The sequence below is a fragment of the Micromonospora sp. CNZ285 genome (assembly GCF_004637285.1).
In genome coordinates, this window is sequence record NZ_SPQD01000001.1 from 900344 (window position 1) to 1015686 (window position 115343).

Below are 115343 nucleotides of genomic sequence, written 5' to 3' on the forward strand. Positions count from 1 at the left end.
GCGCCACCACGAGCGCGGCCGGGTCGCGGGAAAGCGGATCCGTGATCATGACCTGCGCGCCGACCGCCGTGGCCACCACACCGGCCACCATCACCAGGTGCAGGTAACCGGCGAGCAGGCCGAGCCGGCTCCCGGACGGCCCGCGCGCCTCGATCGCCTCGCCGAGCCGCATGCCGCCGGGCACCAGGTAGAGCCGCCCGACGGTGACCGCGTTGACGAACGCCAGCGCGAACGCCACCGTCCGGTAGCCGTCGAAACCGGCGTTGCTGAACACGATCCCGGCGGACAGGATCAACTCGCCCAGCGCGATGATGTAGATCTGCTGGTAGCGCTCGGCCAGGTGCTCGCCGACCACCTGGAGGTCGCGCCAGCTCGACCGGCCCAGCCCCGGTGTCGGCCAGCGCAGCCGCGCCATCGTGAGATCCAGGACGATCGCCGCGGTCCAGAGCGCCACCTGCGCCGGCCCGGCGAGCGCGCCGGTCACCCACAGCACCCCGGAGACGCCGAACCAGATCGCCACCCGGGTGCTGCGCACCCGCAGCGGATGTCCGCGCAGGGCCGGCAGCAGGATCAGCGGCCGGCCCAGGTGGATCGCCACGTACGCGCCGGCGAACACGAGCGCGTGCCCGGCGTACGCGGTGGGCGCGGCCGCCGCCATCAGCAGGCCGCCGAACATGACCCAGAGCAGCAGCGCGACGATCGGCGGGGAGCGCGGGTCGAACCAGTCGGTCGACCAGGCGGTCACGAACCACACCCACCAGATCGGCGCCAGCAGCAGGGCGGCCCGGTACGCCCCGGCGAGGCTCAGGTCCTCCTCCAGCACCAGCGACACCCGGTTCAGCGCGAGGATGAAGGCCAGGTCGAAGAAGAGTTCCAGGAACGACGCCCGGCGGGAGGCCTCGCGTGGCCGGAGCAGGTGCCCACGCGGCTCACTCGCCATCCGGTCCCTTCCGTACGCGCCGTCGACGACACCAGTCGTATCAGCCGGGGACGTGGTCGCGCGGGCGAACGCCGCAGGGCGGGCCGATCGTCGGCGCGGCCCGCCCCGCCCGGCGTCCCGGCGCTACCCGGCTTCCCGGCGCCGCCCGCACGGTGGCGGGTCAGCGGTTGCGGTAGTGGTTCACCGCCAGCGCCGCGCCGGACGCCAGCGCCAGCGCGCCGAAGGCCGAACCGGCCCACGGGTTGCCCAGGACGCTCGACAGCGTCACGTTCGCCGCCACGCTGACGATGAGCACCAGCCAGAGCAGCGGGCGCATCCGGCTGACGGGCGTCGTCGCGGCGGTGTTCTCGGCGGTACGGTCCAGGTCGTTCACGGCTGCCTCCTCGGGTGACGTCCTTGCACCCTCGACGCTAGGCGCGCAGATGGCCGGGAACGATCCCGCCAGCACGACGACCGGGGTACAGCAGGCTGTACTTTCCGCGCCCGGACCTGACGGGCGGCGACAGCGGTGACCTATCGTGGCGGCCGGGGGTGGGCCGGGGATGGAGTACGTACGCGGGCGGTTCCGCGCCGCGGTGGACGCGCTGGAGCACCTCGTCGGCGGGCTCGGCACCGCCGTGCTGGCGCTCGGCGCGCTGTTCGGGATCGTCGTCGCGGCCGCGGCCTGCGTCGGCGGGGTCGGACTGCTGCTCGTACCCGGAATGCTGCGGGCGGTGCGGTCGGTGGCCGACCGCGAGCGTGCCCGGCTGTCCCGGTGGGGGCCGCCGATCCCGTCGTCCGGCCCGGTGCCGGCCGGGGTGCGCCCGGCGCTGCGCGACCCGGTCGTCCGGCGGGAACTGCGCTGGGTGGCCACCCACGGGACGCTCGGCTTCGGCGCCGGGCTGATCGCGCTCGCGCTGCCGATCTACGCCGTGCAGGACATGACGTTCCCGCTGTGGTACCGGCTGGTGCCGCCGGACGCCGGTGCGCCGGGGATCGGCTGGTGGCGCGTCGACGGGCTCGGCGACGCGCTCACTGTCGGCGTGCTCGGCATCGGCTGGCTGGTGCTCGCGGTCGCGACCGGGCCGGCCCTGGCGCGGATCCAGGCCCGGCCGGGCCGCCGGCTGCTGCCCCCGCCGCCCGGGTTCGACCTGTCGCTGCGGGTCGCCGAACTGACCGCCACCCGGGCCGCCGCGCTCGACGCCCACGCGGTGGAGCTGCGCCGGATCGAACGCTCGCTGCACGACGGCACGCAGAACCGGCTGGTCGCGGTGAACGTGCTGCTCGGCGCCGCGCGGCGGGCGGTACGCCGTGACCCGGCCCGCGCCGACGAGATCCTGGAACGCGCGCAGAACGCGGCCGAGCAGGCGCTCGGCGAGCTGCGTACGGTGGTGCGCGGCATCCTGCCGCCGGTGCTCGGCGACCGGGGCCTTGCCGGGGCGCTCGACGGACTCGCCGCGGCGTGCGCGGTGCCGTGCCGCCTGTCGGTGGACGTCGACGTGCGCTGCGCGGCGTCGGTCGAGGCCACCGCGTACTTCGTGGTGGCCGAGGCGCTGACGAACGTGGTCCGGCACAGCGGCGCGAGCGCGGTGGACGTCGCCGTGCGCCGGGAGGGGGACCGGCTGCTCGTGACCGTCACCGACGACGGGCGCGGGGACGCCGACGAGGCGCGCGGCTCCGGGCTGACCGGCATCCGCCGCCGGGTCGAGGCGTACGACGGGCGGATGACGCTGACGAGTCCACCGGGAGGACCGACGAGGATGCACGTGGAGCTGCCATGCGGATCGTGATCGCCGAGGACGACGCGCTGCTGCGCGAAGGGCTGGCGCTGCTGCTGCGCGCCGAGGACCTGGACGTGGTGGCCACCGCCGGCACGCCGGGGGAGTTCCTGGCCGCCGTGGACGAGCACCGGCCGGACGTGGCGATCGTCGACGTGCGGATGCCGCCCACCCACACCGACGAGGGGATCGTCGCCGCGGTCGAGGCCCGCCGCCGCCTGCCCGGCCTCGCGGTGCTGGTCCTGTCCGCGTACGTCGAGCAGGCGTTCGCCACCGAGCTGTTCTCGGTCGGCGCCTCCGGGCTCGGCTACCTGCTCAAGGAGCGGGTGGGCCGGGTCGAGGAGTTCCTCGCCGCGCTGCACCGCGTCGCGAGCGGCGGCAGCGTGATCGACCCCGAGGTGGTCGGGCAGCTGCTCGCCCGCAACCGACGGCCGGACACCGCCCTGGCCGAGCTGTCGCCGCGTGAGCACGAGGTGCTGGCGCTGATGGCCGAAGGGCTGGGCAACGGCGCGATCGCGGAACGGCTGTTCGTCACCGAGGGCGCGGTGCACAAGCACATCCGCAGCATCTTCGCGAAGCTGAGCCTGCCCCCTGACGACCGGGCCGACCGCCGGGTCACCGCCGTGCTGCGCTATCTCGACGGCCGGCGGTAGACGCACGCACGCGCGCCACCTCGCGGGGAGGCGGCGCGCGTGCGGTGACCCGGGATCAGCGGCCGGTGCCGCACAGGGCCGCGTCGACGGCGCCGGTGACCGCCTCCATCATCTCCAGACCGGTCGGCAGCGCGGTCACCGCGACCACGGCGCTACGCCCGTCCGTGGTGGACAGGTTGCGCGTCTCGAAGCCCTGGATGTCGCCGCCGTGCCCCCAGGCGTGACCGCCGCAGGGCAGCTCGTGCCGGGCGATGCCCAGGCCGTACTCCCAGACACCGCTGGGCTCGAAGTCGGGCGCCGGCACGGTACGCGTCAGGGCCGCCTGCTGGGCCGGCTTGAGCAGCTTGCCCGCCAGCAGCGCCTCGAAGAACGTGCGCAGGTCCGACGGCGTCGAGACGAGCTGGCCGGCGGCCCAGCCCAGCGACGGGTCCATCCGGGTCACGTCGACCCACGGCGCGCCCGGCTCCACCGCCACGTATCCGCGCGGCAGCCGGCCGGGCAGGTCCTGCTCGCCGGTCTGCGGCCAGTACGTGTCGCGCAGCCGCAGCGGCTCGATGATCCGCCGGGTGATCTCCTCGCCGACCGGGCGCTGGGTGACCCGCTCGACGATCAGCCCGGCCAGGACGAAGTTGGTGTTGCTGTACTCCCACCTCTCGCCCGGCGGGAAGTGCCGGGACTGGGTGAGCGCCTCGTCCAGCAGCCGGCGCGGATCGAAGTAGTCGCTGCGCCGGTCCACGAGGTCCTGCGCCTTGCCGAACACCACGTCGTCGTAGTCGGGCAGGCCGCTGGTCTGCTGCAGCAACTGGCGTACGGTGATCCGCCGCCCGTCGTTGCCGTTGGCGCGCACCAAGCCGGGCAGGTAGCGCTCGACGCTGGCGTCCAGGTCGATCCGGCCCTCGCCGACGAGCTGGAGGACGACCACGGCGGTGAACGTCTTGGTGTTGCTGCCGACGCGCACCCGGGCGTCGCGGGGGATCGCGGCGCCGGTGCGCAGGTCACCGACCCCGGCGGTGTAGTCGCGAACCCGGCCGTCGCGGCGTACGGAGGCCAGCGCCCCGGGGAAGCCGTGCTCGGCGACCAGGCCGTCCAGTCGCTGCTGGACCGCGTCGGCGGCCGGACGCCGGGCGTCGGTGGTGGTGGCGGACGCGGCGGGCACACCCAGCGCGGTGACGGTGAGCAGGGCCGCGGCGCCGACGGCCACCGGGAAGGTACGGCGGGTCATGGGAACTCCTCGACGGAGGTGAACGGGTACGTCCTCAAGCCTCGCCAGAACCGGCCCCGCGCTCCATACCGCCAGCTGCCGAACCGGGGTAGCGCTGGCACTACTTGATGGCGCCGGTGCCGCCGGTTAGGCTCCGCCCAGCGTCGCGTGCCGGTGGCAGACCGTGTCAGGCATGGAGGCGCCGGATCGAAGGGAGCACGACGATGACACTCGTCGTCCCTTCGCCCTCGCCACGTGGCTGAGGGCGAACAGACCAGGCTGGTGGCCTGGAGCCGGGAGATGCGCGCCGTCCACGAGCGGCTGCGCGAGGCGCTGGCGGTGACCCGGCGGGCGCTCGCCGACGGTGAGCCGGCCCGCCCGGCGGCACGTGAGCTGCTGGTGTTCTGCCACGGGTTCTGCGCGGCGCTGACCGCGCATCACGAGGGCGAGGACCACAGCCTCTTCCCGGCGATCGCGGCGCGGCATCCGGAGCTGCGCGGCACGCTGGACCGGCTGCGGCAGGACCACTCGATGATCGGGTACCTGCTGACCGGGCTGAGCGCGGCGGTGGCCCGCGACGCCCCGCCCGGGGAACTGGCCCGGCACCTGGAGGGCGTGGCGGCGATCATGGAGTCGCACTTCCGGTACGAGGAACGGCAACTGCTCACCGTGCTGGAGACGCTCTCGCTGGACGCCGACCCGGGCGACGTGTTCGGGCCGTTGTGACCGCCGTCGCGGCCCGGCGGATGCGCACCGCCGGGCCGTGACAGCGGCCTGTCAGTTCAGGCCGCAGGTGGCGAACCCGTCCAGGTTCGGCCGCTGCGCACCGACCCGGTTGAACGCGATCTCGATGCGGTCGAGCGCCGCGACGCGCTTGCTGCGCAGCGGGCCGAGGATGGCGTTGTCGATGAACGCCGGGCCGCCCTCGGGGCGTACCGCGAGCCGGGCGAGGCGGGCGTCGGCCTCGGCGATCTGCTTGTCCAGGGTGGCCAGTTCGGCCTGCACCTGGCCCGCGGCCGCCGCCGGGACGGCGGGCAGCGCCACCCGGGGACAGTTCACGGTCCGCGCCGCGCCGCCGGCGTTGCCGTTCTGACCCCCGGCGTTGCTGTTCTGACCGTTGCCGTTCTGCCCGCCGGCGTTGCCGTTCTGGCCGGCACCGTTCTGGCCGCCGGAACCGTTCTGGCCGGCGCCGCCGTTGACGGCGCTCGGCACGCCCGGGGCGTTGAGCGAGCAGGCCGCCAGCGCGTCCAGGTCCGGCCGCTGCGCGCCGATCCGGTTGAAGGCGATCTCGATGCGGTCGAGCACGGCGACGCGCTTGCTGCGCAGCGGGCCGAGGATGGCGTTGTCGATGAACGCCGGCCCGCCCTCGGGGCGTACCGCCTGCCGGGCCAGCCGCTCGTTCTGCCGGGCGATCTCCTGGTCCAGGTTGGCCAGTTCCCGTTCCACCTGGGCCGACGCCGCCGCGGGGACGGCGGGCAGCTTGTCGCGTACGGTCGGGCAGTTCACGGTCTGCGCGGTGGCGGCGGTGGCCGGACGGTTGTTCTCGCCCGCCGACGCCAGTTGCAGTCCGCCGGCGAACAACAGCGCCGCGAGGGCGCCCACCCCGCCGAGCTTCAGGACCGCGGTCTTGCGCGTACCCCTGGCCATGCACCTCTCCTCTGGTTGACCGGGAGGGCCGGCGCGGCGGGTGCCGCCCCGTCTCCACGGTGCGAAGTGACGACTGGAGGAATCGTGCTCGTGCCCGCTCCGGCATCGCGGTTCCGGCCGATGTTCCGGTCGGCAGTGGATACGGACGGCGCGGCGGGATCGTTCAGTGCGGGCCGAGGTTTGACCGCATCGACGTCCATCGTTAGGCTGCGCTGAAAGCGCTTACTGCGCGGGAGACGTGAGCGTTCGTGGCACTGACGTCCGGGTATCAAGGCCCGCCCCCGACACCGACCGGGCATCGGTGCCGGCGTGGGCACGGCACCACCACCCGCAGGAGACCAGCATGATCAACCGACACCGCCGTACGGTGTTGTGGACGTCCGCCGCGGCGACGGCCGCGCTCGCCGCGTCCGGCCTGGCCGTCGGCGCGACCGCCGCGCAGGCGGCCGCCGGCTGCCGCGTCGACTACGCCGTCACCGCGCAGTGGGGCGGCGGCTTCACCGCCAACGTCAACCTGACGAACCTCGGCGACCCGCTCAACGGCTGGGCCGTCACCTGGACCTTCGCCGCCGGTCAGACCGTCGCCCAGGCCTGGGGCGCCGAGATCACCGCCAGCGGCGCCTCGGTGCGGGCCGCCAACGTCAGCTACAACGGCAGCCTGGGCACCAACGCGAGCACGTCGTTCGGCTTCAACGGCACCTGGAACAACAGCAGCAACCCGGTCCCGGCCTCGTTCGCCGTCAACGGCGTCACCTGCACCGGCGGCGTCACGCCCACCACCGGTACGCCGCCGGCCAGCGCCCCGCCGAGCAGCCCGCCCCCGAGCACGCCACCGCCCAGCACGCCGCCTCCGAGCACGCCGCCGCCGGCCGGCGGGGCGATCTACGCCGCGCCGAACGGCAGCGCCGGGGCGGCCGGCACCCAGGCCAGCCCCACCACGATCGCCGCGGCGATCACCCGCGTCGGTGCCGGTGGCACGATCTACCTGCGCGGCGGCACGTACGCCCTGTCCCAGACGGTCACCGTCGCCGCCGGCAACAACGGCACGTCGAGCGCCCGCAAGAACCTGTACGCCTACCCGGGCGAGACGCCGATCCTGAACTTCTCCGCGATGGGCGAGGACCCGGCCAACCGGGGACTGGCGCTGAACGCCTCGTACTGGCACGTGCGCGGGCTCGTGGTGGAGCGGGCCGGTGACAACGGCATCTTCGTCGGCGGCAGCAACAACATCATCGAGCGGACGGTGACCCGCTTCAACCGCGACACCGGGCTGCAACTGTCCCGGATCGCCTCCAGCACGCCCCGCGACCAGTGGCCCGCCAACAACCTGATGGTCAGCGTGGAGTCGCACGACAACGCCGACTCCGACGGCGAGGACGCCGACGGCTTCGCGGCCAAGCTCACCGTCGGCGGCGGCAACGTCTTCCGGTACGCGGTGTCGCACCACAACATCGACGACGGATGGGACCTCTACACCAAGTCCGACACCGGCGCGATCGGCACGGTGACCATCGAGGACTCGCTCGCGTACAGCAACGGCACGCTGAGCAACGGCACGCAGAACGGCAACGGCGACCGCAACGGCTTCAAGCTCGGCGGCGAGGACATCGCCGTCAACCACACCGTCCGGCGCACCATCGCGTACCGCAACGGCAAGCACGGGTTCACGTACAACCGGAACCCGGGCACCATGACGATCTCGAACAACCTGAGCATCGACAACACCGAACGCAACTTTTCGTTCGACGCCGGCACCTCGGTGTTCCGGAGCAACACGTCCTGCCGCTTCGCCGGCAGCGGCTCCAACGACAAGACGGTCGGCAACGTGGACGGCTCGAACCAGTTCTGGTCCGGCGGCAACGGCTCCCGCTGCGCCACGTACTCCGGCGCCCTGGCCTGGTCCTTCGCCTCCGACGGCCGCCTCACGGTGACCCTCGGCGGCCGCCAGGTCTCGCTCTGACCCCCGGCACCCCACGCGGTTGATCATGAGGTTGGCGGCCGGATCGGAGATCGACGACGCCGTCAACTTCATGATCGACCGGGGAGGGTGGGGTGGGGGTGGGGCGGAGGGGTGGGAGATCGGACCGAAGGACCGGCTTGACAGGATGATCGAGCCTTAGGTTAGCCTAACCTGCGTGACGAGCGGAACGATGCGGGCCGACGGCCTGCGCGGCAGTGAGCTGCGGCTGGGCTACCACGGCACGACGGTGGTGCACGACGCCGCCATCACGCTGCGGCCCGCGGCGGTGACCGCGCTGGTCGGCCCCAACGGCAGCGGCAAGTCGACGCTGCTGCGCGGCCTGGCCCGCCTGCACCCGCTGGAGCACGGCGAGATCGTGCTCGCCGACGGCACACCGGCCCGGACGCTGTCCGCCCGGGACTTCGCCCGCCGGGTCACGTTGCTCGCGCAGAGCCGGCCCACCCCCAGCGGGGTGACGGTGCGGGACGTGGTCGGGTACGGCCGGCACCCGTACCGGCAGCGGTGGCGCGCGAACGACCTCGACGGACCGGCCGCGATCGACCGCGCCATGCGGGTGACAGGCGTCGACGGCATGGCCGGACGGCCGGTCGACGAGCTCTCCGGCGGCGAGCTGCAGCGGGTCTGGCTGGCCACCTGCCTGGCCCAGGACACCGCGATCCTGCTGCTGGACGAGCCGACCACGTTCCTGGACCTGCGCTACCAGGTGGAGATCCTCGACCTGATGCGCGACCTCGCCGACACCGCCGGCGTCGCCGTCGGTGTGGTGCTGCACGACCTCAACCAGGCGGCCGCCGTCGCCGACCAGGTCGTGCTCCTGCACGAAGGCCGGGTCCGCGGTACCGGCACCCCGCACGAGGTGTTCACCGAGGCGGCGCTCACCGAGGCGTACGGCATCCGCGTCGAGGTGAGCGTCGACCCGGTCACCAACCTGCTCTCCACACGTCCCGTCGGCCGGCACACGACCCGCGTCTCCGCCTGACCGACTCCTGCACACAGAAGAGAAACCCGATGCTGCGTACCCGAATGACCCTGCTCGTCGCCGCCGCGGCGAGCGCGCTGCTGATCGCCGGCTGCGGCACCACCGAGGAGCCCGCCGCCGCACCGTCCCCCTCCGACGCCGCGTCCACCGGCCCGGTCACCGTCACCGACAGCCGGGGCAAGACCATCACGCTCAAGAGCCCCGCCACCAAGGTCGTCGGCCTGGAGTGGGGCGAGGTGGAGATGCTCGTCGGCCTCGGCGTGATGCCGGTCGGCGTGGCCGACCCCAAGGGGTACGCCACCTGGGTGACCGCCGCCCCGCTCGACGCGAGCGTCAAGGACGTCGGCACCCGGGGTGAGCCGAGCGTCGACTCCATCGTCGCCCTCCAGCCGGACCTCGTGGTGATGGAGGCCGAGCGCGGCTCCGCCGTCGTCACCCAGCTGGAGAAGTACGTCCCGGTGCTGGTCACCAAGGGCAGCGACGCCTCCGACAACATCGGCCGGATGCGCGCGGACCTGAAGATGATCGCCACCGCGACCGGCCGTACCGCGCAGGCGGACAAGCTGCTGGCCGACTTCGACGCCGCCATCGCCGACGGCAAGAAGAAGATCGCCGACGCCGGTGCGGCCGGCAAGCAGTTCGCCTTCGCCGACGGCTGGAAGGAAGGCAGCACCGTCTCGATCCGGATGTTCGGCCAGGGCGCGCTCGTCTCCCAGCTCGGCATCCAGGTCGGCCTCAAGAACGCCTGGACCGGCAAGACCGACGAGATGTGGGGCCTGGGCCAGACCGACGTCGAGGGCATGACCGTCCTCAAGGGCCAGGACCTGCACTTCTTCTACAACGCCTCGGACGGCACCGACGTGTTCGCCGACGGCCTCGCCGGCAACGCGATCTGGCGCTCCCTGCCGTTCGTCCAGCAGAACAAGCTGCACAAGATGCCCAACGGCATCTGGACCTTCGGCGGCACGCTGTCCGCCAAGCAGTACATCGACGAGCTGGTCAAGGTCTACACGGCTTGAGCGCGATGACCGCCCCCGCCCCGCCGGGGCCGGCCACCCGGCCGGCCCCGGTCGGGCCGCCGCCCGCCCGGCGCAGCCGGGTGGCCGGCGCGTTCGCCCTCGCCGCCGCGCTGCTCGTCGCGATCACCGCGGTGCACCTCACCCAGGGCACCTCCTCGGTGGGGGCGCTGGACCTGCTCCGGCTGCTCACCGGCGGCGACGACGAGACCGCCCGGGTGCTCGTCGCCTCCCGCCTGCCCCGGCTGCTCACCGGCCTGGCCGTCGGCGTCGCGCTCGGCTTCGCCGGTGCGGCGTTGCAGTCGACCACCCGCAACCCGCTCGCCTCGCCGGACACGCTCGCCGTCAACGCGGGCGCCCACCTGGCGATCGTCTCCACCGCCGCGTTCGGGATCGCGCTGCCCGCGCTGCCCGCGGGCGGGCTGGCGTTCTGCGGCGGACTCGCCGCCGCCTCCCTGGTCATGCTGCTCTCGGCCGGCGGTCAGGCCGCCACCACCCGGCTCATCCTCGCCGGCTCGGCCACCGCGATGGCGCTCTCCTCGCTGACCATGCTGCTCATGCTGCTGTTCGAACAGGCCACCATCGGCCTGTTCGCCTGGGGCAACGGCTCGCTCGTGCAGGGCGACCTGGTCGCGTTCACCCAGCTCGCCCCCGTGATCGGGGTCGCCGCGCTGGTGCTCGTGGCCCTCGGGCACCGGCTGGACCTGCTCGCCCTCGGCGACGACACCGCCACCGTGCTCGGGCTCAACGTGCGCCGTACCCGGCTGACGGTCGTGCTGCTTGCCGTGCTGCTCTCCGCCGCGGCGGTCACCCTGGCCGGCCCGATCGGCTTCGTCGGCCTCGGCGCGCCGGTGATCGTCCGCCTGCTCGGCAAGTGGGTGCCCGAGGTGCACCGGCACCGCATCCTGATGCCGCTGTCCGGCATCGTCGGCGTGGTCATCGTGCTCGGCTCCGACGTGCTGCTGCGCGCCGTGCTCGGCGGGCAGGCCGGAGTCGACGTGCCGACCGGCGTGGTGACCACGCTCTTCGGCGCGGTGCTGCTGGTCTGGCTGGCCCGCCGCCACCGCGACGCCGGACCGACCCGGCAGGCGCCGGGCGGCCACGCCGCCGTCCGCTCCCGCGGCTTCGTCGCCACCGTCGTCGCGGTCTGCGCGGTGGTCGTCACCGCCGCGCTGGTGCTCGGCATGCTCGCCGGCGACACCTGGGTGCTGCTCGGCGACATCGTCAACTGGGTGCAGGGCCGCACCGGACCGGCGTACACCTTCGTGCTGGACGCCCGCTGGCCGCGCGTCGCCGCGGCGCTGCTGGCCGGCGCCGCGCTGGCCCTGGCCGGCACCACGGTGCAGGCGGTGTGCCGCAACCCGCTCGCCGAACCGGGCATCCTCGGCATCACCGGCGGCGCCGGCATCGGCGCGGTGTCGCTGCTGACGTTCGCGCCGATGGCCGGCGTGCTCGCCCTGTCCGGCGCCGCCGGTCTCGGCGCGGTCGTCGCGTTCGCGCTGGTCTACGGCCTGGCCCGGCGGCGGGGGCTCAACTCCGACCGGCTGGTGCTGATCGGGTTCGCGGTCTGGCAGGGCGGTACGGCGATCATCACGTTCATCGTGGTGTCGTCCGACCCGTGGAACACCGGCAAGGCGCTGACCTGGCTGTCCGGCTCCACCTACGGGCGTACCGCACCGCAGGTGCTGCCGGTGGCGATCGCGCTGCTGATCGCGCTGCCGGTGGTCGCCGCGGTGCGCCGCGAGCTGGACCTGCTCGCGCTCGACGACGACACGCCCCGGGTGCTCGGCGTCCGGCTGGAACGCGCCCGGCTGGTCGCGCTCGGCCTGGCGGCGCTGCTCACCGCCACCGCCGTGTCGGCGGTCGGCGTGATCGGCTTCGTCGGCCTGGTCGCGCCGCATGCGGCCCGGGCGCTCGTCGGCGGGCGGCACACCCGCGTCCTGCCGGTCGCGGTGCTGCTCGGCGCCACCCTGGTCAGCCTCGCCGACACGCTCGGCCGCAGCGTCATCGCCCCCGCCCAGGTCCCCGCCGGTCTGGTCACCGCCATGATCGGCACCCCGTACTTCGTCTGGTTGCTGTGGCGTTCCCGCGCCGCGGCAGCCGCCCGTTAGCCCGTTCACCGACGCACCCCCCACCGGCCGTGAGAGGAATGACGCATGACCAGCACCCTGGCCGTCGCGCCCTGGCGAGTCTTCACCGTCGAGGTCCGCGCGCTACGCCGGCTCGGCCCGTCCTTCCTTCGGGTGACGCTGACCGGCCCGGACCTGGACCGGTTCGCCGACAACGGTTACGACCAGCGGATCAAGCTGGCCCTGCCGCCGGTCGACGGCGCGCCGGGGGAGCTGCCCGACGGGCCGGACTGGTTCCCGCGGTGGCGTGAGCTGCCGGACGCGCTGCGCAGCCCGATCCGCACCTACACCGTCCGGGCCGTCCGGCCGGAGGCGTACGAGGTGGACGTGGACATGGCGCTGCACGGCGACGGCGGCCCGGCCACCCGGTGGGCCCGGCGGGCGCGTCTCGGTGACCGGATCGCCGTCGTCGGCCCGGACGCCGGCTGGGACGGCCCGCACGGCGGGGTCGAGTTCCAGCCGCCGGCCGGCGCGACGCTGCTGCTGGCCGGCGACGAGACCGCCGCGCCGGCGATCTGCGCGATCCTGGAGCGGCTGCCCGCCGAGGCGCGCGGGCACGCGCTCGTGGAGGTGCCGGAGACCGGCGACGAGCTGCCCTGCCGGGCCCCGGCCGGCGTCACTGTGACCTGGCTGCCCCGCGACGGCGCCCCGCACGGCAGCCGGCTCACCCCGGCTGTGAGGAGCCTGGCCGGGCGGCTGGTGCCGGTACCGGTCGCGGTGGCCGCCGCGCCGCTTGCCGAGGTGGACGTGGACCGGGACATCCTCTGGGAGGTGCCGGAGCGGCCTGACGGCGCGGCGCTCTACGCCTGGCTGGCCGGGGAGGCGGCGGTGATCCGCGGCCTGCGCCGGCACCTGGTCACCGAGCGGGGCATGGACCGGCGCGCGGTGGCGTTCATGGGCTACTGGCGGGCCGGTCGCGCGGAGAACTGATCGTCCCCACCACCGACGAAAGCGGGCCGGCGCCATGCGCCGGCCCGCTTCCGTCATGCCATCAGTCGCGCGGTGCGTACGGTGCGAGCGGGTTGACCAGGGTGCCGGCGAACTGCAACGCGGCCGACGGGTCGGACAGGTCCACCATCTGCTGGTTGTTGCGCAGCTGGAGCCGGTTGAGGCAGGACAGCGTGAACTCCGGCGCGAACAGGTCGTGCCGGCGCATCCGGTCGGCCAGGTGCGGCACCGTCGCGGCGTAGTCGGCGGCGCACGCGGCGACGGTGCGCCAGAACTCGTCCTGATCGAGCACGCCCCGGGTGTGCAGGGCCGCGCTCAGGTGCCGCAGGAAGCAGTCGAAGACGTCGGTGAAGATGGAGAGGATCTTCTCGTCCTCTCCGATGGCGGCCCGGATCCGCCGCACCCGCTCGGGCAGGTCCGCGTCCGGGTCCATCACCACGATCTCCTCGGCGATGTCCTTGAACACGACCCGCTCGACGACGCCGTCGCGCAGCACCAGGATGACGTTCTCGCCGTGCGGCATGAACGCCAGGTCGTGGGCGTACAGGCTGTGCAGCAGCGGCACCAGGTAGGCGTCCAGGTAGCGGCGCAGCCAGTCGGCCGGCGCCAGCCCCGACTCGTCGATCAGCGCCGCGGCGAGCGACCGGCCGTCGCGGTCCAGGTGCAGCAGCGAGGCCATGGTGGCCAGCCGCCGCCCGGGTTCCAGCCCGGGTACCGGGCTCTCCCGCCACAGCGCCGCCAGCATCTTCCGGTACGGGGAGTACCTGTCGGTGGCCGCCTCGTACTGCCGGTGCCGGTAACCGATGGCGGCCCGCTCCCGGATGATCGACAGGCCGGTGCGCTTGAGCACCGGGTCGCCCTCGATCAGCCCGGCCAGCCAGTCGTTGATGGCGGGCGTCGCCTCCATGTACGCGGCGGACAGCCCGCGCATGAAGCCCATGTTCAGCACCGACAGCGCGGTCTTCACGTAGTGCTTCGCCGGGTCGCTGACGTTGAAGAAGGTCCGGATGGACTGCTGCGCGAGGTACTCGTCCGGCCCCTCGCCGAGGCAGACCAGCCGGCGCGCGGCCACCTCACCGGCGAACGTGACGGCGAGCTTGTTCCACCACTGCCACGGGTGCACCGGGACGAACAGGTACTCGGCCGGGTCCAGGCCGAGCCCGGTGAGCGTGGCGGTGAACCCGGCCAGCGTCTGCTCGCCCAGCTCGGCCCGGACCAGCGTGTCGTAGTCCAGGTCGTCGGCGCAGGTGAACGTGGTGTGGTCGCGGTGCGCGGCGAGCCAGAGCAGCCGTACCGGCGTGGCGGCCTCCGGGGCGTACGCGTGGTACTCGTGCACGCCGAAGCCGATCCGACCGTTGTTCGCCACGAAGCAGGGGTGCCCCTCGGTCATGCCGGTCTCGATCGCCTGGAACCCGGCGGCGGCCAGCTCGGCGGCGCTCACCGCGGGCTTGGCCAGCTTGTACGCGGTCCCGGCGAGCGTGGAGGTGATCTCCTCCAGGTAGACCGGCAGGATCGCGTCGGTGAGGCCGAGCGCGCCGCGCAGCTCCACGCACAGGTCAACGGCGTCGGGCGGCAGCTCCGCGCCGTCGCGGCGGCGCACGATGCTGTCCGCGTCGACGTCCCAGTGGTCCAGCGCCAGCCGCTGCGCCGCGAACCGGTACTCGACCGCGCCGTCGTCGCTGCGGACCAGCCACCGTCCCGGGCCGTCGGGCTCGGGGGTGATCAGGCGCTCGTGGGCGAACTCGGCGAGCGCCTTGCGCACCAGCAGCCGGTTGGCCGTCGCCCACGCCTCGGGGGTCAGGTGGTCCACGGATGCGCTGGCGTTCACGCCGGTGCCCCTTCCTCGCCTGCGGGCGCGCCGGTGGCGGCCCGGAACTGGTCCCGCGTGCAGACGCTGAGCAGCGCCTCCTTCTCGGGCTTGCGGATCGGGCCGACGACGGTGAACCCGACTGCCGCGTTGAGTGCGTGCACCGCGGTGTTGCGCACGTCCGGCTCCACCACCACCCGGCGGGTCGCCGGGTCGGCGAACAGCCAGGCCATCACCGTGGTGATGACGGCACGGGTGAAGCCGTGCACCGGCGTGTCGGCGGGCGCGCAGAGGAAGTGCATGCCGACGTCGCCGGGCTCCGGGTCGTACAGGCCGGCCAGCTCGACGTGCGCCGGGTCGTACCGTTCGGCCAGGAACGCCGGGGTGCCGCGCCACGACCCCAGGTACGCGTCGTGGTGCGGGTGGCCGGCGATGCGCCGGTACTCGGCGGCGACCGCCGCCACGTCGGCGTCCTGCATCAGCCAGAACGCGGACTTGGGATGGGTGACCCAGCGGTGCAGCAGCGCGGCGTCGGCGTCCGGGTCCAGCGGGCGCAGCGTGAACTCGCCCAGCGCGTCGTCGACGCGGGTGAACACGGTCATGCCGGGTCGTTTGGGCATGCGCTCGCGGCCCTCGCTTCGCTCGGTGCGCTCGCTCATGCCGGCGCTCCGAACTCCTGGAACGCGACGGTCTTCTCCACCGGGTAGTGCTCCCGGCCGGTCATCTCCCGGATCAGCCAGGAGTTGCGGTAGGGGCCCATGCCGAGGTCGGGCGAGGTGATGCTGTGCGTGTGGGTACCGCCGTTCTGGAGGAACACGCCCCGGCCGGTGTGGTCGACGCTGTAGTTGCGGGCCACGTCGAAGCGGCCGTGCGCGTCGAAGCGCAGCCGGTCGCGTACCGGCGCGAGGAACTCCGGCACCCGGTAGTGGTAGCCGGTGGCCAGCACCAGACCTTCCGTGTCCAGCGTGAACGCGCGGTCCTGCTCGGTGTGGCGCAGCCCGAGCCGGTAGCGGCCGTCGGCGTACGTGGCCTCCACCAGCTCGGTGTTGGTGAGCAGGCGGGTGGGCACCGGCCCGGGCAGACTCTTGGCGTACAGCACGTCGTAGATGTCGTTGATCAGGTCGGCGTTGATGCCCTTGAACAGCGGCTTCTGCGCGGCCTCCAGCGCGTAGCGGGTCGGCTCGGGCAGCGCGTGGAAGTAGTCCACGTAGTCCGGCGAGGTCATCTCCAGCGTCAGCTTGGTGTACTCCAGCGGGAAGAACCGGGGCGAGCGGGTCACCCAGGTGAGCTGGTAGCCGTACGTGTCGATGTCGCCGAGCAGGTCGTGGTAGATCTCGGCGGCGCTCTGGCCGCTGCCGACGATGGTGATGCTGTCCCTGGCCCGCAGCGCCTCCCGGTGCTCCAGGTAGCGCGAGTTGTGGATCATGTCACCGCCCAGCCCGGCGCACGCCGGCGGCAGGTACGGCGGGGTGCCGGTGCCGAGCACGAGGTGCCGGGCCCGGTGGGTCACCGGCCCGTCCGGCGTGTCCGCGTGCACCACGTACCTGTCATCGGCCTCGTCGTACTCGACGGCGGTGACGGCGTGCCGGAAGCGCAGGTTCGGCAGCTTGGCGGCGGCCCAGCGGCAGTAGTCGTTGTACTCGGCGCGCAGCGGGAAGAAGCTCTCCCGGATGTAGAACGGGTAGAGCCGGCCGGTCTCCTTGAGGTAGCTCAGGAACGAGTACGGCGAGGTGGGGTCCGCGAGCGTGACCAGGTCGGCGATGAACGGCGTCTGGAGCCGGGTGGATTCGAGCAGCATGCCGGGATGCCAGTCGAAGCTGTCCCGGGCCTCCAGGAACAGCCCATCGAGGTCGTCGATCGGGGCGGTGAGGCAGGCCAGGCCGAGGTTGTAGGGGCCCAGCCCGACGGCGATGAAGTCGTGGGTCGACATGGCGTTCTCGTTCTCCTCGACGGGGGTCAGCCGACCGGGCAGGACAGCGCGGTGGCGGTGGCGGTCCGGGCGTACCAGGCGGCGTGGTCGGCGATGAGGTCCAGCACGTGGGCGACGTCGTCCACTGTGGTCTCAGGGTTGAGCAGGGTGAGCTTCAGGTGGTGGGCGCCGTCGACCCGGGTGCCGGCGACCAGTGCCGCGCCGGAGGCGGCGAGCGCCTCGCGCGCGTGCAGGTTGGTCTCGTCGGCCAGGTCGGGGGCGAGGCCGGCGGGCCGGTACCGGAAGACCACGGTGCTCAGCTGCGACGGCGCGGCCACCTCGAAGCGCGGGTCGGCGTCGAGCCGCCGCCACGCCTGCGCCGCGAGGTCGACGACCTGGTCGAACAGCGCGCCGATCGCGTCCGGCCCCATGATCCGAAGGGTCAGCCAGAGCTTGCACGCGTCGAACCGGCGGGTCGTCTGGATGCTCTTGTCGACCTGGTTCGGGATGCCCTGCTCGACCGCGCGGGCCGGGTTGAGGTAGTCGGCGTGCCAGGTGGCGTGGCGCAGCACCCGGCCGTCGCGGACCAGCAGCGCGCTGGAGCTGACCGGCTGGAAGAACGACTTGTGGTAGTCGACAGTCACCGACGCGGCCCGTTCGATGCCGTCGAGCAGGTGCCGGCGGGTGGGGGAGACCAGCAGCCCGCAGCCGTACGCGGCGTCGACGTGCAGCCAGACGCCCGCGGTGGCGCAGATGTCGGCGATCTCCGGCAGCGGGTCGACGGTGCCGAAGTCGGTGGTCCCGGCGGTGGCGACGACGGCCATCACCACCTGACCGTCGCGGTGGCAGCCGTCGATCGCGCGGGCCAGCTCGTCGGTGCGCATCCGGCGGTTCGCGTCGGTGGGCACGGTGAGTACCGCGTCGGCGGCCAGGCCGAGCAGCTTGGCGGCCTTCTGCACGCTGAAGTGCCCGGCCGCGGAGGTGATGACGCGCAGCCGGGACAGCACCTGCGGCCGGTCCGGCCGGCCGTCGGCGCCGCCCACCACCGTGCGGTACGCCTCCTCGCGCGCCAGCAGCAGCGCCTGGAGGTTCGACTGGGTGCCGCCGCTGGTGAAGACCCCGTCGGCGGTGGGGCCGAGCCCGATGCGCCCGGCCGTCCACTCGATCAGGCGCCGCTCCATCAGCGTCGCGCCGGCGCTCTGGTCCCAGGTGTCCAGTGAGGAGTTCACCGCGCTGAGCACCGCCTCGCCGAGCAGCGCCGGGATGACCACCGGGCAGTTCAGGTGGGCCAGGTAGCGCGGGTGGTGGAAGTAGACGGCGTCGCGCAGCCACACGTCGTGCAGCTCGTCCAGGGCGGCGTCGGTGTCGCCGAGCGGCCGGTCCAGGTCGATGGCGGCGACGAGCGGGGCCAGCTCCTCGGGCGTGACGCCGGTGAACGGGCGGTCCGCCTCGGCCACCCGGCGGGCCACCCGGTCCACGCCGCGCGCCAGCACGTCCCGGTAGCGCCCGAGCGAGCCGGCGTTGAACAGGTGGCCGCGTGCCGTGGCGGCGGCGCGGCCGGTGTCGGCGGGTGCGGCGCCGGTCGGGCTCCCGATCGAACTCATGCGACATCCCAGCGGTCGTACGGACAGGACGCGGCCAGAGCCGCGGCGACCAGGTTAGGTTAGGCTCGCCTAACTATCAAGCGCGACTCGGGATGCTTTGTCCCGGATGTGCCGCCGGTTGGCGCCCCGCCCGCGTCGCGGTAAGGTCGCCCTCGGTTAGGGGAGGTTATCCTAAGTTGACTGTCGAACGGAACCGCCGCCCGGCGCGCCGAGGCGGCGTGAGGCGATGACACACGTCGATCGCGATCAGTGGGGCGTGCCCCAGTTGTGGGCCGCCGACGTCGACGCGCTCGCGCGTCTGCAGGGGCGCGTCGCCGCGCTGGACCGGGCCTGGCAGATCAGCGTCGAACGATGGCGCGCCGAGGGTCGCCTGGCCGCCCACGTCGGCCCGGCCGAGCTGGCGTGGGACCGGTTCGCCCGCCGCGTACGGCTGGACGACACCGCCCGGCGCTGCTACGAACGGCTGGACCCGGACACCCGGCGATGGGTCGGGGCGTACGTCGACGGGGTCAACTCCGGGCTCGCCGAGGGTGCCGCCGCCGCGCCCGAGTTCGCCGCCACCGGCACCGCGCCCGAACCGTGGCACCCCTGGTCGCCGCTGGGTGTCTTCCTCGTCCAGCACGTGCTCTTCTCCACGTTCCCGAACAAGCTCTGGCACGCGCACGTGGCCCGGACGCTCGGCCCCGACGCGGCCGGGCTGTTCGCGGTCGAGGGACCGGCCTCGTCCGGCAGCAACGCCTGGGCGCTGCCCGCCGACCCGGCCACCGGGCGGGGCCCGCTGATCGCCGGTGACCCGCACCGGCTGCTCGAACTCCCCGGCGTCTACCAGCAGGTCCGCCTGGCCTGCCCGGAGTTCGACGTGGTCGGTCTCGCCTTCCCCGGCGTACCGGGCGTGCCGCACTTCGGCCACACCGGCCACGTGGCCTGGGCCGTCACCAACGCGATGGCCGACTACCAGGACCTCTACCGTGAACGGCTGCGCCGCGACGGCGACCGGGTGCTGGTCCGCGACGCCGACGGCTGGACGCCCGCCGCGCGCCACGTCGAGGAGATCGAGGTCCGCGGCGGCGCCGCCGAGACGGTCGAGGTGATCGAGACGCCGCGCGGGCCGGTGATCGACCACGACCGGGTCACCGGGGAGGCGATCGCGCTGCGCACCCCGAGCCGGGTCGAGGCCCGGCTCGGCTTCGAGGCGTTGCTGCCGCTGCTGCGCGCCCGGCGTACCGGCGACGTCGCCGACGCGCTGCGCCACTGGGTCGAGCCGGTCAACAGCGTGCTCGCCGCCGACACCGAGGGAGGCGTCCGCCGCCTGGTCGCCGGCCTGGTCCCGGTACGCGACGAGCGGTGCCGCCGGGAACCCGTGCCGGCCTGGGAGCCGGCCTACCGGTGGCGGGGCGACTACCTGCCGCTCGTAGACGAGCGGGTCGACGGCGTGGCGGTGTGCGCCAACGACCGCCGCGACGACGTCGCCGCGCACGGCGCCGACTTCGCCCCGCCGCACCGGGCCCGCCGGATCCGGGCACTGCTCGCCGACGGCACCGAACCATCCACGGTGCACACCGACGACCGGCTCCCGACCGGCCCGCTGTACCGGCTGCTCGACCGGCTCGACCCGGGTCGGCTCGACGAACCCGCCCGCGCGCTGCTGCTGCGGCTGCGCGGCTGGGACCGGGCGATGGTGGCCGGCTCGGCCGAGGCCGGCGCGTACGCGGCCTGGCGGGCGGCGCTGGCCCGGCGGTTGCGCGTACACCCGGGGTTGCGTGCCCTCGACGAGCCGTGCGGGTTCGACGAGCTGTTCGCCCCCTGGACCGACCCGGCGGCCCGGATCGGCCTGGCGCTGGACCACCTGGCCGCCGCGTTCGACCTCGCGGAGCCGGCCGCCGAGGCGCTGGCCGAGGTGGCCGCCGGCCCCGCGCCCGGTGAGTGGGGCGGCCGGCACGTCCTGCACCCGGTGCACCTGGGCGTCGCCGCTGCGGTCACCGACGCGGTCGCCGCGATGCGGCGGCGGGTGGCGCTCGCCGGTGACACCGACTGCGTGCTGGCCACCTCCAGCGTGCCGGGCGTGTCCGACGCCTGCTGGCGCGGCCCGGTCGCCCGCTACGTGTGGGACCTGACCGACCGGGCGGCCAGCCGCTGGATCGTCCCCTTCGGCGCGTCCGGGCTCCCCGGCGACGCGCACTTCGCCGACCAACTGACCCACTGGGCCGCCGGGACGCTGATCCCGGTGCCCGCCGGCCCACTGACGGGAGACGAGACCACGTGATCCACCTGGAGCGCATCCCCGGCCTCGGCGAGATGACGCTGGAGCCGGTACGCCCCGACCGGGACGCCGACCTGCTGCACGGCTGGGTGATCCGGCCCCGCAACCGGTTCTGGGGCATGGGCTCGCACTCCGTCGACGAGGTACGCGAGATCTACGCGTTCGTCGACGGGCTGGAGACCCACCACGCGTACCTGATCCGGCTCGACGGCGAGCCGATCGGGCTGTTCCAGACCTACCAGCCGGAGGCGGACCCGGTCGGCGAGCGCTACCCGGTGCAGCCCGGCGACGTGGGGACGCACCTGCTGCTCGACGCGCCCCGGCCGTACCCGGGTTCGCTGACCGGCGCGGTCTTCCCGGCCCTGATCCGGTTCCTGCTGCGCGACCCGGCCGCGCGCCGCGTGGTGGTCGAGCCGGACGTGCGCAACGACGCCATGCTGCGCCGCCTGCGCATCGAGGGCTTCACGTTCGGCGACGAGATCGACATGCCGGACAAGCGGGCGAGGCTGGCGTTTCTCACCCGGGAGCGGTTCGAGGCGGACCACCCGGCGGCGTGACACCCGGCCCGCGTCACGGCCCGGCGGCGCGCAGCCGCCCGGCCAGGTCCCGCACCGTCTCGGCGTACGCCGGGTCGTCCTCGGACGGGAGGTGACCCTTGATCGGCGGCGGGACGCTGTCCCAGGGCGGCGCCACCAGGCTCTCCGGATCCCGGAGACGACGGTCCACAGTCGCCTCCGGGCCGGTGACGCGGGCCGGCTCGTCCGGTCGGTGCGGGGAGAAGATCCAGCCGCCCAGCGCGTCGGTGTCCCGCCACAGGTTGCGCCACCGCCAGCCGACCCGGGCGCCGATCCCGCGCAGCATCTCGTCGCCGACGTAGGCGGGGAACAGGCGGGCGTAGAGCCGGCGCAGCGGTGAGCTGTAGGTGAGCAGGGCGACCCGCGCGCTGACCTCCGCCGGTAGTTGCAGGACGGTGGCGGCGACGAGTACCGAGCCGTGGCTGTAGCCGGAGAGCAGCACCCCGTTGCCGCTGTGCACCAGGTACGTGATGCGCCGGGCCAGCTCCGGCACGGCCCGCTCGGCGTAGCAGGGCGGGGCGAACGGGTGCGCCGCCCGGGGCCAGAACGTGGCCAGGTCGAAGAGCACGCCGACGTGGTGCCGGAACCCGGGGCTGCGGTAGGCGAAGATCGCGGCGAGGATGAGGGCCAGCACCGCCGCCGAGATCGCCACCCCGCCCACCTCGATGCCGAACATGACCAGCTCCGCCGGTACGTGCGTGCGGTGCTCCAGCGTCTCACCCGGATCGGGACGGACCAGCGCCATCGCGGTGGTCGCCGCGCCCAGTCCGGCCATGACGGCGAACAGCACCGCCAGCGGCACCAGCAGGTCGGTGAACCGGGCCCGCACGATCATCGTCCGGACCTGCCGCAGCCGGGGCGCCGCCTCGGCCGGCGGCGACGGGAAGTCCCGCTCGACGATCGCCTCGGCGGCCCGCGTCCGGCCGCGCCGGGACACCAGCGCCACCACGGCCGCGACCACCAGGGTGACGAGCAGCGCCCGGAAGAAGCCGTAGATCGCCCAGGTGTACGCGTGCGCCGGACCCGGTATGTCGTCCGCCGGGGACACGCCCCGGTCCAGCAGGTCGGCGGTGCGCTGGACCAGCTCGGCGGAGTACGCGACCGCGAGCCCGCCCGCCGCCGCGGCGACCACGAGCGCGCCGAGCCCGTTCGGCGGCTGGTGACCGCGGACCCGCAGGCGGTGCCAGATCAGCACCGCGGCCAGGCCGCCGAGCAGTACCGCGTGCGTGACCAGCAGCCAGGTCAGGATCGAGCCGTAGCCGGGCAGCCCGCCGCCGGTACGCCAGCGGGCCGGGGCGAACAGCAGGTACCCGGCCACCACGACGGTGAGCCCGATCGCGGTGCCGCGCAGCACCCGGGCGACCCGGTCACGTCGCGGGTCGGTGGGCGCCCGGTCGACGAGCGGCGGCACGCAGACCAGGACCAGGCAGGCGAGCAGCACCGCGCCGGTGACCGCCAGCAGCACCGCCACCGTGGGCGGGACACCCTGCGCGGCCCGGGCGGCGAGGAGACAGCCGTCGAGGGTGGCGAAGGCCGCCGCGATGTGGATCGAACGCAGCCGGCCCATCAGCGGCTCGGTGTCCCACTGGCCGATCGTGCTCAGCGGAGGCCCGGCCGACGCCCGCTCCGGCGCCCGGAACGCGGTGAACGAGCGTCCCGGCCGCCGGGCGCCCCACCAGACCAGGCTCACCGCGGCCGCCGGGACCAGCGCCAGCACCACCAGCCGCAGCCCCACCGGCCGCCCGCCCATCCAGGACAGCCACTCCCGGTCGGCGACGCAGGCCGGCACGGACAGGCACTGCCAGGCCACCAGATCCAGCGCGACCCCGGCCCCGGCGAGCACGTACAGCGCGGTCAGGCTCAACCCCAGCACCCGGCACAGCGCCCGCACCACCGCGCCGCCGGCGGCGTCCCCCGGCCGCATCCACACGGCCACGTTGAGCAGCATGAAGGGCATCAGGAACAACAGCGAGAGGGTACGCAGGGCGGTGCCGGACGGCAGATCGTTCCACTGGTACGCCTCCAGCGTCACCCCGCTCGCGCCGTGCCCGTCGGCCAGGTCGGGACGGGGACGGTAGAAGCCGGCGCTGCGGTCGCCCGCGACCTGCCGGACCAGCGGCCGGCCCAGCACCTCGGCGGCGCCGCCGGCCGAGACACCGTGCACCCGTAGCTCCACCACCTCGCCCGGCGGGGCCTGTGCTCGCCCTGGTCCAGCCGTCATCGACCCTCCGCGACGTCCCGGCCGCCCACGCCGCCTGCACGGCCCGCCCTCGGGTGGCGCAGCGTCCTACCCGGCCGGGCCGGAGGCAAACGCCCGCGCGGGCCCGGCGGACGCCCGTTCGAAGCCGCGCCGTCCGGGTAACCGCCGCCGGACGTACTCGGAAGGGAGCCCGCATGACCGGCACACCATCACCGCGTGGCGCGACCGGATGACGGGGGCCACGGTGGCGACCCGGCTGCCGCCGATCGACGTCCGCCGCTGGGTGAACTCCGCGCCGCTGACGCCGGAGGACCTGCGCGGACGCGTGGTGCTCGTCGACGTCTGGGAGTACACCTGCGTGAACTGGATCCGCACCGCCCCGTACGTGCGGGCGTGGCACCGCGACTACCGCGACCTGGGGCTCACGGTCGTCGGCGCGCACGCGCCGGAGTTCGCGTTCGGCCGGCTTCCGGAGAACGTCGACCGGGCGATCCGCGACCACGGGCTCACCTACCCGATCGCGATCGACGACGACCACACGTTCTGGCGTGCCCTGCGCAACGACGCCTGGCCGGCGAGGTACCTCTTCGACGCCGACGGGCGGCTGGCCGACCGTTGGGTCGGCGAGGGCGACTACGACCGGACCGAGGCGCTGATCCGGCGGCTGGTCGAGGCCGCCACGCCCACGCCCGCGCTGCCGCCGGTCACCCCGGAGGTGACCGCGTTCGTGACCACCCCGCAGCCCACGTACGCCGGGATCACCCCGGAGACCTATCTCGGCGCCGACCGGGGTGTGCCCGGCACGTACGCGCTGACCGGCGACTGGCGGGTCGCTGACGAGTACGTCGAGACGGGCGGCGCCGGCGCGGAACTGGTCCTGCCCTTCACCGCCGGTGAGGTGAACCTGGTGGCCGACCCGGGACCGGAGGGACCGGCAGCGGTTCGGGTGCTGCTGGACGGGAAACCGGCAGCCGACGCGCGCGGCGCCGACGTGGACCCGGACGGCACGGCCGTCGTCGACCGGGCGGCGATGATCCGCCTGGTCGACGGCGCGACGCCGGGGGAGCACCGGCTCACCCTGCGCGCCGAGCGGCCCGGTCTCCGCGCGTACGTCTTCACGTTCGGTCCCTGACCCGACCCGAGGAGGACAACCCGTGGCCGTCAAGACCATGACGCCGACGCGTACCGGCGCCGGCATCCGCGAGTTCCGCGTCGACGTGCCGGAGGCGGACCTGGAGGACCTGCGGAACCGGATCGCGGCCACCCGCTGGCCGGAACGGCAGACCGTGGACGACCAGTCGCAGGGCGTCCCGCTGGAGACCAGTCAGGCGCTCGCCCGCTACTGGGCCACCGAGTACGACTGGCGCCGGGTCGAGGCGCGGCTCAACGACCTGCCGAACTTCGTCACCGAGATCGACGGCCTGGACATCCACTTCATCCACGTACGCTCGCCGCACCCCGACGCGCTGCCGCTGATCGTCACGCACGGCTGGCCCGGGTCGGTGATCGAACAACTGAAGATCATCGGTCCGCTCACCGACCCGACGGCGCACGGCGGCAGCGCCTCGGACGCGTTCCACCTGGTGATCCCGTCGATGCCCGGCTACGGCTTCTCCGGCAAGCCGGACCGTCCCGGCTGGGATCCGCAGCACATCGCCCGCGCCTGGACCGAGCTGATGCGCCGGCTGGGCTACACCCGGTTCGTGGCCCAGGGCGGCGACTGGGGCGCGCTGATCACCGACATGCTCGGCGTGCAGGCGCCGCCGGAACTGGCCGGCATCCACACGAACATGCCGTGCGTGGTACCGCCGGACGTCGACGCGCTGTTGCAGAGCGGCATCACCGGCGTGAACAACCCCCTCGCCGACCTGCCGTCCGGGCTCTCGGCCGAGGAACGGGCCGCCTGCGAGCGGATCGACTTCTTCTGGAAGCACTCCGCGTACGCGCTGATCATGACCACCCGCCCGGAGACGCTGACCGCGCTCGCCGACTCGCCGGTCGGGCTGGCGACGTTCATGCTCGACCACGACGCGGCGAGCCTGGACCTGATCCGCGCCGCGTTCGCCGGCCGGCCCGGCGGCCTGAGCCGCGACGACATCCTGGACAACATCACGCTCTACTGGCTGACGAACACGGGGGTGTCCTCGGCCCGGCTGTACGCGCAGAACGCGCTGTCGTTCTTCGCCGCCAAGGGCGTCCAGGTCCCGGCCGCGGTGAGCCAGTTCCCGGACGAGATCCTGCTCGCGCCGCGCAGCTGGGCCGAGCGGGCGTACCCGAACCTGATTCACTACAACATGCTCGACCGGGGCGGGCACTTCGCCGCCTGGGAGCAGCCGCAACTGTTCGCCCAGGAGATGCGGGCGGCCTTCCGGTCGCTGCGCTGACCGACGGCGGACGCGGCCGGGTGAGGCGCCCACCCGGCCGCGTCGGTACGCCAGGGGTCAGACCTCGGTCAGCCGGACCGCGTCGGCGATGACCAGGCCGGCGGCGGAGCTCCACCGGCTGACCGCGACGCGGTTGGCGTCCCCGGCCGGCAGCGTGAACGTGCCGAGCGAGCGCCACTGCCCGCCGGTCGCCCGCTGGTCGACCACTACCGTCCGGTTGCCGGTGGTGGTGGCGACGATGTACGGCGTGGCCGCGTTGTAGCCCGCGTTCGCCGGCCACCACGCCTCGACCCGGTAGTTGCCGGTGCGGGGCACGTTGAACTTGTACCAGGCCGCGTCGCTCGCGGCGACCGGGTCCGCGTAGCGGTAGTCGGCACCGTAGCGCTGCCCGGAGTACGTCGAGGTGCCCCAGCTCGCGCTCGCGGTGAAGCGGCCCGCCGTGGCGTTGTCCACGATCGACGTCCAGCCGGTGCCACCACCGGCCATCTTGGCGGCCACGTCGGCGCGCATCGTGTTCAGGTCGATGAAGGACGGGTCGATCTTGCCGGTGGTGCTGGTCTCCCGGTGGCCGCGGGCGTAGCTGGAGTCCCGGCCGAGCCGCTTGAGCACGGCGGCGGTGGCCGCGATGCTCGCGTTGTACTGGGCAGTGGTCATCCGCTGGTCGACGCCGTTGTAGTCGATCTCCCACCCGATCATCAGGGTGTTGCCGTCCCCGGCCGGGATCGGGCCGCTGCCGCCGCTGGTGCCGGCGTGGTTGCACCGGCCGGCGGAGATCACGTGGAACACGCCGTGGTAGTCCACGAGGGCCTGGCAGAGCGGGCCGGGCAGGTCGGACCGGCCGTTGATGCAGATGTTCAGCGCCGGGTGCGGGTTGGTGGCGCTGGACGTGGCGGCGGTGTGGTGCCAGAGCACGCCGATCGGGTCGAACGAGCCGGAGCGCATCCGGTTGAGCCAGTCGCCCTCGACCACGACCTGTACGCCGGCGCCGCGCAGCACGTCCACCAGCCAGGGAATGGTGGCCATCACTGCTCCCCGAGCAGGTCGGCGAGGCACTCGGCCTTCGGCGCGGCGTGCGCCGTACCGGGACGGACGGCCACCGCGAGGGCGGCGGCCACCAGGGCGGGTACGCCGAGCAGACCTCGGCGTCGCAGACGGGGGGATCGTGACGTGGGCATGGCGCTCCTCGGGTGACGGCGCTTCACCGATCGACGGATGTGAGTGCGGGCACGCTATACCGGCACCCGCCGTTCTGTCGATACCCTTCAATGATCGTTTCCGTCGTGAAAACTTTCGCCACGGCCGTCTGTCGTCATCCGTCGATGCGTGGTAGAAATCCTGCCCAAGTCTCGCCGCCGGGCGAGGAATCCTTCACAGGAGGGGCGCCGATGAGAGCGATCGCCACGGCCCTGACACTTCTCGCCGTGCTCGCGGCCACGGCTCCGGGCGCACCGGCCGCCGCGGCCGGGACGCCTGCCGCGGCCGAGGCACCGGCCGCCGTCGCCGCGGTCGGCCCGCAGCCCGGCACCTTCACCGGCAAGGGCTTCGACACGTGTACCGCGCCGTCGCAGGCCGCGATGGACGCCTGGCTGACCGCGTCGCCGTACCGCGCGGTCGGCGTCTACATCAGCGGCGGCAGCCGCACCTGCGCCCAGCCGAACCTGACCGCGACCTGGGTCGCCGACCAGACCCGCAAGGGCTGGCGGCTCATCCCGATCGAGCTGGGCTACCAGGCGCCGTGCGGCACCCGTACGCCGAAGATGTCCGCCGACCCGGCCACCGCCCGCGGGCAGGGGAGGACCGCGGCGGACAGCGCGGCCGCCGCCGCGGCGGCGCTCGGCATCGGCGCGGGCAGCACGCTCTACAACGACATCGAGCAGTACCCGTCGAACGCGAGCTGCCGGGCCACCGTGCTCTCCTTCCTCTCCGGCTGGGTCGAGCGGCTGCACACGCGCGGCTACCTCGCCGGCATGTACTCCAGCGGATCGTCCGGCATCACCGACGTCTGCGCCGCCTACGACGACACCCGGTACCTGCGCCTGGACCAGATCTGGATCGCCTGGTGGAACGGCGTCGCGGACACCGACGGGGGCACGTACTGCGCCGACGACCGCTACGCCGACCAGCAGCGCCTGCACCAGTACGCCGGGGACGTCACCGAGACGTGGGGCGGCGTGACCATGAAGATCGACCGTAACTACCTGGACGTACGGGCCGGCACCCCGCCCGCGATGTGGAGCGTCACAGCCGACAACGCCACGTCGGGCGGGTTCAGCGCGGGCACGGCCTGGGGCACCTCCGCGTACTCCGGGCAGCGCTACGGCGCCGACTACCGCTTCGCCACGCCGGTCGCGTCCAGCGACGTGGCCTGGTTCCGGGCGAGCCTGCCCGCGACCGGCTCCTACGAGGTGTCGGTGTGGTACCCGGCCGACCCCGGCTACAACGACCGCACCCCGTACCTGGTCGCCACCACGACCGGCAACCGGTCGGTGGCGGTCGACCAGCGCACCGGCGGCGGCCGCTGGGTCTCGCTCGGCGTGTTCACGCTCGCCGCCGGGACCGGGGACAAGGTCGGGGTGAGCCGTTGGAGCGCCGGCGCCGGCTACGTGGTCGCCGACGCGGTCCGCATCACCCGGGTGTGAGGCCGCACGACGGTGAGCCGGTCCCGCAGGGGCGGGACCGGCTCACCCGGGCCGGGTCAGCTCAGGTGCGCCAGCAGGGCGGTGGCCATGCCCTGCTCACCGCGGGCGTTCGGGTGGAACGGCGCGGCGGAGTTCTGCGGCACCAGCCCCTCCACCCAGCGGGTGCCGCTGCTCTTGCACGCGTCCCGCCCGATCGACGGCGTGTAGACGTCGGCGTAGCTCGCCCCGCCCGCCGCCGCGGTGTCGGCGAGCATCGTGTTCAGTGCCTTCTGGACACCGCGCAGGTACGGCACGTCCTGGTAGGCGATCGGCACCACCGGCCAGCAGCCGTACCCGCTGTCGGGCAGGATCGCCGGGTAGCCGAGCACCACCACGCGCGCGTTCGGCGCGGCCTGGCGGACCGCCCGCAGCACGGCCGTCACCTTCGGCGCGGTGGCAGCGATCCGGGCCCGCAGCTGGTCCGTGCCGCCCGCGGTGAACCGGTCCTTGCAGGGCGACCCGAGCGGGCTGCTCACGCTCGCCTCGGCGCAGTCGCCGATGATGCCGGAGAAGCCGATGTCGTTGCCGCCGATCTGGACGGTCACCAGCGCGGTGGCCGAGGTGACGGCGTTGACCTGCGGCGGCAGCGCGATGCCCAGCGCGCCGTCGCCGCCGTACAGGATGTCCTCGGTGGTGGCGCCGGAGCAGCTCACGTCGGCGAACGACGAGGACCCGGCGGACGCCGCCGCCAGGGACGGGTAGTTGCGGTTGGAGCGCAGGCAGTTCAGGTCGACCTGGGTGGGCACGAGCGGGGCGGAGGTGTAGGAGTCGCCGAGCGCGACGTAGCGCCCGGCGGGCGCGGCGGCGACGGCGGGTGCGGCGACGGTGAGCAGCATGCCGGCGGCGGCCGCGACGAGCGCGGTCACCCGGCCGGCGGTCCGCAGGAGCGGCAGGCGGGGACGGTTCATGGGGCCCTCCCGGAGGGGTCCTGGTGGTGGTGCTGGGATTCTGTCCGCGCCTGTGACGTGCGTCAATATCGATGGACCTCACTAAATGGCGGTCCAGGATGTGGTCCGCCGCCGCCCCGCCGGGTGTCGGTGGGTGTCGCGTACATCACACTTTTCGGCGTCGGGGATGTCGGGTACAGGTCGATCGCCGATCGGTCGATCCGTTGCGTCACAACGGTCCCCGGCCCGTCACGCCTGATAGGCGGCCGGATGCCGGATCCGGGCACGCACGCACCGGAGTGACCCCGGCACGGGTGGTGAAGAACGTATCGAATGTCGGCGATCGTGAATTTGCAGGCGTCATTACGCTGCGGGGTGGTTGATCGCCGGAACCACGGACGACAGGTGGAAGAACCTCAGATGAGTGACAATCACCCTCCCTACGGAGGCTATCCGGACCCGAACGCCGGAGCGTGGGGCAACCAGCCCGACCCGAACGCCCCGTACGGCGCGCAGCCGGCCTCCGGCGCGCCCTACGGTTCGCAGCCGGGGTCGGGCGCCCCGTACGGCGCGCAGCCCGCGTCGGGTGCCCCGTACGGCGCCCAGCCCGCGTCGGGAGCGCCGTACGGCGCGCAGCCCGCGGCGCCGTTCCCGGGTCAGCCGGGCTACCCCGGTCCGGCGCCGTACGCGCCCACCCCGCCCCCGAGCGGCGGCAAGAGCAAGGGCCTCATCGTCGGCCTCGCCGCCGGCGCGGTCACGCTGACGCTGCTGTGCTGCGGCGGCGGCCTCGCCTACGTCGCCTTCAACGGCGACGAGGAGGACCCGAAGCCGGTGGCGTCGGGCAGCGCCACCCCCGGGCCGGACACCAGCCCGTCCGCGACCCCCAGCGCGGACGGCCCGGAGTCGACCGGGCCGGACGGGTCCAACAACAACTCGCTGACCGCGCGGTACGCCAGCGAGATGTCGGCGGTCTGCGACGGCGGCGCGATCCTCAACGCCGCGCCGTACACCGCGCCGGCGGGCTCGAAGGCGTACGTCTTCTCCAACTCCCCGGACCGGCCGTCGTTCTGGTCGCAGAAGACGATCAGCTCGGCCAAGCCGTACTACGCGAAGTCGGCCGACTTCGCCACGGTGTCGGTCATCGGCTGCCTCAAGATGGTCGAGGGCAGCGAGGGCACGCCGAAGAAGTGCCAGTACAAGAACAGCGAGGACAAGGTCGTCACTGTCGACTACATCTCCTCGCGGTACACCCTGACCTTCCACGCCGCCAAGACCGGCGAGAAGGTCGGTGACGGCGGCACGGTGACCGCGCCCGCCGCCCGGTGCCCGAGCTTCATCTCCTACAACAAGGTGACGATGAAGTCGTACGCGTCCCCGGACAGCGGCACCATCGAGGCCGCGCTGGACCGCTTCCTCAAGTAGGCGACACCCGATCGCGGTGTACGGGTCGCTTCGACCCGTACACCGCGATCGGCGTTCAGGCCGGAAGCGGCCGCCCGTGCGCGTCCACGCGCTCGCGGGCGAACAGCCGCAGCAGCTCCGGCAGGTGGAGGCGCTCGCCCGGCGCGCCGGGGTCGACCGGCACCAGCAGATTGTGCTGGACCAGGTGCTCCACCATCCGGTTGGCCTGCTGCCGGGGCAGGCGCAGGATCTCCACCGCGCTGGCCGGGGTGATGAACGAGTCGGTGCGGGCCAGCGCGTGCAGCGCCCGGCGGGCGTCGACGTCCAGCGCCTGGTAGCTGACCGAGAGGCTGTCGCGCACCGAGATGTCCCCGACGGACAGCTCCGACAGCCGGTTCTCCTCGTCCTCCAGATGCGCGGCGAAGCCGGGCAGGGCGACGTCGGGCTGGGCGACGAGCCGGCTGCCGACGATCCGCAGGGCCAGCGGCAGCCGGTCGCAGGCCGCCGCGATCCGGCCGAACACCTCCGGCTGCTCCCGTACCCGGCGCTCGCCCGCGATCGTGGCCAGCAGCTCCACCGCGTCGGCCCGGTCGAGCGCGCCGAGCGTCAGCCGCCAGCCGACGTCCAGGTCCAGCAGGCGCTGCCGGCTGTTGATCAGCACCAGGCTGCGGCCCGCCCCGGGCAGCAGCGGGCGCACCTGCTGCGCGCAGTCGACGTCGTCGATGATGAGCAGCAGCCGCCGGCCGGCGAGCGCGCAGCGCAGCACGGCGGAGCGTTCCCGGATGTCCTCGGACACGTCGGTCAGCGGTACGCCCAGCTCGACCAGCAGCTCCCGGATCAGCTCCCCGCTGCCGCGCGGCGGCTCGTCGCCGCTGTCGAAGCTGACGAAGAGCTGACCGTCGGGGAAGAGATCGGCCAGGTCGTACCCGCTGCTCACCGAGAACGAGGACTTGCCGACGCCCGGCGCGCCGGAGACGAGCACGACCCCGGCGTGCTCGTCCGCGCCGGCCGGGTCGGCGATCCCCTCGGCGATGGCGCGCAGCTGGCCCGCCGTGGTGTCCCGGCCGACCAGGGACGGCGGCTTCATCGGCAGGGCCTGCGGGCTCGGCGGCGGGCCGGGCGGCGACGCGGGCCCGGCACCGAGGGCCGCCGACCAGCCGGCCGGTGGACGGACCTCGGCGGAGTCCGCATCCAACGCGGTCTGCAGGGCGCCCTGGAGGGTGGGACCGGGGTCGACGCCGAGTTCGTCGACGATGCCGCGCCGGGCCTGCTGGTACGCGGCCAGCGCCTCGGCCACCCGCCCCTCCAAGGTCAGCGCGGTCACCAGCTGCGCCTGCCGGCGTTCGTCGAGCGGCTCCTCGGCCACCATCCGGCGCAGCGGCGGGATGACCCGGGCCGGCTGGCCCAGCCGCAGGCGCAGGTCGATCAGCTCGGTGGTCATCTCCCGGTGCTGCTCCCGCAGCGCCGTGACGGTCGCGCCCAGGTCGGTACCGAGATCCGCCAGGTCCTCCAGCGGATGCCCGCCCCACAGCTCGACCGCCCGGTCGAACAGGTCGGCGGCGGCCTCCGGGCGGTCCCCCCGCGCGGCCCGGCGGGCCTCGCCGGCGAGACGCCGGAACCGCAGCAGGTCCAGCTCGTCCTCGTCGACCCGCAGGTGGTAGCCGGTGCCGTCGTGGACCAGCCGGTCGGCCGAGTCGCCGCCACGGTCCAGCGACTGCCGCAGCCGGTGCACGTACGTGCGCAGGTTGCGGACCGCCGACGCGGGCGGCGCGTCCGGCCAGAGGCCGTCGACCAGCCGGGACGTGGGGACCGTACGCCCCGGGCTCAGCAGCAGCACGGCGAGCAGGAGGCGGGGCTTGGTGCCGGTCAGCGTGACCGGCCGGTCGTCCACGTGCAGTGTCAACGGACCGAGAACATTGAACCGCATGAATGTCGTCCCCCGCTTCGCCGCACCGTCCACTGTGTGGTGTACGGCTGAATTTCCCACCTTCGGCCGGGGAATACCTCGCTCCCAGATGGTGCAAGTAGTCACCGAACGGTGTGTACTTCGTGACCCGGGGTCAGTTGCGCCGTCGCCCGCCGCGCCGCGTCGAGCACCGCCACCGCGTCCGCCACTCCGGCGCCCGCCGACCGGCCCTCCCGGACCAGCCCGGCGAAGTCCTCCGCCTGACGGGCCAGGGCCGCGTACATGGTGGCGTCCCCGTCGGCCGGGTCGAGGAAGGTCAGCCGCTCGTGGTCGCGGGTGCCGAAGACCTCCACCGTCGCCATGTCGCCGCCCCGGTGGTGCCGGCCGAGCGACACCAGCGCGGTGCCGCCGCCGGACAGGCCGAGCAACGCCTGCGCGCTGTCCACGTCCCGGCCGCGTACCGCCGGGTCGGTGACCGGTCCGGCCGGCTGCACCGCGAGCCGGTCGATCTCCTGCCCGGTCAGCCACCGGATCTGGTCGAACTCGTGCACGCCCATGTCCACGAAGATCCCGCCGCTGCCGGTGCGGAACGCCGCCGCCGGTGGTTCGCCGTCCCACTGCGCCGCGGCCACGAACAGGATCTCGCCGAGCTCGCCGCCGGCGATCCGCTCCCGCAGCCGTCGTAGCTGCGGGACGAACCGGCGCCAGTAGGCGACCTGGAACGGGATCCCGGCCGCGGCGGCCACCCGGCCCGTCTCCGCCGCCTCGACCGGGCCGAGCCCGGCCGGCTTCTCGCACAGCACCGGCAGCCCCGCCTTGGCGGCCGCCGCGACCAGCGCGCCGTGCCGCCCGGTGGGCGCGGTCACCAGGAGAGCGTCCGGCACGGCGTCCGCGAGCAGGTCCTCCACGCTCGGGTACGCCGGCAGTCCGGCGGCGGTGACCGCCTCCCGTGCCGCCGGAACCGGATCGACCACGTACCGGATCCGGACGCTCCGGTGGTCGGCCAGGGCGCGCAGGTGGTGGTGGCCCATTCGGCCCGCCCCCACCAGCGCCAGCCGGAACTCATCGCTGCCGGTCATCGTCGGTTCCCCTCTCCTCGTCGGTGTCGGTGTCGTCGGTGTCGTCGCGGCCGTCGATGCCGTCGCGGCCGTCCGTACCGTCGTCGCCCAGCCAGCCGGCCAGCGCGGCCACCACGGCCGGCGCGCCGGTGGCGAAGACCTCGAACCCGTCGTGGCCCCACCGCCGGCTCACGCCGCCGGCGGCCTCGACCAGCGCGGCGCCGGCCGCGATGTCCCACGGCGCGGGGTCGAAGCTGACGAACGCGTCCAGTTCCCCGCGGGCCACCGCCGCCAGGTCGCAGACCGTGGAGCCGGTGTTGCGCAGGTCGGCGACGCGGGGCGCGACGCCGACGAGCGCCTGGTACGCCCGCCGTCGCGGCCCCGGCGCGTTCGGCACCGCGAACGCCACCAGGGCGTGCCCCGGCTCGGCCTCACGGTTCACCGCGACCGGTGCGTCGCCGTCGAGCGCGCCGTCGTCGTCGAGTACCAGGCAGGCGCCGGTGTCCGGTTGCAGCACGGTGGCCGCGACCACCCGGCCGTCGCCCACGTCGCAGCCGGTCGCCACCGCGATGCTGACCGCGTAGCGGCTCGCCCCGTGGCTGAAGTTCAGCGTGCCGTCGAGCGGGTCGACGATCCAGCGCAGGCCGGAGCAGCCGTCGCTGGCCCCGGACTCCTCGGCCAGCACGGCGTCCTGCGGCCGGTCGCGGGCGAGCAGGCCGAGGATGGCCCGCTCGCTGGCGTGGTCGGCGCTGGTCACCGGGTCCTGGGCCGCGCCGCCCTTGTGTTCGGTCTGCAGGCCCCGGCCGCGCGCCTCGCGGATCGCGTCCGCCCCGGCCCGCGCCGCGCGCAGGCTCAGGTGGCGCAGGTCGCCGGGAGCGGCGCCGATGCTCATCGCGTCACCTGCGCTTCCCGCGGCGCGGCGACGCGCGCGTAGCCGCCGTCCACGAACAGCAGCGGCGGGTTCGGCCGCAGCAGGCCGGCGGAGCGGACCGCGCCCATCAGCACCGCGTGGTCGCCGGCCGGGTCCGCGGAGACCGCCTCGCAGCCGAAGTACGCCACCCCGTCGGTCAGGCGCGGGCAACCGGTCGCCCGCTCGTCGTCGTATGCCACACCCGCGAAGCCCTCGGCGCCCGCAGGCCGGCCGCGGCTGGCGAACCAGGCCGCCTCCTCGCGCTGGTCGTCGCCGAGCACCGTCACCGCGAACCGGCCGGTACGGCGCACCGCGCCGAGCAGCCGGCAGTCCCGCCGCAGGCAGACCAGCAGCATCCGGGGTGACAGCGACACGGTGGTGAAGGAGTTGACGGTCATCCCCACCGGTCCGTCGGGCCCGACGGCGGTCGCCACCGCCACTCCGGTGGCGAACCGCCCGGCCACCGACCGGAACGCCCGCTCCTGGTCCGGTCCGTTCCCTGTGCCGGTCATCACCGTGCTCCTCTCGTCGCGCTGCCGACCAGGTCGGCGGCCCGCCGCCGGTCGGTCTTGCCGTTGGCGTTCGTGGGCAGCGCGGCCACGTGGTGGATCCGCGCCGGCACCATGTAGGCGGGCAGGCGCTCCGCGCACCTGCGGGTCAGCTCGTCGGTGATCCCGGCGGCGCCGGTGTAGACCGCCCGCAGGGAGACGTCGTCGCCCGCGCCGAACGCCAGCACCACCGCGTCCTGCACCTCCGGGTGGCCGCGCAGGACCATCTCGATCTCGCCCAGCTCGATCCGGTAGCCGCGCAGCTTCACCTGGTCGTCCAGGCGGCCGTGGTGCACGAACGTGCCGTGCTCGCGCCGGACCCGGTCACCGGTGCGGTAGTACCGGCGGCCCGCGTACGTGACGAACCGCCCCTCGTCGTCGGCCGGGTCGAGGTAGCCGTCGAACCGCTGCGGCCCGTGCACGCACAGCTCACCGTCGTCCACGCCGACGGCGCCGTCCTCGGCGCGCAGGATCGCGTCCAGCCCGGGGTGCGCGTCGCCGATCGGCACGGTGCCGTTGGAGGTCACCGGCCAGGCCGCCGGATCCGCCGGCAGCCGGTGACCGGTGCACGTCACGGTCAGCTCGGTGGGACCGTAGAGGTTCTCCACCACGCTGCCCGGTGCCGCCGCGGCCCACGCCCGCGCCTGCTCCAGCGTCAGCGGCTCGCCGGCGAAGAGGCTGTGCCGCAGGCCGGGCATGGCGCCGGGGGAGAGCATCCGCATCCGGCGGGCCAGCGAGACCACCGAGGGCACCGAGAACCAGTGCGTGATCCGTCGCTCGTTGACGAACCGCACCGGCGTCAGCACCTCGTCCGGCTGCGGCACCACGAGCGTGGCGCCGCCGCCCCAGGCGACGAACATGTCGAACACGGACGGGTCGAAGGTCAGGTCGAAGGTCTGCGACAGCCGGTCACCCGGGCCGGCCGGGTAGCGGTCCCGGCAGTACGCGAGGAACGCGTCCACGTTGCGGTGCCGGACCGGCACGCCCTTGGGCCGCCCGGTCGAGCCGGACGTGAACAGCAGGTACGCCACGTCGTCCGGCGCCACCGGGGCGGCCGGCGGCGGGACGGCGGGCGCGCCGTCGAGGCGTACCGTCACCGCGTCGCCCGCGACCTGCGCCGCGGTCGCGGCGCCGGCGTCGTCGACCACGAGCGCGTCCACGCCCGCGTCCCGGCACTGCCGGGCGGTGCGGGCCGGTGGGAAGGCCGGGTTGAGCGGCACCACCACCGCTCCGGCGCGCAGCGCGGCCAGATAACCGGCGTACGCGGGCAGGCTGCGGGCGGCCAGCAGGCCGACCGCGCGCGGGCGGTGGCCCACCTCGGCGTGGATCCGCCCGGCGAGGCCGTCGGCGAGGTCGCGCAGCCGGCGGTAGCTCACCGGCTCCCCGCCGACCTCCAGCGCGACCGCTTCGGGCACGCGTGCCACGGTCCGCTCGAACCAGGAGTAGAGACTCACGGCGTTGCTCCCTTCACTGTGCTGTCGTCGATCGGTCTTCCGGCGCCACCGGCGCGGGACGTCGTGCTCAGGTCACCGCGCCCGCCAGTTCGTCGGCGTGGTCGGCGATGCCGGCGAGCATCGCGCCGGTGGCGCCACCGGCGATGCCGAACATGGCCGCCTCGGTACGTAGCTGCGCCTCCCCGCCGTCGCGGAACGCGTCCGCGCCGCGCAGGCGCACCGCCTCGGCGGCGACCCGGTCCACGGTCTCGGCGGCGCTGACCTTGAGCAGCATCCCGGTGACCGCGGACGGGACGGCGGCCGGCGCGTCCAGCAGCGGCGCGCACAGCGCGTCGAGCTGGTGCGTGGCGACCAGGCACCGGGCGTACCGCTCGCGGACCGCCGGGCGGTCCCACAGCGTGCCCGCCCCGGCCGGTCGCCGCCGCAGCCAGTCGTGCAGGCCGGCCAGCATCCGGTGGCACATCGCCCGGGCCCACAGCGCACCGGCGACCCGTTCGACGCCGACCTGCCGGGCGAACCCGGCCAGCGCCCGGCCGGGGCGGCCCAGCACGGCGTCCGGGCCCAGCGCCACGCCGGCGAAGCGCAGGTGGCCCACGCCGGACCCGGCGAACGCCCGCCCGGCGGACCCGGCCGTCACGCCCGGCGCGGCGGCGGGCACCAGCAGCCAGCAGAAGCTGGTGAAGTGCCGCGCCTCGCGGTGCCGGGCCAGCACCAGCGCCGCGTCGCAGCTCGTCGCGTTGGTGATCCAGTCCTTGCCGCCGTCCAGGACGGCGCCGTCGTCGCCCAGCTTCACCCGGGTCGTGGCGTCGAGCAGGTCCGAGCCCGACCCGGCGGCGTCGGTGACGGCCAGCGCCACCACCGTCTCGCCGCGCAGCATCCCGCGCCGCGCGGCCTCCGCCGGGCCGGTCACGCCGGCCAGCAGCGGCAGTACGGTGGCGACCTGGACGCAGACCGACAGCGTCACGCCGAGCGGGCACCGGGCGTCCAGTTCGGTGAGCAGCGCCGACAGCCGCCGGGGGTCCGGCTGGACGCCGTCCGGGTAGAGCGCCTCGATGATGCCGGCGGCGCCCAGCGCGCGCCACACCGCGCCGGGGTCGGTGGGGTCCACATCGGACAGGGCGGCCCGCAGTGCGGCGGCGTCGTCCCCGGCCGGCGTCGGCTCAGGCAAGACGCACCCCCGGGTCGCGCAGCGACAACGCCCCGTTGGCCAGGCGCAGCCGGTCGTTGGCGTAGTTCAGCGAGGCCGAGCGCAGATCCCGGAAGGTGCGCTCCAGCGTCAGCGGCGAGTCGGTCAGGTAGCCGTGGCGCAGGCCCGTCAGCTCGACCAGCTCGTCGGCGGCGGCGAAGGACTCCTCGGCCGCGCGGATCTTCAGCGTGTTGAGCAGCAGTTGCACCGGCGCCGCCGACATGTCCGGCGCGTCGGTGACCACCGCGACGGTGTGCCGCAGCAGCGCGTGCGCCGCGTCCAGCCGGGTGCGGATGCCGGCCAGCCGGAGCAGCACCAGCTCGGAGGAGGGGGCGAACTGCCGCCGTCCCGCCTCGCTGCGGGCGTGCCGCAGCACCCGGGCGTACGCGCCGGCCGCCGCCCCGATCCAGGCCGCCGACCAGCCGACGTGGGCCAGCGGCGCGAAGACCCGGGTGGCGATCTCCCGGAACCCGCCGTGCTCGCCGATGACCTGCCACTGCGGCACCGCGCCGCGCAGCCGCATCGGCACGCTGTGCGTGGCCCGCATGCCCAGCGGGCGCCACCCGCCGGTCACCTCGGTCTCCACCTGGTCCCGGTCGGCGTAGACCAGGTCCACCTGGGCGGCCGAGCCGCCCCCCGGCGCGCGGGTGGTGATGAGGAAGGCGTCCGCGTACGGGCCGCCGGTGACGATCGGCGCCTGCCTGTCGATCAGCAGCATCTCGCCGTCGTGCTCCAGCGCCGACTCGGCGGTGAGCAGGTGACCGCCCTTGCCGGCCTCGGTGGTGACCGAGCCGAGATACCGTTCGCCCCGGGCCACCGCCGGCAGCACCTCGGCGCGCAGCTTCTCCCCGCCGTACGCGGTGATCGCGGCGACCTGCTGGCAGTGCATGGCGAAGACCATCGCCACCGACATGTCCACCCGGCCCAGCGTCAGCGTGACGTCGACCAGGTCCGGCAGTGTGCCGCCGGCACCGCCCTCGGCGGCCGGGACCAGCAGCCCCAGCAGCCCGGTACGACGCATGGCGGCCAGCGCCTCGGTCGGGAAGGCGGCGTCCTCGTCGGACTGGCGGGCGTGCTCCGCCGCCACGTCGGCGACGGTCTCGACGGCCGGGGCGTACCCGGCGGCCGCGGTCATCGGGAACCACCGCCGACCGGGGCGCGCAGCTCCTCGACCACGCCCCACAGCCCGCCGGCCGTGGCGAAGGTCGAGTCGACCAGCTTGTCGTCGGGCACGGCGACCCCGAACGTGTCCTCGATGGCGAACAGCAGCTCGATCTCGCGCATCGAGTCCAGGCCGAGGTCGCGCAGGCGCGACTCCTCGGTGATCTCGTCCGCGCCGGCGAACTTGAGGAACGGGCGGAGCAACTCGGTGAATTCGGCGTTCATGACGTCACCTTTCTTCTCGGGGTTCGGCAGGGGCGCCCGGCGCGTCGACCGGGTGCCGCGTCAGGGTCAGCCGGGACGTCTCGACGACGCGGTCGCCGTCGCAGACGACCTCGACCGGCGCCGGGTGGCCGAGGAAGGCCAGCAGGCTCGCCGAGAGCCCGTACGCCCCGACGTTCGGCACGGCGAGCACGTCGCCCGGCCGGACGTCGGGCAGGTTCGCGGCGCGGGCCCAGGTGTCCAGCGGTGTGCACAGCGGCCCGGCGACGATCGCGGCCTCCAGCGGCGCGCCGTCGCGTCCGTCGGCGGCGTGCAGGGCGGGCACGAGCGGCGGCAGCCGGCGCAGGCCGGACATCCCGCCGAGGTGGTTGATGCCGGATTCCAGCACCACCACCGGCGTGCCCTGCGACCGCTTGACGTCCAGCACGCGGGTCAGCAGCGTGCCGGCGGTGGCGGTGAGGAACCGCCCGGACTCGAAGGCCACCTCGGGTGTGCCGTCGCGCCAGGCGGGGAAGAGGTCGTCCAGCGCGGTGGCGACCCGGTCGGCGAGGCCGGTCAGGTCCGCGTTGTGGCCGGGCCGGGCGAACGGCGCGCCGAAGCCGCCGCCGAGGTCGAGCAGGGTCAGGTCGATGCCGAGCAGGTCCCGCAGCCGCCGGGCGGTACGCGCCGCCGTGGTGAACTGGGCCACCAGCGCGTCCACCGAGTCGACGTTGCTGCCGGTGTAGAGGTGGAAGCCGCGTACCGGGGCGGACGGGCGGGAGCGGAACCGCTGCGGTTCCTGCTCGATCCAGTCGGCGTCGGCGCCGAACTGCGACGCGACGCCGGTCATGGTCAGCCCCTGCCCCGGGTTGGGCACCCGGTCGTTCACGCGCAGCAGGCAGCGCAGTTCGACGCCGTGCGCGGCGGCGATCCGGTCGGCCTGGTCGAGGCCGGTCGGCGAGTCGACGGAGAACCAGCGGACCCCGGCGCGTACCGCCTCGGTCACCTCGGCGTCGCGCTTGCCGGGTCCGGTGTAGAGCATGCGGTCGCCCGGCACGCCGGCTCGCAGCGCCGCGGCCAGTTCGCCCGGGGAGCAGACCTCCGCGTCGCAGCCGGCGGTGTGCAGTGCCGCGACCAGCGCCGGGTGCGGGTTGGCCTTGAGCGAGTAGAACAGCCGGCTGGGCGCGGGCAGCGCGGCGACCAGGGTGGCGTGGCTGGCACGTACCCGGGCCAGGTCGTAGCGGTACGCCGGGGTGTCGAAGGGCAGGTCAGCCACGGTGCTCACCCGCCAGCCGGGCCAGCGCCCGCCGGTCCACCTTGCCGTTGCCGGTCAGCGGCAGGTCGGGCAGCACGACGCAGCGCGCCGGCACCTTCATCTCCTCCAGCTGTTCCCGCAGCCGGCGCAGCACGTCGGCGGGGGTCAGTTCGGCCACCACGAACAGCGTCGCGCCGTCGCGGCCGTCGGCCGGCGGCAGCACCCCGGCCGCGTCCACGCCGTCGACCCGGTACGCGGCGGCCTCCACCTCGGTGGCGCTGACCCGGGTGCCCTTCTCCTTGTAGACGTCGTCGCGCCGGCCGGCGAAGTGGACGTACCCGTCGGCGTCCACGTGACCGTGGTCGCCGGTGTGCAGCTGCGGGAACAGTCCGTGGGCGCGGCGGAAGCGTTGCGCGGTCAGCTCGGGCCGCCGCCAGTAGCCGGCCATCACGTGCGGGCCGCGTACCACCAGCTCGCCGCGGACGCCCGGAGGCTGACGCCGCCCTTCGGCGTCCACCGTGAAGATCTCGGTGCCGGGCAGCGCCCGCCCGCAGGCGCCGGGCCGGCGCAGGTCGGCGTCCGGCGGCATGATCGCCGCGCGTTTGCACTCGGTGAGTCCGAACATCAGCTGGACGGTCAGGCCGGGCAGCAGCCGGCGCAGGCCGGCCAGCACCTCCGGCGGCATGGCCGCGCCGGTGTTGGTGAGCAGGCGCAGCGGCGGGCGCGGCGCGCCGGCCCGGCCGAGCAGCCGCAGCAGGTTGATCGCGAGCGACGGTACGCAGGGCAGCACCGTGGCGCCGGACTCGACGAGGGTCGCCAGCAGGCGGCCACCGGTGTCCCCGGGATCACCGAGGCGCAGCCGGGCCCCGGCCACGGTGCTCAGGAAGATCTGGTAGAGGCCGTAGTCGAACGACGGCGGCAGCAGGACGTGCACCACGTCGTCGGGCCGGTAGCGCAGCTCCGACTGGATCGCCTGCACCGCGAACGTGACCTGGGCGTGCGTGGACACCACTGCCTTCGGCATGCCGGTGCTGCCGGAGGTGTAGATCAGGCAGACCGGGTCGACGGCGAGCGGGGCCGGACCGGCGGATCCGCCGCCGATCGCCGCGTCGGACGCGGCGCGCCGCGCCTCGGCCGCCCCGTGGACCGGGACGCCGCGGGCGCGGGACAGGCCGGTCAGGACCGGGTCGTCGGTGAGGACCAGGCCCGGTTCGGCGTCGTCGAGCACGTGGGCGAGGGCGACCTCGGGGGCCGGCGTCCGGAGGACGACGAAGACCGCGCCGGCCCGGGCGACCGCGTACAGCAGCGCCGGCAGGGTCGCGTCGGCGGGCAGCGCCACCAGCACCCGGTCGCCGCGCCGGACGCCCTGCCCGCGCAGCCAGCCGGCCAGGCGCAGGCTGTCGGCCCGCACCTGACGGTACGTGAACTCGACTGTCCCGTCCCCGACGGCGGGCGCGTCGGAGCGCGCGTCGGCGGTGCGGTCCAGCAGGTCGTGCAGCAGTTCGGTACTCATCGGGCACCTCCGGTGGCGGCGCCGAACATGGCGCACAGGGAGCCGACGTCGCGCAGGTCGGCCGCGGACAGCGCGGTGGCCGGAACCTCGACGCCGAGCCGGCGTTCGACCCGGTCGATGACGTCGACCAGCCGGAACGAGTCGAAGCCGGGCAGTTCCCGGAGCACGTCGGTGGTGCGCAGGGCCGAGCCGTCCAGGTCCAGGGTGTCGCCGAGCGCGCCGAGCACCGCCGCGCGTACGCCGTCGTCACCGGCCCTCTCCGGCGCGGGCCGCGCGGCGTCGTCGCCGGTCGCGCCGGCGATCGACTCCAGCGCGGCCAGGTGGTCGGCGATCAGCTCGCCGAGCGCGTCCGCCAGTTCCGGCGCGGCCGGCCGGCCCGCCTGGGCCCGCCGCAGCGCCACGTAGCTGCGCGTGGCGAGTTGCTGCCAGCGCGCGGCCTGCCCGGCCAGCGCGGCGGCGGCCTCCGGCGCGACCGCGGCGAGCCAGCGTTCGTGCAGGTCGCGGGCGCGGGCCAGCAGCCAGACGTCGAGGACGAAGCGGTGCAGCCCGGCCACCGTGTCCAGGGCGGCGCCGGTGCGGGTCAGATAGTTGTGGATCTCCGGGCGGGCCCGGCCGGCCCGGGCGGCGTTGCCGGCGAGCATGGCGGGCACGTCGATCTCCGGGGCGGGGTGCGCCGTCACCGCCAGGGTGTGCGCGCCGCCGGCCAGTGCCGTGTCGAACGCGGCGGCGGGCAGCCGCCACACGCCGGGACGCGCGGGGCCCCAGGCGGTGTCGTTGTGGTACGCGTCGACCACTGTGACCTCGTCCGGCGCGGCGGCCGTGACGAGGAAGCTGTGCCGCATGTGCTCGTGCTCGTGGTAGGGGCACCAGGGCAGGTCGTACGCGTCGGCGGTGACGTAGAGCGGCTGGCCCGGGGCGGACAGCCGGCGCACCTGCGGGCCGTCGAGCTGCATCCACCGGCCCTCCACCCGCAGGCCCAGCAGGTCGACCGCCTCGGCGGCCCGGTCGTCCGAGGTCGCCTCGACGGTGACCAGGCCGTCCTGGTCCCGGGTGTGGAACCCGTACCGGGCGCCGAGGGCGAGGTGGCTGCCGGACCCGTTCGCGTGGTCGGCCAGCAGGGCGAAGCTCGTCTGGAGACAGTCCAGCGCGGTCGCGTGCAGACCGGTCAGGATCGGCGTCCACACCGGATCCGTGCTCGGCCGGTCCGGCGCGTTCGGGACGTGGTGGGACATGGGGGACTCCTCGTTACGGATACGTGGGGCGGGGCCGCCGGCGCGGTGGGTGCCGCGCCGGCGGCCGGTACGAAGGTCAGCTGTCGGTGCGGCCGTCCAGCCCGTTGGCCCAGGAGGCGAGCGCCTGCGCCTGCTCGGCCAGCGCGTGCTCGTCGGTGCCGATCGGGTCCTTGAAGAAGAACCCCAGCTCCTCGATCGGGCCGACGTGGCCGGCACGGTGTGCCGCCGCGGTCAGCCGGGCCAGGTCGAGCACCAGCGGGGCGGCCAGCGTGGAGTCCACCCCGCTCCAGGTCAGCTGCATGGACATCCGGACGCCGAGGAACCCCTCGAACGAGACGTGGTCCCAGGCGGTCTTGTGGTCGCCCAGGTCCGGCACGTTGTCGATGTGCAGCGGGGCGGTGACGTCCTCACCGAGCAGCGCGGGCAGCACGCCCGACTTCGAGCTGAGCTTGCTGCGGGCGTTGCGCGGGTCCTCCAGCGTCGCGCCGTCACCGCCGCCGAGCAGGTTCACCCCGGCCCAGGAGAGCACGTGCAGGGCGCGGCTGGTGAACATCGGCGCCAGGGCGGTACGCAGCAGCGTCTCCCCGGTCTTGCCGTCGGAGCCGGCGAACGGCACGCGCTCCCGCTGCGCCATCATCTCCAGCGCGGGCAGCCGGGCCCCGGTGGACGGGGTGAAGTCGACGAAGCCGCAACCGGCCTGGAACGCCGCGTACGCGACCACCGAACTGGCCGGCAGCGCCTTGTCGTCCGGGTCGGCCATGGCGCGGGTCAGCGCGTCCAGGTCGTCGTACTCGGGCCGGTGGTCGGCCGGCGGCTCGGTCGAGGAGACGTTGATGACGACGACCCGGGACAGCCCGTGGCGGCTGCGGAACTCCTCGATGTCGCCGGCCAGCCGGTCGACCACCTCGGCCAGCGGTGCGGTCTCGGTACGCGCGTCGTACCCGGTGCGCAGGTTCTGCTCGACCTCGGGCAGGCTGCCGCGCACGGCGGCCAGCACCGGCGCCGGGATGACGCCGGAGTCGACGAGCGACTCGGCCTTCTTCTCCAGCGGGGTGTCGACGATGTCGTGCCCGCCGACCACCAGGTCGTTCCAGCTCGCCAGCGGCGCGTCGCGCAGCATGCCGGTGTCGGTGACGCAGCCGGTCGAGTCGGCCATGCCGGCGCGCAGCGCCAGCAGACCGGTGATCGCGGTGGTGGCGACCGAACCGCGGGCGCCGTTGAGCCACACGCCGACGGGCGCGTCCGTGTCGGGGGACGGGGTCGGGGCGTGCGAGGTCTCGCGTTGGGTGACGGTCACGGGAAGACTCCTTCTCTGGTGCGCCGGGACGGCGCGGTTCAGCGGGTGAGCACCTTGGTGACGGCGGCGGCGATGTCCTCCATGTCCTGTTCGGTGCCGAGGAAGGTGCTGTGGTGTGTCTGGACGGTGTGGGCGGCGAGCCACTCGGTGTCGGGGTACGTGCGCTCCCGGTGGATCGCCGCGAAGCGTTCGGCCAGCGGCGCGAGCAGCGGCTTCGTCCACGGCTGGAGCAGCCGGCTGCGGTGCAGCGGCTCGTCGGTGCAGTAGAAGCGCCGGCCCAGCTCGGCGGTGAGCGCGGCGGCCACGGCAGCGTTGTCCATGCCGGCCGGCAGCTCGTCGAAGACGATCGTGCCCTCGTAGATCGAGATGCGCGTCTGGCCCGGCGCCGGTTGCAGCAGCCGTACGCCGTCGACGCCGTCCAGTAGCTCGCCGAGCAGCCGGTAGTGGTGGTTGCGCACGTCGTGCTGCTCGTCCAGCGTGGTCAGTTGCGCGCAGGCAACGGCGGCGGAGAACTCGTTCAGGCAGAAGTTGGCGCCCTGCACACCGGCGCTCTCCTCCAGGTCCAGCTCGCCGGCCGGCGTCCGGTCGTCGCGGTAGCGGCGCGAGTCGGCCCGCAGTTCCTCGAGCACCGGCGCGAGCGTGTCGTCGTCGGTGACCACGGCCCCGCCCTCACCGCAGGTGAGCACCTTGCCGTGCTGGAAGCTGAAGCAGCCGAGCCGGCCGAGCGAGCCGGCCTGGCGGCCCTGCCAGGTGGCGCCGTGGGCCTGCGCGCAGTCCTCCACGACGGAGATGCCGCGCGGCCGGGTGACCGCGTCGATCGCCGGCACGTCGGCCATGTTGGAGGCCCAGTGCACGGCGACCACGGCACGCGGGTCCACCGACAGGTCGATGTCGTCCGGCCCGACGCAGCCGGTGTCCCGGTCGACGTCGACGAGCACCGGGACCAGGCCGGCGCGCAGCGCGGCGGTCGCGGAGGCGGTCCAGGTCAGCGCCGGTACGAGCACCGTCTCGCCGTAGCCGAGGCCGAGTGACTCCAGGGCCACCACCAGGGCGCTCGACCCGTGGTCGACGGGCACGCAGTGTCGGGTGCCGACGTAGCGGGCGAAGTCGGCGGCGAAGCGCCGCTCGTACAGGTCGGTGCCGCCGACGGACGGGCTGCTGATCGCCCACCGGCCGCCGGTCAGCACCGCGGAGAGGTTGCCGGCGGCGTCCGGCGCGGGGATCGGCCAGCGTGGCCATGGACGGTCGGGTGGGCGGACCGGCCGGCCACCGTCCACGGCGAGCCGCCGGTCGAGAGGGATGGAGGTCGTCATGTCCTCGACCTTGATGCCCATCGATACATCAGCGGTACACACGCGGTAGCCGGCCCGGCCGGCGCCGTGTATCGGCGTTGTATCCGGGTGGTCGAACCTCGGGACATGAGCCGATCCGCATCGCACGTGAGCGAACCGACCGAACCCCACGCCGTCACGCGCGGCGTCTCCGTCGTCATCCCGGTCAAGGACCGGGTGGCGGAGATGCGCCGTCAGCTGCGCAGCCTGCGCGACGCCGCCCCGAACTGCCCGGAACCGGTGGAGGTGGTGGTCGTCGACGACTCGGCGCCCGGCGCGGCCGCCGCGCACCGCGCCGCCTGCGCCGAGTACGGCGCCCGCTACGTGCGCGGCCCCCGGCACGTCGGCGCCAAACGGAACCTGGGCGTCCGGCACGCCCGGTACGACCTGCTGCTGTTCACCGACTCGGACTGCCGGGTGCCGGCCGACCTGATCACCCGGTACGCGGCCCGGCTGCGCGCCTCCGGCGAGGAGGTCGCCGGCGTCACCGGCCCGGTGGTCGTCGAGCCCGGCGACAGCGCGTTCTTCCGCGTGATGCGCCGCTCGTACCTGCTGCTCGGCGACCTGACCCGGCCGCTGCACTACGAGCGCGTGTCCTGGGGCGCCGGGGCGAACATGGCCCTGAAGCGCTCCGTCTTCGAGGCGGTCGGCGGATTCCCGGAGGACTCCCCGATGCCGCTGGGCGGCGAGGACCTGCACCTCGGGCTGCTGCTCACCGACGCCGGCTACGTGCTGCTCACCGACCCGGACGGGGTGATCACCCACGACACCGGCGTCGCCGACACGTTCCGCGCGGTCGCCTACCGGTTCACCACGTACGGGCGCTCCGAGCAGTGGCTCTGCCTCGCCCACCCGCACCGGCGCCGGTTCGTGCTCAACACCGCCAGCACGCTCGCCGTGACCGCGCTGGCCGGGCTGCTGACCGCCCGGCGCAGCGGTGGGCGCAGTCTGCTCGCGGTGCCGGCCGTCGCGGCCGCGGTGGTCGCCGCGAAGACACCCGGCCGGCTCGGCGGCGACCGGGGACCGCGCGCGGTGGCCGAGTCGATGGCGTGCGCGGCGATCGAGACGCTGTTCGACGGTGCCGCGTTCGTCACGTCGCTCCGGCTCGGCCGCCCCGACCTGCTCTTCACCGGCTTCCGCGCGCCGGACGAGGCCGACTACCAGCCGGACGGGGCGGGCCACCGACCGGACGGGGCGGACCATCGGCCGGACGAGGCGGACCGCCGACCGGTCGCGCCGGTGGCCGTGCCGCCGGTGGCGGCCTGACGGAGGGAGTGGTTGTGCCGACGACGTACCCGCTGGCCCCCGGCCAGCAGATGATGTGGGAGTTCATGACCGCGCTCGACCCGGCCCACCCCGGCGCCTCACGGCTCGTGGTGGTGGAGTTCCGCCGGCTGCGGGGCGTCCTGCGGGTCGACGTGCTGCGGCAGGCGATGCAGGACGTGGTGGACCGGCACGACGCGCTGCGGATGCGGTTCGACCGCATCGGCGTGGAGCCCGAGGTGCGAATCCTGCCGCACGTCGAGTCGCCGCTGGAGTACGTCGACCTGTCCGGCCTGCCGCCGGCCGAGCAGCAGGCCCGCGTCGAGCGGATCGCGTACGCGCACCGCAACGACGCGTTCGACCCCGGCCGGGCGCCGCTGTGGCGGGCCGCCCTGGTCCGGCTCTCCGAGACCGAGCACGTGCTCGCGCTCTGCTTCTTCCACATGGTCTCCGACGGCTGGTCGTGCCGCGTCGTGGTGGAGGACCTGTGCCAGGCGTACGCGGCCCGGCTCGGCGCCGCCGATCCGCAGCCGCCGCTGGGCGTGGACCCCACAGCGCTCGCCGCGCTCCAGGAGGCGGAGCAGGCCGGCGACGGCGTCGACGCCGCCGCCCGGGCCGCGTACTGGCGGGACCGGCTGCGACCGGTGGAGCCGTACCAGCTGTTCCCGGCCTCGCCACCGGCGCCGGACGTCGCACTCAGCGCCGAGGTGGCCACCCGCTTCGCGTTCCCGCCCGAGGTCACCGCGCGGCTGCGCCCGGCCGCCCGGCGGGCCCGCACCAGCCCGTACGTGCTGCTGCTCGCCGCGTACCTGGTGCTGCTGTCGCGGCGGGCGGGACGGGGGCGGGTGGTGCTGGGCACCACCACGCTGGGCCGGGAGAGTCCGCTGTCCCGGCAGCTCGTCAGTCAGTTCACCAACAACGTCTACCTGCCGGTCGACGTCGCGCCGGACGCGCCGATGAGCGCTGTGGTCGACGCCGCGCACACCTCGCTGGCCGGGGCCGTCGCGCACGCCACCTCGTTCCACCGGGTGGCCCGGGCGGTCCGCCCCGACTTCGCGGCGATCCGCCCCTGGCCGGACAACCACCTGTTCGACGCCTGGTTCCAGTCCGCCGCGTCGGCGTCGCCGGTGCTGCACTGCCCGGGCCTGCGGGTGGAGCCGGTCGACATCACCGCCCGGGCCGCGCCCGGCACCCCGTCGCCGGTGGTCGCCGCCGACGTGCCGCCCGAGTGCCTGCCCGTCTGGGTCAAGCGGGGTTCACCGATCGTCGTGGTGGACGACGACCGGGCCGGCGGCGTGGTGATCCGCAACCGGGGCGTCTTCGGCGACGACCTGGTCCGCGGCCTGATCGACGACTACGTCGCGGTGGTCTCGGCGCTCGTCACCGACCCGGGCACCACACCGGAACGGGTACGCCTTCCTGACGGTGCGTGCTTCCTCGACCACGCGATCGGGTAGGAGTCCCGACGGACCGATCGGAGAGAGGTACGACGACCATGACGGACACCTCGACGAACCAGCACACGACGGAGCAGCCCGCGCCGCCGGTGCCACGCTCGGCCGTACGGGCCCGCTGGTCGGTGGCGCTGCTCTTCGTCATCATGGGCCTGGCCATCGGCGGGTGGTCGGCCCGCGTGCCGGAGGTACGGGACGCGGTAGGCGTCGGCAACACCGGCTGGGGCCTGGCGAACATCGCCACGAACGCCGGGGAGTTGGTCTCCCTGGTCGTGGTGGCGGTGCTGATCAGCCGGATCAACACCCGCCGGCTGGCGCTGGCCGGGGCCGCGCTGATCCTGCTCAACGCGCCGCTGCTGGCCGCGTCCACCACTGTGGTGGCGCTGGTCGGCGGCCTGGCGGTCTGGGGCTTCGCGGCGAACCTGCTGGCCACGCCGATGAACGCCCAGTCGGTCGAGGTGCAGAAGCGCTACGGGCGGCCCATCCTGTCCACGTTCCACGCCGGCTTCAGCATCGGCATGCTGGCCGGTGGCCTCTGCGGCACCGGCGCCGCGGCGATCGGGATGTCCCCGTCGGCGCAGATGGCCGTCACCAGCGTCCTGCTGGGCGCGCTGCTGGTCGGCACGCACCGCTGGCTGCCTGATACGCCCCGGCAGGAGACGAAGAACGGCGAGGACCGGCGCCGGCTGCGCGACCGGTTCACCCCGCAGTTGCTGCTGCTCGCGGTGATCGCGTTCCTCGCCTCGTTCATCGAGATGGCCGGCGCACAGTGGAGCGCGCTGTACGCGACCGAGGTGGCGGGCGCCGCAGCGGTGCTCGCCGCGGCCACGTACACCTGTCTGTCGCTGGCCGCCACGGTCGCCCGGCTGGTCGGCGACCGGCTGGCCGGCCGGTTCGGGCGGATCCGTTTCGTCCGGCTGTCCGCGCTCGTCGCCACCGTCGGCGTGGCGCTGCCGGTGGCGTACCCCCATCCGGCCGCGGTGATGGCCGGCTTCGGACTGCTCGGCTTCGGCCTGGCGTGCGTGACCCCGACGGTGCTGGGCTTCGCCGGCGAGCAGCCGGGCCTCACCTCCGGCGAGGGCGTCTCGGTGGTGGCGATGGGCCAGTGGCCGGGCGCGCTGCTCGCGGCGCCGGTGATCGGCCTGCTCGCCGGTGCCCTGAACCTGCGCAGCGCGTTCGTGGTGGTGGCCGTGATGGCGATCGCCGTGGTGGCTTTGATCGGGCGGGTCCGGGCGACGGCGCTGCCCGGCGAGAGCCCGGTCCCGCCCCGGCCGTGACGGCCGGGGCGGGGGCGGCGGTCAGAAGTCGTCGTCGAAGGTGACCGAGCCGGTCACCCCGACCTGGTACGCCGACACCCGGCGTTCGAAGAAGTTGGACAGCTCCTGCACGTCCTGCAACTCCATGAACGCGAACGGGTTGCCGCTGCCGTACATCGGGGCGATGCCGAGCACGGCGAGGCGCCGGTCGGCCACGTGCTGGAGGTACTCGCGCATGTCGGCCAGGGACATGCCGGGCACGCCCTGCCCGAGCAGGTCCTCGGCGAAGCTCACCTCGCACTCCACCGCCTCGGCCAGCATCTCCCGGACCTGCCGCTCCATCTCGGCGTCGAACAGGTCCGGCTCCTCGGCGCGTACGGTCTCCACCACGTCGAAGGCGAACGCCATGTGCATCGACTCGTCCCGGAACACCCAGTTGGTGCCGGAGGCCAGCCCGTTGAGCAGGCCCCGGGAGCGCAGGAAGTAGACGTAGGCGAACGCGCCGTAGAAGAACAGGCCCTCGATGCACGCGGCGAAGCAGATCAGGTTGAGCAGGAACGCCCGCCGGTCCGCGCGGGTCCGCAGCTCGCGCAGCTCGAAGACGGAGTCGATCCACCGGAAGCAGAACTCGGCCTTGCGGGCGATCGACGGGATGTTCTCCACCGCGTCGAACGCGGCGAACCGTTCCTTCTCGTCCGGCACGTACGTGTCCAGCAGGTTCAGGTAGAACTGGACGTGCACCGCCTCCTCGAACAGCTGCCGGGACAGGTAGAGCCGCCCCTCGGGCGAGTTGACGTGCTGGTAGAGGTTGAGCACCAGGTTGTTGGCGACGATGGTGTCGCCGGTGGCGAAGAACGCCACCAGCCGCGACACCAGGTGCCGTTCGGCCGGGGACAGCTTCGCCAGGTCGGCGAGGTCCGAGTGCAGGTCCACCTCCTCGACCGTCCAGGTGTTCTTGATCGCGTCCTTGAACCGGTCGAAGAAGCGCGGGTAGCGCATCGGCCGCAGGGTCAGGTCCATGCCGGGGTCGAGCAGCATGTGCCGGGTCGGTGCGGTGGTGGTCACTGGCATGCCTCGCAGCTCTCGGGGTTCTCCAGGGAACAGGCCAGCGCCTCGTCGTCGCTCACGGCGGAGACCACGCCGGAGACCGGGGCGAGCACCGGGGCGACGGTGGCCTGCTGGATGCGGGTGGCGGGACGGGAACGCAGGTAGTACGTGGTCTTCAGCCCGGCCTTCCAGGCGTACAGGTACATCGAGGACAACTTGCCGATGGTCGGCGCGCTCAGGAACAGGTTCAGCGACTGGGACTGGTCGACGAACGGCGCCCGCGCGGCGGCCAGGTCGATCAGCGCCCGCTGCGGCAGCTCCCAGGCGGTGCGGAACAGCTCGCGCACCGGCGCGGGCAGCTCGGCGATGTCCTGCACCGAGCCCTCGGCCCGCTTGATCCGGTCGCGGACCTGCGGCGTCCACAGCCCGCGCGCCTTCAGCTCCCGCACCAGGTACGTGTTGACCTGGAGGAACTCCCCGGACATGGTCTCGCGCTTGAACAGGTTGGACACCTGCGGCTCCACACACTCGTAGCAGCCGGCGATGGAGGCGATGGTGGCGGTCGGCGCGATCGCCACCAGCAGCGAGTTGCGCAGCCCGTGGGCGGCGATCCGCTCGCGCAGCGCCGCCCACCGTCCGGCCTGCGCCGGCTCCGCGCCCCACAGGTCCGGGTGCAGGTCACCCTTCGCGGCCCGGGTCTGCGGGTACGCCGGATGCGGGCCGAACCGCTCGGCCAGCCCGGCGGAGGTCTCCAGCGCGGTCAGCAGGATCTCCTCCTGCACGCGGGTGGACAGCTCCCGGGCCTGCGCCGAGTCGAACGGCAGGCGCAGCGTGAAGAACGCGTCCTGCAACCCCATCAGCCCGAGCCCGACCGGCCGCCAGCGCGGGTTCGACGCCGCCGCCTGCTCGGCCGGGTAGTAGTTGATGTCGATCACCCGGTCGAGGAACACCACGGCGGTGCGGACCGTGGCGCGCAGCCGCTCCCAGTCCACCCCGTCGGCGGTGACGTGGGCGCCGAGGTTCACCGAGCCGAGGTTGCACACCGCCGTCTCGGCGTCGTCGTTGACCTCCAGGATCTCGGTGCACAGGTTGGACAGGTGGATCACGTTGCCCGGTTCACCGGTCTGGTTGGACAGGCGGTTCGCGGCGTCCTTGAACGTCATCCAGCCGTTGCCGGTCTGCGCGAGCGTGCGCATCATCCGCCCGTACAGGTCCCGGGCCTTCACCGTGCGCACCGCGTTCTTCTCCGCCGCCCGGTACGCGGCGTCGAACGCCTCGCCGTACAGGTCGGGCAGCTCCGGGGCGTCCGACGGGTCGACGAGCGACCACTCGCCGTCGGCCTCGACCCGGCGCATGAACTCGTCCGGGATCCAGTTGGCCAGGTTGAGGTTGTGCGTACGCCGCGACTCCTCACCGGTGTTGTCCCGCAGCTCCAGGAACTCCTCCACGTCCGGGTGCCACGGCTCCAGGTAGACGCAGGCCGCGCCCTTGCGCCGGCCGCCCTGGTTGACCGCGGCCACCCCGGCGTCGAGTGTCTTGAGGAACGGCACGATGCCGTTGGACCGGCCGTTCGTGCCCCGGATCAGCGCGCCCCGGCCGCGCACCCGCGACCAGGAGATGCCAATGCCGCCGGAGAACTTCGACAGCTTCGCCACCTGGTGGTACCGCTCGTAGATCGAGTCCAGCTCGTCGCGCGGCGAGTCGACCAGGAAGCACGACGACATCTGGGTGTGCCGGGTGCCGGAGTTGAACAGCGTGGGGGAGCTGGGCAGGTAGGCCAGACTGGACATCAGCCGGTAGAAGCCGACTGCCTCGCCGGGGGTGCGGGACAGCCCGCAGGCCACCCGCAGCAGCCAGTACTGCGGCGTCTCCACCACCAGCCGCGTCTGCGGGTGCCGCAGCAGGTAACGGTCGGCCACCGTGCGCAGTCCGAAGTACTCGAACCGGAGGTCGCCGTCCGGGTCCACGGCGTCGTCGAGCTTGCGGGCGTGCCGGGCCACGAACGCGGCCGTCTCGTCGCCGATCAGGCCCAGCCCGTGCGCGTACGCGATCGACTGGCTGAAGCTCGCCACGCCCTGGCCGCGGACCTCCTTGTCCACGTACGCGGCGAGCAGCCGCGCCGCCAGCTTCGAGTACTGCGGCTCCTCGCCGATCAGCTCCGCCGCGGTCTGGATCGACAACCGGTCCAGCTCGGCGGTGGTCGCCCCGTCGTAGAGCCCGCTGATCGTCTTGGTGGCCACCCGCAGCGGGTCCACCTCGTCCAGGTCGGCGACCCAGCGCTCGACCGCCCGGACGATCTTCCCGACGTCCACCGGCTCGGTGTCGCCGTCCCGCTTGCGTACCCGCATCGCCGGCCGGCGGGCCTCGGACCCGCCGGTGGCGGACGGGGGACTCTCCTGCACGACAGTCATGACCTCTCCTCGCTGTCACCGTCTGGAGACGGCGGGAGACGCCAACGGGCGCGGCACGCGGCCGGCCCGGCTGCTGGCGTCGGTCGTCCCGCGCGACCTCCGGCCGCCGTACGCGGAGGCGTACGGCGCGCTGGCAGGTCTTCGGACTCGCGGGCCCGACCGGGGTCGCCGGTCGCCTACCGGCCGTCGCTTCCCAGGCCGGTGGCCCAGTGCTGTTGACGGCTGTCGTTCCCACTCACCGCTGCGGGGCAGTCCCGGATTCCCACCGGGTTCCCTCTTGCCTCGGCCCCGCCCCGGAGGGTTCGGCCGAACCAGCTGCGGCACCACCATATATGGCGGTGAGGGCTTCCGTGCAACACCAGATGTCGTGTCGGCGTGTCGGAATGATCTCACCGTCCACAGTGCCTACCCCCGATTCCGGCGCGACCCGGCGGGCGCGATACTCGGCGGTATGGGGAATACCGGACGCCGCTGGGCGTGGGTGGCGGTCCTGCTCGTCGGCGTCGGGCTTCACCTGCTGGTGCTGGAGACACTCGCCGGCACCGGGACCGTCACGTTCGTCCCGGCGCTGATCGTGCTCGGCGCGTGCGTCGCGCCCGCCACGTTCCTGGCCTTCGCCCAGGGCCGGCCGGCCCGCCGCCCGGTCCCCGGCTCCGTCGTCGGCGTCGCCGCGCTCCTCGGCGGCGTGGTCGGCGTGGTCGCCGCCGGCTGGCTGGAGTACGGCACGCTGCACCGCCTCGGCGTCCTGCCGATGGCGCTCGTCGGCCTGGCCGAGGAGACCGCCAAGCTGATCGTGCCGGCCGGCATCCTGCTGCTGTGGCGGCGGCATCCGTCCCCGGCGCAGGGTCTGGTGATCGGCGTGGCCTCCGGCGCCGGGTTCGCCGCGCTGGAGACCATGGGCTACGCGTTCGCCGCGTTCGTCGGGTCGGAGGGCAACCTCGGCGCGGTCGAGCGGACGCTGCTGGTACGCGGTCTCACCGCGCCCGCCGCGCACCTGGCCTGGACCGGGCTGACCGCCGCCGCGCTGTTCACGTTCGCCGCCGCGCCCGGCGGCCGGAAACTGGCGGCGTTCCTGCTCACCTTCGCCGCCGCCGTCACGCTGCATACCTGCTGGGACACGTTCGGCACCCAGCCCGCGTACGTGTTCATCGGCGCCGTGTCGCTGGGCTGGGTGCTGCTGCGCCTGCACCTGGACCGCGAGCGGCCGCCCGCGTCCGGGACGCCGGCGGAGCCGCCGCTGGAGACGGCGGAGCGCGCCCGCTGAGCCCGCCCGCCTGCCCACGTGACGCCCCCACTCCGGGACACGGCGTCATGATCATCGCCAGTTCGCCGCCGACGCCCGCACCGCGCTCCGCCACTCGCCCCGGTGCGTCTCAGCCGGCGGCCAGCCGGACGCCGAGCGCGACGAAGGCGACAGCGCAGAGCCGGTCGACGCGCCGCGACCAGCGGCTGTCGGCCCACCGCCCGGCGAACCGTCCGGCGCCCACGCCGAGCGCCAGGTCCACGGCGAGCTGCACCGCGACGAACAGCGCCCCGAGCAGCACCAGCTGCGCCGCCACCGGGCCCGCGTCGGGCCTGACGAACTGCGGCAGGAACGCCACGCTGAACAGGATCATCTTCGGGTTGAGCAGATTCGTCAGCAGCCCGCGCCGGAACGCCCGCACGGCGCACCCGCCGTCCGGCCGGTCCGCGGGTGCGCCGGGCCGGCCCGTGCCGCGCAGCGCCCGCAGGCCCAGCACGATCAGGTACGCCGCACCGGCCCACCGGATCGCGGTGAACAGCACCGGCGACGCGGCGATCAGCGTGGCGAGCCCGGCCACCACGGCGGCGACGTGCACCGCCTCCCCGGCGGCGACCCCGAGTGCGGCCACCGCGCCCGCCCGCGCGCCGTACCGGGTGGCGTTGGCGAGCACGAACATCATGTCCGGCCCCGGGGTGAGCATGAGCACCACGATCGCGGCCAGGTAACCGGCGAGCGTGGCCGCCGACAGTCCGAGCACCGCTCAGCCCTCCCCGGCGCCGTCGAGCAGCGCCCGGCGCAGCGCCAGCCGGTGCTCGCGCCGGATCTGCGCCTCCCGGTAGCGCCGCCGGTCGCCGTCGGTCTCGGCGTGCAGCGGCGGCACCGGCCGGGGCTGGCCGTCGTCGTCCACCGCCACCATCACCAGGTGCGCGGTCGCCACGTCCACCGGCGGCACGGCGCGGTCCCACCGGTCCGCGCTGACCTTCACCGCCACCTCCATCGAGCTGCGGCCGGCCCAGGTGATCCGGGCGTCCACGTGGACCACGTCCCCGACGCGTACCGCGCGCAGGAACGCGGTCTCGTCGATGGCGGCGGTGACGGCCGGGCCGTCGGAGTGGCGGGCGGCGACCACACCGGCGACCGAGTCGATCAGGTTGAGGATGCGCCCGCCGTGGACCGTGCCCATCAGGTTGGTGTGGTGCTGGTCCATGATCTGCGACAGGGTCAGGTGCGAGGCCGACGGTGGTCGGCCGGTGAGCGTGATGGTGTCGGGCACTGTGCGGTTCCGTCCTCGCAGAAGCGGACCGCCGACCGGCCGGGGTGTGCACGTCGAGGACACGCCGACGGCCCTGCGTACGACGTGTCACCCGCCCGACCCACCCGCGAGGTCGACGGCGGCGCGCACCGGTGGTACGCGCGACGCGGGCAGGTCTTCGGACTCGCGGGCATGACACGAGGTCGCCTACCGGCCGTCGCTTCCCAGGCCGGTGGCCCAGTGCTGTTGACGGCTGTCGTTCCCACTCACCGCTGCGGGGCAGTCCCGGACTTCCACCGGGTTCCCTCTTACGACACCCGGCCGTCGCCGACCGGGTGAACCAGCGCTTCCCGCAGCGTAACCCAGCCCCGGCGCGCTCCCGGAGCCACCCGGCCGGGCTCTCGTCAACCTTCCGTCGCGTCGAGCTGCTTCTGAAGCCGGTCGAGCCGATCGAGGACGTCGTGCATCATCACGCGCAGGACCGTCGTGTCGGCGTCGCGCTCGGGCAGCATCCGGCCGAACGCGACGCCGTGGTAGAGCGCGGACAGCACGGCGGGGGTGACCACGGCGGTCACGCCCGTACGCCGCAACACGTCGCCCGCGTCGCCGTCGTCGCGCAGCAGTCCCAGCAGCAGGTGGCTGCCGGTGGTGACGGCCGAGCCGTGAGCGGTGGCCTGGCCGGCGGCGGCCGTCAGCACCGCCCGGGTGGCGGGCGACGCGGCCGGCTCGGTGGGCGTCGCCGACGTGGTGGGGGAGTCACCCAGGGCGGCCCGGATGGTGGCGGCGGGGAATCCGAGCAGCTCGACGGTGTTGAGCACCAGGCTCTCGCCCTCGTCGAGGAAGGCCCGCAGCAGCTGCGCCGGCTCCACAGTGACCGCGCCGGAGGCGGACGCGAGGGCGTACGCCTGGCGCAGGATCGCCGCGACGTGGTGGTTGGCCGGCGGGGTGAGGGTGAGCCCGGCGGGCAGCGACCGGGTGGCGGGGGTCTCGTGGGCCGCGCCCGCGGCGCCGTCCAGGGCCTGGGTCAGTGCGGTCTGGCAGATCCGGGAGACCGGTAGCCGGGCCTCGCGGACGCGGTCGGCGAGGGCGTCGGGCAGATAAACGTTGACCTTGGGCACCTGACCGATCCTGTCACGTGACCATCGAGCAGGTCAGCCCTTGATCGCCTACATTTCCTAGGGTTATAGTAGGGTTATGCCCGCGCCGCTGACCACCCGACGAGCCCTCGACCAGGGCCGTACGTCCAGCGCGCTCTGTTGCCGCTGAGCCCCACCGGCTCACTCCGCACACCTTGCATCGTCGTGCCCCGGGCACGACCGACCCCCTTGAGGCCGCACGCCATGACTCAGCACGACCCTGTCCGGAAAGCCCGCGCCGGCCTGACCGCCGGCATCAACAAGATCTTCGCCGCCTCGGCCATGTCGGCCAGCGGCCACGGCAACATCAGCGTCCGGATCCCCGGCCACGACGACCGCCTGCTCGTCAACGCCGGCGAGTTGCTCCGCCCGTGGCCCGCCGACGACCTGCGGGTCGCGGCGCCCGCGCTGCGCACCGTCAACGACGACGTCGTCGTGGTCGGCCTCGACGGCACGGTCCACGAGGGAACACCGAGCCCGTCGGTGGCGGCGATCCTGAAGATGCACATCGGCGTCTACCAGGCCCGGCCGGACGTCAACGCCGTCATCCACACCCATTCGCCGTACGCCACCAGCTACGCGCTCGCCTCGACGCCGCTGCCGGCCCGGTACGAGGCACTGCTGGTGCACGGCCAGCCGGTCGACATCCCCGTCGCGCCGTGGGCGCCCCGCGGCACCGAGGAGGCGGTGCGGGCGATCGCCGAGACGTTCGCGGCGCACCCCCGCACCTACGCGATCCTGCTCGGCAACCACGGCCTGCTCGTCGCCGGCGACTCCGCCGCGCACGCCGCGAGCCTCGTCGTGGCGATCGAGGAGGCGGCCGTCTCCAGCATCGGCGCCGCGCCGCTCGGCGGCCCGGTGCCGTTCCCCGACCACGTACACGACCTCGACCTGCGCCTGCGCTTTGAGGAGCCAACAGCATGACCACCCGTAGCCGCCGGATCGCCGGCGCCCTCGCCGCCGTCCTGCTCACCACATCACTCGCCGCCTGCGGCGGGGACGACAAGCCCGCCGCGGCGAACGCCGACGGCCTCACCACCGTCCGGCTCGCCTCGTCGCCGCTGGGCCACCTCGCGCCCATCTACCTGGCCCAGGAGCGGGGCATCTTCGCCAAGCACGGCCTCAAGGTCGAGGTCGACACCGAGACCTCCGACCTGACCTCCGTGCCGGCCGTGCTGGCCGGCAAGGTCGACTTCGCCACCGGCGACCTCACCACGCTTATCGTCGCCCGGTCGAAGGGCCTGGACGTCAAGGCCGTCGTGCCGGCCTCCGCCTCCACCGGCAAGGAGGGCGCAGACTACGGCGCCCTGGTGGTCAAGGGCGACTCCGGCATCACCAGCGCCAAGCAGCTCGAAGGCAAGACGATCTCGGTCAACATCCTCACCAACATCGCCGCGGCGGCGGCCCGTGAGGCGGTCCGTGCCGACGGCGGCGACCCGACGAAGGTCAAGCTCGTCGAGATCCCGTTCCCGCAGGCGCCCGCCGCGGTCAGCACGGGCCGGGTGGACGGCGCCTGGGTGGTCGAGCCGTTCCTGTCGGCAGCCAAGGCGCAGGGCGCGGTGCCGGTCGGGTGGGGTTTCACCGACCTCGCGCCCGACCTCACGGTCTCCGCCTGGTACGCGGCCGGCTCCTACACCTCGAAGAACGCGAAGACCGTCACGGCCTTCCGGGACGCGGTGCGGGAGGCCTACGCGTACGCCCGCGACCACGAGGACGAGGTGCGCGCGAAGATCCCCATGTTCACCGAGATCAAGCCGGAGGTGGCCGCGAAGATCACCCTGACCGGCCTGCGTGACGAGGTCAGCCGGCAGGCCGCCGAGAAGCTCGCCGGCTACGCCCAGCGCGACGGGCTCATCACCAGCACACCCGACCTCGACGAGCTGATCCTCAAGTGAGAAGGGGGTGGCTCGGCGCCGTGGGCCTGGCGGGCGCGGCCACGGCGTACGAGATCCTCGCCCGCCTGTTCCTCGACCCGGCGCACGTGCCGCCGCTGAGCGCCGTGGTGCCCGAGGCGCTGCGGCTGCTCACCGACGAGCGGTTCTGGACGGCGACCGCCCGTACGCTGTCCGCGGTGGCCGTCGGCCTGGTCATCGCGGTGGTCGCCGGCATCCTGGCCGGGTTCGCGCTCGGCTCGGTGCCCCAGGTGCGCCGGGCCACCTCCTCCACTCTCGACTTCCTGCGGCCGGTCCCGTCGACCGTGCTGATCCCGGTGCTGGTGCTCGTGCTCGACGTCCGGCAGATCACCGTGCTGCTCGTCGCCGTCTCGTGCTTCTGGATCGTCGTGTTCCAGGTGCTCTACGGCCTGCGCGACGTGGACCGGGTGGCGGTCGACACCGCCCGCGCCTTCCGGCTCGGCCGGCTGGCCCGGATCGTGCACGTCACCTGGCCGACGGTGCTGCCGTACCTGGGCACGGCGCTGCGCCTGAACGTCTCGGTCGCCCTGGCCCTGGCGCTGACCGGCGGGCTGGTGATGGGCGCCGCCGGGCTCGGCGAGATGATCTGGAGCAGCCAGGAGTCCGGCGAGTCCACCGGCATGTACGCGCTGGTGCTGCTCACCGGCGGCATCGGGATCGGCCTCGACCAGCTCGCCCGGCTCGCCGAGCGGCGGCTGCTGCACTGGCACGTGGCGACCCGCCGGGAGGCCGTCGCATGAGGGCGCTCGGATACGTGCTCGGCCTGCCCGCGGTGCTCGTGGCCGCCTGGTGGGTGGCCAGCGACGGCAGCACGAACGTGTTCCTGCCGCCGCTGCGCACGATCGCCGAGGCCTTCCGGGACGTGTGGTTCTCCGACACGTTCGTCACCCACGTGGTGCCCAGCCTGTGGCGCCTCGCCGCGGGCTACGCGATCGCGCTCGCCGCCGGCGTCGTCTTCGGTTTCGTGATCGGGCGGTGGGCGGCGCCCCGCGCGCTGACCGGCCCGCTGCTGGCGTACTTCCGGGTGCTGCCCGCACCGGTGCTGATCCCGGTGCTGCTGGTGGCGGTCGGCATCGGCGACGCCACCAAGCTGATCGTCATCGCGGCCGGCGCGGTCTGGCCGATCCTGCTCAACACCGCCGACGGCGTCCGCGCCGCCGACGAGGTCGGGCTGGAGACCGCCGCCGCGTACCGGCTGCCGCGCCGCACCCGGCACCTGCTGGTGCTGCGCGGCGCGAGCCCGCAGGTCTTCGCCGGCGCCCGTCAGGCCCTCGGCCTGTCGATCATCCTCATGGTGGTCAGCGAGATGCTGATGAGCACCGACGGGCTCGGCTTCACGGTGGTGCAGTTCCAGCGCAGCTTCGCCATCCCGCAGATGTGGAGCGGGGTGCTGCTGATCGGCCTGCTCGGTTTCGCGCTCGCCAAACTCTTCGAACTGGTCGAACGGCACGCCCTGCGCTGGCATCGCGGCCACACCGGACAACTCACGGAGCGACCATGACCTCCCTGCTCGAGATCGCCGGGGTCGGCAAGACCTACCGGGCCCGGGAGCGCACCGTCGACGTGCTGACCGCGATCGACCTGACCGTGTCCGAGGGCGAGTTCGTCGCGCTCGTCGGCCCGTCCGGCTGCGGCAAGACCACCCTGCTCAAGATCGTCGCCGGGCTGCTGCCGGCCACCACGGGCCAGGTCCGGTTCGCCGGCCGACCGGTCACCGAACCGCCGCCCGGCCTCGGCGTCGTCTTCCAGGAGTACGGCCGCAGCCTGTACGCCTGGAAGACGGTCCGGCAGAACGTCGAACTGCCGCTGCGTCACCTGGACCTGAGCCGGGCGCGGCGGCGGGAACTCGTCGCCGACGCCCTCGACGCGGTCGGCCTCGGCGCGGCCGGCGACGCGTACCCCTGGCAGCTCTCCGGCGGCATGCAGCAGCGCGTCGCCATCGCCCGCGCGGTCGCCTACCGGCCCCGGCTGCTGCTGATGGACGAGCCGTTCTCGGCCGTCGACGCGCAGACCCGGGCCGACCTGGAGGACCTGGTCGCCGCGCTGTGGAAGCGATACGGCATGACCATCGTCTTTGTCACCCACGACATCGACGAGGCGGTCTACCTCAGTCAGCGGGTCGTGGTGCTCGGCACCGGCGTCTCCGGCGTCCAGGCCGACATCCCGGTCGACCTGCCCGCCGACCGCGAGCAGATCGGCACCCGTTCCTCCGCCCCCTTCGGCGAACTGCGCACCCGAGTGTGGACGCAGGTCCGCCGTACCCCCGAGAGCGAGATGGCATGAGCAACGCCCGATGGACCGACACCGGCGGCGGCGAGGGCCCGCTGTGGTCCTTCCGAGTCGGTGAGGTCGAGGTCTTCCCGATCCGCGAGGTCGACTACTTCGTGGACCCGGCAGAGTTCTTCCCGCAGCTGGAGACCGAGTCGTGGACCGACGGCGCGTTCTACACGCGTGAGCCGTTCACCCACGACGGCCGGATCCTGCTCAACCAGGAGGCCCACCTGCTGCGTACGCCGGACCGGCTGATCCTGGTCGACGCGGGCGGCGGCAACGGCAAACCGCGCAACGGCGGCGTCTTCGACCGGGCGGACCGGCCGTTCCTCGAACAGTTCGCCCGCGCCGGGGTGTCGCTCGGCGACATCGACACCGTCGTCTTCACCCACCTGCACGTCGACCACGTCGGGTTCGCCACCAGCGCGGACGGCCGCGGTGGCTGGGAGCCGACCTTCCCGAACGCCCGGTACCTGGTGGTACGCGAGGAGTTCGACTGGTGGACCGGCCCGGAGGGCGCGCGGGCCATGCGGCGCACCGGGGACTACATCGCCGACAGCATCCTGCCGCTGCGCGACGCCGGGGTGCTCGACCTGATCGAGGCCGACCACGTGCTGTCCCCGCAGGTGCACCTGGTGCCCGCGTTCGGCCACACGCCCGGGAACGTCTACCTGGTCGTCGAGTCGGCGGGCGAGCGGGCGCTGTTCGCCGGCGACATGCTGCACCACGGCGTCCAACTGGAGCGGCCCGAGTGGAGCATCAGGTACTGCGTGGTGCCCGGTGACTCCGCCGACCAGCGACGCCGCCTGCTCGAACGGGCCGCCGACTCGGGCGACCTGCTCGTGCCCGCGCACTTCCCGTTCCCCGCCGCCGGACACGTGCACCGGGCGGAGCGCGGCTTCACCTACACGTTCCTCGACGTCTGATGTTCCTCGCCGACTTCCACACCCACCACGCCTGTCCGGACTATCCCGCGGTGCTGCCGCACAACGCCACCGGTGTGCTCGCCGCGCGCTGGGCGCGGACCGCCCGGCGGGTCGCCGACCTTGACGACCTGCTCGCCGAGTCCGGCCGGTACGGGGTCGACCTGCGCGTGCTCAGCGCACCACCGGCGATGGTCACCCCGCACGGCGAGCGGACCCGGCCCGACGACCAGCGACGGCTCAACGACCACCTGGCGGAGGTGGTCGCCGGACACCCCGGCCGCCTCGCCGGGCTCGCCACGATCGACGCCTTCGGCGGCGACCGGGCCGCCGACGAGGTGGTCCGGGCCGTCCGCGACCTGGGACTGCCGGGCGTCGTCGTGGACTGCGCCGCCGCGGACGGGCGGCTGCTCGGTGACCCGGCCGCCCGCCCCACGCTCGCCACCGCCGCCGCGCTGGGCGTGCCGGTCTTCGCGCATCCGATCAGCCGGTCCACCCTGACCGACGAGTTCGCCGGCCTGGGCCGGCTCGGCACGTCGCTGGCCCGGGGCACGATGAACGCCGCCGCGCTGCTGTCGCTGCTCACCGGCGGAGTCCTGGCCACGCTGCCCGGCCTGCACGTGGTCTTCCCGATGCTCGGGGTGGCCGGCCTGGCGCTGGCCGCCGCCACCGACGAGGGCGCACTGCTCAGCGCGCCCGGCCGCCACGCCCACGTGTACGCCGACACGATGGGCTTCGCCCCGTCGGCGATCCGCTTCGCCACCGACCTGCTCGGCGCCGACCACGTGGTGGTGGGCGGCGACTGGCCGATCGCGGAGCGGTTCACCACTCGCGAGCGGGTCGAGGCGGCGTTGCGCGACGCGGGCCTGACCCCTGACGCCGGCGCCCTGGTCGCCGGCGGCAACACGCTGCGGCTGCTGGGCCGTGGTTGAGGCGCCGATCAGGCCGGCGCCGAGCCCGTCCCGGCCGCGGCAAGCGGCGCCGCGCCGAACGACACCGCGAACCGCTTGCACCAGATCGACACGCTGCGCAGACCGTCCAGGTCCACCGACGCCGGGATGTCGTACGCCTGGTCGCCGATGTTGCCCTTGAGTCGGCCCAGCTCGACCCAGCGGCCGTCGTCGAACACCTGCCAGCCGGCCCGGCCGGGCAGCACCTTCCGGTCGGTGAGCCACACCCGCAGGTCCGGCCCGTCGGAGGTGTCCAGTCCGCGCAGGAGCAGCTGGCGGCGGCCGTCGGCGAGACGGACGAGCTGTGCCCGGCCGGACGTGTCGTGCTCGTGCGTGACGAAGTCACCGGCGGCGAGTACCACGTCGGCAGGCGCCGCACCGGTCGGCGACGAGCCGGTCGTGCCGGCCGGCGCCGGTGACGGCTCCGCCACGGTGGGCAGCGCCTCGCGTACCTCGCGGTCGGTCATCAGCCGCCACGGCTGGAACAGGTACAGGCTCACCCCGAGGCCGGTGACGGCCACCACGGCGAGCACCGACAACACCACACGTCTTCTGCCCATGCCCCGACGGTAGGCGCGGACCCGGCGGAAAGATCTTTCCGTCCGCTTACGGCTCGACCGCGGGCCGCCGCGCCGGGACGCCGATGGGTAGCGTCTGGCGCATGGGGCGCTACGTGCTCGTCGTCGACGACGACCGGACGGTGAGCGACGTCGTCCGGCGTTACCTCGAACAGGACGGCTGCCGGGTCCGGCTGTCCTTCGACGGGCCGGACGCGCTCGCCGCGGCCGAGGAGGAGCCGCCCGACCTGGTGGTCCTCGACCTGATGATGCCGGGCCTCGACGGCATCGAGGTGTGCCGGCGACTGCGGCGCCGGCTGCCCGGCCTGCCCGTCGTCATGCTCACCGCGCTCGGGGACGAGGCCGACCGGGTCGCCGGGCTGGAGGTCGGCGCGGACGACTACGTGACGAAGCCGTTCTCGCCGCGCGAACTGGTGCTTCGCATCAGGTCGGTGCTCCGGCGCGCCGCCCCGCAGGACCGGGGACCGGCAGGGGTGCTGCGCGACGGCGACCTCACCGCGGACACCGGCCGCCGCGTCGCCGAGCGCGGCGGGCAGCCGCTGTCGCTGACCGTACGGGAGTTCGACCTGCTCGCGTTCCTGCTGGCGAACCCCGGACGCGCCTGGTCGCGGGCCGAACTGCTGGACCGCGTGTGGGGCTGGCGGTTCGGCGACCAGTCCACAGTCACCGTCCACGTCCGGCGGCTGCGGGAGAAAATCGAGGACCACCCCGCGCAACCGCGCCGCATCGTCACCGTGTGGGGCGTCGGTTACCGGTACGAGCCCTCGGAGGCGTCCCGGTGAACGAACTGATGGTCATCGGGCTCTACGCCCTGCTCGCCGGCACTGCCGTCGGCGCGCTCGGCGTCGGCGCGCTGCGGCTGGTGCGCCACCGGTCGATCCTCGCGCACATCGCGGTGCTGCTCGCGGTCACCATCGCCTCGGTGACGGCCGGCGTCACCGCCGTCGCCCAGGCCATGTTCCTGTCCGCGCACGACCTCCAGGTCGTCCTCGTCACGGTCGCCGCGTCCGCGGCGCTCAGCCTGGCCGTCGGGGTGGCGTTCGCCCGCCGCCTCGCCCAGGCGGCGGTCTGGGCCGACCAGGCCCGGCAGCGGGAACGGCAGCTGGAGGCCGGCCGCCGCGAGCTGGTCGCGTGGGTCTCCCACGACCTGCGTACGCCGCTGGCCGGGCTGCGGGCGATGGCGGAAGCGCTGGAGGACCGGGTGGTCGACGAGCCGGCGGCGGTGGCCGAGTACCACCGCCGGATCCGGGTCGAGACGGACCGGATGACACGACTGGTCGACGACCTGTTCGAGCTGTCCCGGATCACCGCCGGAGCGCTGCGGCCCGCGCTGTCCCCGGTGCCGCTCGGCGACGTGGTCTCCGACGCGATCGCCGCCACCGCGCCGCTGGCCGCCGACCGGCGGGTCCGGGTGCTCGCCCCGGAGACCGGCTGGCCGACCGTCCGGGCCGCCGAGGCCGAACTCGCCCGCGTCGTGACGAACCTGCTGGTCAACTCGGTGCGGTACACGCCACCGGACGGCACTGTCCGCATCGACGCCGGGCGGGACGACGCCGACGCGTGGCTCGCCGTCTCCGACACCTGCGGCGGCATCCCGGAGGCGGACCTGCCCCGGGTGTTCGACGTGGCGTTCCGGGGCACCCGGGCCCGTACCCCCGCACCGGCCGGCACCGACGAGGCGGCACCGGCCGGCGGCGGGCTGGGTCTGGCGATCGTGCGCGGACTGGTCGAGGCGCACGGCGGGCGGGTGCACGCGCACAACGTGACCGGCGGGTGCCGGTTCGTGGTCCGCCTGCCGGCGGTCTGACCCGGCCGGTCAGGCGGCGTCCGGGGGACCGGTCTCCACCAGGCGCCCGTCCGCCAGGCGCAGCCAGCGGCCCACATTGATCGCGTCGAGGAACCGCTCGTCGTGGCTGACCACCAGCAACGCGCCCCGGTAGGCGTGCAGCGCGCTCTCCAACTGGCCGACGCTGACCAGGTCGAGGTTGTTCGTCGGCTCGTCGAGCAGCAGGAGCTGCGGTGCCGGTTCGGCGCCCAGCACGCACGCGAGCGTGGCGCGCAGCCGCTCCCCGCCGGAGAGCACCCCGACCGGAAGGTGCGCGCGCGGGCCGCGGAACAGGAAGCGGGCGAGCAGGTTCATCCGCTGCGCGTCAGGGGCCTGCGGCGCGAACGCGGCCAGGTTCTCCGCCACGGTACGGTCCAGGTCCAGCAGGTCCAGCCGCTGCGACAGGTACGCGATCCGGCCGTCCGCGCGGGTGATCCGGCCGCTCTCCGGCTCCAGGTCGCCGTCGATCAGCCGCAGCAGCGTGGACTTGCCCGCGCCGTTGTCGCCGAGCAGGGCGATCCGCTCCGGACCGCGGATCGTCAGGTCGACACCGTCGGCGGCGAACAGCGACCGCTCACCGTGCCGGACCCGGACCCGTTCGGCGGTCAGCAGCGTGCGTCCGGCCGGGACGGTGGTGGCGGGCAGCTCCACCGTGATCGTCTTCTCGTTGCGCAGCGCCCGCTCGGCCTCGTCGAGGCGTGCCCGGGCATCGTCGACCCGCCCGGAGTGCATCTCGTTCGCCTTGCCCGCTGCCACCTGCGCGTCCCGTTTCAAGCCGCCGGCGACGATCCTCGCCAGACCCGCGTTCTTCAGGTTCCGGGAGGCGTTGCCGGCTCGCCGGGCCGCCCGCTCGCGGGCCTCCTGCAACTCCCGCTTCTCCCGCTTGAGGTCCTGTTCGGCGCTGCGGACGTTCTTCTCCGCCACCTCCTGGGCGGCCCGCACGGCCGCCTCGTACGAGGTGAAGTCGCCGCCGTAGAAGCGCATCTCACCTCGATCGAGTTCGGCGATGCGGTCCATCCGGTCCAGCAGCGCCCGGTCGTGACTGACCAGCAGCAGGCAGCCGTGCCACTGTTCCAGCACGTCGTAGAGCCGGTGCCGGGCGCCCAGGTCGAGGTTGTTCGTCGGCTCGTCGAGCAGCAGCACGTCGGGCTGCTTGAGCAGTTGCGCCGCCAGGCCGAGGGAGACCACCTGCCCACCGCTGAGCGTGCCCAGGCGCCTGTCGAAGGCGAGGTCGCCGAGGCCGAGACGGTCGAGTTGCGCGCGCGTGCGCTCCTCGATGTCCCAGTCGGCGCCGATGGTGGTGAAGTGCCTCTCGTCGGCGTCGCCGGCCTCGATGGCGTGCAGCGCCGCGATCAGCGGGGCGATCTCCAGGACCTCGGCCACGGTGAGGTCGGCGGCCAGCGGCAGGCTCTGCGGGAGGTAGCCCAGCACGCCGTCGACGGTCACCGACCCGGCGGCCGGGCGGTACTCACCGGCGATCAGCTTGAGCAGCGTGCTCTTGCCGGCGCCGTTCGGCGCGACCAGTCCGGTCCGGCCGCCGCCGAGGGTGAAGGACAGGTTCTGGAAGACCGGGGTGTCGTCCGGCCAGGAGAAGGTCAGGTTCGAGCAGACGACGAAGGAATCGGACATCAGGAAGACGACCTCGACGATGAGGGCGGGCGGACCTCAGCCGCCCGGCGGGGGACACGGTCTCGGGGTACGACGACACGACCACGGCGCTCGCCTGCGGTCGGTCACATGTCCGGTCTCACCCGGAGATGTCGTCGTCACCCGCCATGTCTGGTCTCCCTGCCTGCCTGATCGCCACTGGATCACTCCGGTCCACCGTAGCACCGGCGGTGGTCGCCAGGCGGTCCTGCAGACGGGCGTGCCGGAACTGGTAGACCGGCCCCACCGTGCGCAGCACCGACCGGCGGTGCGCGTCGTCGAGGAACCGGAGCAGCCGCAGCGGCGCCACCCCGGTACGGCGCAGGTCGACGATGACGAGCAGCGCGCGCCAGGTCTGCGAGGACGTCACGCCGAGCAGGAAGCCGCCGACGATGCCACAGGCGATGCCACCTTCCGCCGACCCGGCGAGCCGCCCGACCAGGCCACCCAGGACGCCGAGCACGGACCCGAGCCAGAGGCCGCCGCCCACCGCGGACCACAGGTCCCGCCGCCAGGACAGCCGCGACGACACCGGGTCGTCCTCGCCCGCCGCGCCGGCCATCGCCAGGTACAGGCCCAGGGAGAGGCAACCGAGAAAACCGGTCGCGGTGAAGGCCAGGAAGACCGGGAAGGCCCGGCCGGACCCGATGCGTGTGACGTCGGCGCACGCGGCGACGAGGAGTCCGAAGAAGCCCAGGAACAACGCACCGGCGAGCCCGGCGCCGAGCACGTTCTCCATCCGCTGACGGCTGACCACCCGGCTCCACCTGATCCGGCGGAGCCGCAGCGGACGCCGGCCGATCAGCACGTCCTGGGAGAGCTTGGCGGTGAACGTGAGCACCAGCCCGAACGCCAGCCCGGCCAGGACGCCGGACGCCGGCCCGGCGAGCAACCCCGCGCTCAGTCCGGCGCCGAGGCCGGTGACGAGCACCGTCGAGACCGCGTACAGGTCCCAGGAGGTGAACGACGCCAGGTGCCACCACACCAGGTCGCGGCTGCCCGCCCGGTTCATCAGGTGGGCGAGGTGACCGAGCCAGCGCGCCGCCTGCGCGGCCGTGTAGCGCGGCTCCGGTACGCCGGGCTGGACGGCGTACGCCGCGGGAAGTACCCGGTCGAGCAGGGCGTCCTCCACCGCCTCCCGGCTGTGGTAGCGGTCGAGCAGCTCCGCGGCATCGTCGTCGGTGGTCACCGTGTCCCGGAACAGGCTCAGCATCAGCGGGCTGCGCAGCGCCTGCGCGACGGAACTGTCCGGCCGGTCGCGCACCTCGTCCACCAGCCGCTGCCACCCCGGCGGCAACGGCTGGGTCCGGCTCCTGGTGACGTACGCGGCGATGTCCGCGCCGGTCAGCGGCTCCAGCTCCAGGGCGGCGGCGCCGGAGAGGTGCCGGGCGGCGGCCACCGCCTCCACCAGCTCGCGGCTGCGGGTCGTCACCACCAGCCGGAACGTGGTCTGGACGTCGAGCGCGCGCAGGGCGACCGGTCGCAGGTCCGGCGGCAGTTCGTCCAGCCCGTCCAGGAAGAGCGCCACGTGCCCGCCCGCGACGAGCCGGCGGGCCGGTTCGAGCCCGCCGAGGACATCGTGATCGGCGGCCAGCCGGGCGGCCAGCCAGTCGGCGACCGGTTGCCGGCGCGGATCCCAGCCGGACACGGTCAGCAGCACCGGCACGGGTACCCGTGCGCGTTCCTCCTCCGGCAGGCGCTGCCGGTGCTCCAGCGCGTCGATCAGCAGCAGGACGACCGCTGCCGACTTGCCCGCCCCGGGCCCGCCGAGCAGCAGGAGGCGGCCGGAGCCCAGGCCCGCGTACACCCGGAACAGGTCGTGCAGGTCGCCGTGGGCGAGGTCGGCCGCCCGCACCGGCGGGACGGCCGGCAGGGGCGGGAACCGGACCAGGTCGCCCTCGGTCGCGGCGGCGTCCACCGGCCCGGTGACCGGCCGGTCCGACCACCGCCAGTGGACCCGGATCGGAACCGGCGCCCACAGCCCGCGCTCGGTCGCCGCGCGGCTCCACTGGGCGAGGACGGCGGCGGCCAGCTCGTCGGCCGCCCGCTGCGCCGCGGGGCCCGGGCGGCGTGTGCCCCGGTGGTTGCGCCGCCACAGCCAGCCCAGGATCGGCCCGCCGGCGGCCAGGACGGCGAGGACCGACTGCAGCAGGGTGAGCTGCCGGTCGGTGGCGTTCGGCAGCCAGGCGACCGACGCGCCGAGCCCGGCCGCGACGAGCATCGCCAGCACCGACCAGACCCCCCGCCGCATCCCGGTAGTGTGCCAGTCGACCGGTTGTCCACACAGGCCCGTCCGCCGAGCCGGAGGTGGTCCGGCCCTATGCTCCTGGCCATGTCCCAGGTGACCGCGAGCCGCTGGTTCGGGCCGGGCGGGTCCTCGACCGGCGACGCCCAGGTGTTCGTCTTCCCGTACGCCGGTGGCGTCGCCGCCTCCTTCGCGCAGTGGCGGGAACTGGCCGCGCCGGAGCTGTCGGTGCAGGTCGCGCTGATGCCGGGCCGGGGCGCCCGGCTGCACGAGCCGCCGGTGGACGACCTCGCGGAGCTGGTGGACGCGCTGGCGGCAGCCGTCGCGGAGCGGGCGGCCGGGCCGTACCTGCTGTTCGGCCACAGCCTGGGGGCGCTGGTGGCGTTCGAGGTGACCCGGGAGCTGCGCCGCCGGGGCGTGCCCGCGCCGCTGGCGTTGCTGGTCGGCGGCGCGGAGGCGCCGCAGACCCGGCTGGTGCGGCGGCGCGTGCACGACCTCGACGACGCCGGTCTGATCGAGGCGTTGCGCGACTTCGGGGCCACGCCGGCCGCGCTGCTGGCCGACCGCGACCTGATGGAGCTGATCCTGCCCGGGGTACGCGCCGACTTCGCGCTGTCCGAGCGGTACGCCTACCGCCAGGGGCCGCCGCTGGAGGTGCCGGTGCACGTGCTGCTCGGCGACGGGGACGAGCACGTGGACCCGGAGCGGGCCGCGGGGTGGGCCCGGGAATGCGTGACCGAGCCGCTGTGGCACGTGTTTCCCGGCGGGCATTTCTTCCTTACCGACCATCTGCCGGAAATCATCGACCTAATGCGACACATCGTCGCCAGTCACACCCCTGTGGCGGAATAAGCGACAAAGAACGGGTAAGGACTCGTACCCGTACCGGACCTTCCACAATGTCCGGTATTCGACCTGGTGAACGGGCGAGAAGCGGTGTTAAAGTTCGCCATCCGTTCGCCGAAGGGACGTCGCTGACGAGGCGGCATACTGTCGCGTGCGCCGAGGTGTTCATGAGCCGGCCGTACCTTCCGTCTCTGGTCCTGCGCGATTACCTGCACACCGTGGCGACCCTCCACCCGCAACTGCGCGAGCTGCTCGACTTCGGCCGTCCCGGCGCGGACGAGGCCCTTGCGGAACTGGCCGGCACGGTCAGCGAGTTCGACACCGACTCCACCGGCCGGGGCGATTCCTACCGCCGGGCCCAGCGGGACACGCTCGTCCGCTGGACCGGCATGCGGCGGCTGCTGGACCTCGCCACCCCGGACGCCGCCGCCCCGGTCACGCTCATCCTCGACGTGCTCGGCGGCGACGGCACTGTGGCCCGCGCCGCGAGCAGCCAGTCCGCCTGCTTCGAGTCCAAACTGGCGTTCATCACCGGCGACCTGTCCGGCCACATGGTCGACAAGGCGCTCGCCCACGGCCTGCCCGCCGTCCGCCAGGCCGCGCACTTCCTGTTTCTGCGCGACGCCGGCGTGGACGCGGTGCTGCTGGCGTACGGCACGCACCACATCCCGGCGGCCCGGCGGCCGCAGGCGGTGGCGGAGGCGGCCCGGGTGGTCCGGCCCGGCGGCCGGATCGTGTTGCACGACTTCGACGAGTCCAGCCCGATGGCCGGGTTCTTCGGCGAGGTGGTGCACCCGCACGCCGCCGGCGGCCACGACTACCGGCACTTCAGCCGCGCGGAGCTGACCGGCCTGTTCACCGCGGCCGGGCTGCCGGTACGCGTCGTCGACCTGTACGACCCGCTGATCGTGCGCGCCGACAGCGCCGAGTCCGCGTCCGCGGGCATGCGCGACTACCTCGGCGACATGTACGGCGTGCGCGACTACTTCGCCACGCTCACCGACGACGAGGTGTGGCGGCTGCTGACCCGCCACTTCGACCACACCGGCTACCTCGCCGGGCTCGGCCGCGACGACGTGCCGGCCCGTCCGCTGGTCTACCGGGCCGACGGGCAGTTCGTGGCCGAGGTGCCCCGGATGGCGATCGTCGCGGTCGCGACGAGGACGCAGGTAGCGCCGTGACCGGCCCGCGCCACCTGACCGGCCCCCGCTACCTGACCGACCTGGTGCACCGGCCCGCCGGCGCCGACGGCGACCGGCCCGCGATCGTCGGCCCGGACGGCGAGCTGAGCTACACCGCGCTGTGGGAGCGGGTCGGCGCGACGGCCGAGCTGCTGCGCCGCGCCCGCGTGCGGCCGGGTGACCTGGTGGGCCTGTACCTGCACCGGTCCGCCGACCACGTGACGTCGTTGCTGGCGACCCTCGCGGTGGGCGCGGTGGCGGTGCCGATCGACCCCGAGCTGCCCTCCGGACGGGCCGAGCAGATGCTCGCCGCGGCCGCGCCCCGGCTCGTCCTGTACGCCGACCGTCCGCCCGCCGTCGCCGCGCCCGCGTCCACCGGGTGGCGGGACGTGCGTACCGCGCGGGCCGGGTCGACGGCCGACCTGACCGATCGCACCGGCTGGCTGCCGCCGGGGGAGCACGCCGCGCTCGTGCTGTTCACCTCCGGCTCCACCGGCCGGCCCAAGGGTGTCGTGCTGCACCACGCCGGGCTGGTCAACCGGCTGGCCTGGGGTCACGACCGGTTCGGCTTCGCCGCCGACGACCGGGTGCTGCACAAGGCGTCGATCGGGTTCGACGCGTCGGTGCACGAGATCCTCTCCCCGCTGATCGCGGGCGGCGCCGTGGTCGTCGCCGGGCCGGGCCTGCAGTTCGACAGCCTCGGGCTGGTCCGGCTGATCCAGCGGGAGGCGGTCACCACCGCGCACTTCGTACCGACCATGTTGCGGCACGTGCTCGACGAGCCGGAGTTCGCCGGCTGCCTCACGCTGCGGCGGGTGCTGTGCGGCGGCGAGGCGCTGGACATGCGGCTGGTCCGGCGGCTGCGCGAGGTGCTGCCGTGCGGGGTGTTCAACGGGTACGGCCCGAGCGAGACCTCGATCAACGTGTCCTACTGGGACTGCGCCGAGCCGTACGCGGGCAGCATCGCCCCGATCGGCCGGATCATCGGCGGCGTCACCGCCCACGTGCTCGACGACGACCTGCGCCCGGTGCCCGAGGGCGGGACCGGCGAGCTGTGGATCGGCGGGGTCGCGGTCGGGCTGGGCTACCTGCGCGACGACGAGCGGACGGCGGAACGTTTCCGCCCCGACCCGGCGCGGCCGGGCGCGCGGCTCTACCGCACCGGTGACCTGGTGCGGATCGCGCCGCAGGGCTTCCTGGAGTTCCGCGGCCGGGCCGACGACCAGGTCAAGATCCGGGGGGTCCGGGTGGAGCCGGGCGAGGTGGCGGCCGTGCTGCGCGAGCATCCGGCCGTGCACGACGCGGTGGTGGTGACGGTCCCGGACACCGACGACGGCCCCCGCCTGGTCGGCTACGTCGTGCCGCAGCCCCGGCAGGCCCCGGCGGTCGGCGGGCTGCCGCGGTTCCCGCTACCCAACGGCATGGCGGTCACCGCGGCGTCGCCGGACGAGGCGGTCTTCCTCTACCGGCAGATCTTCGACCAGGCCGAGTACGCCCGTTTCGACGTCCGCGTCGGCGACGGCGCCGTGGTCCTCGACGTCGGCGCCAACATCGGGCTGTTCTCGCTCTGGGCGTCCCGGCAGGCGCGCGACGTGCGGCTGGTGGCGGTCGAGCCGAACCCGGACACGCTGCCGTACCTGCGCGCCAACCTCGGCCTCTACGCCGGGTCCGCGTCTGTCGTCGAGGCCGCCGTGACCGACGCGGCGGGCACCGCCGAGCTGACCTCGTTCCCCGAGCTGAGCTATCTGTCCGGCCTCGGCGCCGACCGGGCCGGCGCCGCCTCCGACCTGGTCCGGTCGCACTACCGTCACGGCGGCGGCGACGCCGACGAGACCGAGCAGGCGGCGCTCCTCGCGGACGCCCGCCGCCGCCTCGCCCCGGTGGCGCATGTGGTGCCGACGGTGACGCTGTCGGACCTGCTGGACCGCTTCGGGCTGGACCGCGTCGACCTGTTGAAGATTAACACCGAGGGCGCCGAGCTGAGCGTGCTGCGCGGGCTGCGCCCCGAGCACTGGCCCCGCATCCGGCAGGTCTGCCTGGAGGTCGAGCGCAGCAGCGTGACCACCCCTCGGGTGCGCGAGCTGCTGTGCGCGGCCGGGTTCGAGGTGCACGACATCGGCGACTGGAACGTCGGCGCGGACGCCGACGTCAGCTACGTCTACGCCGTACGGCCGCAGGACCCGCCACCGGCGGCGACGCCCCGGGACGAGCCCGCCGACCACCTGCTGACCACCGGGCTGCTCCAGGGCTACCTGGCCTCGGCGCTGCCGCCCGCGATGCGCCCGGACCAGATCGTCCTGGTCGACCGGCTGCCCCGCCTGCCCAACGGCAAGGTCGCGCGGCTGGAGCTGCCACCGCCGCCGCCCCGGCCTACCGGGGTCGCGGCGGAACCCGGTGGCGGCGCCCTCACCGACCGGCTGCGCGAGGCGTGGCGGGCCACGCTCGGCGTCGACGCGGTGCACGACGACGACACGTTCGTCGCCCTCGGCGGGCACTCGCTGACCGCGCTGCGGATGGCGCTGCGGGTACGGGAGATGGCCGGGCTGGAGGTGTCCCCGGCGAGCTGCCTGCGCGCCGGGTCGTTCGCCGACTGGGTCGACCGGGTCACGGAGGCGGGACGCGATGTCAGCCCGGTCCGCTGACGCGCGGCACGTCGTCGTGGTGGGCGCCGGCCGGCTGGCCCGCTCGCTGTGCCACGCCCTGGCCGCGACGCCCGTCCCGGTGCCGCTGCGCGTGACGGTCCTGGCCCGCGACCCGGACGCGGCGCACGCGCTCGCCCGCGCCGCGCGGGTGCGCGCCACAGTCGCCGGAACCCCCGTCGCCGTCACCGCCCGGCCGTTCACCGCCGGACCCGGCGCCGACCCGGGGGAGGGGTACGCCGCCGACGCCGCCTCGATGGCCCGGCTCCGGCCCGACGTGCTGGTCTGCGCCGCGTCCGCGCAGTCGCCGTACGAGCGGGCGGCGGCGCCGTCGGCATGGACGGACCTGATCGCCGCGGCCGGCTTCGGCGTGACGCTGGCGTTGCAGGCCGAACTGGTGTCCCGGCTGGCCGCCGCGCTGACCGGCGGCGCGCCCGGCGCCACACTCGTCAACGGCGCGTTCCCGGACGCGGTCAACCCGCTGCTCGCCGCGCGGGACCTGCCGGTGCGCTGCGGCATCGGCAACGTGGCGACGCTCGCCGCATGCCTGGACGCCGCGCTCGGCCGTCCCGGCCAGCGCCGTCTGGCGGTGCTCGGCCACCACGCCCACCTCGCCGCGCCCGGCCCGGACGACGAGGACACCGCCGAGGTACGCGCCTGGCTGGACGGCCGGCCCGTCCCGGACGTCACCGGGCTGCTCGCCGGCTACCGTGCGCTGCCCCGGCCGGAGCTGAACGCGCTCGCCGGGCACGCCGGGGCCGCCCTGGTGGCGGCGCTCGCCACCGGCGACGAGGTGACGGCGAGCCTGCCCGGGCCACTGGGACTGCCGGGCGGCTATCCGGTCCGGCTCACCGGCGGCCGGACCGAGCTGCGGCTGCCGGCCGAGCTGCCGGTGGCGCAGGCGGTCGCCTGGAACACCGCCGCCGGGCGCCGCGACGGCGTCGAGGTCGGCGGCGGCCACGTCCGCTACCCGGAGCGCGCCCGGGCGGCGCTGGCGCCGTACCGGCCGGACCTGGCCGGCGGCTGGCACGCGAGCGAGCTGCCCGAGATCGCCTGCCGGTTCACCGCCCTGCGTGACCATCTGCGAACGGTGCCGCCGGCGCCGGCCCGGAGTGTGTTGGAGGAAGCCCGATGACCGTGACCACCCCGGCCACCCGCAACATGATCACCGACTACTACGACGTCATCGCGTCGGCGGTGCGCCGGTGCGGCGCGGTCCCCGGCGACGCGCCCGGCACACCCGGCTTCGCGCCCGGCTTCGACCTGCCCGAGCTGACCCCCGCGGTACGCGAGTTCTACGCCGCCGCCACGGTCGGCTGGTCCCCGCTGGGCCACTACGGCGGGCACAACCTGACGATGCTCGACCTGACCGCCAATCCGGGTACCCGGACCACGAAGACGTTCGCCTCGATGGTGATCGTCGCCCGGGCGGTGGAGCACATCCGGCGTACCGGCGAGCGGCTGTGCATCGTCACGCCGACCTCCGGCAACAAGGGCGTCGCGCTGCGCGACTCGGTGGCCCGCGCGTACGCGGCCGGGCTGGTGACCCCGGAGCAGCTGTCCATCGTGGTGCTGGCGCCGGCGGCGACCCGGCACAAGTTCCGCCACGACGCGCTCGCCGCCGATCCCGCGACCCGTGCGGTGAACCCGCTGCTGCGGTACACCGGCGCGGACCCGGAGGGCGTGAAGGCGCTCGGCCGCGCGTTCGTCGACGAGTACGCCGCCACCGCGTACGACAAGCACGGCGTCACCCTCTGGTACACGCTTGACCTGCGCAACTACCTGGTCGCCGACGCCGCCCGGGCCGCGTTCGAGGCCGACGTGTCGCCGGCCACCGGTTCCCGCTGGCACGCGCACGCCGTGTCCAGCGCGTTCGGCCTGCTCGGCTACAACCTGGGCCGCGACGTGCTGGAGGCGGCCGGTGACGCCGACCCGGCCGGCCGGCCCGGTTTCCTGCTCGTGCAGCACCTCGGCACTCCGGACATGGTGCTCAGCCTGCGTCACGGCTCGTTCGAGCGGGACCACTGCCCGGCGTACACGCTCGACGAGAGCCGGGGCGTCTGGACGCAGGACGCCGACCTGCGCTTCCCGGCCGTCACCGACGACCCGGCCGAGGTGCTCGACCCGACGTTCTACACCCACCGCCCGGTGACCTCCCCGGCCATGAACGCGCTCGTGCGGCGGCACGGCGGCGACGGCATCGTGGTGTCGCGGCGCGAGTGCGTGCGGCGCTACCCGGTCGCCCGGCAGTGGCTCGCCAACGCCGGTCTGACGCTGCCCGAGGACCCGGCCCGGCTGCGGGAGTGGTCGATCCTGATGGCGCTGACCGGCGTCTGCAACGCCGTCGACCGGGGCCTGGTGCCGGCCGGGCACGAGATCGTGGTGCACGGCACCGGCAGCTACTGCGACGACTTCCGGATCGCCGAGGCCGACGCCGAGGTGTCCACGCTCGCCGACGTGGTCGCCGCCGTCCTGGACCAGCGGTGAGCCCGTCTCCGCAGCCGCTCGGCCTGCCGCCGCGGCTCGCCGCCCGGGCGCGCGCCACGGGCGTCGACCCGGCCGCCGTCGTCCTCACCGCCACCGCCCTGGTGGTACGCCGGTACACCGGATCCCCTGTGGTGACGCTGCGGCACGGCGACGACCCATTGACGCTCGACCTGACCGCCGACGCGCCGATCCGGGAGTTGTGCCGGTCGTTGTGCCCGGCGCCGCCGGACCACCCGGTCGACGCGACCGTCGAGGTGCGCCCCGACCTGGCCGCCGTCACCGTGTCGGGGCTGCCCGCCGCGTACGCCGACGACCTCCGTGCCGACCTGGCCGAGTTCCTGTCCACGCTGGATCCGGACGCCTCGTCGGCGGGGGTGCTGCCGTCGGCCCGGTACGAGCGGCGTCCCGCCCCGGACCTGTGGCGGCTGCACGGCGGCGACGGCACCGAGGCCGGCCGGGTGCGCGGCGACACCATCCCGGCCGCGTTCGCCGCGGCGGTGCGGGCGTACCCGCAACGGCCGGCGGTGCTCGCCGACGACGCGACGGTGACCTACCGGGACCTCGGCGCGGCAGTCGCCGCGACCGCCGAAGCGCTGGCCGGGCCGGGTGACGTCACGGCGCCGGTGGCGGTGCTGTGCCGCCACGGCGTCGCCACGATCACCGGCATCCTGGCGGCGCTGGCGTCGGGGTCGCCGTACGTGCCGCTGGACCCGGCGTACCCGGCGGCCCGGCTGGCCGCGATGTTGCGCGACGCAGGCGTCCGGGCGATCGTCGCGGACCCCGGCCACGAAGGGCGGGCCGCCGCGCTCGCGGCCGACGCCGGGCTGCCCGGCCTGCCGGTCGTGTCGTTGCGCCGGGGCGAGCCCGGCGTGCCGGTGCCGGCCGGGCCCGCGCGCCCGGACGACCCGGCGTACGTGCTCTACACCTCCGGGTCCACCGGGAAGCCGAAGGGCGTGGTGCAGAGCCACCGCAACGTGCTGTTCGGCGTCCGCAACCACGTCCGCAACTTCGCCGTCCGGCCGGACGACCGCACGAGCGTGCTCACCTCGTTCGGCTACGACATGGCGGTCACCGACACGTTCAGCGCGCTGCTGTCCGGCGCCGCCGCCGTCCCGGTCGACGTCCGCACGCACGGCCTCGGCCACCTCACCGGCGCGCTCGCCGACCGGGGCGTTACCGTCTACCACTCCACCCCCACCGTCTTCCGGTACGTGGTGGCGAGCCTCGGCGAGCACGGGCGGCTGCCGTCGGTCCGCGCTGTCGTCCTCGGCGGCGAGGAGGTCACCCGGCACGACGTGGCGCTGGCCCGGCGGTCGTTCGCGCCGGGCGTGGTGTTCGTCAACGGGTACGGCACCACCGAGATCAGCTTCGCCGCGCAGCACCACCTGCCGCCGGACGCCGACCCGGGGCGCGCAGTCGTACCGATCGGGCATCCGCTGCCGGGCGTCGAGGTGGTGCTGACCGACCCGGCCGGACGTCCCGCCTGCCTCACCGGCGAGGTGGTCGTGCGGACCCCGCACGTCGCGCTCGGATACCTGGGCCTGCCGGAGCTGACCGCGGCCCGGTTCACCGAGCACGACGGGGTGCGCGCGTACCGGACCGGTGACATCGCGCGGCGGCTGCCCGACGGCATGCTCGTCTACCTGGGCCGCGGCGACCGGATGGTGAAGATCCGCGGCTACCGGGTGGAGCTGGGCGAGATCGAGGCCTGCCTGGCGGCGCTGCCCGGCGTGGCCCACGCGGCGGTGGTGGCGCGACGCGGTGCGTCCGGTTCGGGCGAGCAGGAGATCGTCGCGTACGTGGTCGGCGCCGCCGGGACGGTCGTCGAGCCGGGACCGCTGCGGGAACGGCTGGCCGCCGTGCTGCCGGACTTCATGGTGCCCCGGGCGGTGGTGGCGGTGCCGGAGCTGCCGATCGGGCCGACCGGCAAGCTCGACCAGGCCGCCCTGCCCGACCCGGACGCCGGCCGCCCGGACGCCGGAGGGTCGCACGCTGGGCAGCCGACCCCCGGGGGACCGCCGTCCGGGCCGGTCGAGCAGACCATCGCGGCGGGCTGGTGCACGGTGCTCGGACTGCCCACGGTGGACCGCCTGGTGAACTTCTTCGAGGCGGGCGGGCACTCGCTCCAGCTCGCCCTGGTGCAGGGATACCTGGAGGAACACCTCGGCCGCCGGGTGCCGCTGGCCCGGCTGGTGGAGTTCCCGACCGTGGCGGCGCTGGCCGCGTACCTGGGGACGGCCGGGGACGCTTCGGGCGTACCGGAGGACGGCCGGCTGGCCGCGGTCGGACGCCGGATGGCCCGCCGCGCCGCCGCGCGGGCCGCCGGCGGCGGGGAGGGACGGGCGTGAGCGAGGACGACCGGATCGCGGTGGTGGGCCTGTCCTGCCGGGTGCCCGGCGCGGACGACGCGCCCACGCTGTGGCGCAACCTCCTGGACGGGGTGGACTCGGTACGCCGGACCCCGGCCGGTGACGGCGCGCCCACCAGCCCCGACTGGGTGCCGGCGTTCGGGCGGCTCGACGACCTGGACGGCTTCGACGCGGACCTGTTCGGCTACCCCGCCGCCGCGGCGGCGCTGCTCGACCCGCAGCACCGGCTGTTCCTGGAGGTCGCCTGGCACGCCCTGGAGGACGCCGCGATCGACCCGGACCGCGACCCGGCCCAGATCGGCGTGTTCGCCGGATGCGCGCCCAACCGCTACCTGCACCACCATCTGCTGGGCAATCCCGCGCTGGCCCCGGCGGCGGGCACCCTCGCCGAGGACTGGGACGACGCGCTCACCGGCTCGGGCTGCGACTACCTGCCGACGCGGACCGCGTTCGCGCTGGGGCTGTCCGGCCCGGCCGTGGCGGTCCAGACCGCCTGCTCGACAGCGCTCGTCGCGGTGTGCCAGGCCGGGCAGAGCCTGCTGGACTACCGCTGCGACGTGGCGATAGCGGGCGGCGCGGCGGTGGTGTCCACCCGGCAGGCCGGGTACCGGCTGCGGCCGGGCGGGCTGCTGGCCACCGACGGGGTGTGCCGGCCGTACGACGCCGCCGCCACCGGGCAGGTGTTCGGCAACGGCGCCGGGACGGTGGTGCTGAAGCGGCTCGCCGACGCCCGCGCCGACGGCGACCACGTGTACGCCGTGCTCGCCGGGTGGGCGGTGAACAACGACGGCGCCGACCGGCCCGGCTTCACCGTGCCGGGCGTGTCCGGCCAGGCGGCGGTGATGGCGGAGGCGCTGGCGTCGGTCGGCTGGGACGCGGCCGACGTGGGCTACCTGGAGGGTCACGGCACCGGCACCCCGGTGGGCGACGCGATCGAGGTGGACGCGCTGGCCCGGGTACGCCGGGGCGTCCGCGCTCCGCTGCTGCTCGGCTCGGTGAAGGGCAACCTCGGCAACCTGGACGCCGCGGCGGGCGTGATCTCCCTGATCAAGGCCGTGTACGCGGTCCGCACCGGGCAGGTGCCGGGTACCGCGCACTTCACCGCCGCGCACGACGACATCGACCTGGCCGCCGCGGGCGCCGAGGTGGACGCGCAGACCCGGCCGTGGGCCGGGGAGCGGCGCGCGGGCGTCAGCTCGTTCGGTCTCGGCGGCACCAACGCGCACGTGCTCGTCGAGCCCGCGCCCGCGACGGACGCGCCGGACGCCGGGGCACCCGGCCCGGTGGTGCTGGGACTGTCCGCGGGCAGCCCGGCGGCGCTGCGGGAGCTGGCCCGGCGGCTGGCCGTCCGGCTGGCCGACGGCGACCTGGCGGTGGCCGACGTGGCGCACACGCTCGCGGTGGGACGGCGGCGGCTGGCGTACCGGGACGCGGTCGCCTGCGCCGACGCCGGTGAGGCGGTGGCCGGGTTGACCGCGCTCGCGGCCGGCTACCCGGTCGGCGGCGACGAGGCAGTCCGCGCCTGGCGTGCCGGTGCCGACCTGGCCGTGCCGCAGGGCCGGCGGGTGCCGCTGCCCGGCTACCCGTTCCGGCGGACCCGGCACTGGATCGAGGCACGACGATGACCGGTCCCGAGCTGCCCTACCCGCAGGTGTGCCTGCCCGACCTGGTCGCCGCGCACGCCCGGCGGCGTCCCGGCGCGCCGGCCGTGGTGCAGGGCGACCTGACGCTCAGCTACGCCGGCCTGGCCGGCCGGGCCGCCGCGCTCGCCGTGTCGCTGCGCGCCCACGGCATCGGCGCGGACGACCTCGTCGGCGTCTGCGTGGACCGTCGCCCGGACCTGGTGGTCGCGCTGCTCGGCGTGCAGGCGGTCGGCGCCGGGTACGTCCCGCTCGACCCGGCGCTGCCGGCCGGCCGGTTGCGGGAGCTGGCCGCCGAGGCCCGGCTGCGCGTCGTCGTGGGTACGTCCGCCGCCGAGGCGTTCACCGGCCGCACCGTGCTGGCCGTCCCCACCGGCACCGCGCCCTGGCAGCCGACCCCGGCGACGCTCGCCACCACGGCGTACGCGATGTTCACGTCCGGGTCGACCGGGCAACCGAAGGGTGCGGTGATCGAGCACCGGGCGCTGACCGAGAAGGTCACCTCGATCGCGGAGTTCTCCGGGTTCGACACGGCGACCCGGTGCCTGGCGTTCGCCTCGATCGGGTTCGACGCGTCGGTGGTCGACATGCTCGCCCCGCTCGCCGCCGGGGGCACGGTCGTGCTCGCCGGTGACGCCGAGCGGGCCGACCCGACCCGGCTCTACCGGATCTGTGCCGAGCAGGCAGTCGACGTGGTGGTGCTGCCGCCGCCGATCCTGCCGCTGCTGGACCCGGCCCGGCTGCCCGGCGTGCGGCTGGTCATCACCGGCGGCGAGGCCACCGGCCCGGAACAGGTCGGCCGCTGGACCGCCGGCGGGCGCCGCTTCATCAGCGTGTACGGCCCGACCGAGGCGACGGTGCTGGTGACCTGGTTCGAGGGCAGCGGCGAGTGGACCCGGCCCATCCCGATCGGCCGGCCCGCCGCCAACCACCGCATCCACCTGGTCGACGACGAGCTGCGCGAGGTCGGCCCGGGGGAGATCGGCGAGGTGCTCGCCGGTGGTCCCGGGCTCGGCCGCGGATACCTCTTCGACGCCGCCCGCACGGCGGCACGGTTCCTCCCGGACCCGTTCTCCGGCAAGCCGGGGGAGCGGCTCTACCGCACCGGCGACCTGGCCCGGTGGCTGCCGGACGGGAGCCTGGAGTTCCTCGGCCGGGCCGACCGGCAGGTGAAGATCCGCGGGCAGCGGATCGAACTGGGCGAGGTCGAGGCGGTGCTGCGCCGCCACCCGGACGTCGACCTGGCCAGCGTCCAGGTCCGCGCCGGCGCCGGCGGTCAGGAACTCGTCGCGTACGTGGCGACCGGCCTGGACGCTGCCGAGGTGCGCGACTACTGCGCCCGGCTGCTGCCGCCCGCCGCCGTACCGGCCCGGATGCACACCATGCCCGCGCTGCCGATCACCATCAACGGCAAGATCGACACCGATCGGCTGGCCGCGCTCGACGTCGCCGGACCGGCTCCCGTGCCGTCCGGCGAGCCGCCCGCCACCGACACCGAGCGTCTCGTCGCGCAGGCGTGGGCGGCGCTGCTGGACGTGCCCGCGGTCGGCCGCGACGACGACTTCTTCCACCAGGGCGGGCACTCGATCACCGCGATGCGGCTGGTCGCCGACCTGCGCGAGCGGCTGGGTCGCGACCTCGCCATCGAGGACGTGCTGGTCGGGCGGACGCCACGCGGCATCGCCGCCCGCGCCGACGCCGCCGCCGGAGCCGGACCGGCCGACGCCGCCGTCAGGGGACGGCCACCGGCGCTGTCCCCGGCGCAGCAGCGGCTGTGGTTCCTCGGCCGCTACTTCCCGGCCGCCGCCTCGGCGTACAACGTCGCGTTCGCCGAACGGCTCACCGGCCCGCTCGACGTGGCGGCGCTCGCCACGGCGCTCACCGCCGTCGCGGACCGCCAGCAGATCCTGCGCTGGCGCATCCCGGAGCGCGACGGCGTGCCGTACGCGGTCGCCGACCCGTCCACACCGGTGCCGCTGCCGGTACGCGACCTCGCCCCGGGCACGGATCTCGCCGGCCACCTCGCGGCGAGCGCCGCCACGCCGTTCGCGCTGGGCACCGACACGCTGTGGCGGGCCGAGCTGATCCGCACCGGCGACGACGAGCACGTGCTGGCCGTCTACGCCCACCACGCCGTGTTCGACGGCTGGTCGCAGTCGCTGTTCTACGCCGATCTGGCCGCCGCGTACCGGGCCGCGCTCGGGGACGGGCCGCCGCTGCCGCCGCTGCCCGCCACGTACGGCGACTACGTGGCCTGGCGCGCCGACCGTGCCCGGCGCCGCGCCGCCGCCGACCTCGACTGGTGGCTGGACCACCTGACCGGGGCACCTGTGGTGCTGCGACTGCCCGGTGGACGGGACCGGCCGGCCGAACAGACGTATACCAGCGCGACGGTGCGCACCCGGCTGGACCGGGCCGCCACTGCCGCGCTCACCGACCTCGCCGCCGGGCTCGGCGCGACCCCCGCGGCCGCCGTACTCGCCGCGTTCGCGCTGGTGCTGGCCCGGCGTACCGGCCTGCCCGACCTGGTGATCGGCACCCCCACGGTGGACCGGCGGGCCGCCGACTTCGAACAGATGGTCGGCTTCTTCATCGAGATCGCGCCGCTGCGGCTGCGCCGGACGCCCGGGGCCGGCTTCGCCGCGCACGTCCGCGCCGCCTGGGAGGAACTGCTCGCCGCGCTCGCCCACCCGGAGGCACCTGTCGAACGCATCGTCGGCGGCCTCGGGCTGGGCGGCCTGCTCGACCGCAGCCCGCTGGTGCAGGTGCTGTTCAACATGTACACGTTCGACGAGCCCCGGCTGGACCTGGCCGGGCCGGCCGCCGAACCGGTGCCGGTGCCCGCGCCCGGCTCGCCGTTCGACCTCACGCTCTACGGCGTCACCCGGGACGGGCGGCTGCGCGTGGAGATCGTCTTCAACCCGGACGTCTACGGCGAGGCCCTGATCACCGACGTGCTCACCGACGTCGAGCGGTTGCTGCGGGCCGGCGCCGCCGACCCGGAGCGGCCGGTGGCCGAGCTGCCCGCCTGGACCGCCGTCCCGGCCGGAACGGCCGCCGACGTGACCCGGGCCGCCCGGGTGAACCGGGCCGGAGGCCGCGCCGGTGTGCCCGCCGCCCGCCCGGCCACCGCCACCGAGCGGCGGATCGCCTCGGTCTGGTGCGACGTGCTCGGCGTACCGGAGGTGGCCGCGACGGACAGCTTCTTCGACGTCGGCGGCGGCTCGCTGGCGGTCGCAGTCGTGCAACGGCAGCTCAACCGGCTGCTCGGCACGAACCTGCGGGTCGTGGACCTGTTCCACCACCCGACCGTCCGCGCGCTCGCCGCGCACCTGGACAGCATCAGCGCGCCGGGGGAGGACGCCGAGGACGAGGCGGTGGAGCGGGCCGCGCGCCGGGGCGCGCTGCGCCGCCAGCGGGTCCAGCGCCGCCCGGTGGTGGAGGAGGAGCCGCGGTGACGTACCTGGTCCCCCTCGGCGACACCGGCTGGTCGGTATGGCGGGACGTGCTGCTGCGCAGTGCCGGGTTCCCCGCCGACGGACTGGACCGGTTCGCCGCGCCGGACTGCGCCGACGCCGCCGACCGGCACCTGTCGGGCGAGCTGGACGAGACGGCTTTCACCACCGCGTACGCCACCGCCGTCCGGGCGTCCTCGGCGGCGCTGTGCGGGATCGCCGCCGACCCGCTGTTCCGCGAGGCCGTCGCCTGGCAGAACCCGGAGGCGCTGGTGGCGCTCGACGGGCTGCTCCGCGACGGCCCGGACGCAGCCCGCAACGTGCGCCGCCGGGGTCGGGAGAACGTCGTCGCCGGGTACTGGCAGCGCTACGTCGCCAAGTGCGAGACCATCGGCTTCTTCGGGCCGGTGTGCTGGGGCACCGTGGCACCGGGTGCGCCCGGCGTCACCGCCGTGCCCGGCCCCGGACTGCTCCGTCACCGCGCCGTCCACCTCGAACACTGGGCGCTCGCCGCGTACGCGGACCGGCTGGCCGCCGACCCGCAGGTCCGGCAGTGGCTGGCCCCGGTCCGGGCGCCGCACGTCCACCTGGAGGGCCGGGTCGTGCACCGGCCCGCCCAGCGCCCGGAACCGGTGTCGCTGAGCGAGTCGACCGCGCTGTGCCGGTGCGACGGCACCCGCCCGGCCCGGGACGTCGTCGACGACCTGGTGCGCGACGGGCAGACCGGCGTGCGTCGCGCCGAGGAGGGGTTCCTGCTGCTCGCGCAGCTCGTCGAGCGAGGGCTGCTGCGCTGGGACTTCGACCTGCCGCAGGGCTTCGCCGCGCAGGAACACCTGCGGGAGCGGATCGCGGCGATCGGTGACCGGGAGTGCCGCGCGCGGGCGCTGGCCGGGCTGGACCGGCTGGCCGCCGCCCGCACCCGGGTCGCCGACGCCGCCGGTGACCCGGCCGCGGTCACCGTCGCGCTGTCCGCGCTGGACGCCGAGTTCACCGCGCTCACCGGGCTGCCGCCGCGCCGCCGGGCCGGGCAGAACTACGCGGGGCGGGCGCTGTGCCACGAGGAGACCGCACGCGACGTGGACCTCACCGTCGGCGGCGGCCTGCTCGACTCCCTGGCCCCGGCGCTGGACCTGCCGCTGCGGGCGGCGCGCTGGCTCACCGCCGAACTGGCCACGGCGTACGGCGACGCGCTGCGTGACCTGTACGACGACCTGAGCGGCGACGGGCCGGTCCGGCTCGGTGACCTGTGGTTCGTCGCGCAGGGGCCGCTGTTCGGGCCGGGTGACCGGCCGGTGGACCGGGTCGCGGCCGAGTTCGCCGCCCGCTGGGAGCGGGTGCTCGGACTGGCCGGGCTGCCCGCCGGGACGTCCCGGGTGGAGTTCGGCGCGGCCGAGCTGGCGCCCCTGCTGGCCGACCGGTTCCCGGCGACGCGCCCCGGCTGGAGCGCGGGCCGGGTGCACAGCCCCGACCTGCAACTGTTTGCCGAGTCACCGCAGGCGCTGGCCGCCGGCGAGTTCGGGGCGGTGCTCGGCGAGCTGCACGCCGCGTACGCCACGTTCAACGCCGAGCTGTTCACGCACTGCCACCCCGACCTGGACCGGCTGCGGCGCGCGTACGCGGCCGACCTGGGCCCGGGACGGCTGCGCCCGCTCTACCCGGTCGACTTCCCCCGCGTGGGCGGTCGGCTGTCCGCGTCCCTGCACGGGCCGGACGACCACCGGCTCGCGTTCGCCGACGCGCCCGGCGCGCCGCGCGACCGGCTCGTGCCGGCGAACGCGGCGATCGTGTCCGAGGTGGACGGCGTCCTGGTGGCGACTGGCCCGGACGGCACGCGCTGGCCGCTGGTCGAGGTGTTCTCCGACCTGATCGCGGTGCACGCGGGCGACGCGTTCAAGCTGATGACCGACCGCCCGCACACCCCTCGGGTGACCGTCGACCGGCTGGTGCTGGCGCGGGAGACCTGGCGCACCACCGTCGGGGCGACCGGCCTGGCCGACGCCGTCGACCAGGCGCGGCGCTACCTCGCGGTACGCCGGTGGCGGGCCGCGCTGGGCCTGCCGGAGCGGGTCTTCGTCCGGGTGGCCACCGAACTCAAGCCCACCTACGTGGACCTGACCAGCCCGCTCTACGCCAACCGGCTCTGCCTGCTGCTGCGCGCCGCCCGGCGGGCCGGCGGCGACGACGTGGCGGTGACCGTGTCGGAGCTGCTGCCCGCGCTCGGGCAGGCGTGGCTGCCCGACCGCGCGGGCCGCCGCTACGTCAGCGAACTGCGCCTGCACATCAGCGATTCGGCCGAGCCGGAGGTCATGGCGTGAACGAGACAGTGGAGCCGATCGCGATCGTCGGGCTCAGCCTGCGCGTGCCGGGGGCGGCGTCGGCGGAGGAGTTCTGGCGCAACCTCGTCGTCGGCGCGGAGTCGCTCACCCGGTTCACCCGCGCGGAGCTGCTGGCCCGGGGCGTCACCGCGGAGCAGCTCGACGACCCGGCGTACGTGCCGGTGGCCGCCGTGCTCGACGGCGTGGACCGGTTCGACGCGGAGCTGTTCGGGCTGAGCGCCCGCGACGCGGAGCTGACCGACCCGCAGCAGCGGCTGTTCCTGGAACACGCGCACGCCGCGCTCACCGACGCGGGCTGCGACCCGGCCCGCTACGACGGCGAGATCGGCGTGTATGCGGGCGGCAACGCCGACCTGTACCAGTGGCTGAACGTCCGGCGGAACCCGCGAGCGCTCGCGGACGCGGGTGAGCTGCGCGTGTCGCTCGGCAACAAGCCGGACTACCTGGCCAGCACCGTCGCGTTCCGGCTCGGCCTGCGCGGCCCGGCGATGACGGTGCAGACCGCCTGCTCGTCGTCGCTCGTCGCGGTGCACCTGGCCGCCGAGGCGCTGCGCAGCGGCGAGTGCGACACGGCGCTCGCCGGCGGCGTGTGCGTGGAACTGCCGCACGGCGTCGGGTACGTCGCCGACGAGGGCTACACCTCCGCCGACGGGCACTGCCGCCCGTTCGACGCGGACGCCGACGGCACCGTCTACGGCAGCGGCGTCGGCGTGGTCGTGCTCAAGCGGCTCTCCGACGCGCTCGCCGACGGCGACGACATCCGGGCGTTGATCATCGGCAACGCGGTGAACAACGACGGGTCGGCCAAGGCGAGCTTCACCGCGCCGAGCGTCACCGGGCAGGTGGAGGTGGTCACGCAGGCGCTCGCCGTGGCCGGTGTCGCCCCGCGCTCGGTCGGCTACGTCGAGGCGCACGGCACCGGCACCGTCCTCGGCGACTCGATCGAGCTGGCGGCGCTGAGCACGGCGTACGGGCGGCGCACCGCCGAGCGGGGCTGGTGCGGCGTCGGCTCCACGAAGGCCAACATCGGTCACCTCAGCGCGGCCGGCGGCGTGATCGGCCTGATCAAGACCGTGCTGTCGATGCGGCACCGGCTCATCCCGCCCACCGTCAACCACGACCGGCCGCACCCGGACATCGACATCGAGGCGAGCCCGTTCTACGTGGTGTCCACGCTGACCAAGTGGGAGCCCGAGGACCAGCGGCCGCTGCGGGCCGGCGTCAGCTCGCTCGGCCTCGGCGGCACCAACGCGCACCTGGTGCTCCAGGAGGCGCCGCCGCGCGTACCCCCGGAGCCGGATCACGGCGGCGGCGAGCTGCTCCAGGTGTCCGCCGCGACCCCCGACGCGCTGGCCGCTGCCTGTGCCCGGCTGGCCGAGCGGCTCACCGGCGCGCCCGATGTGGGACTGCGCGACGTGGCGTACACGCTGCGGGAGGGCCGGCCGGCCTACCGGTACCGGGCCGCCGTCGTCGCTGTGGACCGGGCCCGGGCCGCGGCGGCGCTCACCGACCCGAAGCGCCGGGCCGCCGGTGACGCCGCGACGCCGCCCCGGGTGGGCCTGCTCCTGCCCGGCCAGGGCGCGCAGCACCCCGGCATGGGCGCGTATCTGGCCGCGACCGAGCCGGTGTTCGCCGCCGCCGTGGACGAGTGCGCCGCGATCCTCGGCTGGGACGCGAACGAGATGATCTTCGACGCCGGACCCGGCGCGGACGAACGGCTGGCCGGACCGGCGGTGGCGCAGCCCGCGCTGTTCGCCGTCGAGTATGCGCTCGCGGCGCTGTGGCGGCACTGGGGCGTCACGCCCGCCGCGATGATCGGCCACTCCGTCGGCGAACTGGTCGCCGCGACAGTGGCCGGGGTGTTCGACCTGCCGGACGCGCTGCGGCTCGCCGCCGCCCGGGGCCGCCTCGTGCAGGCCGCGCCGGAGGGCCGGATGCTCGCCGTGCAGCGCGGCGCCGACGAGATCGCGCCGCTGCTGCCCGACGGTGTCGCGGTGGCGATCAGCAACGGCCCGCACACCTGCGTGGTGGGCGGCGCGCCGGAACCGGTCGCCGCCGCCGAGGTCCTCCTGCGCGAACGCGGCATCGGCTGCACGCCGCTGCGCTCGCCGTACGCGATGCACGTGCCGCTGCTGGCGGCGGTGCGTGACGAGTTCGCGGCGCTCGTGGCGGCGGTGCCGCGCCGGGCGCCGGACCTGGCGGTGTTCTCGGCCGCGACCGCCGCGCCGTTCACCGACGAGCAGATCACCGACCCGGCGTACTGGGCCGACCAGCTGTGCCGGCCGGTGCGGTTCGGCGCCACAGTGGCCGCGCTCGCCGCGACCGGCGCCGCCGACGACTGGCTGCTGCTGGAGTGCGGCCCCGGCCGGCAGCTCGCCGGTCTGGCCCGGCTCAGCCTGCCGGCGGGGGCCCGGGCGCCGCTGCGCACGCTGCCCGCGCCGGGGGAGCGGCTGACCGACAGGCAGACCGCGTACGAGGCGGCGGGCCGGCTGTGGACGGCCGGGGCGCCGGTGCGGCTGCCCGCCTCCGGCACGCCGCGCCGGGTGCCGCTGCCCGGCTACCCGTACCAGCGGGCCCGGTACTGGATCGACCCGGACCCGGTGGCCGCTCCCGCCGAACCGGCCACCGACGAGCGGTACGACGACGGCGTGGTCGAGGTGCCGGTCTGGCGCCAACTGCCCGACGCCGCGCCCGTCGAGGCGCCCGGCCCGCTGCTGCTGTTCGCCGCCGGTGAGCGCGGCACGGCGCTCGCGGCCCGGCTGCGCGAGCGCGGCGCGGACGTCACAGTGGTCCGCCCCGGACCGGCCTTCGCGGTCCACCCGGACGGCTACCGGCTGCGCCCGGCCAGCGTCGCCGACCACCAGCGCCTGCTCGACGAGTGCGCCGACGACGGCCGGGCCGCCCGGATCGTGCACGCGTGGGCGCTCGACGGCGACCCGGCCGGCCCGGACGCCGACGCCGTGGCGGTGGCCCAGGAACACGGGTACCTCGCGCTGCTGACCCTGCTGGAGGCACTGCCGGCCGCCGACGTGGCGCTGGACGTGGTGACCGCCGGGACGGCCGACGTGACCGGCGCCGACCTGCTGCGCCCGGAACACGCCACAGTAGCCGGGGTGGTGCGCTCGGTGCCGCTGGAACGTCGGGGACTGCGCTGCCACTGGGTGGACGCCGACCCGGCCGACCCGGACGCGGACGCGCTGGCGGACGAACTGCTCGGCGCCGAGCGGGCCGAGGCGGTCGCGCTGCGGCTGGGCGGGCGCCGCTGGACACGCGGGTTCGCCGCCGCGCCGGCGCGCCGGCGTACCGGGCCGGCACTGCGCGACGGCGGGCGCTATCTGATCACCGGCGGACTGGGCCGGATCGGCGGGGCGTTCGCCGCCGAACTGGCCCGCCGGGGCGCGCGGCTGGTGCTGATCGGCCGGACCGCCCGGCCGGACCTGGTCGAGGCGCTGGAACGGGCCGGGGCGCAGGTCCGCCACGTGCGCGCCGACGTGACGGACGTGGACGCGCTGCGGGCGGTACGCGCCGACATCGAGGACGACCTCGGCGGACTCGACGGCATCGTGCACGCCGCGCGGCTGCCCGACACCGGGCTGTCCGCCGGGTCGCGGCCGGCCGAGGCGACCGCCGAACTGCTGCCGAAGGTCACCGGCGCGCTGGCGCTGCGCGCGGTCTTCGGCGATATGCCGCTCGACTTCGTGCTGCTCAGCTCCTCGGTGACCGCGCTCGCCGGCGGCCTGGGCCGCGCCGACGACACGGCCGCCAACGCGTTCCTCGACGCGTACGCGCGCAGCCCGCACGGCTGGCGGGCCCCGGTGCTGTCGGTGGCCTGGGGCGCGTGGCGGGAGGAGGGCGTACCCGACCACGACGGGCTGGCCCCCGACGCGGCGGTGCGCGCGGCCTGCCGGGTCCTCGCCGAGGGACGGACCGGCTCGGTGGCGGTCGGCGCCTACACGGTGGAGGCGGTCGCCGGGCACGAGCGGCGGCTCGCGGCGACCACGGCGGCCACCGCCTCGACGGTGACCGCCGCCGACGGCGACCTCACCGCCACCGTCGCCCGGATCTGGCGTGACGTGCTGGGCGTGGCCGAGGTCGGCCCGCACGACGACTTCTTCCGGCTCGGCGGCACCTCGCTCGTGGCAGCGCAGCTGGTGCTGCGGATCCGGCAGGCGGTGGGCGCCCGGCTGTCCATGCGGGTGCTGTTCGACGCGCCCACCGTCGCGGCGATGGCCGCCCGGATCGAGTCGCTGCGCGCCGCCCCGTCCGCCTCCGCACCTGCCGAAGCGCCCATCCCGCGCCTGCGCAGGCCGGGACGGCCGGGATGACCGAGTCACGCCACGACGTCACGCCGGTGGACGACGTCTACACCGTTCCCGCCTCGTACGCCCAGGAGCGGGTCTGGTTCACCGCCCAGCTCAGCCCCGGGCAGCCGCTGTTCACGATGACCGACGCGGTCACCCTGCCGGCGGGCGCCGGGCCGGAGCAGGCGCTCGCCGCGCTGCGGGCGGTCACCGACCGGCACGAGGCCATGCGCACCACGCTGCGCCTGCACGACGGGCGGCTCTACCAGGACATCCACCCCACCGTCCCGGTGGAGTTGCCGGTCACCGACCTGTCCGCGCTGCCCGAGCCGGAGCGGGACGCCGCCCGCGCCCGGATCGTCGCCGAGTACGCCCGCCTCGACCTGCCGATGGACGCGGCCCCGCTGTGGCGGGCCCGGCTGCTGCGGCTCGACCAGGACACCTGGTGGCTGCTGTTCGCCGGGCACCACGTCGTCCTCGACGGCACGTCCCTGCTCCACCTGCGCGCCGAGCTGACCGAGCTGTGCGCCGCCGCCGTGGCGGGCCGCGCGCCGGACCTGCCCGAACTGCCGATCCAGTACGCCGACTACGCGGCCTGGGAACGCGACCGCCTCGACGGCCCTCGGTGGGACGAGCTGCGCGACCACTGGCGGGAGGCGCTCACCGGCCTGCCCGCCGTGCACGCGCTGACCACCGACCGGCCGCGCCCGGCGACGCTCACGTTCGACGGCGCCGACGTCCGCCGCACGCTGCCCGGGCCCGTGACGGCGGCGCTGCCGGAGCTGTCCCAGCAGGCCGCCGCGACCCCGTTCATGGTGCAGCTGGCCGCCTACGTGGCGCTGCTGCACCGGCTGTCCGGAAGCGACGACGTGGTGGTCGGCATGCCGGTGGCCGGCCGGGACCGGGCCGAGCTGGAACCGCTGCTCGGCATGTTCATGAACATGCTGGTGCTGCGCGTCGACGTGTCGGGCGATCCACCGTTCCTGACCCTGGTCCGCCGGGTCCGCCGGGTCGTGCTCGACGCCTGGGACCACCAGGACATGCCGTTCCAGAAGCTCGTCGAGGAGCTTGCGGTACGGCGCGACCCGGGTGTGCCGCCGCTCTACCAGCTCACGTTCCACCACCTGCCTACCGGTCGGGGCGAGGCGTTCGGCGGCGCCGTGGACGACATGTCGCTGGAGATCGCCGGGGACGAACTGCGGCTGGAGTACCGCACCGCGCTGTTCGAGCGCGCCGCGATGGAGGCGTTCGCGGACCGCTACCTGCTGCTGTTCGCCGCCGCCGTGGCGGCGCCCCGGACCCGGGTGAGCGCGCTGCCGGTCATGCCGGACGCCGAGCACGCGGCGGTCGTGACCGGCTGGAACGCCACCGCCGCCCCGGTGCGCCGGACCACGCTCGCGGAGCTGTTCGACGCCCAGGCCCGGCGCACGCCCGACGCGGTCGCGCTGGTCGACGGCGACACCCGGATGACGTACGCGCAGCTGTCCGACGCCGCCGAGCAGGTGGCGTCGCGCCTGGTCGCGCACGGCGTGGGACCGGAGTCGGTCGTCGCGATCCACGAGCCCCGCTCCCGCCGCCTGATCGCCGGGCTGCTCGGCATCCACCGGGCCGGCGCGGCGTACCTGCCGCTGGACCCGGACCACCCGCCGCAGCGGCTGGCCTTCATGCTCGCCGACGCCGGCGCCGGGGTGCTGCTGGCCGACGAGCTGCCGGACGGGCTGACCGTCCCGGGCACCGTGCTGCCGCTGACCGCACCGGACCGGCCGCGCACCGCCGGCGGCACTGCCGCCGGACCGGGGAACGCGGCGTACGTGATCTACACGTCGGGCTCCACCGGACGGCCGAAGGGCGTGGTAAACGAGCACGCCGCGATCGTCAACCGGCTCGACTGGATGCAGGACGCCTTCGCGCTCGGACCGGACGACGCGGTGCTGCACAAGACGCCGATCGGGTTCGACGTGTCGGTGTGGGAGGTGTTCTGGCCGCTGCTCGTGGGCGCGCGGCTGGTGCTGGCCGCGCCGGGCGGGCACCGCGACCCGGCGTACCTGCGGGACGTGATCGAACGGGAGCGGATCACCACGGTCCACTTCGTGCCGTCGATGCTCGACGCGTTCCTGTCCACCGCCGGCCCGGCCGACCCGGCCCGCTGCGGGTCGCTGCGGCGGATCGTGTGCAGCGGCGAGGAACTGCCCGCGGACCTGGCCCGCCGCGCCGTCGCCGCGATCCCGTCCGCGACGCTGCACAACCTGTACGGACCCACCGAGGCGGCGATCGACGTCACCGCCTGGGCGGCCACGCCCGACGCGCTGGCCGGCGTGACCCGGGTGCCGATCGGCGGGCCGATCCGCAACGTCCGCACCTACGTGCTCGACGAGGCGATGCGCCCGGTCCCGGCCGGCGTGGCCGGGCAGCTGCACCTCGGCGGCGTTCAGGTGGCCCGCGGCTACCTGAACCGCCCCGGACTCACCGCCGCCTCGTTCGTCCCCGACCCGTTCGGCGAGCCCGGCGGCCGGCTGTACGCCACCGGCGACCTGGCCCGCTGGCGTACCGACGGGACGCTGGAGTTCCTCGGCCGCATCGACGACCAGGTGAAACTGCGGGGCCTGCGGATCGAGCTGGGGGAGATCGCCGCGGTGCTGCGCGAACAGCCGGGCGTCGGCTCCGCCGCCGTCGTCGTGCGCGGCGCCACGCCCGCCGAGCAGCGCCTCGTGGCGTACCTGACGGGGGAGGCCCCGGACCCGGCGGAGCTGCGGGCGGCGCTGAAGCGGCGGCTGCCCGAGTACATGGTGCCGTCGGCGTTCGTCACGCTCGACGCGCTGCCGCTGTCCGCCAACGGCAAACTCGACACCGCCGCGCTGCCTGCACCCTCGTCCGGCGTCGCCCCCGCGCAGCGCCGTCCGCCGGTGACCCCGGTCGAGCAGACGGTGGCCGCCACCTGGCGCGACGTCCTCGGCGTGCCCGAGGTCGGCCTGGACGACGACTTCTTCGAGCTGGGCGGGCACTCGCTGCTGGCGATCCGGATGCTGGCGCTGCTGCGCGAGGCGTACGGGCAGGTCGACGTCGGCGTGATGGACGTGTTCGCGCACCCGACGGTGCAGGGGCTGGCCGCGCTGATCGACGCCCCGGCGGACGGGGAGCGGCAGCGTCCGCTGCTGTACGAGCTGACCCGGCCGGTCCCGGCGGACCAGCGGGTGCGCTCGTACGTGTGCGTGCCGTACGGCGGCGGGCTCGCCAGCATCTACCAGCCGCTCGCGGACGCGCTGCCGGCCGGGCACACGCTGTTCTCCGTGGCGATTCCCGGCCACGACGTCGGCGTCCGCGACAGCGAGCTGCCCTTCGACGAGCTGGTCGAGCGGTGCGTGACAGAGATCCAGGAGCGGGTGGACGGCCCGCTGGTCCTGTACGGCCACTGCGTCGGCGGCGCGCTGCTGACCGGCATCGCCCGGCGGCTGCACGAGCGGGGACGCCCGATCGAGGCGATCTACGCCGGTGGCGTGTTCCCGACCGCCCGGCCGGACAACATGCTCGGCCGGCTCGTCGACTGGGCCGACTCGCGGGGCGCGGACCGGCGGTACGAGACGTTCCTGCGCTCGATCGGCGCGGAGTTGGCCGACCTGGACCAGGCGCAGGTCGACCGGTTCGTGCACCACGTACGCCGGGAGGCCGCCGAGGCGCAGGAGCGGTTCACCGAATGGCTGGACGGCGAACCGGTCCGGGTGCCCGCACCGGTGATCTCTGTCGTCGGCACCCACGACGTACTCACCGAGTACTACGAGGAGCGGTACCGCGAGTGGAGCTTCCTCGGCGAGTCCACCGCGCTCGTGGTGCTGGACGAGGCTGGGCACTACTTCGTCAAGCAGCGGGCCGAGGCGCTCGCCGAGGTGCTGACCCGTACCCATCCTCGGCTCGCCGAGCCGTCCGCCGCGCCGCGACGGCTCGCCGGTGACGGCTGGGCACTGGCGGCCACCAGCACCGATCCGGTCACCGCCGAGACCGGCGTGCAACCGGGCGTACGCCGGTTCCTGGCGATCACCGCGAGCCAGCTCATCTCGTCGACCGGCTCGGCGCTGACCCAGTGGGCGGTGCCGGTCTGGGTCTACCTGGAGACCGGCTCGATGCTGTGGTTCGGCCTGTCCGGGGTGATCGCGTACCTGCCGGCGCTGCTGACGCTGCCGGTCGCCGGCGCCGTGGCGGACCGGTTCGACAGGCGCCGGGTGCTGCTGGCGGCGTGCGCGACGGCGGTGACAGCGGAGGCGCTGCTGGCGCTGCTGCTCTGGACCGACCGGCTGGGGCTGGCGGCCGTCTACACGCTCGTGTGCGTGCTCGGCGCGGCGTCGGTGTTCCAACGCATCACCTACCTGGCCGCGATCCCGCAGGTGGTGCCGAAACGCTATCTGGGGCACGCCAACGGCATCGCGCAGCTCGCGGTCGGGCTCAGCTCGCTCGCGGTGCCGCTGCTGGCGGCGGGCCTGCTCGCCGCGATCGGCCTGGCCGGCGTCCTGGTCATCGACATCGTCAGCTACGTGGTGGCGATCGGTGTGCTGGCCGCGGTGCGGTTCCCCGACCTGCTCGGCCGGCGGCGCAAGGAGCCGTTCCTGGCCGAGCTGATCGGCGGCGCGCGGATGACGTGGGCCGAGCCGGGCTTCCGGGCCATGCTGGGCTTCTTCTCGCTCTACAACCTGTGCCTGGCGAGCCTGCTGCTGGTGCCGCCGATGGTGCTCGCGTTCGGCACGATGGGCCAGGTCGGCACCGTGGCGTTCGCCGAGGCGCTCGGCGCCGTCCTCGGCGGGCTCGCCATCGCGGTGTGGGGCGGCCCGACCCGCCGCCGGATGTCCGCGCTGATCGCCATCGCGTTCGGCGTGGCGGTCAGCCTGGTGCTCAGCGGCGTCCGCCCGAGCCTGCTGCTGGTGGCGCTCGGCAGCTTCGGCGTGGGGCTGGGCCTGGGCCTGCACAACGGCATCTACCTGTCGATCATCCAGGTGAAGGTGCCGCAGCGGTTCCACGGCCGGGTGCTGGCGATCATCCAGACGCTGACCTGGGCGACGCTGCCGCTGGGCTTCGCCGTGCTGGTGCCGCTGAGCGGGTCGCTGCTGGAACCGATGTTCGCCCCCGGCGGCGCGCTGGCCGGCAGCGTCGGCGCGCTGATCGGCACCGGCCCCGGCCGGGGACTCGGGTTCGCGTTCGTGGTGTCCGGGCTGGCCCTGGCCGTGGTGGCGCTCGGCGCCTACGGCGTACGCCGGCTGCGCCTGTTCGACACCGAGACCCCCGACGCGCCGGCGGACGCCACCGAGTGGCTACCGCACCTGCGCCGGGTCGACGATCTGTAGCCGCAGTTCCGAGGCGTACGCCCGGCCGGCCCCGTCGGTCAGCCAGGCGTCGTCCGGGCCGGGCAGCAGCTCGGTGACGGTGAGTCCGACGCCGTCGCCGCCCTTGGCGTGCGCGCCGCGCAGCAGCGTGCACAGCAGCCGGGTGTAGACGCCGCTGGTCAGGTCCACGTAGCTGGGTTTGAGTTCGGTGTCGACCCGCACGAAGATCCGCTCGGGCAGGCCGAGCGCGAGCCGCCAGCGCCGTACCGCGAGGTAGCGTTCCCGCTCGCCCTTGACCGTGTGCAGGCCGGTCTCGCCCACAGTGGTGCGCCACGTCTCGCGGACCAGCACCAGGTCGTCGACTGTGACGCGCGGCGTGCGCCCGGCGTTGCCGGCCAGCTTCCACGTGTCGAACACCTGGTGGTCGAACAGCGGCGCGAACACCTCCAGCAGCGGCCACCGCCGCCCGTCGTCGGCGTGCGCGGTCAGCGTGCCGTCGTCGTCCGGCCGCACGGTCAGGGTGGTGATCGGCACGAGGCGGTCCGGGTCGGCGCCGGGCGCGTCGACGAACCCGAGCTGGGCGTCGGCGGGCCCGTGCAGCCACTCCGCGATCCGGGCGGTGTGCCGGGGCCAGTCCACCGGCGGCAGCAGCCGGACCCGGCCGCCGGGCAGGTCGGCGCGCATCCCGTCGCGCAGCCGCTGCGGGTCCGGGTGCCCGTACGCGAAGAAGTGCGTGTCGAACGCGGCCAGGGCCACGTGCAGCTCGCCGAGCACGACCGAGAAGTCCCCGCGCAGCAGGGCCGCCTCGTCGGGGGCGCACACGTGCACGTCCGGGCTGTGGATGCGGGCGGAGGCCCAGCCGGGCGCGTCGGCGGGGAACGCGGCGGCGACCCGCTCGGTCAGCGCGGCGGCGTCGAACCGCAGCTCCCGGGCGTCCGCGTCGGCGTCGGCCAGGCCCAGCACCTTCGCCCACCGGTCCAGGAACTCGGCGGTGACGGCGGCGGCGGGCGGGTCCGCCCCGAACACCACCGCCTGCGCCAGGAACCACAGGTCGGCCACCGGCACGTCCGCGGTGGCCGACTCGGCCGCCAGGTCGCGGTACAGGGCGGCCAGCGCGTCGGCGTACGCCTGCCCGATCGCCGCCGTCAGCCACCGCGCCGACAGCAGCAGCGGTTCCAGCGGCGCGAGCCGTGCCAGCAGCGCGTCCCCGAAGCGGACGTCCAGGTCGCGGACCGTCTCCAGATGGCACAGCGTGCGCCCCGCGTACACCTCGCCGGGCTGCTGCCGCGCGTCCCGACCAGTCAGTTCCACGAACCGCCGGTCCAGCGCGGCCATCGCCGCGGCCAGCGCGTCCGGGCCGTCGGCGGCGGCCACCGCGTCGCGCAGGTCGCTCACCGTGGCCAGGTCGCCGAGCACCCGCTCGCGGACCGTGTCGTCGCCGATCGCGGCGAGCTGCTCGCGCAACACGTCCTCGGCGGTGAGGTCGACCGGCAGGTCGAAGCCGATCCGCAGCACGCCGCGCCCGGCCAGGTCGTCGAGCTGCGCGTGCACGTCAGCGGCCCGGCGGAAGCCGCTCGCCGGGTCCGCGAGCAGCGCGGCGACCAGGTCGGTCACGCGCGGTCCGCGCCGCGCCAGCGCGAGCAGCGCGGCCGCCGCCGCCGGGAGCGTCTGCGGTGGATGGTGCGGGTGCCGCAGCACGCGGTCGCGCAGGCTCAGGTGCGGGGCCAGCCGCACCGGCAGCCAGTCCCGCACGCCGGGCACGCGGGCGAAGGCCTCCGCGAGCGCGTCCAGGCCCCACCGCTCCAGGAACACCTTCCGGGTACGCGTCAACGCCGCACCGGGACGCACCGTCGCGATCGGACCGCTGCCGCCCAGCTCGGTCCAGCAGATCGGGCCGAAGAAGCCCACCGTGTCGTTCTTCAGGCAGTACCGCTGCCAGTACTTCGCGACGACCTCCTCCCGGTGCCGCCGGCGCAGGTTGCGCGGGGCGTGCGGGCCGTCGCGCCGGATCGCGTCGACGGCGAGCAGGACCGCCGGGTTCTGCCAGGTCAGCGCCGTGCGGAAGGCGTCGTCGCAGGCGATGTCGTGGACCGCCTGCCCGAGGTCGGCCGCGGCGGCGTCGAACGCGGCAGCGAACTCCGCGGCGTCGCCGTCCCCGCGCAGGTGCCGGTCGGCCGCCTCCGCGAGCGCCGGAGCGGCGAACCGGCTCATCCCGTCGGCCGGAAAACCGGCCGACCGGAGCAACGCGGAACGCCATACGTGCCAAGGGGTTCCGGGCAGGGACGTGAGATGCTCTCGGGGCATGGGGGAATGGTAAGCAGCGGCGGATCTGCGGCGGGACGGTCGAGCATGAGCTTCGGGCTGGTGTCCTTCGGTGAGGCGCTCGGCGACCCGGCGCCCGTCGCCGACGTGGTGGCGCAGTACACCGACGACGTCAACCGCGTCCTCGGCTACGGCTACCGGCGGGTGCACCGCGCCGCGCCGGACGTCGGCCTGACCGACCTCGCCGAGCGGGCCGCCCGCCGCGCCCTGGAGGCCGCCACGCTGCCCGCGGCACGCGTGGACCTGCTGGTGCTCGCCGTCACCGACCTCACCGAACACCTCTACTGGGACGCCGCTGCCGACCTGGCGTACCGGCTCGGTGCGGCCGGCGCCGAAGCGGTGCTGCTCACCCAGGCGTGCACCACCGGTGTGCTCAGCCTCGACACCGTCGCCGGCAAGTTCGCCACCCACCCGGAGTACGCCACCGCGCTCGTGGTGGCCGCGAACCGGACCTGCGAGGCGTACTGGAACCGGATGGAGACCCAGCCGATGGTGTTCTCCGACGGCGCGGTGGCCACAGTGGCCCGGCGCGGGCATCCCGGGCTGCGCTGGCAGGTGACCGAGGCGGCCACCGACGGCCGCTACGCCGGGTTCTACCGGCTCGACGGCGGTGGGGCGGCGGCGCCGTTCGCACCCGGCGCCGAGCCGCCGGCCGCCCGCGACGTATGGCACGTGATGGAGTTCTTCGACTACGACCCCGAGCAGTTCGCGCAGTACGCCCGCCACCTCGACGAGCGGATGGTGCGGGTCACCGAACGCGCCTGCGAGCGGGCCGGCGTCACCGTCGCCGACCTGGCGCGGCTGATCCTGGTCGCCGACAACGAACGCGCCATGACGTCGCTCGCCGAGGCCCACAAGGTGCCGCCGGAGCGGACCAACAGGGAGCTGGCGGCCGAGTACGGGCATCTCGGCGCGGCGGACCAACTGTTCGGACTGAGCCGCCTGCTCGACGCCGGGGAGCTGCACGACGGCGACCGGGTCGCGCTGATCTCGTTGGGCCGGGGCACCCACTGGGCCTGTACGATCATCGAGGTATGAGCATGTCCAGCCGGCTGGTGCGGCTCGTCGCCGACGTGCTGGAACTGCCCGTCGACCAGGTCGACGCGCAGACCGGCCCCGCGACCACCGCCGCGTGGGTGAGCCTGCGTCACCTCCAGATCGTCGCGGCCGTCGAGGACGCGTACCGGATCTCGCTGACGCCCCGGGAGATCCGGACCGTGCGGTCGGTGGCCGACCTGCGCGCGTTGCTCGCCCAGCGGGGCGTGCCGGAGTGACAGCCGTGCCGGCCCCGCTCGACGACGCCGACCTCGACGCGGGGCTGCTCATCCGCCGCTTCGAGGAGCACCTGCTGCGCCTGTACGCCGACGGTCACCTCGCCGGCACCACGCACACCTGCCTCGGCCAGGAGTACGTCCCGGTCGCGCTGGCCCCGCTGCTGACCGGCGACTTCGTGTTCAGCAACCACCGCGGCCACGGGCACTACCTGGCGCACTGCGGCGACCCGGAGGGCCTGCTGGCGGAACTGCTCGGCCGCGACGGCGGGGTGTGCCACGGGTACGGCGGCAGCCAGCACCTGCGCCGGGACCGGTTCCTGTCCACCGGTGTGCAGGGGGAGAGCCTGCCCGCCGCTGTCGGCGTGGGCCTGCACCTCAACCGCACCGGGCAGGACGCGATGGTGGTGGCGTACATCGGGGACGGCACCTGGGGCGAGGGCGCTGTCTACGAGGCGCTGAACATGGCCGCGCTGTGGCGGGTGCCGCTGCTCGTCGTGGTCGAGCACAACCGGATCGCCCAGTCCACCCCGACCACCGCGCAGCTCGCCGGCACCATCGCCGGCCGGGTCGCCGGATTCGGCATCACCGTCAGCGAGTCCGACTCGCTCAACCTCACCGAGGTACGCGCCGCCGCCGCGCCGCACGTCGAGCGGGTCCGCGTCACCCGGACGCCGCACGTGCTCGTGCAGCACACGGTCCGGCTCGGCCCGCACAGCAAGGGCGACGACACCCGGCCCGCCGACGAACTCGACCAGTTGCGCCGCCTCGACTGGCTCCAGCGGTACGCCGAGGCGTACCCGGAGCGGTTCGCGGCCGCCGACGCGCGGGCCCGGCAGCGGGTCGCGGAGGTCTCGGCCGAGGTGCTGGCCCGGCCGCCCGCGCGCGGAGCGGCGGCGTGACGCGCGCCGAACGGGTCAGCCGCAACCTCAACCGGGCCCTGCACGCGCTGTTCGCCGCCGACGAGCGGGCCTGGCTGCTGGGGGAGGACGTCGCCGACCCGTACGGCGGGGCGTTCAAGGTGACCCGGGGCCTCTCCACCGCCTATCCGGACCGGGTGCTGTCGACGCCGCTGAGCGAGAACGGCATCACCGGCGTCGCGGGTGGCCTGGCGCTGTGCGGCGACACCGTGATCGTCGAGATCATGTTCGGGGACTTCGCCGGTCTCGCCTTCGACCCGATCCTCAACCTGATCACCAAATCCGTCGCCATGTACGGCGAGCGCACCCCGATGCGGGTGGTGATCCGCTGCCCGGTCGGCGGCGGGCGCGGCTACGGCGCGACGCACAGCCAGAGCCCGCAGAAGCACTTCATCGGCATCCCGCACCTCGCGCTCTACGAGCTGTCCCCGCTGCACGACGCGGCCGACGTGCTGGCCGCCGCGCTGCGCCGCGACGAACCGGCGATGCTGTTCGAGGACAAGATCCTCTACACCCAGCGGCGGTACGTGGACGGCCGCGTCGACGACCGCCTCGCCTTCGAACCGCGCGGCGCGGACGGCAACTGGGCCCGCGTCCACGACCCGGACGCCACCGGCGCGCCGACGCTCGTCATCGCGCCGGGCGGGGTCGCCAACCGGGCGATCGCCGCCGCCACGCGGGCCGCCGAGCGGGGACGTACGGTCGAGGTGCTGGTCCCGGCGCGGCTCTACCCGGTGGACGTGGACGGCCTGCGCGACGTGCTCGACGGCGCGCACGGCGTGATCGTCGCCGAGGAGAGCACCGCGGGCGGCACGTGGGGGAGCGAGGTCGCCGCCCGCCTGCACGCCGAGGCGTGGCCGCTGCTGCGCGGCCCGGTCGAGCTGGTCAGCTCCGCCGACCGGGTCATCCCGTCCGCGCCGCACCTGGAACAGGCGGTGCTGCTCGGCACCGACGCGATCCTGGACCGGATCATGCGCCTGCCCGCCGCCCCGACGGCGACCGGCGACCGTGGCGGACGGACTGACGCCGGCCCGGCGGACCCGGCCGGCGTGTCTCCGGGCCTGCCCGGCGCGGTTCCGGTTCCGCGCACCGATCCGTCACCCGTCGATCCGCCGCCCTCCGCTCCGACGACGGCGGCTCGGCCGGGCGTCCCGGTGGACGTACCGCGGCTCAACCCCAACGACGACAGCTACGTGCTGCTGGAATGGCTGGTCGAGGACGGCGCCACTGTGGAGGCCGGCGAGCCGATCGCGGCGGTCGAGACGTCCAAGGCGATCGAGGAACTCGCGGCGACCCAGGCCGGCGTGCTGCGTCAGGACGTTGCCGCCGGCGCCGACTGCGCCCCGGGCGCTCCCATCGGCCGGATCCTGCCCGAGTCGGCCGTGCCCGCCCCGGTGGCGCCGCCGAACGGGACCGCCGCGGTGCTGCCGTCACCGGACCCCGCCCCGGCCGGCTCCGGTCCGGGCGCGCTCGCTGCGGCGTACCCGGAGGCGGTGGAGGCCGTGGGGACGCGGACGGCGCCGCCGGGACGGCCGCTGCCACCGGCGCAGCGCCGCATCGCCGACGTGGTGTCCACCTCGCACCGGGAGATCCCGGTGGCCTTCACCGCCGTGCGCGTCGACGTGACGGCAGCGCTCGCGTACGCCCGCCGCGCCGCCGACGAGACCGGCGCGACGGTCGGCCTGACCGAGGTCGTCATCGCCGCCGTGGCCGCGCTGCACGAGCGGTTCGGCGGCCTCTACGCCCGGCTCACCGGCGACGGGCTGGTGGTCGAGGCGGAGGCGCCGTCGATCGGGCTCACCGTGGACGTCGGCACCGGCCTGTTCCTGCCGGTGATCCGCGACGCGGCCGAACTGGACCTCGGCGATCTCGCCGACGCCGTGGTCGCGCTGCGGATGAAGGCACTGCGCGGCCGGCTGCGCGAGGAGGACATGGCTGGCATGAACTTCCTGGTCGCGCTCAACGACACACCCGGCGTCACGGTGGCCCGGCCGATCATCCCGCCCGGCGTCACGTGCGCCCTGTCGGTGCCGGACGTGCACCGCGAGGTCGTGCTCGACGGTGACGGCGGGGTACGCGAGCGGGCGGTGGCGGACCTGGGTCTGGCGTACGACCACCGGCTCGTGAACGGGGCGCAGGCCGGGGCGTACCTGGCCGCGCTCGCCGAGGTCCTGCAACGCTGACCGGCACTCCGGATCGGCCGCCGTGCGGTCGTGGCGTGCGCCGGGTGCGGCACCGGAGCGGTGGAAAACGTGCGACAGCGGTGCCTCTGGCCGGGGGATGACCGAACCTGCATCATGGATGTCCATGAGTGCGCAGCAGTCCGCGGCCCGGTGGCGCACATCGGTGACGGGCCCGCAGCGCGACCGGTGGGCCACTGTGCTCGGTCACATCACGACCGCGATCCCGGCCGGCACCGCCTACGTCCTCGTCGACGGCCACGAGCGCGACGCGACGGTGCTGGCCGACCGTCTGGCCGCCGCCCTGCGCGACGCGGGCCGCCCGCGCATACGACTCAGCCGGGCGATCTGCGCCGGCCCCGCCGACCTCCGGGGCGGACTCACCCCCGGTTCCGTCGTCATCGCCGCCGGCCCCGCCTGGCGGGCCCAGCTGCCCGCCGGCCACTGGCACCTGACGATCCGGGTGCGCGGCGCCTCCCCGGAACGCGGGCACCGCCATCGCAGCGCCGCCGCCGACATCGTGGTCGACCTGGGCGACCCCGCGTGGCCTGTGATCCGGCACATCGGCGCCTGGTTCACCCACACCGACGCCTGGTACCGCACGGAGACGCAGGCGTTCTTCGCCGCCCGCGCCGCCACCTGGGACACCGAGTCCGGCGACGACCTCGCGTACGCCGCCGCCGTCACCGACGCCGGCATCCCCGCCGGGGCCAGCGCCCTCGACGTCGGCTGCGGAACCGGCCGCGCGCTACCGGCCCTGCGCGACGCCGTCGGACCCACCGGCACCGTCCTCGGCGTCGACCTGACCCCCGCCATGATCGACGTCGCGCGGCACCGCGCCCACGCCGCCGACGCCGCGCTCGCCCTGGCCGACGTCCGCCGTCTCCCCCTGCCCGGCCGCGCCGTCGACGCCGTCTTCGCCGCCAGCCTGCTCCTGCACCTGCCCGACACCGACGCCGGGCTGCGCGAACTCGCCCGTGTCACCCGCCCCGGCGGCCGGCTCGTCCTCTTCCATCCCTCCGGCCGCGCCGATCTCCCCGGTTGCGGCACGCACCCCGGCGACCCCCTCACCGAGACGGCCCTGCGCCTCGCCGCGCACCGCACCGGATGGCACCTCACCGGCTACGACGACCCACCGCACCGGTTTCTCGCCCTCGCCACCCGGCGGTGACCCCCGGGCGATGAGCAATCTGGGAGAAGAGGGCTCACCCCATGACGTCTAGCGTCGATGCGTGTACGTTCCGTGATCGCCGGCGAGGGGGATACCGCATGTCGAACGGGTTCATCGGCGCGCTCAACGGTCGTCATCACCGCGTGGCACTGTCGGGCTTCATGGTGGTCGTGCTCGCCCACTGGGCGGAGCATCTGGTTCAGGCGTACCAGATCTGGGTGCTCGGCTGGCCCCGCCCGCAGGCGCGGGGTGTCCTCGGTGAGTTCTACCCGTGGCTGGTCACGTCCGAGGTCATGCACTACGGGTACGCGCTGCTCATGCTCGTCGGTCTCTTCCTGCTGCGCCCGGGGTTCGCCGGGCAGTCGCGCACCTGGTGGACGATCGCCCTGGCCCTCCAGTTCTGGCATCACATCGAGCACCTGCTGCTGCTGATCCAGGCGCAGACCGGGCACTTCCTGTTCGGCAACCCGGTGCCCACGAGCCTGCTCCAGGTGGTCTATCCGCGCGTCGAGCTGCACCTGTTCTACAACTCCGTCGTCTTCATCCCGATGGTCGTCGCCATGTACCGGCACCTGCGGCCCTCCGCCGCAGAGGAGCAGGCCATGGTGTGCACCTGCGCCGGCCGCCGGGTGACGCCGGCGCTTGCCGTGTCGCGGGGTGGTGTGTGACCCGCGCCGGGTGGGCGTCCGCCGTCGTCGTGGGCCTCGCGGTGCTGTTCGGCTGGACCGGGGCCGCGTGGGCCGGCTCCGGCGCGGCGAGCAGCGTCCCCGCCGACGGCGCCGTCCTCACGTCGGCGCCGTCGGCGGTCGAGCTGGTCTTCACCGGGCGGCCGGTGGCCGCCGACTCGCACGTGGCGGTGCGGGACGCCGCCGGACGGTCGCTGGCCGTCGGCGAGCCGCGGCCGAGCGGGGACCGGTCCCTGGTGCAGACGGTAGGGAGCGCCGAACGCGGCGATGTCAGCGTCGCGTACCACGTGGTGCTCGCCGACGGTAGTGAGAAGATCGGCACGCTGTGGTTCAGCGTCGGCACCGGGGTGCGGCCGGCCCGGGCGTCGGATCAGGGCGGGGAGGCGGCCGCCTCGCTGCACGAGCATGGGATCGACCCGCTGAGTGCCGTGCTGCTCCTGATCAACGCCGTCGTGGTGTTCGTAGCGGTCGCCATGCTTGTCCTGCGGCCACGGCGAGGCGTCGAGCCGCCGCCCGCCGCGGCTCAGCACCCGGAGATGAGCAGCCGCTGAGCCCGGCCGGGCGCGGCGGGCAGACTCCACAACGCGTCCACTGTGGCCATTCCCGGCCCGAGCGGCACCGGCGGAAGGTTGAGCCGCCGGGCCGCCGCCACCGCGCCGGGCGTTCCGTGCGCCATGCCGGCACCGCTCCAGATCGACCACTCCGCCACCAGCGTCACCGCCGCCGGCAGGTCGGCCGCGAGGCGTACGGCGCACCGGCGCAGCAGTTCGTTGGCCAGCGCGTACGCACCGAGGCTGCGGTGCGGCCGCTCGGCCGTGACGGAACCGAAGACGAGCACCCGGCGTAGGGCGTGCCGGTCCACGGCGTCCAGCGCGTGCCGCAGGCCGTCCACCTTCGCCGCCTGGACGGCGCTCAGCCCGTCCGCCGTGCCGGCCGTGACCGGGTCGCCGCGCAGCAGCCCGGCGCAGTGCACGACGCCGGTCAGCGGCCCGTGTCCGGTGCCCGCGAGTGCCCGGCGCAGGGCGGCGCCGTCGGTGACGTCGGCCCGGAGCACTGTCACGCCTGTGGTCCCCGCCATGCGGTCGAGGTGCCGGCGGCCGGCGGTGCCGAGCCGCTCGGGCGTGGCCGTGTCGGCCAGGATCGGGTGCAGGCCGTGCCGGCAGGCCAGGACGGCGGCGACCCGCAGGCCGAGGCCGCCGAGTCCGCCGGTGACCAGCACGGCTCCGGCGGGACCGGCGGTGCCGGCCGCCGGGGGCAGGTGAACCGGCTGCCAGTCGGTGGTGCGGAGCCGGCCGTCCCGGTCCACCCGGACCTCGCCCGTGACCGGGGAGGCGGCAGTGACCAGGCCGGTGGCGGCGCGCACCGCGGCCGGTGTGGGGCCCTCGGTCAGCTCCGCCACCACGCAGGACAGGCCGGGATGCTCGACCGCCGCGGCGCGTGCCAGGCTGCCGCCGCCCGCGCCCAGGTGGACGACCGCGAGCCGGCCGCCGCGTGCCACGGCCGCCCGGATCGCCCGCAGCAGGCGACCGTTGTCGATCCGGTGGAAGGTGCGGCCGAGCAGCACGGCGACCGCCTCCGGCGCGTCGTCGCGGCTCGCCGCCCGCAGCGCCGCGGCGAGCGGGTGCCGCTTCGGGCCGACGATCGTCCACCGGTACGCCCGCGCGTCGCCGGGCGGCGCGACCTCGCGTTGCCGGGGCGTGCGGATGTCGAGCGCGGTCCTCATCGCAGCGTCGCGAGCAGGGTGGGGATGGCCTCGGCCTGGAAGTCCACGTCCACGTCGAAGTCGTTGATCATCCCTTCGAGGACGAGCAGCGACATGAGCGGGAAGACGAACTCCGGCGCCGCCGTGATGCCGAATCGCCGTTGCAGGTTGAACAGCTCCGCGGCGAAGGGCGCGAGCCGGAACTGCCCGGCGGTGCGGCGGTGGTTGCGCACCACGAGATCCCGTACGCCGTCCTGGAACGCCTGCACGTCACACCCCGGCGGTACGTGCTCGGCGCTGCGCAGGATGACCTCGGCGGCCTGCTGGCCGCGACCCATGGACATGGACAGGAAGAACTCGGCGAACAGCCGCCGTACGTGCGGCTCGAGCCGGACCACGAACCCCGCGTCGAGCAGCACCACCTCCTCGACCCGCAGGTAGAGGTTGCCGGGGTGCATGTCGCAGTGCACGAGCCCGTCGACGAACAGCATCCGGTACACGCCGTGCAGCACCCGCCGGACGATCTGGCGGCGCTGCTCGCGGTTGAGGTCGCCGGGCTTGAACTGCCGCAGGTCCGGGATCCACTCCATCACCAGGACGCCGTCGCGGCAGAGCGCCGGCCGGGGCGCCGGGATCCGGAACGCCGCGACGTCGGCGAGGTTCTGCCGCAGTTGTAGCAGCGCCGTGGCCTCCTGCGCGAAGTCGAGCTGCCGCAGCACGGCGGTGGAGACGTGGCCCAGCATGCGGCGCATCGGCACCTTGCGCAGGCCGGGCAGGCGTTCCAGCAGCCCCGCGCCGGCACTGAGCAGGTCGAGGTCGCGGCGCATCTGCGGGCCGATGCCGCCGCGCCGTACCTTGACGGCCACCGGCGTGCCGTCGTGCAGCCAGGCCCGGTAGACCGAGGCGATGCTGCCGCTGGCCACCGGCTCGGTGCCGATCCGCGCGAACGGCGTGCCGTCCGGGTAGGCCGCGTCCAGCACCGCACGCGCCTCCCAGGCGGACATGGCCGGGACCCGGTCGTTGAGGCGGGCGAGCTTGTCGCACCACCGCCCGGGCAGCAGATCGCGACGCGTACCGAGGATCTGGCCGCCCTTGACGAATGTCGGGCCCAGCCGGGTGAGCAGTGCGGTCACCCCGGCGGGCGTGGGCGAGGCCCGCCGGGTGAGCCGCCGGCCGGCCGCGACGGCGAGGTGCCGGGCCGTGATCGCCGCCCAGGCGGCGGCGCGGCCGGACATCTGCGGGAGGGACGAGCGCGGTACGGACGTGGGCGTGTAAGCCACCATCGGAGCCCCCGATCGCTACATGTACTGACAGCTTAGGGAGGGATGGAAAGGCGTGAGAAGTGTCCAGGTTCATTTTTCTATAGCGTCGTCGATGTTGAGCCTGACGGAACCGACCGAAGGGAATGCGAGATGGCGATCGACCTATGCAACAAGTCTCCAGTGTCCGCCGACGGTGAGGTCCGGACGTGGCCGCAGGAAACCGCACTGCTCGAGGACCTGGGCACCGAACAGCGCGACGCGCTCAACTTCGCGTACCGCACCACCCTGAGCAACGTGGATCCCCGGCTGGTGGCCGGCGACCCGGCGGCGTGGGCGAGCGACTTCGGGTACGCCCTCAACCGGGTGGCGATCCGGCTCGACAACCGCACCAACGACGAGCTGCGTCACGACGCCCTGCACCACGCCGACCCGGCCATGCGCGAGCAGGCGATGTACGAGTACGCCGACCGCGACCAGGCCGACGCCTTCGAGCTCCTGGAGCAGGTCGTCCGGCACGACACCAACCGGGAGGTGCGGTGGGACGCGCTGTGGGCGATCGAGAAGCTGGGCGGTGCCCAGGCGATCTCGACGCTGCAGAAGTTCCTCGGTGACGCCGACCCGGAGATCGCCGAATGGTCCAAGCTGTTCATCAGCGAGCTGCAGAGCGGTGACCCGTCGTTCGACGGCCGGGACGCCCTCTACACGCCGGGCCGCACCTTCGACGAGACCATCTACCTGCTGATCCACTGCGACCTGTACGTGCGTCTCGACGAGTCGAACACGCACTGGGGCAAGATCTCGCTGGCCCCGCAGGGCCTCGCGCGGATCTACGGCCAGGCCCACGCCTGCCCCAACGTGCAGACCCGCGAGCGCCAGCTGGTGATCGCCAAGACGATCTCCGGCCTGCACGCCGACGGCTCGCCGCACTGCGACAACTACCTGTTCCGCGGCTTCACCGACCGGACGCGCCGCGACCGGGGCAACTTCTTCTTCGAGTCCCTGGTGCCGCGGACGTTCTTCAAGTCCGGTCGCGCCGACGACCCGAGCGAGGGCGTGCGCAAGGCGAACATCGGCTTCGCCCGGTACGGCACGTGGCACCTGGAGCCGAAGTTCCAGATCCGCGAGGAGGCCGCGATCCGCTACGTCCGCGGCCGCTTCCAGGGCTGGGGCTACGTGAACCTGGCCCGCATCGCGGGCCGCTCGATCGAGCAGGTCCTCACCCCGGGCAACGGCGTGCTGTCCACGCTGCACGACCCCGAGGTCGGCCCGATGACCAACGCCTTCATCCTCGGCACGTTCAAGGGCAAGCTGAACGACTGGGACGGCGACGGCCGCATCGACATGAACTCGCGTGACGTGTACTCCACCGTCGACGGTGAGATCGACTCCGACCAGGACGGCGTCGCGGACGAGTCCGGCCTGACCTGCTGCGACCACACCACGCTGATGCCCTGACGGGCGAGGCACCCCGCATCCGTTCCCACGATCCATGCGATGCGTCCGGGCGGCCGAGGCCGCGCCGAACTCTCAGGAGGAGAAGACCATGACAGCCCCCGCCAGCAAGCCCTCCGTGATCTACGGCCGGCCGGTTCCCACCGACGGCGTCCCGAACCGGTACGTCGGCACGGAGGTCAAGCCGTGGACGCCGCCGGTCCCCGGCATCGACAACCTCGGCATCACCTCGGTCGACACGTTCGCCGTGCCCGGCGTCGGCGAGTACACAGTGCCGTTCGAGGGCTACGTCCGGGTCGTGCGCTCGGAGCCGACGTCCGAGGACTGGGCGACCGCCGAGGTCTACACGAACCTGATCGAGATGAAGATGACCGGCAGCTGCGAGGAGCTCGGCGAGATCACCGTCACGCTGAACCCCGACTGCCTGTCGACCGGCCAGATCCGTACCCCCTTCGACCCGTACGCCGGTGAGGGGCCGTCGGCGAAGGCCTGCCGGATGGCGGTCGGTGCCATCTTCGACATGCCGAAGCTCGGCCTGAAGCTGATGAACAAGGAACCGATCATCCTGACCATCGACGACGTCCGGCAGATTCCGCCGGCCGGCTCGCCCGGCAAGGGCCAGATCTACCGGATGCTGCCGCTGCACGACACCCGGTACCCGGAGAAGGACCCGGTGGCGTACGTGACCAGCCTGCGGTTCACCATGGGCGGTTACCTCGCCAAGGACGCGATGTAGCAGTGGGATGGACGCGGGCCGGACGCAACGTGGTCCGGCCCGCGCTCGCTGGCCGGGAGGAGAGACGATGGACGACCACAGTGGTGACCGGGGTCGACGGCTTCTCGGCGCGCCTCCGGTCCGGACGGCGATCACCGTGCCGGTCGGCGTGGACGAGTTGTGGGCGGCCCTGACCGACCCGGTCCGTCTCGCCGCCTGGTTCGGCACCACGCGCGGCGACTGGCACGTCCGGACGCCGTGGCGGATCGACTTCGGCGACGGTGACTTCTTCGTGGTCACGCCGGTGTGCGTCACCGACGACTGGCTCATCGAGTTCACCTGGTCGTTCCTCGGCGTCGGGCCCGAGCAGCACATCACCTGGCGGGCCGAGCCCACCGCCGGCGGCGCGCGGCTCACCGTCGAGGACGCCGACCCGGTGCGGCCGCCGGCCGAGATCGAGCAGATGCGCGCCGGCTGGACCGACTTCCTGCAACGACTCGACGGGTACCTGCGCACCGGCCGCTCGACGCGCTACGACTGGCGGTCCGACATCGACGGCTCGGTCGACCTGCCACCGGGCTGGGACGCGTTCGAACCGTCGCTGCTCTACCGGTGGCTCCCGGTGGCGAGCGACGGCTTCCGGCCCGCCTGGTTCTTCGTGGTCGACGCCGACGGGCCGCGTCGTTTCCCGCTCGACGACTGGTCGGTGCGGGAGGGGACGGTGACGTTCACGGTGCAGGTCACCGAGCGCGGCGCCGGCACCACCGCCGAGCTGGCCCTGCACCGGCTGGCCGACCGTCAGCGGCTGGAGTTCAGCCACCAGGGCTGGCGCCATCTCGGGCTGCCGGACAACCGCGCGCACGCGCTGCGCCGCCGGTTCGCCGCCGCCTGGACGGCCGCCGCGGACTGCGCGCGGGAGCTCGCCCGCCTGTCGGTACCGCCCGGATAGGCGGTCACTCGCCGCCACCACATTGTCATGCAATACTCAAGTAGCATGACAGCCGGAGGGTGGACGAAGTGAACGGGGCCCGCGGGAAACGCTCGTATGACCAGCAGTGTGCCCTCGCCTACGCGCTGGATGTGGTGGGCGAGCGGTGGACCTTGCTCGTCATTCGCGAACTACTGCACGGCCCGCGCCGCTACAATCAGTTACTGGAAGCGCTACCCGGCATCGGCACCAACCTGCTCGCCGCCCGGCTCGCCGCGCTCGTCGACGCCGGCCTGCTGACGCCGACCGAACCCCGCAAGCGCACCGGTGGCTACCAGCTGACCGACCTGGGCCGCTCGCTGCACGAGCCGATCCTCGGGTTGTCCCGCTTCGGGCTCGCCTACGCCGCGGGGCACGAGCTTCCCTCCGGGTCCACGGTACGCGCGTCCTGGGCCGTCCTCGCCATCGAGGCCATGGTGGACGACGCACGCACCGGCGAGATCGACGAGAGCTACGAGTTCCGGGTCGACGACGAGATCTTCCACGTCGACGTGCGGGCCGGTCACGCCGAGGTCGTCGCCGGGCCGGCCGACGCGCCGTCGCTGACCGTCCGCACCGACGCGCGCAGCTTCTTCAGCCTGGGCATGCGGCAGCTCGACCCGATCGAGGCGCTGGTCAGCGGACAGGTCGCGGCGGTCGGTGTGCCGGCGGCGGTCACCCGCTGCCTGCGGCTGCTCGGCATCACCCCCGACGTGGCGGTTTCCACGGACCGGCTGGCCGACGTGGGGCCCGCCCCGGTGTGACGCCGCCGGTCCGCGGACGAGAGGTGAGGGAGCGCAGATGAGCGAGACGTTCGGCGGCACACTCGTGTGCGAGCAGGTCGGGGCGTGGACCTACGTCACCGTCCCGCCCGCGATCGCCGACCGGCTGGGCACCGCGGCGCGGATCCCGGTGACCGGCCGGATCAACGACACGCCGTACGCCGGCTCGGTGATGACCGGGCCGAACGGCAACCGGTACATCGTGGTCAACAAGACCGTACGCGCCGCCGCTGGCGTGGAGGCGGGAGACGACGTGCGCGTCACCCTGGAACCGGACACCAAGGCGCGCACCGTGGAGGTGCCCGACGACCTGACCGCCGCGCTCGGCGATCATCCCGACGCCCAGGCCTTCTTCGCCACGCTGTCCTACTCGCGGACCAAGGAGTACGTCACCTGGATCACCGGCGCCAAGCGGCCGGAGACCCGGGCCCGGCGGATCACCCAGGCCGTCGAGCTGCTCGGCGCCGGCCGGGTACTCAAGGGCTGACCCCGGGGGATCGGCGCGCTGCGCAAGTTGCGAGAAGCGGCGAGACCCCCGGCCTTCCTACGATCGGCGTACGCGTTCCGGCCCCGGACGGCGGCACGCGACGCACCTGATCCTGACTCCCACGCACCGATCGACGCCACGCCGGCGGCGACCGGTGATCAGTGGTGCCCGTCAGCGGCCCGGTGAGCGTCCGCCGTCCTCGAGCCGGCCCAGGTCGCACCCCAGGGAGGCAGACCGTGTCCGTCGAATCGGCAGAGCTGAACGGAGCACACACCACGGAGACGTCCTGGCCGGACTTCGCCGAACTCGAACCGTCGCGGGCCCTGGACGCCTTTCCACCGCTCAACGCGATCCAGGCCCGCTCCATCGTGCAGGACCGCTGGGAACGCCTCGTCGCGGTCGTCGAGATCCCGAACCCGATCGAGCGGGTCTGGCAGGCGCTCACCACGCCGGAGGAGATCCGCTCCTGGCTGGCGCGGTGCCGGGGCTCACTGACCGCAATCGGCAGCGACGTCCTGCTCGACTTCGAGGACGGCGAGTTCTTCCACTGCCGGCCGCTCGTGGCGGAGCCGCCGCGTGACGGCCACGCCGAGCTCAAGTACTTCTGGCGCTGGGTCGGCGTCGGACCGGCCACCCGGGTCGTCTGGGAACTGGACGCCACCGGCGACGGCGGCACCCGGATCACCGCGACCGAGGAGGCCCTGAACTCACCCTCGGACTGGCGCGGCTGGAACGGCAACGGCTGGCCGGGGATCCTCGACCAGCTCGCCGGCTACCTGCGTACCGGCACGACGTGGCGCTGGCCGTGGCGGCGGATGGGTCCGTACGTGCAGATCGAGCTGGAGTCCACGCCGTACGACGCCTGGGAGCTGCTGACCAAGCCGGAGTCGCTGCGCTACTGGCTGCAGCGCCGCTTCGGCACGTTCACCGACGGCGACAAGCTCACGCTGATCATGGGAGACGCCAGCGGCGTGGTGGAGATGTCGGTGCACCGCCACGTGGAGCCCAACCAGCAGTTCCCCTCCTACCTGCCGTGGCTGGAGTTCGGCCTGCGCCGGGCCTCGTGGCCGGTCGAGCTCAACGGCAAGCTCTACATCGAGCCGGCCGGCGTGGGCCGCAGCCTCTTCCAGATCTTCGTGGACAACTGGGAGAACCTCCCGGCCGAGCTGCAGCGCGAGGAGCGCGAGATCATCTGCGGCTTCTTCCGCGACTCGATGGTCCGGGCCCAGAACCTGACCTCGCCGCGGCCCTCGCCGTCGCACCAGCACGGCTGGACCTGACCCGCGTCGTCACCCTCCGAGGAAGGCAGCTGCGATGACCCTGTCCGACCAGGTCGAGACCGGGGCGCCGGACGCCCTGATCCAGCTCATGTCGCCGGCCGCCGCCGCCGACCCGTACCCGATCTACTCCTGGCTGCGCGAGACCGCGCCGGTCTACCGCAGCCAGTTCGGCGCGTACCTGGTGAGCCGGTACGCCGACGTGCAGTACGTGCTCAAGCACGCCGAGGTCTTCCCCGGCGCGCACCCGGACGCGATGGCGCAGATGTTCCCGCAGGCCGTCGAGCACGAGGCGTACGACGTGCTGGTCAGCTCGCTGGTGGGCAGCAACCCGCCCAAGCACACCCGGCTGCGCAAGCTGATCGGGCACGGGTTCACCAGCCGCCGGGTGGCCGACATGCAGGCCTCCATGGAACGGTGGTCGGACCGGCTCGTCTCGGACGTGCTGGAGCGGCTGGTCGACGGGGCCACAGTCGATCTGCACACCGACGTCTCGGTGCCGATGCCGATGCACATGATGTCCGACCTGATCGGCATCCCGGAGCCGGACCGCGAGTCGCTGGCCCGCAACGTGCCCGAGATGATGAACGTCGTCGACCCGGCCGCGACACCCGACGCGGTCCGGCGGGCCGACGAGGCGTTCCGCGAGCTGGGCACCTACTTCGACGCCATGATCGCGCAGCGCCGCCGGGACCCGCGCGACGACCTGGTCTCGGCGCTGGTGCAGGTGCGTGACGCCGAGGACGGCAGCCTCGACGACGCCGAGCTGCGTACCCTGCTGTTCACCCTCTGGTCGGCCGGCTTCGAGACGACGGCGACAGCCATCGACAACGCGATGTTGCTGCTGCTGGAGGACCCCGGGCGCGGACGCTGGCTGGACACCGAGGACGGCACCCGCAGGTTCGTCGAGGAGACGCTGCGCTTCGAGTCGTCGGTGCAGGTCGCACCCGGCCTGCGCTTCACCGGCGCGGACGTGGAACTGGGCGGGGTCGTCGTTCCACAGGGGTCCCAGGTGCGGCTGCTGATCGGGTCCGCGAACCGGGATCCGGAGGCGTTCCCGGACGCGGACGTGTTCGACCCGGGCCGCACCGGTCCCATGCCGCTGAGCTTCGGTGCCGGCATCCACTACTGCCTCGGCGCGGGTCTGGCCAGGTTGGAGATCGCCGTGTTGCTCCGCCGGCTGCGCGCCGCCGCTCCCGGGCTGGTTCTTGCCGCCCCGCCGGTGCGGCGGCGCACGATACCGCTCCGCGACTTCGCGTCGCTGCCGGTACGGCTCCGTCAGCTCGACTGACACTACGCGAAACGCAAGCTCAACAACTGCGCGAAAATATAGTGGATGATAGGGTGTCGCCATGGCGGACGCGATCAGAGCGCGAGACATCAGCAAGCAGCTAGGCAAAAGTAAGGTTGTCAGCGCCTTGTCGCTGGACGCCGCGCCCGGCACTGTGGTGGGCCTGCTCGGCCCCAACGGCGCCGGCAAGACGACGACGGTGCGGATTCTGTCCACTCTGCTGCGGGCCGATTCCGGCACCGTCGAGATCTACGGCGTCGACGCGGCGAAGCAGCCGGGGCGGGTCCGTTCGATGATCGGGCTCACCGGCCAGTTCGCCGCCGTCGATCCGGTCCTCACCGGCCGGGAGAACGTCGAACTGGTGGCCCGGCTCTACCGCATCGGCCGGGCCGAGGCCCGCCGGCGCACCGGTGAGGTGCTCACCCGCTTCGGTCTGGACGAGGTCGCCGACAAGCAGGTGAAGACCTACTCGGGCGGCACCCGGCGACGGCTCGACCTCGCCACGAGCATCCTCATCCGCCCGCGCGTGCTTTTCCTCGACGAGCCCACCACCGGCCTCGACCTGGAGTCACGCCTCGGGTTGTGGACCGAGATCGAGATGCTGGTCCGTGAGGGCACCACCGTCCTGCTGACGACGCAGTACCTGGACGAGGCCGACCGGCTGGCGAAGACGATCACCGTGCTCGACAAGGGGCGGGCGGTGGCCCAGGGCACTCCGTCGGAGCTGAAGTCGCGCGTCGGCGGAGATCGTGTGGAGTTCGTCCTGGAGGATCCCGCCCGGCTCGACGATGCGGTCGCCCTGCTGCGGACGCCGGGCGCCGAGGAGCCCGTCGTCGACCGGCCGCTGGCGCAGATCACCGCGCGGATGGGCGACGA

The 115343-nt window shown here is 74.4% G+C and carries 89 protein-coding genes and 2 riboswitches (2 of these 91 running past the window's edge); of the genes, 53 read left to right on the forward strand and 36 right to left on the reverse strand.

All coding sequences use genetic code 11. The features are described 5' to 3' along the window. Nucleotides 1–940: the 5' portion of a low temperature requirement protein A gene (locus CLT75_RS04130; RefSeq protein WP_135239547.1), read on the reverse strand. It extends 221 nt beyond the left edge of the window; only the first 940 of its 1161 coding nucleotides appear in the window; it begins with the start codon at nt 938–940; its stop codon lies beyond the left edge, outside the window. 160 nt (nt 941–1100) lie between these two features. Continuing rightward, nucleotides 1101–1313: a hypothetical protein gene (locus tag CLT75_RS04135; RefSeq protein ID WP_135239548.1), complete on the reverse strand. Its 213-nt coding sequence runs from the start codon at nt 1311–1313 to the stop codon at nt 1101–1103. 169 nt (nt 1314–1482) lie between these two features. On the opposite strand from CLT75_RS04135, the gene CLT75_RS04140 reads away from it, so the two are divergent. Both CLT75_RS04140 and CLT75_RS04145 read left to right on the forward strand, forming a co-directional pair. Further along, the gene (locus tag CLT75_RS04140) at nt 1483–2709 is read left to right on the forward strand and encodes a sensor histidine kinase (RefSeq protein ID WP_135239549.1); all 1227 of its coding nucleotides are present in this window, start codon (nt 1483–1485) and stop codon (nt 2707–2709) included. Beyond that, nucleotides 2697–3350: a response regulator transcription factor gene (locus CLT75_RS04145; RefSeq protein WP_135239550.1), complete on the forward strand. Its 654-nt coding sequence runs from the start codon at nt 2697–2699 to the stop codon at nt 3348–3350. The genes CLT75_RS04140 and CLT75_RS04145 overlap by 13 nt, the downstream gene beginning before the upstream one ends. Before the next feature lie 55 nt (nt 3351–3405). Here the strand turns inward: CLT75_RS04145 and CLT75_RS04150 are convergent, their stop codons facing one another. Continuing rightward, nucleotides 3406–4572 (reverse strand): serine hydrolase domain-containing protein, encoded by a 1167-nt coding sequence (locus CLT75_RS04150; RefSeq protein ID WP_135239551.1) that lies wholly within the window; start codon nt 4570–4572, stop codon nt 3406–3408. A 234-nt stretch (nt 4573–4806) separates the two neighbouring features. On the opposite strand from CLT75_RS04150, the gene CLT75_RS04155 reads away from it, so the two are divergent. Next, nucleotides 4807–5277, forward strand: a complete 471-nt coding sequence (locus CLT75_RS04155; protein WP_135239552.1) for a hemerythrin domain-containing protein — start codon at nt 4807–4809, stop codon at nt 5275–5277. Nucleotides 5278–5328: 51 nt separating this feature from the next. Here the strand turns inward: CLT75_RS04155 and CLT75_RS04160 are convergent, their stop codons facing one another. Next, nucleotides 5329–6198, reverse strand: a complete 870-nt coding sequence (locus tag CLT75_RS04160; RefSeq protein ID WP_135239553.1) for a hypothetical protein — start codon at nt 6196–6198, stop codon at nt 5329–5331. Nucleotides 6199–6541: 343 nt separating this feature from the next. On the opposite strand from CLT75_RS04160, the gene CLT75_RS04165 reads away from it, so the two are divergent. The 5 genes from CLT75_RS04165 (at nt 6542) to CLT75_RS04185 (ending at nt 13233) form a co-directional block, all read left to right on the forward strand. Next, entirely contained in the window at nt 6542–8158 is a 1617-nt protein-coding gene (locus tag CLT75_RS04165; protein ID WP_135239554.1) for a cellulose-binding domain-containing protein, read from the forward strand. Nucleotides 8159–8348: 190 nt separating this feature from the next. Further along, complete coding sequence (locus CLT75_RS04170; protein WP_135243898.1) at nt 8349–9158, forward strand: ABC transporter ATP-binding protein; 810 nt, start codon at nt 8349–8351, stop codon at nt 9156–9158. 29 nt (nt 9159–9187) lie between these two features. Next, the gene (locus CLT75_RS04175) at nt 9188–10177 is read left to right on the forward strand and encodes an iron-siderophore ABC transporter substrate-binding protein (protein ID WP_135239555.1); all 990 of its coding nucleotides are present in this window, start codon (nt 9188–9190) and stop codon (nt 10175–10177) included. Nucleotides 10178–10182: 5 nt separating this feature from the next. Further along, entirely contained in the window at nt 10183–12285 is a 2103-nt protein-coding gene (locus tag CLT75_RS04180) for an iron ABC transporter permease (protein WP_135243899.1), read from the forward strand. Nucleotides 12286–12330: 45 nt separating this feature from the next. Further along, nucleotides 12331–13233 carry a siderophore-interacting protein gene (locus CLT75_RS04185; protein ID WP_135239556.1) on the forward strand — a complete coding sequence of 301 codons (903 nt, stop codon included), beginning with the start codon at nt 12331–12333 and terminating at the stop codon, nt 13231–13233. 61 nt (nt 13234–13294) lie between these two features. Here the strand turns inward: CLT75_RS04185 and CLT75_RS04190 are convergent, their stop codons facing one another. The 4 genes from CLT75_RS04190 to CLT75_RS04205 are packed head-to-tail and all read right to left on the reverse strand — an operon-like array spanning nt 13295 to nt 18571. Continuing rightward, entirely contained in the window at nt 13295–15079 is a 1785-nt protein-coding gene (locus CLT75_RS04190; RefSeq protein ID WP_135239557.1) for an IucA/IucC family protein, read from the reverse strand. Further along, nucleotides 15076–15660 carry a GNAT family N-acetyltransferase gene (locus CLT75_RS04195; protein WP_135243900.1) on the reverse strand — a complete coding sequence of 195 codons (585 nt, stop codon included), beginning with the start codon at nt 15658–15660 and terminating at the stop codon, nt 15076–15078. Before CLT75_RS04195 ends, CLT75_RS04190 begins: the two co-directional genes overlap by 4 nt. Nucleotides 15661–15713: 53 nt before the next feature. Next, nucleotides 15714–16988, reverse strand: a complete 1275-nt coding sequence (locus CLT75_RS04200; RefSeq protein WP_135239558.1) for a lysine N(6)-hydroxylase/L-ornithine N(5)-oxygenase family protein — start codon at nt 16986–16988, stop codon at nt 15714–15716. A gap of 26 nt (nt 16989–17014) precedes the next feature. Further along, nucleotides 17015–18571 (reverse strand): pyridoxal phosphate-dependent decarboxylase family protein, encoded by a 1557-nt coding sequence (locus CLT75_RS04205; protein WP_135239559.1) that lies wholly within the window; start codon nt 18569–18571, stop codon nt 17015–17017. A 226-nt stretch (nt 18572–18797) separates the two neighbouring features. On the opposite strand from CLT75_RS04205, the gene CLT75_RS04210 reads away from it, so the two are divergent. Both CLT75_RS04210 and CLT75_RS04215 read left to right on the forward strand, forming a co-directional pair. Further along, the gene (locus CLT75_RS04210) at nt 18798–20834 is read left to right on the forward strand and encodes a penicillin acylase family protein (protein WP_135239560.1); all 2037 of its coding nucleotides are present in this window, start codon (nt 18798–18800) and stop codon (nt 20832–20834) included. 32 nt (nt 20835–20866) lie between these two features. Further along, the gene (locus CLT75_RS04215) at nt 20867–21388 is read left to right on the forward strand and encodes a GNAT family N-acetyltransferase (RefSeq protein WP_486485331.1); all 522 of its coding nucleotides are present in this window, start codon (nt 20867–20869) and stop codon (nt 21386–21388) included. Nucleotides 21389–21401: 13 nt separating this feature from the next. Here CLT75_RS04215 and CLT75_RS04220 read toward each other — a convergent pair whose 3' ends face one another. Further along, on the reverse strand, nt 21402–23627 hold the full coding sequence (locus CLT75_RS04220; RefSeq protein WP_135239562.1) for a hypothetical protein: 2226 nt from the start codon (nt 23625–23627) through the stop codon (nt 21402–21404). Nucleotides 23628–23835: 208 nt separating this feature from the next. Between CLT75_RS04220 and CLT75_RS04225 the strand changes: the two genes are divergently transcribed. Beyond that, the gene (locus CLT75_RS04225) at nt 23836–24738 is read left to right on the forward strand and encodes a redoxin family protein (protein ID WP_135239563.1); all 903 of its coding nucleotides are present in this window, start codon (nt 23836–23838) and stop codon (nt 24736–24738) included. Between the two features lie 22 nt (nt 24739–24760). Beyond that, on the forward strand, nt 24761–25990 hold the full coding sequence (locus CLT75_RS04230) for an epoxide hydrolase family protein (protein WP_135239564.1): 1230 nt from the start codon (nt 24761–24763) through the stop codon (nt 25988–25990). Nucleotides 25991–26047: 57 nt separating this feature from the next. Here the strand turns inward: CLT75_RS04230 and CLT75_RS04235 are convergent, their stop codons facing one another. Next, on the reverse strand, nt 26048–27013 hold the full coding sequence (locus tag CLT75_RS04235) for a golvesin C-terminal-like domain-containing protein (RefSeq protein WP_030268833.1): 966 nt from the start codon (nt 27011–27013) through the stop codon (nt 26048–26050). After that, complete coding sequence (locus CLT75_RS32525; RefSeq protein ID WP_013285768.1) at nt 27013–27165, reverse strand: hypothetical protein; 153 nt, start codon at nt 27163–27165, stop codon at nt 27013–27015. The genes CLT75_RS04235 and CLT75_RS32525 overlap by 1 nt, the downstream gene beginning before the upstream one ends. 210 nt (nt 27166–27375) lie before the next feature. Here CLT75_RS32525 and CLT75_RS04240 point away from each other — a divergent pair, with 210 nt between their 5' ends. Further along, nucleotides 27376–28629, forward strand: a complete 1254-nt coding sequence (locus CLT75_RS04240; protein ID WP_135239565.1) for a glycoside hydrolase domain-containing protein — start codon at nt 27376–27378, stop codon at nt 28627–28629. A gap of 56 nt (nt 28630–28685) precedes the next feature. Here the strand turns inward: CLT75_RS04240 and CLT75_RS04245 are convergent, their stop codons facing one another. After that, nucleotides 28686–29576: an SGNH/GDSL hydrolase family protein gene (locus CLT75_RS04245; RefSeq protein WP_135239566.1), complete on the reverse strand. Its 891-nt coding sequence runs from the start codon at nt 29574–29576 to the stop codon at nt 28686–28688. A 399-nt stretch (nt 29577–29975) separates the two neighbouring features. Between CLT75_RS04245 and CLT75_RS04250 the strand changes: the two genes are divergently transcribed. Next, nucleotides 29976–30977: a hypothetical protein gene (locus tag CLT75_RS04250; RefSeq protein WP_135239567.1), complete on the forward strand. Its 1002-nt coding sequence runs from the start codon at nt 29976–29978 to the stop codon at nt 30975–30977. Between the two features lie 55 nt (nt 30978–31032). On the opposite strand, the gene CLT75_RS04255 is transcribed toward CLT75_RS04250, so the two are convergent. The 13 genes from CLT75_RS04255 to CLT75_RS04315 form a co-directional block, all read right to left on the reverse strand. Further along, the gene (locus CLT75_RS04255; protein WP_135239568.1) at nt 31033–32883 is read right to left on the reverse strand and encodes an AfsR/SARP family transcriptional regulator; all 1851 of its coding nucleotides are present in this window, start codon (nt 32881–32883) and stop codon (nt 31033–31035) included. A gap of 101 nt (nt 32884–32984) precedes the next feature. After that, the gene (locus CLT75_RS04260) at nt 32985–33941 is read right to left on the reverse strand and encodes a Gfo/Idh/MocA family oxidoreductase (RefSeq protein WP_135239569.1); all 957 of its coding nucleotides are present in this window, start codon (nt 33939–33941) and stop codon (nt 32985–32987) included. Next, nucleotides 33925–34812 (reverse strand): inositol monophosphatase family protein, encoded by an 888-nt coding sequence (locus tag CLT75_RS04265; protein ID WP_135239570.1) that lies wholly within the window; start codon nt 34810–34812, stop codon nt 33925–33927. The genes CLT75_RS04260 and CLT75_RS04265 overlap by 17 nt, the downstream gene beginning before the upstream one ends. After that, a complete protein-coding gene (locus CLT75_RS04270) occupies nt 34809–35342 on the reverse strand; it encodes a flavin reductase family protein (RefSeq protein WP_135239571.1) in 534 nt (177 codons plus the stop codon). The genes CLT75_RS04265 and CLT75_RS04270 overlap by 4 nt, the downstream gene beginning before the upstream one ends. Beyond that, nucleotides 35342–36832 (reverse strand): amino acid adenylation domain-containing protein, encoded by a 1491-nt coding sequence (locus tag CLT75_RS04275; protein WP_135239572.1) that lies wholly within the window; start codon nt 36830–36832, stop codon nt 35342–35344. Before CLT75_RS04275 ends, CLT75_RS04270 begins: the two co-directional genes overlap by 1 nt. Nucleotides 36833–36899: 67 nt before the next feature. Then, nucleotides 36900–38000: an acyl-CoA dehydrogenase family protein gene (locus tag CLT75_RS04280; protein ID WP_135239573.1), complete on the reverse strand. Its 1101-nt coding sequence runs from the start codon at nt 37998–38000 to the stop codon at nt 36900–36902. Next, the gene (locus CLT75_RS04285; RefSeq protein WP_135239574.1) at nt 37993–39153 is read right to left on the reverse strand and encodes an acyl-CoA dehydrogenase family protein; all 1161 of its coding nucleotides are present in this window, start codon (nt 39151–39153) and stop codon (nt 37993–37995) included. Before CLT75_RS04285 ends, CLT75_RS04280 begins: the two co-directional genes overlap by 8 nt. After that, a complete protein-coding gene (locus CLT75_RS04290) occupies nt 39150–39404 on the reverse strand; it encodes a phosphopantetheine-binding protein (protein ID WP_135239575.1) in 255 nt (84 codons plus the stop codon). The genes CLT75_RS04285 and CLT75_RS04290 overlap by 4 nt, the downstream gene beginning before the upstream one ends. Nucleotides 39405–39408: 4 nt before the next feature. Further along, a complete protein-coding gene (locus tag CLT75_RS04295) occupies nt 39409–40656 on the reverse strand; it encodes a type III PLP-dependent enzyme domain-containing protein (protein ID WP_135239576.1) in 1248 nt (415 codons plus the stop codon). Continuing rightward, the gene (locus CLT75_RS04300; protein WP_135239577.1) at nt 40649–42148 is read right to left on the reverse strand and encodes a class I adenylate-forming enzyme family protein; all 1500 of its coding nucleotides are present in this window, start codon (nt 42146–42148) and stop codon (nt 40649–40651) included. The genes CLT75_RS04295 and CLT75_RS04300 overlap by 8 nt, the downstream gene beginning before the upstream one ends. After that, nucleotides 42145–43380 (reverse strand): acyl carrier protein, encoded by a 1236-nt coding sequence (locus CLT75_RS04305; protein ID WP_135239578.1) that lies wholly within the window; start codon nt 43378–43380, stop codon nt 42145–42147. Before CLT75_RS04305 ends, CLT75_RS04300 begins: the two co-directional genes overlap by 4 nt. A 76-nt stretch (nt 43381–43456) precedes the next feature. Next, nucleotides 43457–44677 carry an inositol-3-phosphate synthase gene (locus CLT75_RS04310; protein ID WP_135239579.1) on the reverse strand — a complete coding sequence of 407 codons (1221 nt, stop codon included), beginning with the start codon at nt 44675–44677 and terminating at the stop codon, nt 43457–43459. 38 nt (nt 44678–44715) lie between these two features. Beyond that, the gene (locus tag CLT75_RS04315; RefSeq protein ID WP_486485056.1) at nt 44716–45990 is read right to left on the reverse strand and encodes a DegT/DnrJ/EryC1/StrS family aminotransferase; all 1275 of its coding nucleotides are present in this window, start codon (nt 45988–45990) and stop codon (nt 44716–44718) included. Nucleotides 45991–46095: 105 nt separating this feature from the next. Here CLT75_RS04315 and CLT75_RS04320 point away from each other — a divergent pair, with 105 nt between their 5' ends. From CLT75_RS04320 to CLT75_RS04330, 3 genes are read left to right on the forward strand one after another with little or no spacing between them, the layout of a single operon-like run. After that, nucleotides 46096–47274: a glycosyltransferase gene (locus CLT75_RS04320; protein WP_135239581.1), complete on the forward strand. Its 1179-nt coding sequence runs from the start codon at nt 46096–46098 to the stop codon at nt 47272–47274. Nucleotides 47275–47288: 14 nt separating this feature from the next. Continuing rightward, nucleotides 47289–48728 carry a condensation domain-containing protein gene (locus CLT75_RS04325; RefSeq protein WP_135239582.1) on the forward strand — a complete coding sequence of 480 codons (1440 nt, stop codon included), beginning with the start codon at nt 47289–47291 and terminating at the stop codon, nt 48726–48728. Nucleotides 48729–48766: 38 nt separating this feature from the next. Further along, complete coding sequence (locus CLT75_RS04330) at nt 48767–50002, forward strand: MFS transporter (RefSeq protein WP_135239583.1); 1236 nt, start codon at nt 48767–48769, stop codon at nt 50000–50002. A gap of 21 nt (nt 50003–50023) precedes the next feature. On the opposite strand, the gene CLT75_RS04335 is transcribed toward CLT75_RS04330, so the two are convergent. Together CLT75_RS04335 and CLT75_RS04340 are read right to left on the reverse strand one after the other, a co-directional pair. Next, on the reverse strand, nt 50024–51052 hold the full coding sequence (locus tag CLT75_RS04335; RefSeq protein ID WP_135239584.1) for a ribonucleotide-diphosphate reductase subunit beta: 1029 nt from the start codon (nt 51050–51052) through the stop codon (nt 50024–50026). Next, complete coding sequence (locus CLT75_RS04340; RefSeq protein WP_135239585.1) at nt 51043–53439, reverse strand: ribonucleoside-diphosphate reductase subunit alpha; 2397 nt, start codon at nt 53437–53439, stop codon at nt 51043–51045. Before CLT75_RS04340 ends, CLT75_RS04335 begins: the two co-directional genes overlap by 10 nt. Nucleotides 53440–53555: 116 nt before the next feature. Continuing rightward, a riboswitch (cobalamin riboswitch) is annotated at nt 53556–53770 on the reverse strand. Between the two features lie 120 nt (nt 53771–53890). Between CLT75_RS04340 and CLT75_RS04345 the strand changes: the two genes are divergently transcribed. Beyond that, entirely contained in the window at nt 53891–54703 is an 813-nt protein-coding gene (locus CLT75_RS04345; protein ID WP_135239586.1) for a PrsW family glutamic-type intramembrane protease, read from the forward strand. A gap of 109 nt (nt 54704–54812) precedes the next feature. Here the strand turns inward: CLT75_RS04345 and CLT75_RS04350 are convergent, their stop codons facing one another. The 3 genes from CLT75_RS04350 to CLT75_RS04360 all read right to left on the reverse strand — a co-directional run bounded on the left by CLT75_RS04350 (nt 54813) and on the right by CLT75_RS04360 (nt 57052). Continuing rightward, on the reverse strand, nt 54813–55439 hold the full coding sequence (locus CLT75_RS04350) for a LysE family translocator (RefSeq protein WP_135239587.1): 627 nt from the start codon (nt 55437–55439) through the stop codon (nt 54813–54815). A 3-nt stretch (nt 55440–55442) separates the two neighbouring features. Then, nucleotides 55443–55955, reverse strand: coding sequence for an acyl-CoA thioesterase (locus CLT75_RS04355; RefSeq protein WP_030268885.1), 513 nt, complete (start codon nt 55953–55955; stop codon nt 55443–55445). A 131-nt stretch (nt 55956–56086) separates the two neighbouring features. Beyond that, a riboswitch (cobalamin riboswitch) is annotated at nt 56087–56294 on the reverse strand. Between the two features lie 44 nt (nt 56295–56338). After that, a complete protein-coding gene (locus tag CLT75_RS04360; protein ID WP_135239588.1) occupies nt 56339–57052 on the reverse strand; it encodes a Clp protease N-terminal domain-containing protein in 714 nt (237 codons plus the stop codon). A gap of 222 nt (nt 57053–57274) precedes the next feature. On the opposite strand from CLT75_RS04360, the gene CLT75_RS04365 reads away from it, so the two are divergent. Genes CLT75_RS04365 through CLT75_RS04395 form a run of 7 tightly spaced genes read left to right on the forward strand, consistent with a single transcriptional unit; the run spans nt 57275 to nt 63109 of the window. Next, nucleotides 57275–57994, forward strand: a complete 720-nt coding sequence (locus CLT75_RS04365) for a class II aldolase/adducin family protein (protein ID WP_135239589.1) — start codon at nt 57275–57277, stop codon at nt 57992–57994. Further along, nucleotides 57991–58965, forward strand: a complete 975-nt coding sequence (locus CLT75_RS04370) for an ABC transporter substrate-binding protein (protein WP_135239590.1) — start codon at nt 57991–57993, stop codon at nt 58963–58965. Before CLT75_RS04365 ends, CLT75_RS04370 begins: the two co-directional genes overlap by 4 nt. Beyond that, nucleotides 58962–59723, forward strand: a complete 762-nt coding sequence (locus CLT75_RS04375; RefSeq protein ID WP_135239591.1) for an ABC transporter permease subunit — start codon at nt 58962–58964, stop codon at nt 59721–59723. The genes CLT75_RS04370 and CLT75_RS04375 overlap by 4 nt, the downstream gene beginning before the upstream one ends. Next, nucleotides 59720–60484, forward strand: coding sequence for an ABC transporter permease subunit (locus tag CLT75_RS04380; protein WP_135239592.1), 765 nt, complete (start codon nt 59720–59722; stop codon nt 60482–60484). The genes CLT75_RS04375 and CLT75_RS04380 overlap by 4 nt, the downstream gene beginning before the upstream one ends. Then, nucleotides 60481–61266 (forward strand): ABC transporter ATP-binding protein, encoded by a 786-nt coding sequence (locus CLT75_RS04385; protein WP_135239593.1) that lies wholly within the window; start codon nt 60481–60483, stop codon nt 61264–61266. The genes CLT75_RS04380 and CLT75_RS04385 overlap by 4 nt, the downstream gene beginning before the upstream one ends. After that, complete coding sequence (locus CLT75_RS04390; RefSeq protein ID WP_135239594.1) at nt 61263–62180, forward strand: MBL fold metallo-hydrolase; 918 nt, start codon at nt 61263–61265, stop codon at nt 62178–62180. Before CLT75_RS04385 ends, CLT75_RS04390 begins: the two co-directional genes overlap by 4 nt. Further along, on the forward strand, nt 62180–63109 hold the full coding sequence (locus tag CLT75_RS04395) for an amidohydrolase family protein (RefSeq protein ID WP_135239595.1): 930 nt from the start codon (nt 62180–62182) through the stop codon (nt 63107–63109). Before CLT75_RS04390 ends, CLT75_RS04395 begins: the two co-directional genes overlap by 1 nt. 8 nt (nt 63110–63117) lie before the next feature. Here the strand turns inward: CLT75_RS04395 and CLT75_RS04400 are convergent, their stop codons facing one another. Then, nucleotides 63118–63687, reverse strand: a complete 570-nt coding sequence (locus CLT75_RS04400; protein WP_135239596.1) for a DM13 domain-containing protein — start codon at nt 63685–63687, stop codon at nt 63118–63120. A 101-nt stretch (nt 63688–63788) separates the two neighbouring features. On the opposite strand from CLT75_RS04400, the gene CLT75_RS04405 reads away from it, so the two are divergent. Continuing rightward, complete coding sequence (locus CLT75_RS04405) at nt 63789–64487, forward strand: response regulator transcription factor (RefSeq protein WP_135239597.1); 699 nt, start codon at nt 63789–63791, stop codon at nt 64485–64487. Between the two features lie 8 nt (nt 64488–64495). Then, nucleotides 64496–65512: a sensor histidine kinase gene (locus CLT75_RS04410; RefSeq protein WP_167796998.1), complete on the forward strand. Its 1017-nt coding sequence runs from the start codon at nt 64496–64498 to the stop codon at nt 65510–65512. A 9-nt stretch (nt 65513–65521) separates the two neighbouring features. Here CLT75_RS04410 and abc-f read toward each other — a convergent pair whose 3' ends face one another. Both abc-f and CLT75_RS04420 read right to left on the reverse strand, forming a co-directional pair. Continuing rightward, nucleotides 65522–67159, reverse strand: coding sequence for a ribosomal protection-like ABC-F family protein (gene abc-f / locus CLT75_RS04415; protein ID WP_135239599.1), 1638 nt, complete (start codon nt 67157–67159; stop codon nt 65522–65524). Nucleotides 67160–67277: 118 nt separating this feature from the next. Further along, nucleotides 67278–69428, reverse strand: coding sequence for a hypothetical protein (locus tag CLT75_RS04420; RefSeq protein ID WP_135239600.1), 2151 nt, complete (start codon nt 69426–69428; stop codon nt 67278–67280). A gap of 81 nt (nt 69429–69509) precedes the next feature. Between CLT75_RS04420 and CLT75_RS04425 the strand changes: the two genes are divergently transcribed. The 11 genes from CLT75_RS04425 to CLT75_RS04475 all read left to right on the forward strand — a co-directional run bounded on the left by CLT75_RS04425 (nt 69510) and on the right by CLT75_RS04475 (nt 96003). Further along, nucleotides 69510–70274 (forward strand): thioesterase II family protein, encoded by a 765-nt coding sequence (locus CLT75_RS04425; RefSeq protein ID WP_486485057.1) that lies wholly within the window; start codon nt 69510–69512, stop codon nt 70272–70274. 161 nt (nt 70275–70435) lie between these two features. After that, nucleotides 70436–71449, forward strand: coding sequence for a class I SAM-dependent methyltransferase (locus tag CLT75_RS04430; RefSeq protein WP_135239602.1), 1014 nt, complete (start codon nt 70436–70438; stop codon nt 71447–71449). Beyond that, nucleotides 71446–74091, forward strand: a complete 2646-nt coding sequence (locus tag CLT75_RS04435) for an amino acid adenylation domain-containing protein (RefSeq protein WP_486485058.1) — start codon at nt 71446–71448, stop codon at nt 74089–74091. The genes CLT75_RS04430 and CLT75_RS04435 overlap by 4 nt, the downstream gene beginning before the upstream one ends. Beyond that, nucleotides 74072–75223, forward strand: coding sequence for a potassium transporter TrkA (locus CLT75_RS04440; protein ID WP_135239603.1), 1152 nt, complete (start codon nt 74072–74074; stop codon nt 75221–75223). Before CLT75_RS04435 ends, CLT75_RS04440 begins: the two co-directional genes overlap by 20 nt. Beyond that, nucleotides 75220–76575: a DUF6002 family protein gene (locus CLT75_RS04445; protein WP_135239604.1), complete on the forward strand. Its 1356-nt coding sequence runs from the start codon at nt 75220–75222 to the stop codon at nt 76573–76575. The genes CLT75_RS04440 and CLT75_RS04445 overlap by 4 nt, the downstream gene beginning before the upstream one ends. Further along, nucleotides 76572–78923, forward strand: a complete 2352-nt coding sequence (locus tag CLT75_RS04450) for an amino acid adenylation domain-containing protein (protein WP_135239605.1) — start codon at nt 76572–76574, stop codon at nt 78921–78923. Before CLT75_RS04445 ends, CLT75_RS04450 begins: the two co-directional genes overlap by 4 nt. Further along, nucleotides 78920–80569: a polyketide synthase gene (locus CLT75_RS04455; protein ID WP_135239606.1), complete on the forward strand. Its 1650-nt coding sequence runs from the start codon at nt 78920–78922 to the stop codon at nt 80567–80569. The genes CLT75_RS04450 and CLT75_RS04455 overlap by 4 nt, the downstream gene beginning before the upstream one ends. Next, nucleotides 80566–84042: a non-ribosomal peptide synthetase gene (locus CLT75_RS04460; RefSeq protein ID WP_135239607.1), complete on the forward strand. Its 3477-nt coding sequence runs from the start codon at nt 80566–80568 to the stop codon at nt 84040–84042. The genes CLT75_RS04455 and CLT75_RS04460 overlap by 4 nt, the downstream gene beginning before the upstream one ends. Then, nucleotides 84039–86354: a lantibiotic dehydratase gene (locus CLT75_RS04465; RefSeq protein ID WP_135239608.1), complete on the forward strand. Its 2316-nt coding sequence runs from the start codon at nt 84039–84041 to the stop codon at nt 86352–86354. Before CLT75_RS04460 ends, CLT75_RS04465 begins: the two co-directional genes overlap by 4 nt. After that, nucleotides 86351–90700 carry a type I polyketide synthase gene (locus tag CLT75_RS04470; protein WP_135239609.1) on the forward strand — a complete coding sequence of 1450 codons (4350 nt, stop codon included), beginning with the start codon at nt 86351–86353 and terminating at the stop codon, nt 90698–90700. The genes CLT75_RS04465 and CLT75_RS04470 overlap by 4 nt, the downstream gene beginning before the upstream one ends. After that, nucleotides 90697–96003, forward strand: a complete 5307-nt coding sequence (locus tag CLT75_RS04475) for a non-ribosomal peptide synthetase/MFS transporter (RefSeq protein WP_135239610.1) — start codon at nt 90697–90699, stop codon at nt 96001–96003. The genes CLT75_RS04470 and CLT75_RS04475 overlap by 4 nt, the downstream gene beginning before the upstream one ends. Here the strand turns inward: CLT75_RS04475 and CLT75_RS04480 are convergent. Beyond that, a complete protein-coding gene (locus CLT75_RS04480; protein WP_135239611.1) occupies nt 95971–98286 on the reverse strand; it encodes a lantibiotic dehydratase in 2316 nt (771 codons plus the stop codon). The genes CLT75_RS04475 and CLT75_RS04480 overlap by 33 nt on opposite strands. A 45-nt stretch (nt 98287–98331) precedes the next feature. Between CLT75_RS04480 and CLT75_RS04485 the strand changes: the two genes are divergently transcribed. The 7 genes from CLT75_RS04485 (at nt 98332) to CLT75_RS04515 (ending at nt 105083) form a co-directional block, all read left to right on the forward strand. Further along, on the forward strand, nt 98332–99342 hold the full coding sequence (locus CLT75_RS04485) for a 3-oxoacyl-[acyl-carrier-protein] synthase III C-terminal domain-containing protein (protein ID WP_135239612.1): 1011 nt from the start codon (nt 98332–98334) through the stop codon (nt 99340–99342). Beyond that, a complete protein-coding gene (locus tag CLT75_RS04490) occupies nt 99339–99578 on the forward strand; it encodes an acyl carrier protein (RefSeq protein WP_018786864.1) in 240 nt (79 codons plus the stop codon). Before CLT75_RS04485 ends, CLT75_RS04490 begins: the two co-directional genes overlap by 4 nt. Then, nucleotides 99575–100477, forward strand: a complete 903-nt coding sequence (locus CLT75_RS04495) for a thiamine pyrophosphate-dependent dehydrogenase E1 component subunit alpha (RefSeq protein WP_135239613.1) — start codon at nt 99575–99577, stop codon at nt 100475–100477. The genes CLT75_RS04490 and CLT75_RS04495 overlap by 4 nt, the downstream gene beginning before the upstream one ends. Beyond that, nucleotides 100474–102678: a 2-oxo acid dehydrogenase subunit E2 gene (locus tag CLT75_RS04500; protein ID WP_135239614.1), complete on the forward strand. Its 2205-nt coding sequence runs from the start codon at nt 100474–100476 to the stop codon at nt 102676–102678. The genes CLT75_RS04495 and CLT75_RS04500 overlap by 4 nt, the downstream gene beginning before the upstream one ends. A 124-nt stretch (nt 102679–102802) precedes the next feature. Continuing rightward, nucleotides 102803–103846 (forward strand): class I SAM-dependent methyltransferase, encoded by a 1044-nt coding sequence (locus CLT75_RS04505; RefSeq protein ID WP_135239615.1) that lies wholly within the window; start codon nt 102803–102805, stop codon nt 103844–103846. Between the two features lie 98 nt (nt 103847–103944). Further along, nucleotides 103945–104514: a hypothetical protein gene (locus CLT75_RS04510; protein WP_135239616.1), complete on the forward strand. Its 570-nt coding sequence runs from the start codon at nt 103945–103947 to the stop codon at nt 104512–104514. Beyond that, complete coding sequence (locus tag CLT75_RS04515; RefSeq protein WP_167796868.1) at nt 104511–105083, forward strand: copper resistance CopC family protein; 573 nt, start codon at nt 104511–104513, stop codon at nt 105081–105083. The genes CLT75_RS04510 and CLT75_RS04515 overlap by 4 nt, the downstream gene beginning before the upstream one ends. Here CLT75_RS04515 and CLT75_RS04520 read toward each other — a convergent pair. Both CLT75_RS04520 and CLT75_RS04525 read right to left on the reverse strand, forming a co-directional pair. Next, entirely contained in the window at nt 105056–106255 is a 1200-nt protein-coding gene (locus CLT75_RS04520) for a KR domain-containing protein (RefSeq protein ID WP_135239618.1), read from the reverse strand. The genes CLT75_RS04515 and CLT75_RS04520 overlap by 28 nt on opposite strands. Further along, nucleotides 106252–107469, reverse strand: coding sequence for an AarF/UbiB family protein (locus CLT75_RS04525; protein ID WP_167796869.1), 1218 nt, complete (start codon nt 107467–107469; stop codon nt 106252–106254). Before CLT75_RS04525 ends, CLT75_RS04520 begins: the two co-directional genes overlap by 4 nt. A 177-nt stretch (nt 107470–107646) precedes the next feature. Here CLT75_RS04525 and CLT75_RS04530 point away from each other — a divergent pair, with 177 nt between their 5' ends. From CLT75_RS04530 to CLT75_RS04565, 8 genes are all read left to right on the forward strand, one after another. Next, a complete protein-coding gene (locus CLT75_RS04530; RefSeq protein WP_135239620.1) occupies nt 107647–108951 on the forward strand; it encodes a HEAT repeat domain-containing protein in 1305 nt (434 codons plus the stop codon). 88 nt (nt 108952–109039) lie between these two features. Beyond that, entirely contained in the window at nt 109040–109684 is a 645-nt protein-coding gene (locus CLT75_RS04535) for a DUF6073 family protein (RefSeq protein WP_128137189.1), read from the forward strand. A gap of 67 nt (nt 109685–109751) precedes the next feature. Next, nucleotides 109752–110612, forward strand: coding sequence for an SRPBCC family protein (locus CLT75_RS04540; protein ID WP_167796870.1), 861 nt, complete (start codon nt 109752–109754; stop codon nt 110610–110612). Nucleotides 110613–110680: 68 nt separating this feature from the next. Next, nucleotides 110681–111394 carry a transcriptional regulator gene (locus CLT75_RS04545; RefSeq protein ID WP_135239622.1) on the forward strand — a complete coding sequence of 238 codons (714 nt, stop codon included), beginning with the start codon at nt 110681–110683 and terminating at the stop codon, nt 111392–111394. 37 nt (nt 111395–111431) lie between these two features. Continuing rightward, entirely contained in the window at nt 111432–111899 is a 468-nt protein-coding gene (locus CLT75_RS04550; RefSeq protein WP_135239623.1) for a YdeI/OmpD-associated family protein, read from the forward strand. Between the two features lie 236 nt (nt 111900–112135). After that, nucleotides 112136–113179, forward strand: coding sequence for an SRPBCC family protein (locus tag CLT75_RS04555; protein WP_167796871.1), 1044 nt, complete (start codon nt 112136–112138; stop codon nt 113177–113179). A gap of 34 nt (nt 113180–113213) precedes the next feature. After that, nucleotides 113214–114467 (forward strand): cytochrome P450, encoded by a 1254-nt coding sequence (locus CLT75_RS04560; protein ID WP_135239625.1) that lies wholly within the window; start codon nt 113214–113216, stop codon nt 114465–114467. A gap of 61 nt (nt 114468–114528) precedes the next feature. Then, a protein-coding gene (locus CLT75_RS04565; RefSeq protein ID WP_135239626.1) for an ATP-binding cassette domain-containing protein crosses the window boundary here: on the forward strand, nt 114529–115343 show its 5' portion. Its footprint extends 172 nt past the window's final position; the window shows 815 of its 987 coding nt (coding positions 1–815); its start codon is at nt 114529–114531; the stop codon falls past the right edge of the window.

Coding starts and splice junctions, on each gene's coding strand:
- CLT75_RS04140 (WP_135239549.1), top strand. CDS start 1,483: ATGGAGTACGTACGCGGGCGGTTCCGCGCCGCGGTGGACGCGCTGGAG.
- CLT75_RS04145 (WP_135239550.1), top strand. CDS start 2,697: ATGCGGATCGTGATCGCCGAGGACGACGCGCTGCTGCGCGAAGGGCTG.
- CLT75_RS04150 (WP_135239551.1), bottom strand. CDS start 4,572: ATGACCCGCCGTACCTTCCCGGTGGCCGTCGGCGCCGCGGCCCTGCTC.
- CLT75_RS04160 (WP_135239553.1), bottom strand. CDS start 6,198: ATGGCCAGGGGTACGCGCAAGACCGCGGTCCTGAAGCTCGGCGGGGTG.
- CLT75_RS04165 (WP_135239554.1), top strand. CDS start 6,542: ATGATCAACCGACACCGCCGTACGGTGTTGTGGACGTCCGCCGCGGCG.
- CLT75_RS04170 (WP_135243898.1), top strand. CDS start 8,349: ATGCGGGCCGACGGCCTGCGCGGCAGTGAGCTGCGGCTGGGCTACCAC.
- CLT75_RS04175 (WP_135239555.1), top strand. CDS start 9,188: ATGCTGCGTACCCGAATGACCCTGCTCGTCGCCGCCGCGGCGAGCGCG.
- CLT75_RS04180 (WP_135243899.1), top strand. CDS start 10,183: ATGACCGCCCCCGCCCCGCCGGGGCCGGCCACCCGGCCGGCCCCGGTC.
- CLT75_RS04185 (WP_135239556.1), top strand. CDS start 12,331: ATGACCAGCACCCTGGCCGTCGCGCCCTGGCGAGTCTTCACCGTCGAG.
- CLT75_RS04195 (WP_135243900.1), bottom strand. CDS start 15,660: ATGACCGTGTTCACCCGCGTCGACGACGCGCTGGGCGAGTTCACGCTG.
- CLT75_RS04200 (WP_135239558.1), bottom strand. CDS start 16,988: ATGTCGACCCACGACTTCATCGCCGTCGGGCTGGGCCCCTACAACCTC.
- CLT75_RS04205 (WP_135239559.1), bottom strand. CDS start 18,571: ATGAGTTCGATCGGGAGCCCGACCGGCGCCGCACCCGCCGACACCGGC.
- CLT75_RS04210 (WP_135239560.1), top strand. CDS start 18,798: ATGACACACGTCGATCGCGATCAGTGGGGCGTGCCCCAGTTGTGGGCC.
- CLT75_RS04215 (WP_486485331.1), top strand. CDS start 20,867: ATGACGCTGGAGCCGGTACGCCCCGACCGGGACGCCGACCTGCTGCAC.
- CLT75_RS04220 (WP_135239562.1), bottom strand. CDS start 23,627: ATGACGGCTGGACCAGGGCGAGCACAGGCCCCGCCGGGCGAGGTGGTG.
- CLT75_RS04225 (WP_135239563.1), top strand. CDS start 23,836: ATGACGGGGGCCACGGTGGCGACCCGGCTGCCGCCGATCGACGTCCGC.
- CLT75_RS04235 (WP_030268833.1), bottom strand. CDS start 27,013: ATGGCCACCATTCCCTGGCTGGTGGACGTGCTGCGCGGCGCCGGCGTA.
- CLT75_RS32525 (WP_013285768.1), bottom strand. CDS start 27,165: ATGCCCACGTCACGATCCCCCCGTCTGCGACGCCGAGGTCTGCTCGGC.
- CLT75_RS04240 (WP_135239565.1), top strand. CDS start 27,376: ATGAGAGCGATCGCCACGGCCCTGACACTTCTCGCCGTGCTCGCGGCC.
- CLT75_RS04245 (WP_135239566.1), bottom strand. CDS start 29,576: ATGAACCGTCCCCGCCTGCCGCTCCTGCGGACCGCCGGCCGGGTGACC.
- CLT75_RS04250 (WP_135239567.1), top strand. CDS start 29,976: ATGAGTGACAATCACCCTCCCTACGGAGGCTATCCGGACCCGAACGCC.
- CLT75_RS04255 (WP_135239568.1), bottom strand. CDS start 32,883: ATGCGGTTCAATGTTCTCGGTCCGTTGACACTGCACGTGGACGACCGG.
- CLT75_RS04260 (WP_135239569.1), bottom strand. CDS start 33,941: ATGACCGGCAGCGATGAGTTCCGGCTGGCGCTGGTGGGGGCGGGCCGA.
- CLT75_RS04265 (WP_135239570.1), bottom strand. CDS start 34,812: ATGAGCATCGGCGCCGCTCCCGGCGACCTGCGCCACCTGAGCCTGCGC.
- CLT75_RS04270 (WP_135239571.1), bottom strand. CDS start 35,342: ATGACCGGCACAGGGAACGGACCGGACCAGGAGCGGGCGTTCCGGTCG.
- CLT75_RS04285 (WP_135239574.1), bottom strand. CDS start 39,153: ATGACCGCGGCCGCCGGGTACGCCCCGGCCGTCGAGACCGTCGCCGAC.
- CLT75_RS04290 (WP_135239575.1), bottom strand. CDS start 39,404: ATGAACGCCGAATTCACCGAGTTGCTCCGCCCGTTCCTCAAGTTCGCC.
- CLT75_RS04300 (WP_135239577.1), bottom strand. CDS start 42,148: ATGAGTACCGAACTGCTGCACGACCTGCTGGACCGCACCGCCGACGCG.
- CLT75_RS04305 (WP_135239578.1), bottom strand. CDS start 43,380: ATGTCCCACCACGTCCCGAACGCGCCGGACCGGCCGAGCACGGATCCG.
- CLT75_RS04315 (WP_486485056.1), bottom strand. CDS start 45,990: ATGACGACCTCCATCCCTCTCGACCGGCGGCTCGCCGTGGACGGTGGC.
- CLT75_RS04320 (WP_135239581.1), top strand. CDS start 46,096: ATGAGCCGATCCGCATCGCACGTGAGCGAACCGACCGAACCCCACGCC.
- CLT75_RS04330 (WP_135239583.1), top strand. CDS start 48,767: ATGACGGACACCTCGACGAACCAGCACACGACGGAGCAGCCCGCGCCG.
- CLT75_RS04335 (WP_135239584.1), bottom strand. CDS start 51,052: ATGCCAGTGACCACCACCGCACCGACCCGGCACATGCTGCTCGACCCC.
- CLT75_RS04340 (WP_135239585.1), bottom strand. CDS start 53,439: ATGACTGTCGTGCAGGAGAGTCCCCCGTCCGCCACCGGCGGGTCCGAG.
- CLT75_RS04345 (WP_135239586.1), top strand. CDS start 53,891: ATGGGGAATACCGGACGCCGCTGGGCGTGGGTGGCGGTCCTGCTCGTC.
- CLT75_RS04365 (WP_135239589.1), top strand. CDS start 57,275: ATGACTCAGCACGACCCTGTCCGGAAAGCCCGCGCCGGCCTGACCGCC.
- CLT75_RS04370 (WP_135239590.1), top strand. CDS start 57,991: ATGACCACCCGTAGCCGCCGGATCGCCGGCGCCCTCGCCGCCGTCCTG.
- CLT75_RS04380 (WP_135239592.1), top strand. CDS start 59,720: ATGAGGGCGCTCGGATACGTGCTCGGCCTGCCCGCGGTGCTCGTGGCC.
- CLT75_RS04385 (WP_135239593.1), top strand. CDS start 60,481: ATGACCTCCCTGCTCGAGATCGCCGGGGTCGGCAAGACCTACCGGGCC.
- CLT75_RS04390 (WP_135239594.1), top strand. CDS start 61,263: ATGAGCAACGCCCGATGGACCGACACCGGCGGCGGCGAGGGCCCGCTG.
- CLT75_RS04395 (WP_135239595.1), top strand. CDS start 62,180: ATGTTCCTCGCCGACTTCCACACCCACCACGCCTGTCCGGACTATCCC.
- CLT75_RS04400 (WP_135239596.1), bottom strand. CDS start 63,687: ATGGGCAGAAGACGTGTGGTGTTGTCGGTGCTCGCCGTGGTGGCCGTC.
- CLT75_RS04405 (WP_135239597.1), top strand. CDS start 63,789: ATGGGGCGCTACGTGCTCGTCGTCGACGACGACCGGACGGTGAGCGAC.
- CLT75_RS04410 (WP_167796998.1), top strand. CDS start 64,496: ATGGTCATCGGGCTCTACGCCCTGCTCGCCGGCACTGCCGTCGGCGCG.
- abc-f (WP_135239599.1), bottom strand. CDS start 67,159: ATGTCCGATTCCTTCGTCGTCTGCTCGAACCTGACCTTCTCCTGGCCG.
- CLT75_RS04420 (WP_135239600.1), bottom strand. CDS start 69,428: ATGCGGCGGGGGGTCTGGTCGGTGCTGGCGATGCTCGTCGCGGCCGGG.
- CLT75_RS04425 (WP_486485057.1), top strand. CDS start 69,510: ATGTCCCAGGTGACCGCGAGCCGCTGGTTCGGGCCGGGCGGGTCCTCG.
- CLT75_RS04430 (WP_135239602.1), top strand. CDS start 70,436: ATGAGCCGGCCGTACCTTCCGTCTCTGGTCCTGCGCGATTACCTGCAC.
- CLT75_RS04440 (WP_135239603.1), top strand. CDS start 74,072: ATGTCAGCCCGGTCCGCTGACGCGCGGCACGTCGTCGTGGTGGGCGCC.
- CLT75_RS04445 (WP_135239604.1), top strand. CDS start 75,220: ATGACCGTGACCACCCCGGCCACCCGCAACATGATCACCGACTACTAC.
- CLT75_RS04460 (WP_135239607.1), top strand. CDS start 80,566: ATGACCGGTCCCGAGCTGCCCTACCCGCAGGTGTGCCTGCCCGACCTG.
- CLT75_RS04475 (WP_135239610.1), top strand. CDS start 90,697: ATGACCGAGTCACGCCACGACGTCACGCCGGTGGACGACGTCTACACC.
- CLT75_RS04480 (WP_135239611.1), bottom strand. CDS start 98,286: ATGCCCCGAGAGCATCTCACGTCCCTGCCCGGAACCCCTTGGCACGTA.
- CLT75_RS04485 (WP_135239612.1), top strand. CDS start 98,332: ATGAGCTTCGGGCTGGTGTCCTTCGGTGAGGCGCTCGGCGACCCGGCG.
- CLT75_RS04490 (WP_018786864.1), top strand. CDS start 99,339: ATGAGCATGTCCAGCCGGCTGGTGCGGCTCGTCGCCGACGTGCTGGAA.
- CLT75_RS04505 (WP_135239615.1), top strand. CDS start 102,803: ATGAGTGCGCAGCAGTCCGCGGCCCGGTGGCGCACATCGGTGACGGGC.
- CLT75_RS04510 (WP_135239616.1), top strand. CDS start 103,945: ATGTCGAACGGGTTCATCGGCGCGCTCAACGGTCGTCATCACCGCGTG.
- CLT75_RS04520 (WP_135239618.1), bottom strand. CDS start 106,255: ATGAGGACCGCGCTCGACATCCGCACGCCCCGGCAACGCGAGGTCGCG.
- CLT75_RS04525 (WP_167796869.1), bottom strand. CDS start 107,469: ATGTCCGGCCGCGCCGCCGCCTGGGCGGCGATCACGGCCCGGCACCTC.
- CLT75_RS04530 (WP_135239620.1), top strand. CDS start 107,647: ATGGCGATCGACCTATGCAACAAGTCTCCAGTGTCCGCCGACGGTGAG.
- CLT75_RS04535 (WP_128137189.1), top strand. CDS start 109,040: ATGACAGCCCCCGCCAGCAAGCCCTCCGTGATCTACGGCCGGCCGGTT.
- CLT75_RS04540 (WP_167796870.1), top strand. CDS start 109,752: ATGGACGACCACAGTGGTGACCGGGGTCGACGGCTTCTCGGCGCGCCT.
- CLT75_RS04550 (WP_135239623.1), top strand. CDS start 111,432: ATGAGCGAGACGTTCGGCGGCACACTCGTGTGCGAGCAGGTCGGGGCG.
- CLT75_RS04560 (WP_135239625.1), top strand. CDS start 113,214: ATGACCCTGTCCGACCAGGTCGAGACCGGGGCGCCGGACGCCCTGATC.